The organism is Dechloromonas sp. H13 (assembly GCF_009469615.1).
Classification (GTDB): Bacteria; Pseudomonadota; Gammaproteobacteria; order Burkholderiales; family Rhodocyclaceae; genus Azonexus.
The window spans coordinates 57,672-166,471 of sequence record NZ_SSXX01000008.1 but is presented as its reverse complement, the minus strand read 5'-3'; the positions used below and the strand labels follow the sequence as shown (position 1 = coordinate 166,471).

At 63.5% G+C, this 108,800-nt stretch carries 92 protein-coding genes and 5 tRNA genes (1 of these 97 only partly in view); 44 read left to right on the top strand and 53 right to left on the bottom strand.

Annotated elements, in window-relative coordinates:
* Positions 1-198: 198 nt before the first annotated feature.
* From GH660_RS15950 to lexA, 4 genes are read right to left on the bottom strand one after another with little or no spacing between them, the layout of a single operon-like run.
* Positions 199-3,318 (bottom strand): error-prone DNA polymerase, encoded by a 3,120-nt coding sequence (locus GH660_RS15950; protein WP_153147717.1) that lies wholly within the window; start codon positions 3,316-3,318, stop codon positions 199-201.
* A 15-nt stretch (positions 3,319-3,333) separates the two neighbouring features.
* Positions 3,334-4,773 (bottom strand): DNA polymerase Y family protein, encoded by a 1,440-nt coding sequence (locus GH660_RS15945; RefSeq protein ID WP_153147715.1) that lies wholly within the window; start codon positions 4,771-4,773, stop codon positions 3,334-3,336.
* Positions 4,706-5,419: a translesion DNA synthesis-associated protein ImuA gene (imuA, locus tag GH660_RS15940; protein WP_153147713.1), complete on the bottom strand. Its 714-nt coding sequence runs from the start codon at positions 5,417-5,419 to the stop codon at positions 4,706-4,708. Before imuA ends, GH660_RS15945 begins: the two co-directional genes overlap by 68 nt.
* Entirely contained in the window at positions 5,416-6,024 is a 609-nt protein-coding gene (lexA, locus tag GH660_RS15935) for a transcriptional repressor LexA (protein WP_153147712.1), read from the bottom strand. Before lexA ends, imuA begins: the two co-directional genes overlap by 4 nt.
* A gap of 125 nt (positions 6,025-6,149) precedes the next feature.
* On the opposite strand from lexA, the gene GH660_RS15930 reads away from it, so the two are divergent.
* Positions 6,150-6,830 carry a 2'-5' RNA ligase family protein gene (locus tag GH660_RS15930; protein WP_153147710.1) on the top strand — a complete coding sequence of 227 codons (681 nt, stop codon included), beginning with the start codon at positions 6,150-6,152 and terminating at the stop codon, positions 6,828-6,830.
* A 7-nt stretch (positions 6,831-6,837) separates the two neighbouring features.
* Here the strand turns inward: GH660_RS15930 and ada are convergent, their stop codons facing one another.
* The 3 genes from ada to GH660_RS15915 all read right to left on the bottom strand — a co-directional run bounded on the left by ada (position 6,838) and on the right by GH660_RS15915 (position 9,808).
* A complete protein-coding gene (gene ada / locus GH660_RS15925) occupies positions 6,838-7,911 on the bottom strand; it encodes a bifunctional DNA-binding transcriptional regulator/O6-methylguanine-DNA methyltransferase Ada (RefSeq protein WP_153147708.1) in 1,074 nt (357 codons plus the stop codon).
* Positions 7,912-8,018: 107 nt separating this feature from the next.
* Complete coding sequence (dgt, locus tag GH660_RS15920; RefSeq protein ID WP_153147707.1) at positions 8,019-9,362, bottom strand: dGTP triphosphohydrolase; 1,344 nt, start codon at positions 9,360-9,362, stop codon at positions 8,019-8,021.
* Between the two features lie 35 nt (positions 9,363-9,397).
* Complete coding sequence (locus tag GH660_RS15915; RefSeq protein WP_153147705.1) at positions 9,398-9,808, bottom strand: thioesterase family protein; 411 nt, start codon at positions 9,806-9,808, stop codon at positions 9,398-9,400.
* Between the two features lie 89 nt (positions 9,809-9,897).
* On the opposite strand from GH660_RS15915, the gene GH660_RS15910 reads away from it, so the two are divergent.
* Positions 9,898-11,544, top strand: coding sequence for an electron transfer flavoprotein-ubiquinone oxidoreductase (locus GH660_RS15910; RefSeq protein ID WP_153147703.1), 1,647 nt, complete (start codon positions 9,898-9,900; stop codon positions 11,542-11,544).
* A 43-nt stretch (positions 11,545-11,587) separates the two neighbouring features.
* Positions 11,588-12,385, top strand: coding sequence for an enoyl-ACP reductase FabI (gene fabI / locus GH660_RS15905; RefSeq protein WP_153147701.1), 798 nt, complete (start codon positions 11,588-11,590; stop codon positions 12,383-12,385).
* Between the two features lie 109 nt (positions 12,386-12,494).
* Here fabI and GH660_RS15900 read toward each other — a convergent pair whose 3' ends face one another.
* Both GH660_RS15900 and GH660_RS15895 read right to left on the bottom strand, forming a co-directional pair.
* The gene (locus tag GH660_RS15900) at positions 12,495-14,381 is read right to left on the bottom strand and encodes a SurA N-terminal domain-containing protein (RefSeq protein WP_153147700.1); all 1,887 of its coding nucleotides are present in this window, start codon (positions 14,379-14,381) and stop codon (positions 12,495-12,497) included.
* Between the two features lie 84 nt (positions 14,382-14,465).
* Positions 14,466-15,914 (bottom strand): PLP-dependent aminotransferase family protein, encoded by a 1,449-nt coding sequence (locus tag GH660_RS15895; RefSeq protein WP_153147698.1) that lies wholly within the window; start codon positions 15,912-15,914, stop codon positions 14,466-14,468.
* 146 nt (positions 15,915-16,060) lie between these two features.
* On the opposite strand from GH660_RS15895, the gene GH660_RS15890 reads away from it, so the two are divergent.
* Positions 16,061-16,462, top strand: coding sequence for a DUF2917 domain-containing protein (locus tag GH660_RS15890; RefSeq protein WP_153147696.1), 402 nt, complete (start codon positions 16,061-16,063; stop codon positions 16,460-16,462).
* On the opposite strand, the gene GH660_RS15885 is transcribed toward GH660_RS15890, so the two are convergent.
* A complete protein-coding gene (locus tag GH660_RS15885) occupies positions 16,368-16,784 on the bottom strand; it encodes a hemerythrin domain-containing protein (RefSeq protein ID WP_153147695.1) in 417 nt (138 codons plus the stop codon). The two genes, GH660_RS15890 and GH660_RS15885, sit on opposite strands and share 95 nt — an antisense overlap.
* Before the next feature lie 77 nt (positions 16,785-16,861).
* Entirely contained in the window at positions 16,862-17,098 is a 237-nt protein-coding gene (locus GH660_RS15880) for a hypothetical protein (RefSeq protein ID WP_153147693.1), read from the bottom strand.
* 153 nt (positions 17,099-17,251) lie between these two features.
* Here GH660_RS15880 and GH660_RS17930 point away from each other — a divergent pair, with 153 nt between their 5' ends.
* From GH660_RS17930 to GH660_RS15860, 5 genes are all read left to right on the top strand, one after another.
* Complete coding sequence (locus tag GH660_RS17930; RefSeq protein WP_194266338.1) at positions 17,252-17,416, top strand: hypothetical protein; 165 nt, start codon at positions 17,252-17,254, stop codon at positions 17,414-17,416.
* A 167-nt stretch (positions 17,417-17,583) separates the two neighbouring features.
* A complete protein-coding gene (locus GH660_RS15875; protein WP_153147691.1) occupies positions 17,584-18,141 on the top strand; it encodes an O-acetyl-ADP-ribose deacetylase in 558 nt (185 codons plus the stop codon).
* Positions 18,142-18,230: 89 nt separating this feature from the next.
* Complete coding sequence (locus GH660_RS15870; RefSeq protein ID WP_153147688.1) at positions 18,231-18,578, top strand: CZB domain-containing protein; 348 nt, start codon at positions 18,231-18,233, stop codon at positions 18,576-18,578.
* Between the two features lie 84 nt (positions 18,579-18,662).
* Complete coding sequence (locus GH660_RS17925) at positions 18,663-19,403, top strand: hypothetical protein (RefSeq protein ID WP_194266337.1); 741 nt, start codon at positions 18,663-18,665, stop codon at positions 19,401-19,403.
* 3 nt (positions 19,404-19,406) lie between these two features.
* Positions 19,407-20,027: a phosphatase PAP2-related protein gene (locus tag GH660_RS15860; RefSeq protein WP_153147687.1), complete on the top strand. Its 621-nt coding sequence runs from the start codon at positions 19,407-19,409 to the stop codon at positions 20,025-20,027.
* A 61-nt stretch (positions 20,028-20,088) separates the two neighbouring features.
* On the opposite strand, the gene GH660_RS15855 is transcribed toward GH660_RS15860, so the two are convergent.
* The 5 genes from GH660_RS15855 to GH660_RS15835 form a co-directional block, all read right to left on the bottom strand.
* The gene (locus GH660_RS15855) at positions 20,089-21,888 is read right to left on the bottom strand and encodes a toll/interleukin-1 receptor domain-containing protein (protein ID WP_153147685.1); all 1,800 of its coding nucleotides are present in this window, start codon (positions 21,886-21,888) and stop codon (positions 20,089-20,091) included.
* Between the two features lie 196 nt (positions 21,889-22,084).
* Positions 22,085-26,017, bottom strand: a complete 3,933-nt coding sequence (purL, locus tag GH660_RS15850; RefSeq protein WP_153147684.1) for a phosphoribosylformylglycinamidine synthase — start codon at positions 26,015-26,017, stop codon at positions 22,085-22,087.
* A gap of 84 nt (positions 26,018-26,101) precedes the next feature.
* Positions 26,102-26,959, bottom strand: coding sequence for a putative RNA methyltransferase (locus GH660_RS15845; RefSeq protein ID WP_153147682.1), 858 nt, complete (start codon positions 26,957-26,959; stop codon positions 26,102-26,104).
* An 81-nt stretch (positions 26,960-27,040) separates the two neighbouring features.
* Positions 27,041-27,340 carry a CcdB family protein gene (locus GH660_RS15840; RefSeq protein ID WP_153147680.1) on the bottom strand — a complete coding sequence of 100 codons (300 nt, stop codon included), beginning with the start codon at positions 27,338-27,340 and terminating at the stop codon, positions 27,041-27,043.
* Positions 27,340-27,576, bottom strand: coding sequence for a type II toxin-antitoxin system CcdA family antitoxin (locus GH660_RS15835; RefSeq protein ID WP_153147678.1), 237 nt, complete (start codon positions 27,574-27,576; stop codon positions 27,340-27,342). The genes GH660_RS15840 and GH660_RS15835 overlap by 1 nt, the downstream gene beginning before the upstream one ends.
* A 230-nt stretch (positions 27,577-27,806) precedes the next feature.
* Here GH660_RS15835 and glpK point away from each other — a divergent pair, with 230 nt between their 5' ends.
* From glpK to GH660_RS15820, 3 genes are all read left to right on the top strand, one after another.
* On the top strand, positions 27,807-29,315 hold the full coding sequence (gene glpK / locus GH660_RS15830) for a glycerol kinase GlpK (protein ID WP_153147676.1): 1,509 nt from the start codon (positions 27,807-27,809) through the stop codon (positions 29,313-29,315).
* Positions 29,315-30,877, top strand: coding sequence for a glycerol-3-phosphate dehydrogenase/oxidase (locus tag GH660_RS15825; RefSeq protein ID WP_194266335.1), 1,563 nt, complete (start codon positions 29,315-29,317; stop codon positions 30,875-30,877). Before glpK ends, GH660_RS15825 begins: the two co-directional genes overlap by 1 nt.
* Before the next feature lie 185 nt (positions 30,878-31,062).
* A complete protein-coding gene (locus tag GH660_RS15820) occupies positions 31,063-32,283 on the top strand; it encodes an HD-GYP domain-containing protein (protein ID WP_153147674.1) in 1,221 nt (406 codons plus the stop codon).
* 51 nt (positions 32,284-32,334) lie between these two features.
* Here the strand turns inward: GH660_RS15820 and GH660_RS15815 are convergent, their stop codons facing one another.
* The 3 genes from GH660_RS15815 to GH660_RS15805 are packed head-to-tail and all read right to left on the bottom strand — an operon-like array spanning position 32,335 to position 33,661.
* Positions 32,335-32,967, bottom strand: a complete 633-nt coding sequence (locus GH660_RS15815; protein WP_153147672.1) for a glutathione S-transferase family protein — start codon at positions 32,965-32,967, stop codon at positions 32,335-32,337.
* The gene (locus GH660_RS15810; RefSeq protein WP_153147670.1) at positions 32,964-33,335 is read right to left on the bottom strand and encodes a hypothetical protein; all 372 of its coding nucleotides are present in this window, start codon (positions 33,333-33,335) and stop codon (positions 32,964-32,966) included. The genes GH660_RS15815 and GH660_RS15810 overlap by 4 nt, the downstream gene beginning before the upstream one ends.
* The gene (locus tag GH660_RS15805; protein WP_153147668.1) at positions 33,332-33,661 is read right to left on the bottom strand and encodes a thiosulfate sulfurtransferase GlpE; all 330 of its coding nucleotides are present in this window, start codon (positions 33,659-33,661) and stop codon (positions 33,332-33,334) included. The genes GH660_RS15810 and GH660_RS15805 overlap by 4 nt, the downstream gene beginning before the upstream one ends.
* A 197-nt stretch (positions 33,662-33,858) precedes the next feature.
* Here GH660_RS15805 and GH660_RS15800 point away from each other — a divergent pair, with 197 nt between their 5' ends.
* The 3 genes from GH660_RS15800 to GH660_RS15790 are packed head-to-tail and all read left to right on the top strand — an operon-like array spanning position 33,859 to position 36,090.
* A complete protein-coding gene (locus GH660_RS15800) occupies positions 33,859-35,259 on the top strand; it encodes a 3'-5' exonuclease family protein (RefSeq protein ID WP_153147666.1) in 1,401 nt (466 codons plus the stop codon).
* Position 35,260: 1 nt separating this feature from the next.
* Entirely contained in the window at positions 35,261-35,728 is a 468-nt protein-coding gene (locus tag GH660_RS15795) for a CreA family protein (protein ID WP_153147664.1), read from the top strand.
* A complete protein-coding gene (locus GH660_RS15790) occupies positions 35,725-36,090 on the top strand; it encodes a cupin domain-containing protein (protein WP_153147662.1) in 366 nt (121 codons plus the stop codon). The genes GH660_RS15795 and GH660_RS15790 overlap by 4 nt, the downstream gene beginning before the upstream one ends.
* Position 36,091: 1 nt before the next feature.
* On the opposite strand, the gene GH660_RS15785 is transcribed toward GH660_RS15790, so the two are convergent.
* Positions 36,092-36,574: a nucleoside 2-deoxyribosyltransferase gene (locus GH660_RS15785; protein ID WP_153147647.1), complete on the bottom strand. Its 483-nt coding sequence runs from the start codon at positions 36,572-36,574 to the stop codon at positions 36,092-36,094.
* Between the two features lie 107 nt (positions 36,575-36,681).
* Between GH660_RS15785 and GH660_RS15780 the strand changes: the two genes are divergently transcribed.
* Positions 36,682-36,954, top strand: coding sequence for a hypothetical protein (locus tag GH660_RS15780; RefSeq protein WP_153147646.1), 273 nt, complete (start codon positions 36,682-36,684; stop codon positions 36,952-36,954).
* Positions 36,955-36,986: 32 nt separating this feature from the next.
* Here GH660_RS15780 and GH660_RS15775 read toward each other — a convergent pair whose 3' ends face one another.
* Positions 36,987-37,682, bottom strand: coding sequence for a YecA family protein (locus tag GH660_RS15775; protein ID WP_153147644.1), 696 nt, complete (start codon positions 37,680-37,682; stop codon positions 36,987-36,989).
* A gap of 78 nt (positions 37,683-37,760) precedes the next feature.
* Between GH660_RS15775 and msrB the strand changes: the two genes are divergently transcribed.
* Complete coding sequence (gene msrB, locus GH660_RS15770; RefSeq protein ID WP_153147643.1) at positions 37,761-38,159, top strand: peptide-methionine (R)-S-oxide reductase MsrB; 399 nt, start codon at positions 37,761-37,763, stop codon at positions 38,157-38,159.
* 180 nt (positions 38,160-38,339) lie between these two features.
* On the opposite strand, the gene GH660_RS15765 is transcribed toward msrB, so the two are convergent.
* Genes GH660_RS15765 through GH660_RS15755 form a run of 3 tightly spaced genes read right to left on the bottom strand, consistent with a single transcriptional unit; the run spans position 38,340 to position 40,143 of the window.
* On the bottom strand, positions 38,340-39,134 hold the full coding sequence (locus GH660_RS15765; RefSeq protein WP_153147642.1) for an ImmA/IrrE family metallo-endopeptidase: 795 nt from the start codon (positions 39,132-39,134) through the stop codon (positions 38,340-38,342).
* Positions 39,131-39,565, bottom strand: a complete 435-nt coding sequence (locus tag GH660_RS15760; protein ID WP_153147641.1) for a hypothetical protein — start codon at positions 39,563-39,565, stop codon at positions 39,131-39,133. Before GH660_RS15760 ends, GH660_RS15765 begins: the two co-directional genes overlap by 4 nt.
* Complete coding sequence (locus GH660_RS15755) at positions 39,562-40,143, bottom strand: hypothetical protein (protein WP_153147640.1); 582 nt, start codon at positions 40,141-40,143, stop codon at positions 39,562-39,564. The genes GH660_RS15760 and GH660_RS15755 overlap by 4 nt, the downstream gene beginning before the upstream one ends.
* 165 nt (positions 40,144-40,308) lie before the next feature.
* Here GH660_RS15755 and GH660_RS15750 point away from each other — a divergent pair, with 165 nt between their 5' ends.
* Positions 40,309-40,584 (top strand): hypothetical protein, encoded by a 276-nt coding sequence (locus GH660_RS15750; protein WP_153147639.1) that lies wholly within the window; start codon positions 40,309-40,311, stop codon positions 40,582-40,584.
* 259 nt (positions 40,585-40,843) lie between these two features.
* Here the strand turns inward: GH660_RS15750 and tmpT are convergent, their stop codons facing one another.
* Positions 40,844-41,482, bottom strand: a complete 639-nt coding sequence (gene tmpT / locus GH660_RS15745; protein WP_153147638.1) for a thiopurine S-methyltransferase — start codon at positions 41,480-41,482, stop codon at positions 40,844-40,846.
* Between the two features lie 14 nt (positions 41,483-41,496).
* Positions 41,497-42,297 (bottom strand): helix-turn-helix domain-containing protein, encoded by an 801-nt coding sequence (locus GH660_RS15740; RefSeq protein WP_228276530.1) that lies wholly within the window; start codon positions 42,295-42,297, stop codon positions 41,497-41,499.
* Positions 42,298-42,393: 96 nt separating this feature from the next.
* Here GH660_RS15740 and GH660_RS15735 point away from each other — a divergent pair, with 96 nt between their 5' ends.
* On the top strand, positions 42,394-43,599 hold the full coding sequence (locus GH660_RS15735) for an MFS transporter (protein ID WP_153147636.1): 1,206 nt from the start codon (positions 42,394-42,396) through the stop codon (positions 43,597-43,599).
* 53 nt (positions 43,600-43,652) lie between these two features.
* Here the strand turns inward: GH660_RS15735 and GH660_RS15730 are convergent, their stop codons facing one another.
* The 3 genes from GH660_RS15730 to GH660_RS15720 form a co-directional block, all read right to left on the bottom strand.
* Entirely contained in the window at positions 43,653-44,543 is an 891-nt protein-coding gene (locus GH660_RS15730) for a radical SAM protein (RefSeq protein ID WP_153147635.1), read from the bottom strand.
* Complete coding sequence (locus GH660_RS15725) at positions 44,540-44,962, bottom strand: thioesterase family protein (RefSeq protein ID WP_153147634.1); 423 nt, start codon at positions 44,960-44,962, stop codon at positions 44,540-44,542. Before GH660_RS15725 ends, GH660_RS15730 begins: the two co-directional genes overlap by 4 nt.
* Before the next feature lie 73 nt (positions 44,963-45,035).
* Positions 45,036-45,923 (bottom strand): LysR family transcriptional regulator, encoded by an 888-nt coding sequence (locus GH660_RS15720; RefSeq protein WP_153147633.1) that lies wholly within the window; start codon positions 45,921-45,923, stop codon positions 45,036-45,038.
* Positions 45,924-46,018: 95 nt separating this feature from the next.
* On the opposite strand from GH660_RS15720, the gene GH660_RS15715 reads away from it, so the two are divergent.
* From GH660_RS15715 to GH660_RS15700, 4 genes are read left to right on the top strand one after another with little or no spacing between them, the layout of a single operon-like run.
* The gene (locus GH660_RS15715) at positions 46,019-46,813 is read left to right on the top strand and encodes a class III extradiol ring-cleavage dioxygenase (RefSeq protein WP_153147632.1); all 795 of its coding nucleotides are present in this window, start codon (positions 46,019-46,021) and stop codon (positions 46,811-46,813) included.
* A gap of 11 nt (positions 46,814-46,824) precedes the next feature.
* Complete coding sequence (locus GH660_RS15710; RefSeq protein WP_153147631.1) at positions 46,825-47,355, top strand: cytochrome b; 531 nt, start codon at positions 46,825-46,827, stop codon at positions 47,353-47,355.
* Positions 47,356-47,372: 17 nt separating this feature from the next.
* Entirely contained in the window at positions 47,373-47,933 is a 561-nt protein-coding gene (locus tag GH660_RS15705) for a YceI family protein (protein ID WP_153147630.1), read from the top strand.
* Positions 47,934-47,958: 25 nt separating this feature from the next.
* Entirely contained in the window at positions 47,959-48,537 is a 579-nt protein-coding gene (locus GH660_RS15700) for a YceI family protein (RefSeq protein WP_153147629.1), read from the top strand.
* A 66-nt stretch (positions 48,538-48,603) separates the two neighbouring features.
* Here GH660_RS15700 and ald read toward each other — a convergent pair whose 3' ends face one another.
* On the bottom strand, positions 48,604-49,728 hold the full coding sequence (ald, locus tag GH660_RS15695; protein ID WP_153147628.1) for an alanine dehydrogenase: 1,125 nt from the start codon (positions 49,726-49,728) through the stop codon (positions 48,604-48,606).
* Positions 49,729-49,841: 113 nt separating this feature from the next.
* Here ald and GH660_RS15690 point away from each other — a divergent pair, with 113 nt between their 5' ends.
* Positions 49,842-52,298 carry a Lon protease family protein gene (locus tag GH660_RS15690; protein WP_153147627.1) on the top strand — a complete coding sequence of 819 codons (2,457 nt, stop codon included), beginning with the start codon at positions 49,842-49,844 and terminating at the stop codon, positions 52,296-52,298.
* A 67-nt stretch (positions 52,299-52,365) separates the two neighbouring features.
* Positions 52,366-53,106 (top strand): Mut7-C RNAse domain-containing protein, encoded by a 741-nt coding sequence (locus GH660_RS15685; protein WP_153147626.1) that lies wholly within the window; start codon positions 52,366-52,368, stop codon positions 53,104-53,106.
* On the opposite strand, the gene GH660_RS15680 is transcribed toward GH660_RS15685, so the two are convergent.
* Together GH660_RS15680 and GH660_RS15675 are read right to left on the bottom strand one after the other, a co-directional pair.
* Positions 53,081-53,617 carry a flavin reductase family protein gene (locus GH660_RS15680; RefSeq protein ID WP_153147625.1) on the bottom strand — a complete coding sequence of 179 codons (537 nt, stop codon included), beginning with the start codon at positions 53,615-53,617 and terminating at the stop codon, positions 53,081-53,083. The two genes, GH660_RS15685 and GH660_RS15680, sit on opposite strands and share 26 nt — an antisense overlap.
* 192 nt (positions 53,618-53,809) lie before the next feature.
* Positions 53,810-54,013: a hypothetical protein gene (locus GH660_RS15675; RefSeq protein ID WP_153147624.1), complete on the bottom strand. Its 204-nt coding sequence runs from the start codon at positions 54,011-54,013 to the stop codon at positions 53,810-53,812.
* A 269-nt stretch (positions 54,014-54,282) separates the two neighbouring features.
* Here GH660_RS15675 and GH660_RS15670 point away from each other — a divergent pair, with 269 nt between their 5' ends.
* Both GH660_RS15670 and GH660_RS15665 read left to right on the top strand, forming a co-directional pair.
* Complete coding sequence (locus GH660_RS15670; RefSeq protein ID WP_153147623.1) at positions 54,283-54,897, top strand: hypothetical protein; 615 nt, start codon at positions 54,283-54,285, stop codon at positions 54,895-54,897.
* 422 nt (positions 54,898-55,319) lie between these two features.
* Entirely contained in the window at positions 55,320-55,994 is a 675-nt protein-coding gene (locus tag GH660_RS15665) for a Bax inhibitor-1 family protein (RefSeq protein ID WP_153147622.1), read from the top strand.
* A gap of 305 nt (positions 55,995-56,299) precedes the next feature.
* Here the strand turns inward: GH660_RS15665 and GH660_RS18055 are convergent, their stop codons facing one another.
* The gene (locus GH660_RS18055) at positions 56,300-57,496 is read right to left on the bottom strand and encodes a hypothetical protein (RefSeq protein ID WP_228276529.1); all 1,197 of its coding nucleotides are present in this window, start codon (positions 57,494-57,496) and stop codon (positions 56,300-56,302) included.
* A 73-nt stretch (positions 57,497-57,569) separates the two neighbouring features.
* Here GH660_RS18055 and GH660_RS15655 point away from each other — a divergent pair, with 73 nt between their 5' ends.
* Positions 57,570-58,214, top strand: coding sequence for a hypothetical protein (locus tag GH660_RS15655; RefSeq protein ID WP_153147621.1), 645 nt, complete (start codon positions 57,570-57,572; stop codon positions 58,212-58,214).
* 1 nt (position 58,215) lies between these two features.
* Here GH660_RS15655 and GH660_RS15650 read toward each other — a convergent pair whose 3' ends face one another.
* Entirely contained in the window at positions 58,216-59,103 is an 888-nt protein-coding gene (locus GH660_RS15650) for a WYL domain-containing protein (protein ID WP_153147620.1), read from the bottom strand.
* Positions 59,104-59,227: 124 nt separating this feature from the next.
* Between GH660_RS15650 and GH660_RS15645 the strand changes: the two genes are divergently transcribed.
* The 6 genes from GH660_RS15645 (at position 59,228) to trfA (ending at position 67,982) form a co-directional block, all read left to right on the top strand.
* Positions 59,228-60,694 (top strand): DUF3375 domain-containing protein, encoded by a 1,467-nt coding sequence (locus tag GH660_RS15645; RefSeq protein WP_153147619.1) that lies wholly within the window; start codon positions 59,228-59,230, stop codon positions 60,692-60,694.
* Positions 60,675-61,418, top strand: coding sequence for a DUF4194 domain-containing protein (locus tag GH660_RS15640; protein ID WP_228276528.1), 744 nt, complete (start codon positions 60,675-60,677; stop codon positions 61,416-61,418). Before GH660_RS15645 ends, GH660_RS15640 begins: the two co-directional genes overlap by 20 nt.
* The gene (locus tag GH660_RS15635; RefSeq protein ID WP_228276527.1) at positions 61,387-64,785 is read left to right on the top strand and encodes an ATP-binding protein; all 3,399 of its coding nucleotides are present in this window, start codon (positions 61,387-61,389) and stop codon (positions 64,783-64,785) included. Before GH660_RS15640 ends, GH660_RS15635 begins: the two co-directional genes overlap by 32 nt.
* Entirely contained in the window at positions 64,760-65,959 is a 1,200-nt protein-coding gene (locus GH660_RS15630; protein WP_153147617.1) for a Wadjet anti-phage system protein JetD domain-containing protein, read from the top strand. Before GH660_RS15635 ends, GH660_RS15630 begins: the two co-directional genes overlap by 26 nt.
* A gap of 780 nt (positions 65,960-66,739) precedes the next feature.
* Positions 66,740-66,946 carry a hypothetical protein gene (locus GH660_RS15625; protein WP_153147616.1) on the top strand — a complete coding sequence of 69 codons (207 nt, stop codon included), beginning with the start codon at positions 66,740-66,742 and terminating at the stop codon, positions 66,944-66,946.
* Positions 66,924-67,982, top strand: a complete 1,059-nt coding sequence (gene trfA, locus GH660_RS15620; RefSeq protein ID WP_153147615.1) for a plasmid replication initiator TrfA — start codon at positions 66,924-66,926, stop codon at positions 67,980-67,982. The genes GH660_RS15625 and trfA overlap by 23 nt, the downstream gene beginning before the upstream one ends.
* A gap of 87 nt (positions 67,983-68,069) precedes the next feature.
* Here the strand turns inward: trfA and GH660_RS15615 are convergent, their stop codons facing one another.
* The 8 genes from GH660_RS15615 to GH660_RS15580 all read right to left on the bottom strand — a co-directional run bounded on the left by GH660_RS15615 (position 68,070) and on the right by GH660_RS15580 (position 85,861).
* Positions 68,070-69,251: an HNH endonuclease gene (locus tag GH660_RS15615; protein WP_153147614.1), complete on the bottom strand. Its 1,182-nt coding sequence runs from the start codon at positions 69,249-69,251 to the stop codon at positions 68,070-68,072.
* Complete coding sequence (locus tag GH660_RS15610; protein WP_153147613.1) at positions 69,248-71,029, bottom strand: DUF262 domain-containing protein; 1,782 nt, start codon at positions 71,027-71,029, stop codon at positions 69,248-69,250. The genes GH660_RS15615 and GH660_RS15610 overlap by 4 nt, the downstream gene beginning before the upstream one ends.
* A 6-nt stretch (positions 71,030-71,035) precedes the next feature.
* Positions 71,036-72,232 carry a HEPN-associated N-terminal domain-containing protein gene (locus GH660_RS15605; RefSeq protein WP_153147612.1) on the bottom strand — a complete coding sequence of 399 codons (1,197 nt, stop codon included), beginning with the start codon at positions 72,230-72,232 and terminating at the stop codon, positions 71,036-71,038.
* Positions 72,232-76,095 (bottom strand): SAM-dependent DNA methyltransferase, encoded by a 3,864-nt coding sequence (locus tag GH660_RS15600; RefSeq protein WP_153147611.1) that lies wholly within the window; start codon positions 76,093-76,095, stop codon positions 72,232-72,234. Before GH660_RS15600 ends, GH660_RS15605 begins: the two co-directional genes overlap by 1 nt.
* A 19-nt stretch (positions 76,096-76,114) precedes the next feature.
* Positions 76,115-78,955: a helicase-related protein gene (locus GH660_RS15595; RefSeq protein ID WP_228276526.1), complete on the bottom strand. Its 2,841-nt coding sequence runs from the start codon at positions 78,953-78,955 to the stop codon at positions 76,115-76,117.
* An 8-nt stretch (positions 78,956-78,963) separates the two neighbouring features.
* Positions 78,964-79,857: an ImmA/IrrE family metallo-endopeptidase gene (locus tag GH660_RS15590; RefSeq protein ID WP_194266333.1), complete on the bottom strand. Its 894-nt coding sequence runs from the start codon at positions 79,855-79,857 to the stop codon at positions 78,964-78,966.
* Positions 79,854-85,154 (bottom strand): DEAD/DEAH box helicase, encoded by a 5,301-nt coding sequence (locus GH660_RS15585; RefSeq protein WP_153147609.1) that lies wholly within the window; start codon positions 85,152-85,154, stop codon positions 79,854-79,856. The genes GH660_RS15590 and GH660_RS15585 overlap by 4 nt, the downstream gene beginning before the upstream one ends.
* Positions 85,155-85,519: 365 nt before the next feature.
* Positions 85,520-85,861 carry a DUF6471 domain-containing protein gene (locus GH660_RS15580; RefSeq protein WP_153147608.1) on the bottom strand — a complete coding sequence of 114 codons (342 nt, stop codon included), beginning with the start codon at positions 85,859-85,861 and terminating at the stop codon, positions 85,520-85,522.
* 100 nt (positions 85,862-85,961) lie between these two features.
* On the opposite strand from GH660_RS15580, the gene GH660_RS15575 reads away from it, so the two are divergent.
* The 3 genes from GH660_RS15575 to GH660_RS15565 are packed head-to-tail and all read left to right on the top strand — an operon-like array spanning position 85,962 to position 90,951.
* On the top strand, positions 85,962-88,640 hold the full coding sequence (locus GH660_RS15575; protein WP_153147607.1) for a Mu transposase C-terminal domain-containing protein: 2,679 nt from the start codon (positions 85,962-85,964) through the stop codon (positions 88,638-88,640).
* A 14-nt stretch (positions 88,641-88,654) separates the two neighbouring features.
* The gene (locus GH660_RS15570; protein ID WP_228276525.1) at positions 88,655-89,677 is read left to right on the top strand and encodes an ATP-binding protein; all 1,023 of its coding nucleotides are present in this window, start codon (positions 88,655-88,657) and stop codon (positions 89,675-89,677) included.
* Positions 89,677-90,951 (top strand): TniQ family protein, encoded by a 1,275-nt coding sequence (locus GH660_RS15565; protein WP_153147606.1) that lies wholly within the window; start codon positions 89,677-89,679, stop codon positions 90,949-90,951. The genes GH660_RS15570 and GH660_RS15565 overlap by 1 nt, the downstream gene beginning before the upstream one ends.
* A 210-nt stretch (positions 90,952-91,161) precedes the next feature.
* Here the strand turns inward: GH660_RS15565 and GH660_RS15560 are convergent.
* Positions 91,162-91,236: transfer RNA gene (locus GH660_RS15560), tRNA-Val, on the bottom strand.
* 96 nt (positions 91,237-91,332) lie between these two features.
* On the opposite strand from GH660_RS15560, the gene gltX reads away from it, so the two are divergent.
* The 5 genes from gltX to GH660_RS15535 all read left to right on the top strand — a co-directional run bounded on the left by gltX (position 91,333) and on the right by GH660_RS15535 (position 94,732).
* Positions 91,333-92,730 (top strand): glutamate--tRNA ligase, encoded by a 1,398-nt coding sequence (gene gltX / locus GH660_RS15555; protein ID WP_153147605.1) that lies wholly within the window; start codon positions 91,333-91,335, stop codon positions 92,728-92,730.
* A 66-nt stretch (positions 92,731-92,796) separates the two neighbouring features.
* Positions 92,797-92,872, top strand: a tRNA-Ala gene (locus GH660_RS15550).
* Positions 92,873-92,904: 32 nt separating this feature from the next.
* A tRNA-Glu gene (locus tag GH660_RS15545) sits at positions 92,905-92,980 on the top strand.
* A gap of 13 nt (positions 92,981-92,993) precedes the next feature.
* A tRNA-Asp gene (locus GH660_RS15540) sits at positions 92,994-93,070 on the top strand.
* Positions 93,071-93,199: 129 nt separating this feature from the next.
* Positions 93,200-94,732: a transglycosylase SLT domain-containing protein gene (locus GH660_RS15535; protein WP_153147604.1), complete on the top strand. Its 1,533-nt coding sequence runs from the start codon at positions 93,200-93,202 to the stop codon at positions 94,730-94,732.
* A 1-nt stretch (position 94,733) separates the two neighbouring features.
* On the opposite strand, the gene GH660_RS15530 is transcribed toward GH660_RS15535, so the two are convergent.
* The 7 genes from GH660_RS15530 to GH660_RS15500 all read right to left on the bottom strand — a co-directional run bounded on the left by GH660_RS15530 (position 94,734) and on the right by GH660_RS15500 (position 103,478).
* A complete protein-coding gene (locus GH660_RS15530; protein ID WP_153147603.1) occupies positions 94,734-96,713 on the bottom strand; it encodes an ABC transporter ATP-binding protein in 1,980 nt (659 codons plus the stop codon).
* Positions 96,713-98,116, bottom strand: coding sequence for an ABC transporter permease (locus GH660_RS15525; protein ID WP_194266339.1), 1,404 nt, complete (start codon positions 98,114-98,116; stop codon positions 96,713-96,715). Before GH660_RS15525 ends, GH660_RS15530 begins: the two co-directional genes overlap by 1 nt.
* Complete coding sequence (locus GH660_RS15520; protein WP_153147601.1) at positions 98,116-99,093, bottom strand: ABC transporter permease; 978 nt, start codon at positions 99,091-99,093, stop codon at positions 98,116-98,118. The genes GH660_RS15525 and GH660_RS15520 overlap by 1 nt, the downstream gene beginning before the upstream one ends.
* A gap of 7 nt (positions 99,094-99,100) precedes the next feature.
* Positions 99,101-100,627, bottom strand: coding sequence for a hypothetical protein (locus GH660_RS15515; protein ID WP_153147600.1), 1,527 nt, complete (start codon positions 100,625-100,627; stop codon positions 99,101-99,103).
* Between the two features lie 23 nt (positions 100,628-100,650).
* Positions 100,651-101,673, bottom strand: a complete 1,023-nt coding sequence (gene galE / locus GH660_RS15510; RefSeq protein ID WP_228276532.1) for a UDP-glucose 4-epimerase GalE — start codon at positions 101,671-101,673, stop codon at positions 100,651-100,653.
* On the bottom strand, positions 101,670-103,109 hold the full coding sequence (locus GH660_RS15505; RefSeq protein ID WP_153147598.1) for a mannose-1-phosphate guanylyltransferase/mannose-6-phosphate isomerase: 1,440 nt from the start codon (positions 103,107-103,109) through the stop codon (positions 101,670-101,672). Before GH660_RS15505 ends, galE begins: the two co-directional genes overlap by 4 nt.
* A gap of 281 nt (positions 103,110-103,390) precedes the next feature.
* A tRNA-Ser gene (locus GH660_RS15500) sits at positions 103,391-103,478 on the bottom strand.
* 33 nt (positions 103,479-103,511) lie between these two features.
* Between GH660_RS15500 and mltF the strand changes: the two genes are divergently transcribed.
* Positions 103,512-104,945: a membrane-bound lytic murein transglycosylase MltF gene (gene mltF, locus GH660_RS15495; protein ID WP_153147597.1), complete on the top strand. Its 1,434-nt coding sequence runs from the start codon at positions 103,512-103,514 to the stop codon at positions 104,943-104,945.
* A 73-nt stretch (positions 104,946-105,018) separates the two neighbouring features.
* Here mltF and serS read toward each other — a convergent pair whose 3' ends face one another.
* Genes serS through GH660_RS15480 form a run of 3 tightly spaced genes read right to left on the bottom strand, consistent with a single transcriptional unit; the run spans position 105,019 to position 108,256 of the window.
* Positions 105,019-106,305, bottom strand: coding sequence for a serine--tRNA ligase (gene serS / locus GH660_RS15490; protein WP_153147596.1), 1,287 nt, complete (start codon positions 106,303-106,305; stop codon positions 105,019-105,021).
* A gap of 59 nt (positions 106,306-106,364) precedes the next feature.
* Positions 106,365-106,940: a DUF4126 domain-containing protein gene (locus GH660_RS15485; RefSeq protein ID WP_228276524.1), complete on the bottom strand. Its 576-nt coding sequence runs from the start codon at positions 106,938-106,940 to the stop codon at positions 106,365-106,367.
* On the bottom strand, positions 106,940-108,256 hold the full coding sequence (locus GH660_RS15480; protein ID WP_153147595.1) for a replication-associated recombination protein A: 1,317 nt from the start codon (positions 108,254-108,256) through the stop codon (positions 106,940-106,942). Before GH660_RS15480 ends, GH660_RS15485 begins: the two co-directional genes overlap by 1 nt.
* Before the next feature lie 232 nt (positions 108,257-108,488).
* Here GH660_RS15480 and GH660_RS15475 point away from each other — a divergent pair, with 232 nt between their 5' ends.
* Positions 108,489-108,800, top strand: partial view of a hypothetical protein gene (locus tag GH660_RS15475; RefSeq protein ID WP_153147594.1) — the 5' portion only. It continues 33 nt past the right edge of the window; only the first 312 of its 345 coding nucleotides appear in the window; its start codon is at positions 108,489-108,491; the stop codon falls past the right edge of the window.

The window sequence follows — 108,800 nt, the reverse complement described above, 5'->3', positions numbered from 1 at the left end:
ACACATGACGACCACTTTAAAGGTCGAGTTTGCAGCAAGCAGTCAGTAGTTACCGTGATTTCCACGATCGGCGAATGTCAGCTATCAGGCGCTGAATTCGAAGACGGATACGTCTGCTGTGGGTCGATCTGAGTCATTGAAAGCACATGCCCCAACCGCACTGACAACTGGCACAACAACGGCCGTGGTGCCTGAAGTTCAGTGGAAATCCCGGCTGCTCGTCTCCAGCCGCCCCAACCAGGCAGAAAGGTCAACCAGCCGCTTGGCGACCAGATGCACCACCTCCCCTTCCACCTGCAATTGCCCATAGACGCCGAGCAGCGTCGAGGCGAGCAGTGCGCGGCGCTGTTTTTCGACCAGCCAGGGCTGGACGACGACGTTGGTCAGGCCGCTTTCGTCCTCCAGCGTGACGAAGACGATGCCGGTGGCGGTGCCGGGGCGCTGGCGGCCGACGACGATGCCAGCGGCGCGGATCAGGGCGCGGTCGCCGGCGACGGCGAGGTCGGCGGCGCACACGAAGCGGCGGGCAGCGAGGTGACTGCGCAGGAGGGTCAGGGGGTGGCGGCGCAGGGTGAGGCCGAGGCTGCGGTAGTCGGCGACGAGGTTTTCGCCTTCGCCTGGCGCCGGCAACTCGGGCGCCGCTTCACGCGGCGGCTGGCCGGCGAAGAGGTCGCCCTGCACCGGGGCGGCGATCTTTTCGGCGCTGGCCGCCCAGGCCGCCCGGCGGCGGTGTCCGGCCAGACTGTGCAGCGCGTCGGCCGCGGCGAGCAGGTCGAGGTCGCGCCGGCTCAGCGCGGCGCGCGCGGCGAGATCGGCGACGCTGGAAAACGGCCTTTTTTGGCGGTCGACCGCAGCGATGCGTTCGGCGGCCTCCGCCGATAGCCCGCGGATTTCGCGCAGGCCGAGGCGGACGGCGCCATCCGGGTCGACACGGCTGTCCCGATCGCTGGCCGCGACATCCGGCGGCAATACGGTGACGCCGTGGCGGCGGGCGTCCTGGACGAGCATCGACGGCGAATAGAAGCCCATCGGCTGGCTGTTGAGCAGGCCGCAGAGGAAGGCGGCGGGATGGTGGCGCTTGAGCCAGGCCGAGGCATAGACGAGCAGCGCGAAGCTGGCGGCGTGCGATTCCGGGAAGCCGTATTCGCCGAAGCCCTGGATCTGCAGCACGATGCGCTCGGCGAATTCGGCGGGTATCCCGTTGGCCTGCATGCCGGTGCGCAGCTTGTCCTGGTAGCGCTGCAGGGTGCCCTTCTTGCGCCAGGCAGCCATCGCCCGGCGCAGCTGGTCGGCCTCGCCGGGGGTAAAGCCGGCGGCGACGATGGCCAGCTGCATGACCTGCTCCTGGAAGATGGGCACGCCGCAGGTGCGGGCGAGCACCTGGTCCACGGCCGGCGAAATCTTTTCGATTTTTTCCTTCCCCTGCCGCCGCTTGAGATAGGGATGCACCATGTCGCCCTGGATCGGGCCGGGGCGCACCAGCGAGACCTCGATCACCAGGTCGTAGTAATTGCGCGGCTTGAGGCGCGGCAGCATCGCCATCTGCGCGCGCGACTCGACCTGGAAGACGCCCATGCTGTCGGCGTGGCACAGCATTTCGTAGGTGGCGGCGTCGCCGGCGGGAATTTCGTGCATTTCCGGACGTCGACCGCAACGTTCGCCGACGATGTCGAGCATGCGGCGGATCGCCGACAGCATGCCGAGGGCCAGGATGTCGACCTTCATCAGGCCGACCGCGTCGAGGTCGTCCTTGTCCCACTGGATGACCGTGCGCTCGGGCATCGCCGTGTTCTCGACCGGCACCAGCCGGGCCAGCGGGCCGCGCGACATGACGAAGCCGCCGACGTGCTGCGTCAGGTGGCGTGGAAATCCGCGCAGCTGGTCGGCGACCCACAGCCATTTCTCGACGCGCGGCGAGGCCGGGTCGAGGCCGAGCTCGGCGAAGCGTTCCGGTAATTGCTCCCTTTTATCCCACCAGGCGAGCGAGGCGGTCAGCGCGTCGATCCGGGCGCGGTCGAAGCCGAGCGCGCGGCCGGCGTCGCGCAGCGCGCCCTTGGTCCGGTAAGTGATCAGCGCCGCCGCCAGCGCCGCCCGCTCGCGGCCGTATTTGCCGTAGATGTAGGCGATGACCTCGTCACGCCGCTCGTGCTCGAAATCGACGTCGATATCCGGCGGCTCGCCGCGTTCCTTCGAGACGAAGCGCTCGAAGAGCATCTCGGAATGCGCCGGATCGACCTCGGTGATGCCGAGCGCGAAGCAGACCACCGAATTGGCCGCCGAGCCGCGTCCCTGGCAGAGAATTTTCTGGCTGCGGGCGAAGCGGACGATGTCGTACACGGTGAGGAAATAAGCCTCGTAGCGCAGTTCGGCGATCAGCGCCAGTTCGTGCTCGACGCGGCCGCGCACCGCGGCCGGCTCGCCCTGCGGGTAGCGGCGGCACAGGCCGATCTCGGTTTCGTGGCGCAGCCAGGAGGCCGGGGTATGGCCGGGCGGCACGATTTCCTCGGGGTATTCGTAGCGCAGTTCGGCGAGCGAGAAGCGGCAGCGTCCGGCGATCGCCAGCGTTTCGGCGAGCAGTTCGGGCGGGTAGAGGCGCGCCAGGCGCAGGCGGCTGCGCAGGTGGCGCTCGCCGTTCGGGAACAGGGCATGGCCGGCCTCGAACACGCTGGTCTTCAGGCGCAGCGCGGTCAGCACGTCCTGCAGCGGGCGGCGCGCCCGGACGTGCATGTGCACGTCGCCGGCCGCCACCAGCGGCAAGCCGCAGGCCGCGCCGAGCGCCTGCAGTTCGGCGAGCCGGGCCGCATCGTCGGGGCCGGCGTGCAGTTCGACGGCGATCCAGCAGCGGTCGGGAAACTGCCCGGCCAGCCAACGACCGTCGTCGGCGTCGGGCCGGCTCCCCGGCACCCAGAGCACCAGGCAGTCGGGCACGGCGCCCGAGGGCGAAACGGCGTTCAGGTCGTGGCGCTGCAAGGTGTAAGCGCCCTTCTCCGCCCGCCGCCGGGCAAGCGTGACGAGCGCCGAGAGGTTGCCGTAGCCGTCGCGGTTCTGCGCCAGGAAGACCAGCTTCAGGCCGTCGGCCGTCGTCATTTCGCTGCCGACGATCAGCCGCGGCGGCGTTTCTGCCCCTTTTTCGCCGTCGACCGCAAGCGCCGCCCGGTGCGCGCGGACAACGCCGGCCAGCGAGCATTCGTCGGTCAGCGCCAGCGCCGCGTAGCCCTGCGCCGCCGCCTGTTCGACCAGCTCCTCGGGATGCGAGGCGCCGCGCAGGAAGCTGAAGTTGGAGAGGCAATGCAGCTCGGCATAGTCCGGCAGCGACATGGCGGCGCTCCGGGGTCAGGCGAAGAGGCCGTGCAGGAACCAGCCCTGCGCGTCGCGGAAGATCCACGCCCACTGCCCCTGCGGATTGCGGGCGACGAAATAGTCGCGCCGCACGTCGCCGGCAGCACCTGCCTCGCCGCCATCCCACCAGCCGCTTTCCAGACGTTCGCCGCGGGTGAGCAGTTGCAGCGGGCCGTGCCAGTGCGGCCCGCCGGCCCGCTCGGCGAGCGGCTGGGGCGTATCGAGCAGCCAGAACGGGCGACTGCCGGCGTCGCTTGCGGTCGACGGCGGAAAAGCGGCCGAATCCGCAGCCGGCTCGGCCATGCGCGTGGCACATTCCGGCCGGTGGTCGGGCTGCCAGGCCAGGGTGCGAACGGCATCTTCGCCGAGGCGCGCGCGCAACCGTTCGAGGCAGGCCGCCGCCCCCTCCCCGGCTGACGGCTGCGCGAAGAGGGCAATGCTGGCGCCGGGGCGCGCGCAGGTGTCGTCGGCGACCAGGCGCAGGGCGGCCACCGGCGCCGCCAGCTGCAGGCGGCCGAGATGCTCGCGCAGCAGGCGCAGGAGCCGCGCCTCGTCGGCGCTGGCCTCGGCCAGGCGCAGCGGCAGCACGCTGGCGCTGCCGTCGTCGTGCGTCAGGTGCAGGCTGCAGGCGCGCACCAGCTGCTGGCGGACCTGCAGCCAGCCGGCCAGCGCCGCGAACAGGCGCTGGCCGGCGAAGGCCAGGGCTTCGGCATGCTCGACGCGGGCCGGCAGTTCGAGATCGCAGGCGAAGCGTTCGGGGAAAACGAAAGGCAATTGCGGGTCGGCCAGCTCGCCCCGGGCGCGCAGCAGGTCGTCGACCGGACCGTTGCCGATGCGCCGCCGCAGCCCGGCAGCCGGCACCTGCGCCAGATCGCCCAGACGCTGCAGGCCGCAGGCGGCCAGCCGGGCGACGGCTTCCGGCGGCCAGTCGGGCACGCTGCACGCCAGGCCGGCGAGCGCCGTTTGCATGGCCGCCGGCGTCGGATGCAGCGCCCGTGTCCCGGCCTGCGCCAGCCAGCGCGCGCCGAGCGGCGTCGGCGCCGCCGCCCAGGCGACCGAATAGGCCTGCTCGGCGCAACCGGCATTGACGGCATCGACGATGGCCGCTGCACCGCCGAACAGGCGCAGGCAGCCGCCGATTTCGAGCAGCAGGCCGGCCGGCGGCGCCAGACTGACCGTCGGCGTGAAACGCCCGGCCCAGCAGGCGAGGCTTTCCAGCGCCTTGCATTCGAGCACCGGATCGCGCTCGCCGACGGCCAGGCCGGGCTGCAGGCCGAGCGCCGTCGACAATTTCTGCCCGGCGACCACGCCGGCCGCGGCGGCGGCCCGGTCGCAGACCCAGATGCGGCCGCGCGCAACGACGGCGCTAGGCGAGCGCCGCCAGGGCAGCGCTTCGAGCGGCAGCAGGGGAAAATGCAGGGCCAGCCACAACAAGGTTCGTTCTCCCTGGGCGGGGAATGGACAGGAACAGCGGCCGCGCCGCCGGCCGGCCGCGCCGCTTCAGGATCCCTACCGAAAGGCCGCCTCCGCCGGCGGCCAATGCGATACGCAGCGGCGCCGGGGACGGACTATGGGCGGCTGCGGTCGACCGCCACAAACAGGCAAAAACCGGCCGGCTCTCGGCGGCGACCTGCAGGCGGCGCAGGGCGCGCGCGTCGAGGTCGACCGCCGGCCAGGCCAGGACGCCGGCGAAACCACCGCTGGCCAGCAACTGTTCGACGCACCAGGCGGCCTGGCGCCCGGCATCGACGACGACCAGGCGTTCGAGCGCCACGCCCGCCGCCGCCCAGGCCGGCGCATGCGGCTGCCAGGGCGGCGCCACCAGTGCCAGCCAGCCGCCGGCCTGCGACAACCGGGCCAGCGCCGGCAGCAGCAGGCTCATTTCGCCGAGTCCGCCGCGGTCGACCAGCAATTCGACCAGATTTCCGCGCGGCCAGCCGCCGCCCGGCAATTCGGCGTCGAGTTCGGCATGGCCGCTCGGGATGGCGGCCGCCGGCAGGCTGGCCAGCGTGTCGCCGCGCCAGACGTCGCCCCTGGCCAGCACCTCCGCCAGCGCGACCGGCGACGGCGCGACGTTCATGACAAGGCGTTGATCGCCCCGCGAATCAGGCCGACGGCGATGCCTTCGATGGCGAAATCGACCTCGCCCGGATTGACGACGATGGGCTCGAAATCCGGATTCTCGGCAATCAGCTCGATGTGGCCATCGCGCCGCTGCAGGCGCTTGACGGTGACCTCCTCGTCGAGCCGGGCGACGACGATCTGGCCGTCGCGCGCCTGGTTGGTCTTGTGCACCGCCAGCAGGTCGCCGTCGAAGATGCCGGCGTCGATCATCGACAGACCGCGCACCTTGAGCAGGTAATCGGCGCGCGGGTTGAACAGGTGGGCGTCGAGCGCGTAGCGGCCCTGCACGTTCTCGACGGCGAGGATGGGCGAGCCGGCGGCGACGCTGCCGATCAGCGGCAGGCCGAGCTGCTCGACCAGCCGGATGCCGCGCGCCGAGCCGGGTTCGAGGTTGATCGCGCCCTTCTTTGCGAGCGCCTTGAGGTGGTCCTCGGCGGCATTGGGCGAGGCGAAGCCGAAGGCGCTGGCGATCTCCGCCCGCGTCGGCGGCGCACCGAGGACTTCGACGGTATTCCTGATGAAATCGAGGATTTCCTGCTGGCGCGGCGTAAGTTTGGACATGGCATTCTCCGGCGGAACTGATGACTGTATTTATATCCAGTTAAACGGACAAATGCAAGCCTTCGCGCAATCCTGCGCCGGCGCCGCGCATTACAATCGTCGCCCACGCCCTGCCCATCCGACGCATGCCTGACACCGCCCCCGAATTCACCATCGCCAGCGAACACCGCGATTTCGTCGAATGGCGGCGGGAGCGCACGCACTACGCGGTCTGGGCGATCGCCGCCGACACGCCGGCGTTGCAGGCCGCCAGCGCGGCCGTGCGCCAGAGTCTGGACGGCCGCCTGCTCGCCAGCTACCGGCGGCAGCCCCATATCACCCTGCATTTGTGCGGCTTTCCCGCCGCTGTCGGGCGCCGTGCCGACGATTTCCCCGCCGCCGCGCTGCATGCCCAGATCGCCGCCCTGCAGGACGCCGCACCGCCACCCTTCGAGCTGGAAATCGGCGGCCCGGCCAGCTTCGCCTCGGCGGTCTATCTCGCCGTCGGCGACCCGGCGGGCGCCCTGCAAGCCAGCCGCCGGGCACTGGCCCGCCCCGGCGACACCGGCGACGGCCATCCCTACACGCCGCATGTCACCTGCGGCCTGTATCGCGACGCCTATCACCTGCCGACGCTGCTGCGCGCCCTGGCCGACTGCCATCCGGAAACGCCCGTGCGCCTGCCGGTCGCACGCCTGACCCTGATGGCTTACGAGGCCGCCGTGATCGGCGGGCCGCTGCTCAGCCTCTGCGAATTCGATCTCGTAACGCGCCGGGCCACGGTGCCCGACCCGGCGCTGATGGCGCGGCTGTTCGGCGTTGCCTAGAGCCCTCTCAACCCTTCGCCTCGCGTTCGAGCAGGACCCGCTTGCGCTCGATGCCCCAGCGGTAGCCGGCCAGCCCGCCGTCGCTGCGCACCACGCGATGACAGGGAATCGCCACCGCCAGCGCATTGGCGGCGCAGGCCCCGGCCACGGCGCGGACTGCCTGCGGGGCACCGATGCGGCGGGCGATTTCGGCATAGCTGGCCGTGGCGCCGGCCGGAATCTCGCGCAAGGCCTGCCAGACGCGCTGCTGGAACGCGGTGCCGCGCACGTCCAGCGGCAGCGCCAGCCCGCGCCCCGGCGCTTCGACGAAACCGACCACGGTGGCGACCAGCTGCTCGAAGCCGGCGTCGCCGCCGAGCAGGTCGGCGCGCGGAAAGCGGTCCTCGAGGTCGCGCACCAGCATCCCGGGATCGTCGCCGAGCAGAATGGCGCAGACGCCCCGTTCGCTGGCGGCGACCAGGATGGCGCCGAGCGAACACTGGCCGACGGCGAAGCGGATGGCCATGCCGCTACCGCCGGCGCGATAGCGGGTCGGCGTCATGCCGAGGATGCGGTCCGACTCGGCGTAGAAGCGGCTGCCCGCGTTGTAGCCGGCGTCGTAGATCGCCGCGGTGACCGGCGCGGGGCCGGCCAGCCCGGCGTGAACCCGGCGGGCGCGCCAGGCGGCGGCATAGGCCCGTGGCGTCAGGCCGGTCACTACCTTGAAGACGCGGTGCAGGTGGCAGGCGCTCAACCCGGCATGGGCGGCCAGTTCGCCCAAGCTGGGGATCTGCGCGGACTGCTCGATCAGCCGGCAGAGACCGGCGACCAGGGCAGCCTGCCGCTCGGCGAGCGGCGGCAGGTCGGGCCGGCAGCGCCGGCAGGGACGGAAGCCGGCCTGTTCCGCGTCGGCGGCCGTGGCGTGGAAGGCGACATTCTCCGGACGCGGGGTGCGCGCCGCACAGGACGGCCGGCAATAGACGCCGGTCGTGCCCACCGAGTAGAAAAAGCTGCCGTCCGCCGCCGGGTCGCACGCCACCACGGCCGCCCAGCGGGGATCGCCCGTCGTCGTCGCCGCCTGTCGGGCGGCCCTTGCCGTCATTTTCCGCGTCATTCCTGCACCCTTTTTCCGAAGCCATGCGCGCAATCTAGCCCGGGATCGACGCCGGCACACCCCGCATCTTGCTTTCGAATTCGCCGCCCGGCGAACTAGCGCGGCATGTCGATGCCCTTGAGCTTGCGGTACATGTCGACGGCGTAGGAATCGGTCATCCCGGCGACGAAGTCGGCCACCTGCAGCAGGCGCACGTAGGGGTCGGCGTCGGGCCGTCCGCCGTGGCCGAGGAATTGCGCCGGCAGCAGCTTGAGCAGCATGCTTTCGCGCGTCGTCAGCCGTGCCTGCCCTGCGCCGGCCTCGACGGCATTGGCGAACAGCGCCAGCAGGCCGCCGAGGACCTCGAAGCCGGCGGTCTCGATCTCCAGCGCCGGCCGCGCGGTGTAGATGGTTTCCTTGGCCAGTTTGAGGATGGCCTGCAGGGGAACGGCGACCGGCGAGCAGTCGAGCAGTTCGTCGTCGAATTCGCCGGCGAGGATCGCCGCCTCGTTGGCCAGGAAGACCGCCGCCGCGCTTTCGAGCAGACGGCCGATGGCCTTGGCGCGCAGGTATTCGAGGCGCTCCTTCGGGTCGTGCAGGCGCTCCAGCCGGCCGCCGCTGACGGCGTTGCCGGCGAGGTCGGCAAGCAGGCATTCGGCATCCCGGTACGGCACGAAGCCGAGGCGTGCCGCATCCTCCAGATCGACGATCAGGTAGCAGGTATCGTCGGCGACCTCGACCAGGAAGGCGAGCGGATGGCGGCGCCAGGCGGCACCCGGAATTCGCTCGACGAGGCCAGTCGACCGCGCCACCTCCCGGAATGCTTCCGCATCCTGCTGGAAGAAGCCGAACTTCCTGCCACTCTTGCCGTCGAGCGGCGTGTCGAGATGCGACGGGCGCGGATACTTGGTGAAGGTGGCGAGCACCGCGCTGGTCAACTGCAGACCCGGGTTGGCCGGGCTCTGCAGGCGGGTGACGATGCGGAAACCCTGGGCGTTGCCTTCGTAGCGTTCGAAGTCGGCGCGCTGCGCGGGCGTGAACGGATGACGGTCGAGCAGGCCGGAAGTGCGGAACCACTCGCGGATGGCATCCTCGCCGGCGTGGCCGAAGGGCGGGTTGCCGATGTCGTGGGCCAGGCAGGCGGCGGCGACGATCGCCCCGAAATCGCCCGACTCGACGTCGCGCAGGCCGTGGCGGGCGATGATCTCGCGGCCGACCACGGCGCCCAGCGAGCGGCCGACGCAGCTGGCTTCCAGGCTGTGCGTCAGGCGGGTGCGCACGTAGTCGCTCTTGGAGAGCGGGAAGACCTGCGTCTTGTCCTTCATGCGCCGGAAGGCGGAGGTGAAGACGATGCGGTCGTAGTCCTGCTGGAAAGCCGTCCGCTCGGGTGTTCCCGGCGCCTTGCCGGCGCCCGGCCGTTCGGCGGAGAGCAGCTTTTCCCAGATTTTTCGTTGGCCCATGGTGTTCCGGATTGGCGACGCGATGGGCTGCGAGTTTACTCCGCTTCGATCAGCGCCCGCACATGCTCGGGCAAGGGCACCGATTTTCCGGTCTGGGTATCCATCCACACCACCTTGGCCGCGCCCTCGGCGTAGATGCGGTCGTCGCCGACGATGCGCATCTCGACATGGGTCGGCACGCTGGAGCGGCCGGCATGGCCGACGTAGGTGCGCACCTCGACGGTGCCCGGATAATTCATCGGCATCAGGAAGGTACAACTGGCGTTGACGATCACCGGACCGGCGCCGCCAGGGCGGACCGGCACCTCAAGCGCCTCGATCCATTCGACGCGCGCCTGCTCCATGAAGCGGAAATAGATGGTGTTGTTGACGTGCCCGTAGGCATCCATGTCGCCCCAGCGGATGGGGATCTGCGTAACATGAACAAGTTTTCTTCTGTGCTCCATGAGGCCACTCTTTTCGGGGGGTTGCTGAATAAGTCTCCATACTGTACCGTATTGTCAACAGCGTCACAAATAAATCAAGAGGAGACATCATGGAACGCGAAGCAATGGAATTCGACGTCGTCGTCGTCGGCGGCGGCCCCGCCGGCCTGGCGTCGGCGATTCGCCTGAAGCAGCGGGCGGCGGAAAACGGGTCGGACATCTCGGTCTGCCTGATCGAGAAAGGCGCCGAGATCGGCGCCCACATCCTGTCCGGCGCCGTCATGGACCCGCGTGCCCTGAACGAACTGCTCCCGAACTGGCAAGCCGACGGCGCCCCGCTCAACGCGCCGGTGTCCGAAGACCGCTTCTTCATCCTTTCCGAGAACGGCGCGACCAGGGTGCCGAACAGCATGCTGCCGAAGTGCTTCCACAACGAGGGCAACTACGTCATTTCGCTCGGCAACGTCTGCCGCTGGCTGGGCGAGCAGGCCGAGGCGCTGGGCGTCGAGATCTACCCGGGCTTCGCCGGCGCCGAGGTGCTGTTCGACGAGAACGGCGCCGTCCGGGGCGTCGCCACCGGCGACATGGGCCGCCTGCACGACGGTTCGGAAGGCCCCAACTTCCAGCTCGGCATGGAGTTGCTCGGCAAATACACCTTCTTCGCCGAAGGCTGCCGCGGCCATCTCGGCAAGCAACTGATGACGCAGTTCAACCTGAACGACGGCGCCGACCCGCAGACCTACGGCATCGGCCTCAAGGAACTGTGGGAAATCAGGCCGGAAAACCACCAGCTCGGCCTCGTCGTCCATAGCGGCGGCTGGCCGATGGCCTCCGACACCTACGGCGGCGGCTTCGTCTACCACCTCGAGAACAACCAGGTCGCCGTCGGCTTCGTCGTCGGCCTCGGCTACAGCAACCCGCACCTGGCGCCCTACGAGGAATTCCAGCGCTACAAGACGCACCCGGAAATCCGCAAGTTTTTGGAAGGCGGCAAGCGTATCGCCTACGGCGCCCGCGCGCTGACCGCCGGCGGCATCCAGTCGCTGCCCAAGCTCGTCTTCCCGGGCGGCGTTCTGGTCGGCGACGACGCCGGCTTCCTCAACGCGGCGCGCATCAAGGGCTCGCACTGCGCCATCAAGTCCGGCATGCTGGCGGCCGACGCCTGCTTCGACGCACTGGCCGGCGAACGCCAGCGCGACGAACTGACCGCCTATCCGGAATCCTTCAGGAACAGCTGGTTATACGAGGAACTTCACAAGTCACGTAACTTCAAGCCGTGGATGAACAAGGGCCTCAAGCTGGGCTCGATCATGTTCGGCATCGACCAGATCGTCTTCGGCGGCAAGGCGCCGTGGACCCTGCACAACCGGACGCCCGACCACGCCAAGCTCAAGCTCGCCGCCGAATGCGCACCGATCGCCTATCCGAAGCCGGACGGCGTGCTGACCTTCGACCGCCTGTCGTCGGTCTTCCTCTCCAGCACCAACCACGAGGAAGACCAGCCCTGCCACCTGCAATTGAAGGATGCGGCGGTGCCGATCGCGGTCAATCTGGCGCAATACGACGCGCCGGAACAGCGTTTCTGCCCGGCCGGCGTCTACGAGATCCTGCGCGACGAGCAGGGCAACAACCCGCGCCTGCAGATCAACGCGCAGAACTGCGTGCACTGCAAGACCTGCGACATCAAGGACCCGACGCAGAACATCAACTGGGTGACGCCGCAAGGGGGCGAAGGGCCGACCTATCCGAACATGTGATGCTTTATAATTCGGCGGCTAAACCCCTTAGGGAGAACATCAAATGGGCTTTCTCGCCGACAAGAAGATTCTGATCACCGGGCTGCTGTCCAAGCACTCCATCGCCTACGGCATCGCCAAGGCCTGCCACCGCGAAGGCGCGCAGCTCGCTTTCACCTACCAGAACGAGCGCTTCGAAGAACGGATCAAGAAGTTCGCTGCCGAATTCGGCAGCGACATCATCATCCCGCTCGACGTCAGCAGCGACGAGCAGATCGACAGCCTGTTCGGCGAACTCGGCAAGCGCTGGGACGGCCTCGACGGCCTCGTCCATTCGATCGCCTATGCGCCGACCGAGGCGATCGAGGGCGATTTCCTGAACGGCATCTCGCGCGAGGCCTTCCGCATCGCGCACGACATCTCGTCGTACAGCTACGCCGCTTTGGCCAAGGGCGCCCGCCCGATGATGCAGGGGCGCAAGGCCTCGCTGCTCGCCCTCTCCTACCTGGGCGCCGAGCGCACCATGCCCAACTACAACACCATGGGCCTGGCCAAGGCCAGCCTCGAGGCGGCCACCCGCTACCTGGCCTTTTCCCTCGGCCCCGAGGGCATCCGCGCCAACGCCATCTCGGCCGGCCCGATCAAGACCCTGGCCGCTTCCGGCATCGGCAGCTTCGGCAAGCTGCTGGCCTACAACGCCCACCACGCCCCGCTGCGTCGCAACGTGACCATCGAGGAAGTCGGCAACGCCGCCGCCTTCCTGCTCTCCGACCTGGCGAGCGGGATCACCGGCGAAATCATGTACGTCGATGGCGGCATGAACACCACGGCGCTCGGCAACCCGGAGCCGCTGCCTGCCTGACGGCTGCTGCGGTCGACCGGCAAAAAAAGCCGAAAATCAAAACGCCGACCGGAAAACCGGTCGGCGTTTTTTTTGCTGCTCGTCCGGCCGTCGCCAGCCCGCGCGCGGCTTACTTGTCCTTCGCTTCCAGCGCCGCCTTGTTGATTTCCACCTTGTAGCGGGCGCGCAGGGCGGCCAGGTAGCTCTGCACCTCTTCCTGCATCTCCAGCGTCGCCAGCTGGCGCAGCATGGCCTGCTTGCGCGCCTCGTCGAGCGCCTCGCCGGTTTCCAGCTTGTTCAGGCGGAACAGCGCGTAGCCGCTGCCCGGCAGTTCGACCCCGGCGAAAGCCGGCAGTTTGGCAGCCTCCATGCGGAACACAGCGGGCACGGCGACCGGCGGCAGGGCACCGTGATCAAGGCGGGAAACCCGCTTGACCGGCCCCCAGGCCAGTTTGTCCTCGCCCTTCTTCAGCGCGTCCAGGCGCGCCTCGCCGTCCTTGCGCGCCAGTGCCTGCGCTTCCTGGCGCTTGAGCAGGGTTTCGATGCTGTTCCGGACGCCCTCGAAGGGCTGCAGCGTCGCCGGCTTGTAGTCGACGATGCGCGCCGCGACCAGCGTGTTCGGCGCGATCTCGACGGCTTCGGTATTGCGCCGGTTCTTGACCGAGTCCTCGGAGAAGACCGCCGCCAGCAGCTTTTCGTTGGCCAGCGGTCCGCTCGCCGGGTTCGCCTGGCGCCCCAGCCATTCCGACTGCTTGACGCCGAGGCCGAACTTCTCGGCGGCCGGCTTGAGGCTGTCGGACTGCTCGTAGACCATGTTGGTGAAGGCTTCCGCCGCTTCGGCGAACTTGCGTGAAGCGGCCGCCTTCTTCAGCTCGGCCTCGATCTCGCCCCTGACGTCGGCCAGCGGCTTTTCCTTGGCGGCGTGGATGCCGGTCAGCTTGATGATGTGAAAGCCGAAATCGGATTCGACGACGCCGGAAATCTCGCCATCCTTGAGTGCGAAGGTCGCTTCCTCGAACGGCTTGACCATCATGCCGCGGCCGAAGAAACCGAGGTCGCCGCCCTTGGCGGCCGAACCCGGGTCGTCGGAATTCTTTTTCGCGAGGTCGGCGAAGGATGCCGGATTCTTGCGGACTTCCGCGAGCAGTTCCTCCGCGCGGGCCCGCGCCTTGTCCTTGCCGAACTTTTCCGAGGCGACCAGGATATGGCTGGCGCGCCGCTCTTCCGGCTGCTGGTAGCGGTCCTTGTGGCCGTCGTACCAGGCCTTGATCTCGGCATCACCGACCGTCAGCTGGGCACCGATGGCCTCCATCGAGAGGACGACGAATTCGGCCCTGGCCTGCTCCGGCACCTCGAACTGGCGGCTGTTCTCGTCGTAGAACTTCTTCGCCGCGCCGTCGGCCAGCTTGACCTTGTCGAGGAAGGCGTCGAGGCCGATGCGGTATTCCTGGACGTCGCGCTTTTCGGTCTGCATCGCCAGGATGCGGTCGCTGACCGTGCGCGCCATCAATCCGGATTGCCCAACGGCGGTGGCCAGCTGCTGCAGGGTCAGGTCCTGGCGCAGGCGGGCCTCGAAACCGGCCGGCGTCATCCCCTGCGCCTGCAGGACCGCGGCGTAGCGTTCCGGCGAGAATTTGCCGTCGACGTTGAAGGCGTCGATCGCGGCGATGGTGCGGCGAATCGCCTCGTCGCTGGCGAAGAGCTTGCGCTTGTTGGCTTCCTGCAGCAGCAGCTGCTGGTCGACGAGATCGTCGAGGATCGCCGTGCGCGCCTCCGGGCTGTCCAGCAGCTTGGGATCGAACTGCCCGCCCATCTGGTTGCGCAGGCGCTCCTGCTGTTCGCGCAGCGCCTGCTGGAACTGCTGCTGGGTAATCTTGACGTCGCCGATGCGGGCGACGTCGTCGCCGGCGCCGACGCTGCGCACGTAGGATTCGACGCCGAAGAAGGCGAACGGCAGCGTAATCAGCGCGAGAAAGATCTGGACGATCTTTTTGTTGTTGCGAACTGCATCAAACATGAGATGAACAACCCTTCAGATACGTTCAAAACGGCGAACGCGGGTTCGCCAAAAGCGTCAATGATACCGTAGTTTCGCCCCCCTTCATTGACGCGAAAGCGCGTTGCGGGATTCGCTCTGCCCGATCAATTGTCCCAGCCGGCGCACCGCATCCTCGATTTCGGGCGTATGCGGGTTGCCGCAGTTGAGGCGCAGGCAGTTGCGATACATGCCGCTGGCCGAGAACAGCTCCCCGGGCACAAAGGCCAGCCCCTGGGCGACCGCCCGCCCGTGCAGCGCCGTCGTATCGATGTCCTCCGGCAGCTCGACCCACAGCACGTAGCCGCCCTGCGGCTGGGTGATGCAGGTTTCCGCCGGGAAATGGCGCGTCGCCGCCTCCCGCATGCCCTCCACCTGGCGTTCGTAGGCGCGGCGCAGGCTGCGCAGATGGCGCTCGTAGGCGCCCGATTCCAGGTACTCGGCGAGCACGTGCTGGGTCACCGGGTTGGTGCCGCCGCTGGTGATCGTTTTCTGCAGGGCGAGCGCCGGCCGGTAGCGCCCGGCGGCGACGAAGCCGATGCGCAGCGACGGCGACAGGCTCTTGGAAAACGACGAACAGAGCAGCACGTTGCCGGCCGTGTCGAAGGCCTTGATCGGCCACGGCCGCTGGCTGCCGAAATGGAGGTCGCCGTAGATGTCGTCCTCGATCACGGCGACGCCCCTGGCTGCGGTCAACGCCGCCAGCAGGCGCTTTTTCTCGTCCGGCATGACGCTGCCCAGAGGATTGCTGGCATTCGGCACCAGCAGGCAGGCGGCGACCCGGCCGTCGCGCGTCGCTAGGTCGAGCGCCTCGACGGAGACGCCGGTGCGCGGGTCGGTGGGAATTTCCAGCGCCCTCAGGCCCAGCGTTTCGAGCAGCTGCAGCATCAGGTAATAGGCCGGCGACTCGACAGCCACCGTGTCGCCCGGTTGCGTGACGGCGCGCAGGCAGAGACCGAGCGCCTCCGTGCACGAATTGGTGATGACGATCTCGTCGCCGGCCAGCGGCCCGCCCCAGGCGAGCGAACGGCGCACCAGCTGGCGGACCAGCGCCGGCTCGTCCATGTTGATGTGGCTGCCGCCTTCGAGCAGCTTCGGATGGCGCCGGGCGACGCCGGCGTAGAGGCGGTGCAGCGCCGCCACCGGCAGCAGCGCGGGAGCCGGCAAGGCCGCCGCCAGCGGCGCCACACCCGGCTTCATGCCGGCCTGCAGCACACGCACCAGACGCTGCGTGACATCGACCTGGACCGCCGCATCCGGCGTCGACCGCTGGGCCGGCTCGGCCCGCGCGGCGGGCGCCCGCCGCACGAAGTAGCCGGACTGCGGCCGCGCCTCGACCAGCCCGCGGTCCTCCAGCTGGCGCAGCGCCTGCACCACGGTCGACACCGACAGGCGGCGCTCCTGCGCCAGACGCCGCACCGACGGCAGGCGATCGCCGTGGCGCAGCATGCCGCCGGCGATCATTCCTTCGAGGTCGCCGGCCAGTTTTTCGTAACGCAGCAATTCCGCAGCCATGAGTCACCAATACAGTTCGCAATGACCACGACCAGCACAGCGCAAATCATACGCAACTGTATTGGTCACAATTTAATTTCATTGCTACTGTATCACCAAGATGCCGGGGCATAAGCTTTCTCCCACAACAAACGCTGGAGAGAGCCATGAAGATCGATCTCGGTTCGGGAGAAATCCGCCTCGCCGACAACAGTCCGCTCAGTCTGCGCGGCGCGCGCGGGGTGCGTATCACGTGCACCGCCGGCACCATCTGGATCACCGTCGCCGACGAGCCCGGCGACACCTTCCTGGCGCCCGCTCAGACACATGTCGTGCAGGGCAACGGACTGGCCATCGTTGAAAGCATCGGCGCCGGCAGCATCCGGATCGCCAGGCCGGCCCCCGGATCGTTCCGGCAGACCTGGCTGGCCGGGCTACGCCAGCTTTCCGGCACGTGGCCGGCGACGGTACGGACTATGCTGCGTCCCGCGCCGCCCTGGCTGCCTGGAGCGCAAGCCCCAGCTGCAGATCGAAATGCGCGACATGGGATTCGAATTTCCGCTCCATGAACACCATCAGCGCGGGGATGTTGCACACGCCGCGCTCGATCTCGTCGATCTTGGCCTGCACGAACGCGGCCATCCGGGCGTGTTCGCGGGCATGGTCGGCAAACGGAACGCCGTACCGGCGGGCGGCAGCCTCCTCCCACGCATAGTGCCGAACCAGGTCGTCGGCCAGTCGCGAAAGCAGCGCCAAGCCGTGCGCGTCGTCGTCGGAAACCGCCAGCAAGGCATTCTTGACCTGCAGCATCTCCTGGAACAGACGGTCGTGCTGGCCGTCCATTTCGGCAATGCCGGTCAACAACTCGGTCGGAACGAGCATCTCGGTCATGGCACCCCACCCCTTCGGCAGAAAGCGTTCCCGTCAGCCTAGCGCCCGCGCGCGGGCTTGTCCAGCAATCGGCAGGATCAGCAGGCCCGGGCCGGTTCAAGCAGGTCGAATAGGCCGGGTGGCAAGGGCTTGAGATTTTCCTGCTTGATCGTGATGCGGACCGGCACGCCCTGCCTGCCGATCGCCTCGACCACCAGGCGCCCGGCCGACGCTTCGGCGATCACCCGAACGGTGCGCGTCAGTTTCCGGTTCCGGCCGAGGTAGGTGGCCACGGTACCGGCTGGCGGCAGCCAGGCGGATTTCACGCGCGTCATGGTGAGCCTTTCGCAGCTGGGCAATGGCCGCAGGCTACTCCGGAAGAAAGATTTTTCGAATACTGTACATTCATACAGCTTTAGGCTATTCTGCGCCTGAACACGAACACTGTTCATCCATACAGCTACCGACAACCCCAAGGAGTCGCCATCATGAAACGTCTTCAACAATGGTTCGATCTGATTGCCGGCATCTCCCACGACGAGCAGGCCCGCCTCGAACGCGCCCGCGCCATCTTCGGCGCCAGCGGCCCCGACGTCGCCGCCCTGCAGACCCCGGCCTGCTGGCGCCGCCGCACCCGCGTCGCGCGCCGCTGAACGCCGGTTCCGGCGCCGGAATCCGGCGCGGCCTTGTTTTTTTGGCCTTTTCCAGCGGTCGACCGCAACCGTCGGCAAAGGCGCGATTCCGGGCCAGGCGCCAGGGCGCGGCTCGAAAAAGGCAAAGGTGGCGGCTATCATGGGTTGATAGCCATTCACCGCCCCCCATGAGCACTGCCCTGCACCATTTTCTCGACGGCCGCGTCCGTCTTTATGTCGGCGACCTCACCGACCATGCCGTCGACGCCATCGTCAATGCTGCCAACAGCAGCCTGCTCGGCGGCGGCGGAGTCGATGGCGCCATCCATCGCCGCGGCGGCCCGGCCATCCTCGCGGCCTGCCGCGCCCTGCGCGCCAGTCTGTGGCGCGACGGCCTGCCGACCGGCCAGGCGGTCATCACCGTCGGCGGCGAACTGCCTGCGCGCCACGTCATCCATACCGTCGGCCCGGTCTACGGGCGCCACGGCGGCCAGGAAGCCGCCCTGCTTGCCGCCTGCTACCGCAATGCCATCGCACTGGCCGCCAGTCTCGAACTGAAGACCGTCGCCTTCCCGGCCATTTCCACCGGCATCTACGGCTACCCGCCCGCGGCGGCGGCAGTCGTCGTGTCGACGACGCTGAACGAGGCACTCGCCGAAACGGCTGCGATCGACGAGGTCAGGCTGGTGTTTTTCAACGCCGCGCAGCTGGAAACCTTCGTCGCCCACCAGCAGTTTGCCCGCTGACTGCCCGCATCGCTTGCCGCCCGGCGCCACTGCGGCATAATCGAGCCTGCGGCAACGACAAACACCAATAAACTCCGGAGAACCAGCCCATGAAGCGTATCGACATCGACGGCGCCATACGCTCGCATACCCAGTGGCGACGCCAGTTCCTCAACGCCTTCGCCGGCGGCGACTACGCCGACATGCCGCTCTCCGAACACCGTGCCTGCACCCTCGCCCAGGCACTGCGGGAGGCTGGTGGCAAGGGCACGGAATCAGCAGCCTTCCGGGAACTGACCGCCGCCCACGAGCGTTTCCACGCCCTGGCCAACGACATCGTCGACCTCAGCAACAACGGCCTCGGCGACGCCGCCGACCTGCTGCTGCCCGAACTGAACGAGGCTTCGCACCAGCTGGTGACGCAACTGGACAAGCTGCGCGAATACCGGGACGACTGAGCCCTCCGGAGACCTATCCCCGGCACCGGCCTGATCGCGAACGCCATGCCGGCTCGCCCCCTCCAACGATGCAGTGACTTTCCCATGCAAAGACTGCTGGCTCTCCTCGGTCCCCTGCCATTCATCGCCCTGGCGATTCTCGCCGCCGGGCTTTCCCTCGGCGTCGCCGTAGGGCTCTTTACCGATGTATTCGCGCCCGCCATCGCCGCGGTCGAATCCGGCTGGCGCCATCCGCTGACCGGTCTGGCGCTGGCCGCCAGCTACTTCGCCTACGGCCTGACGCTGCTGCTCGTCGCCCCGGCGCTCAACCTGCTCCTCGGCGGGCGCCTGCGGGCCTATCGCGGCTCCGCCGTGTCGCTCGCGGCATTGCGCTGGTACGTCCACTGCACGCTGACGCTGATCGTCCGCTATTCGTTTCTCGAATTCGTGACGCCTTCGCCCTTCGCCCAGCTCTACTACCGGTTGATGGGCATGAAGATCGGGCGCAACGTCACCATCAATTCGACGGCCATCGCCGACCCGTCGATGATCGAGATGGAGGACGGCGTGACGATCGGCGGCACGGCCAGCATCATGGCCCACTATGCCCAGGGCGGCTACCTGGTGATCGCCCCGGTCCGCCTCCGCGCCGGGGCGACGATCGGGCTGCGGGCAATCATCATGGGCGGCGTCGAAGTCGGCGAAAAGGCGAAGGTGCTCGCCGGCTCCTTCGTGCTGCCCAACACCTCCATCCCGGCCGGCGAAACCTGGGCCGGGATTCCCGCCCGCCGCATCGAACTGGAACGCAGCGAGGGGGCCGCGCGCGTCGTCACCGGCGACGCCTGAACGATGCCCGAGCTGCCGCCGCTCGCCACCATCGCCCTGCGCCTGCTCGGCATCGCCGCCGGCCTCGTCGCCTGGTTCGTCACCCAGCGCCTGATCGGCCAGCGCCCCCTGGCCGAGCAGACGATCAGCGACAGCCTGCACCAGCTGACCGCCGGCGCCAACGCCTGGCTGCACGGCCATCCGCGAGCGGCGAACGTCATGCTGATCGGCAGTTCGCTGGCGGTCGACGCGGTCACCCTGTTCGTCCTCGCCTACGCCGTGCTCGGCCCCAGCTTCGCCCCCTTCTGGGGGCTGCTCTGCCTGTTCGTCCTGCGCCAGCTCTGCCAGGCGGCGGTCGCGCTGCCGGCGCCGCCCGGCATCATCTGGCGCCACCCCGGCTTCCCGAGCCTGTTCGTCACTTATGCCGTCGGCAACGACTTCTTCTTTTCCGGCCACACGGCGCTGGCGGTGTTCGGCGCCATCCAGCTGGCCGGTCTCGGCATCCCCGCCCTGACCTGCCTCGGCGCGACCTTGGCCGCCCTCCAGATGGCGCTGGTGATCGTCCTGCGCGCCCACTGGACGCTGGACGTCCTCGCCGGGTTGTTCGCGGCAACGACAGTGGCCGCCCTCTTCTGGCCTGCCTGAGCATCGCCGGCAGGCGACTGCCGCTCGCATTCGGATCGCCGGCCACCAGGCAATACGCGCCTTACGGCAAACGGTGGTTCACCAGTTCGAACACATCCTTTTCGCTTTCGCTGCTGGCCACCGTCGAGATGACACGCTGCATCCGCACGTAGCGCTTGATCTCCGGGGCGTACCAGATCAGGTAATTGACCCGCACCGGCTCCATCTGGGCCTCGGTCTGCGAGCCGGTCCGATTGCGGCTGCTCCACACCTCGATCTTGAAGGCGTTGAAGGTGCCGGCGGGAACGCTCACGGATTCGCGGCCGACGACTTCCGCCTTGGAATACCAGTTCCGCCATTGCGGGTGCAGGTCCGGGGTCGGCAGGTTGCCGAGCGGACTCTGCCGCGCGAGGTCGACAAAGGCGCCGAAATAGGGGCTGAACTCCGGACCGATCGCGTTCCAAGCGATGAAATCGGGCTGGTTGCCGCGTCCCCGGCGCACCTCGCTGCCGCTCTCCGGTTCGAGCAGCCGCAGTTCGTCGGTGACGACATTGTCGGCGACCGACTGCGCGACGATTTCGAAACGCCGTTTCGGGCTGGTCGGCCACTTGCCCGAAGAGCGGTAGGTCCAGCGCTCCCCTCTGACCGGCAGCATCGCAGAAACGCCGGCCTCCGGGGCCGTCACCTTGGCCGGCGTTTCTGCCGGGGCGACGGTGCGCTCGGTTTTCGGCGCCAGCACCAGCGTCTTGCGCGCGGTCACGTCGCCGCCGCGGGCGGTCAGCGTGAAGGTCGTTGGCGCATCGACCGCGACATCGACGCAGTCGCTGGCGGTATTGCTCAGCTCGCCCGGACGTGGCGACAGCGTCAGGCTCTCGGCATTGCTCACCCGGTAGCACAGGCGCATGCGCGAGGCGGTCACGTCGGCACGGAACTCGCGAATGGTCGGCGGCGGTGCGACAGCCGGCGTAACCGGTGCTACCGGTACGGCCGGTGTGATAGCCGGTTCCGGCCGGGGCGCGGGTTCCGGTTCGGGCCGGCGCGGCGCGACCGGCGTGGCAGCCGGCGAGACGGGTGCGACTGGTGCCGCCGGAGCGGCGGTCGGCGGAACCACGGTAGCCGGCGCGGGCGGCGCCGGCCGAGTGGCGCCTGGCGGTCCGGATGGCGCCTTGGCCACGGGGGCCTCGGTGCTCGGCGCCGCTGGCGCCGGCTCGCCGCGGCCAGCCGTCCCCCGGTCGCCGAATGTCGCCCACAGGCCGGCGACGATCAAGGCAACCGCCGCAACGGCAGCCGGCACCACCCAGCGTCGGGATTTCTCCACGTTCGCCGCATCGCTGCCGCTGCCGGCCGCCGTCGGAATGGCAGCCGGCTCGGGGGTCGCCCGGGAGGCCGGAGGCGTTTTGCCCGCGGCATCGACCGGCGGCGCCTTGAGAATATTCTCCAGCGTATGGATCAACTCGCCGGTCGAAGCTTCCCACTGCTTGTGGGTGATCTCGATGGCCTGGCGCCGGGTCAGCGACTTCAGGTCCTCGGGCAGGTCGGCGGTCTGCGGCATGAGCGCACCGCCGACCAGCACCGGCACCACGCGAATCCCGCGCTTCAGGGCGGCCCCGGTTTCCAGGCGGATGAAGTCGTTGGGATCGTCGAGCCGCCGCCGGCCGGCGGCGTCGGCAGCGGTGGTCCATTCGTCGCCGATCACGGCGATCAGCACGCGGCACGAACTCACCGCATCTTCGATGGCTTCCACGAAATCAAGGCCGGGCTCGATCCCCTCGACATCCATGAAGACGCGCTCGGGACCGAAGACGGCGACCAGACGATCGTAGAGACGACCGGCATACCCTGCCGAATCGTCGCGTCGATAGCTGATGAAAATGCCGTCCATGCCAGACTGCCCCCTTTCATCCCGGGCCGCCGATATTCGCTACAGGCCGCAGCGGTGGCGCCTTTTGCCATCATGCGTCATCGCCCGGCGCGCCGCAACCCACGCCAGCGCCGGCGCCGGCGCCGGCGAACCTGTACAGAGGACGACAATGCGACCCGGAAGTTCCCGCCGGGTTATGCAAACGGTTTCAGGCCGATCAACCCACCCAGCGCCGCGCGTTACGGAACATGCGCATCCACGGCGAATCCTCGCCCCAGCTCTCCGGGTGCCAGGACATCTGCACGGTGCGGAAGACGCGCTCGGGGTGCGGCATCATGATCGTGAAGCGGCCGTCGGCGGTTGTCACCGCCGTCAAGCCGCCCGGCGAACCGTTCGGGTTATAGGGATAAACCTCGGTCGGCTCGCCCTTGTTGTCGACGTAGCGGACGGCCGACAGGCACTTTGCCTGGTCGTCGGCATTGGCGAACACAGCGCGGCCTTCGCCATGCGAGACGACGATGGGCACTTGCGAGCCCTCCATGCCGGCGAAGAAGATCGACGGCGAATCGAGGATTTCAGTCATCACGAAACGCGCCTCGAACTGCTCGACCTTATTGCGGCGGAAGGCCGGCCAGTGTTCGGCGCCGGGGATGATGGACTTCAGCGCGCTCATCATCTGGCAGCCGTTGCAGACGCCCAGCGCGAAGGTGTCCGGGCGGTTGAAGAAGGCAGCGAACTCGTCGCGGCAGCCGTCGTGCATCAGGATGGTCTTGGCCCAGCCCTGGCCGGCACCAAGGACGTCGCCGTAGGAGAAGCCGCCACAGGCGACGAGGCCCTTGAAATCCTTCAGTGTGACGCGGCCGGCGAGAATGTCGCTCATATGGACGTCGACCGCAGCAAAGCCTGCTCGGTCGAAGGCGGCAGCCATTTCGTAATGGCTGTTGACGCCCTGCTCGCGCAGGATGGCGACGCGTGGCCGGCCGCTGAGATCTTGGTAGACCTTGGTGAAATCGTCCTGTGGATCGAAGGTCACCTTCGGCGTCAGGCCGGGGTCGGTCGTGTCGAGGATGCGGTCGAATTCCTGCTGCGCGCAGCTCGGGTTGTCGCGCATCGCCTGCATCTGGTAGCTGGTCTCGGACCAGGCGCGCTGCAGGTCGACGCGCTTTTCACGCAGCACGCGCTTGGCGTTGCGGGTGACGCGGATTTCGTCCCACTCGTTCATGGTGCCGACGAAGTGATACGGCACGCCGCTGGCGCGCAGGATCGGCGTGACCTTCTCGCGGTCGGCGCGGCGGATCTGGATCAGGGCGCCCAGTTCCTCGTTGAACAGGGCGCGGACGATGTTTTCGAAATCGCGTCCGGCCATCAGGTCCGGACGCTTCTCGGCGCCATCGACATCGAGCGCGGCGGCATCGAAGCACAGGCCGTCGAGGTCGAGCGACACGCCGCGCCGGCTGGCGAAGGCCATTTCGCAGGCAGCGACGAACAGGCCGCCGTCGGAACGGTCATGATAGGCGAGCAGCAGGCCGTCGCGGTTCAGCTTCTGGACGGCGTCGAACAGGCCCTTCAGCTTGGCCGGATCATCGACGTCCGGCGCATCGCTGCCGGTCGCGTTATAGACCTGGGCCAGGGCCGAGCCGCCGAGACGATTGTGGCCGAGGTCGAGCAGCAGCAGTTCGGTTTCGCCCTGATCGACGGCCAGTTGCGGGGTCTTGGTCTTGCGCACGTCGTCGACGGCGGCAAAGGAAGTGACGATCAGCGACAGTGGCGACACCACCTGCTTCTTCTCGCCCTGCTCTTCCCAGGCGGTGCGCATCGACAGCGAATCCTTGCCGACCGGGATCGACACGCCAATCGCTTTGCACAGGTCGGACACCGCCTCGACGGTGTCGAAAAGGCGGGCATCCTCGCCCGGCACGCCGCAGGGCGCCATCCAGTTGGCCGACAGCTTGACCTTGCCGAGCTCGCCGATGTCGGCGGCGGCCAGGTTGGTCAGCGCCTCGCCGATCGCCATGCGGCCCGAAGCCGGCGCGTCAAGCACGGCAAGCGGCGTACGCTCGCCCATGGCGAAGGCTTCGCCGAGATAACCCTGGTAGCCCATCGTGGTGACGGCGACGTCGGCCACCGGCACCTGCCACGGGCCGACCATCTGGTCGCGGGCGGTCATGCCGCCGACCGAGCGATCGCCGATTGAGATCAGGAAGGTCTTGTCGGCGATGGTCGGCAGACGCATCAGGCGGTAGGCGGCGTCCTTGAGTTCGATGGAAACCGAATCAAACGGCACGAACGTGGACGACTGGCTGGTCACGTCGCGCGTCATGCGCGGCGGCTTGCCGAGCAGCGCTTCCATTTCCATGTCGACCGGATTGACGCCGAAATGGTCGTCGGTCACCGTCAGGTGGCCATCACCGGTCGCTTCGCCGACCACGGCAAAGGGGCAGCGCTCGCGCTCGCACATCTCCTGGAACTCGCCAATGCGGTTCGGCGGGATGGCCAGCACATAGCGCTCCTGCGATTCGTTCGACCAGATCTCGGCCGGCGACATGCCCGGCTCCAGGGTCGGCACCTTGCGCAGGTCGAACTTGGCGCCAACGCCGCCCGAGTGGGCCAGTTCCGGCAGGGCGTTGGAGACGCCGCCGGCACCGACGTCGTGCACGGAGAGGATCGGATTGTCCTTGCCCATCTGCCAGCAGCGGTCGATGACTTCCTGGGCACGCCGCTGGATTTCCGGGTTGCCGCGCTGGACGGAGGCGAAATCGAGGTCTTCGGCATTGACGCCGGCCGTCATCGACGAGGCGGCACCGCCGCCGAGGCCGATCAGCATCCCGGGGCCGCCCAGTTGCACGAACAGCGTGCCGACCGGGAAGGTTTCTTCCTTGAACGACTGCTCAGCCTGGATGGAACCGAGGCCGCCGGCGATCATGATCGGCTTGTGGTAGCCGCGCACCGTGCCGGCGACGTCCTGTTCGTAGGTGCGGAAATAGCCGGTCAGGTTCGGGCGGCCGAATTCGTTGTTGAAGGCGGCGGCACCGATCGGGCCTTCGAGCATGATGTCGAGGGCCGATGCGATGCGCGACGGGCGGCCGTAGGCCTTTTCCCAGGGCTGCGCCGCATCCGGCAGGTTGAGGTTGGAGACCGAGAAGCCGCACAGGCCGGCCTTCGGCTTGGAGCCCTTGCCGGTGGCGCCTTCGTCGCGGATTTCGCCGCCGCTGCCGGTCGACGCACCCGGGAAGGGCGAAATCGCCGTCGGGTGGTTGTGCGTCTCGACCTTGGTCAGGATGTGGGTCAGCTCTTCCTTGTAGCTGTAGCCGCGGTTGGCGTCCGGGTAGAAGCGCTGGATGGTCGCCCCCTCGATGATCGAGGCATTATCGGCGTAGGCCATCACCGTGCCTTGCGGGTTGGCCTGGTGCGTTTCCCGGATCATGCCGAACAGCGTCTTGTCCTTGGCTTCACCGTCGATGACCCACGAGGCGTTGAAAATCTTGTGCCGGCAGTGCTCGGAATTGGCCTGGGCGAACATCATCAGTTCGACGTCGGTCGGGTTGCGGCCGGCCTTGGTGAAGATGTCGAGCAGGTAGTCGATTTCGTCGTCGGACAGCGCCAGGCCGAGCGAAGCATTGGCCTCGACCAGCGCGGTTTTGCCCCCTTGCAGCACGTCGACCGTAGCCAGCGGCTTCGGCGCGAAATGGCGGAACAGTTCGCCGGCGGCATCGAAACCGGGCAGCACCGATTCGGTCATGCGGTCGTGCAGCAGGCCGGCGACGGTTTTGCGCTCTTCTGCGATCAACGCCCGGTTTTGCTTCAAGACCACATGGAAGGCGACGACACGCTCGATGCGCTCGATCGCCGGCTCCAGGTCGCAGTTGAAGGCAATGTCGGTGGCCTTCGACGACCACGGCGAAATGGTGCCGATGCGCGGCGCGACCAGGAACAGCTCGCCCTTGTCCGCGCCGGCCGGCACTTCTTCCAGCAGCTTCGCCAGCTTGGCACGCTCGTCGGCGGACAGCGCCCGCTTCTGCGCGACGACGTGCCAATAGTCGGCGGTCACCGCCTCGATGTCGGCCACGGCCGTGGTCAGGCGGGCAAGCAGGCGTTGCAGGCGAAAGGCGGAAAAGGCGGCGTCGCCCTTGAGGCAAAGAATGTCGGCCATGGGGAGGGAATTTCGGGTTAGGCGGAGAGGCCGGCATTATACCCGAGGCCGCGGGGGCGCCGGCGCCGGGCAGGCCGAATGCGCTCAGCGCGCGGGATCCCGCCCCAGCCGCACCAGGCGCACATCGACGGTAAGCGACAGCGCCGTCAGCGCCGCCGCCCGGGCGCGCCCTTCGGCACTGGCGCGATAGAGATGCGGCGTCATCGCCAGCAGGTCGGCGATCGGCTCCGGGCCGTCGAGATGCAGGGAATAGCGGACGCTTTCTTCGGCCAGGCGGGTGAAGCCCGGCGGCGCCGGCGCCTCGCCGGTGCGCTCGGGCTTCGGCCGCGGATAGATGATGGCGCGCAGTTCCCGCAGGTGGTCCGGCCCGGCATCGACCTGCAGCAACTGGCCGTCCGCCTTCAGCACGCGGGCGAACTCGCCATAGACCGGAAAGCCGAACAGGCACAGCACGCGGTCGAGCGTGCCCGGCAGCACCGGCAGGTTGGCGTTGCTGCCGACGACCCAGCCCGGCCGGCCATCCTGCTTCGCCGCCGCCTGGACCGCCCACTTGGAGATGTCGAGCCCGAGCAGCGCCAGCGTCCGGCCGTTCCCCGGCGTCGCGGCCAACTGGCGAAGGTAGTAGCCCTCGCCGCTGCCGGCATCGAGACAGCTGACGACGCCAGTGGCCGGCAGTTCGGCCAGCGCGGCGCGGGCGACCGCGGCGGCGATCGGCTGGTAATGGCCGGCGTTGAGGAAGCGCCGGCGCGCCGCGACCATCTCCCTGCTGTCGCCCGGATCGCGCGAACGCTTGTTCTGGACGGGCAGCAGATGGACATAGCCGGGACCGGCGACATCGAAACTGTGGCCGGCAGCGCAGCGCCAGGCCGCACCGTGACGGTGCAGCGGCGCGCCGTCCAGCGGGCAGGCCAGCGCCTGGAAGGGGAGGATGTTCAGCGGCATTGTTCCAGACGAGCCGCCAATCTCTTTCGTTCGAAATCGGCCAGCTTTTCGCTGTCGACCGCAACCCAAGCCGTCATTCGCTCAAAACCCCTGAAACAACAAGTCGATGGCCGCCGTAATGTCGTTGCGCCTACTCTCCAGGCTGAACATCGGGCTCTTGAGCATCTGTGCCGGCACAGCCGCCATGAATTGCGTCACCATGCAGACGCTGGCACCTTCGATCTCGAAGACCGGATTGAGCGTGCTGGCCGGCTTGGGCGCGACAGCGAGCGGCAACAGCGGAACGACGACGCGCGTATTCAGGTGGCTGAGCAGGTCGGCCTGAATATCCAGCAGGTAGCCGACACCTTCCGGATTCCGATAGACGGCGAAGCGCGGCATTAGAAGCTCCGGTAAGCGACCAGCGGAAGACCGTTCTGCTCGACATAGGCGTTGGAGCTTTCCAGCGCTTCGCGATTTTCGGCCAGCCAGAGTTCCGCCCGCCGCGCGGCGACGGCTTGCGCCAGGCCTGCCTCGGCAGCTTGGGAGACATTGATGCGCAGCAATTTCGCCTCGGCCAGCAAGGCTTCGTCCAATGAAACATTGGTCGCCTTGCGGGCGCTGTTCGATGCTGGCAATGGATTATTCGACATGGATAGGCACTGTTAAATCGACAGGAAAATATTGGCATTCATGCGCATGAATTGCAACATGTATTCACAAAACTCATGTTCCATTGCCAGTGACCGAAAATCTCCGGGCCGAATCCGCATTGCTGCGGTCGACCGCCGATTGGGCCCGATTTTCGCCCGCCGGCACCGCCGGCTAGCCGGCTATACTGGCGCGAAACCGCCTGCCGGAGAGCATCATGCCAGCCTGTCCCGACCAGTTCATCCTCGCGCTCGACCAGGGCACCACCAGCGCCCGCGCCATCCTGTTCGACCGGCACGGCAATATCCACGGCGTCGCGCAGCGCGAAATCACCCAGCATTACCCGCGGCCCGGCTGGGTCGAGCACGACGCCGGGGAAATCTGGCAGGCGCAGCTCGCCGTGGCGCAGGCCGTGCTGCGCGACAACGGCATCGCGGCGACGCAGGTAGCCGCCGCCGGCATCACCAACCAGCGCGAAACGACCGTCCTGTGGGACCGCACCAGCGGCGAACCGGTGCACCGCGCCATCGTCTGGCAGGACCGGCGCACCGCCGGCATCTGCGACGAACTGCGGGCGGCCGGCCATGCCGAACTGTTCCGCGCGCGCACCGGCCTCGTCGTCGACGCCTATTTCTCCGGCACCAAGCTGAAGTGGCTGCTCGACCACGTGCCCGGCGCCCGTGCCCGCGCCGAGCGCGGCGAACTCGCCTGCGGCACCATCGACAGCTGGCTGGCGTGGAAACTCTCGGGCGGCCGCCGGCACGTCACCGACCCGTCGAACGCCTCGCGCACCCTGCTTTTCGACATCCACCGCCGCTGCTGGGACGACGAACTGCTCGGCCTCCTCGACATTCCGCCGGCGCTGCTGCCGACGGTCGTCGACAGTAGCGAACACAGCGCGACCCTCGACCCCGCCTGGCTGGGCGCGCCGATTCCGCTGTGCAGCCTGATCGGCGACCAGCAGGCGGCGACCTTCGGGCAGGCCTGCCTGGCGCGCGGCATGGCCAAGAACACCTACGGCACCGGCTGCTTCCTGTTGATGAACACCGGCGACGAACCGATGGCCTCGCGCCACCAGTTGCTCGCCACGGTCGGCTGGCAGCTCGGCGGCCGCGCCAGCTACCTGCTCGAAGGCAGCGTCTTCATGGGTGGCGCCACCGTGCAATGGCTGCGCGACGGCCTCGGGCTGATCGCCAGCGCCGGCGAGGTCGAGGCGCTCGCCGCCAGCGTGCCCGACAACGGCGGCGTCTATCTGGTACCGGCGCACACCGGCCTCGGCGCGCCCTACTGGGACCCGTTCGCCCGCGGCGCCCTGTTCGGCATGACGCGTGGCACGACCCGCGCCCACGTCGCGCGCGCCGCGCTCGAGGCCATCGCCTTCCAGAGCGCCGAGGTGCTCCTGGCGATGGAGAAGGACGCCGGGCGGCGCCTGAGCGAAGTGCGCGTCGACGGCGGCGCCGCCAGGAACGACCTGCTGATGCAGTTCCAGGCCGACCTGCTCGGCGTCCCGGTGGTGCGGCCGCAGGTCACCGAGACCACCGCCCTCGGCGCCGCCTATCTGGCCGGCCTGGCGGTCGGCTACTGGCAGGACGAGGCAGAACTGGCCGCCCTGTGGCGCGCCGAACGCCGCTTCGAACCGGCGATGTCCGGCGACCGCCGGGCGGCGCTCTTCGCCGACTGGCAGCGCGCCGTCGAACGCACCCTCAACTGGGCCCAAGGCGGCTGATGGACGGTCCCGCCCGCCGGGAAGACGGTCTCGCCGCCCTGCGCGAGGCGCGCCCGTGGGACGTGCTGGTCATCGGCGGCGGCGCCACCGGCCTCGGGACTGCCGTCGACGCCGCCGCCCGCGGCTATCGCACACTGCTCGTCGAAGCGCGCGACTTCGCCGCCGGCACCTCGTCGCGCAGCACCAAGCTGATCCACGGCGGCGTGCGCTACCTGCGCCAGGGCGAACTCGGCCTGGTGCGCCACGCCCTGCACGAACGCGCGCACCTGCTGGTGAACGCGGCCCACCTAGTGCATCCGCTGGCCTTCGTCATCCCCGCCTGGCGCCGCGTCGACCGCATCTACTACGGCGCCGGCCTCAAACTCTACGACCTGCTGGCCGGCGCGCACAACCTGGCCGCCTCGCGCAGCCTGGACCGCCGGGACGTCATCGCCGCCCTGCCCGGCCTGCGCAGCGACGGCCTGTGCGGCGGCATCCGCTACTGGGACGGCCAGTTCGACGACGCCCGCCTGGCGATCGCGCTGATGCGCACGGCGAGCGACCGCGGCGCGACCTGCCTCAACTACCTGCCGGCGACCCGGCTGCTCAAGGCGAACGACGGGCGCGTCACCGGCGCCGCGCTGCGCGATGCGGAAAGCGGCGAGGAATTCGCGGTCGCCGCCCGCGTCGTCATCAACGCCACCGGCGTCCATGCCGACGACGTGCGCCGCTTCGACGACCCGGAGTCGCCGCCGCTGCTGACCCACAGCCAGGGCATCCACCTCGTCGTCGATGCCGGCTTCCTGCCCGGCTGGCAGGCGCTGCTGCTTCCGCAAACCGCCGACGGCCGCGTCCTGTTCGTCATTCCCTGGCAGGGCAAGGTGCTGATCGGCACGACCGACACCCCGCGCCCTGACCTGCACGACCTCGACGACCCGCAGCCGCTCGCCGCCGAGATCGACTTCCTGCTGCGCACCGTCGCCGGCGTGCTGACCCGGCCGCCGACCCGCGCCGACATCCGCAGCGCCTTCGCCGGCCTGCGCCCGCTGCTCCACCCGGACCACGCCGACGCCCGCGACACCGCCGCCCTGCCGCGCGAGCACGCGGTGCTGGTCAGCGACAGCGGCCTGCTCACCGTCACCGGCGGCAAATGGACGACCTACCGGCTGATGGCCGAACAGGTCGTCGACCGCGCCGCCCGCCTCGCCGGCCTGCCCGCCGTTCCCTGCCCGACCACGACGCTGAAGCTGCACGGCTGCCCCGACCGGCCGACCGGCGACGTCTATGGCACCGACGCCCCGCAACTGGCCGCCCTGCCCGGCCACGACATCCCCCTGCACCCGGCGCTGCCCCACAGCGAGGCGATGGTCCGCTTCGCCATCCGCCACGAAGCGGCGCGGACGATCGAGGACGTGCTGGCGCGCCGCACGCGCGCCCTGGTCCTCGATGCGAGGGCGGCCGAGGCGGCTATCGGGCGTGTCGCCGAAATCTTCGCCGAGGAACTCGCCCCGCCCCCGGCGCGGCTTGCCGCGCTGATCGCGGCGGCGCACGAAAGCGCACGGCGCTGCCTTCCCGCGCCATAGAACACTCGCGGTTTCCGCCAGCGGGCACTGACTCCGCAGCACGCCCCCTTCAAGAGGGAGGCCGGGCGGGGGATGGGTCCTTGCGCCTTGCGGCAAGCTCGCATGGTACGGCCGCCACCCTGCGCAAACCCGTGCCCGCGCGCTGGTGGTATGCTTTTCCCGTTCCCTCCCCGAGCGAGTGACCGATGCCCCTCAGGATCAACCTGAAAAGTGCCGTGCTTGCCGTTTCCGACGCCCTCGACCTGGTCGGCGTGAACGATTTCCAGCACGGCAAGCGGGTCGCCATGATCGCCCGCGAGACGGCGGCCGTCATGGGCCTGCCGGCGCCCCGGCTGGACGACCTGGTCTTCGCCTGCCTGCTGCACGACCTCGGGGTGTCGTCCACCGCCGAACACCGGCGCCTGGTTTCCGGCGCCGACTATCCCGATACCGGCGTGCATTGCGAACGCGCCTACCAGCTGCTGCAGCCCTTCGCCCACCTGTCGCTACTCGCCGATGCCATCCGCCACCACCACACGCCGTGGGCCGAGCTGCCGGCCGACCTCGGCGAGGCCGATGCCCTCGCCAGCAACCTGATCCTGCTGGCCGACCGCGTCGATGCGCTGCTTCTTCGCCACGGCCTCGACAATCCGCTGTTCCACAGCGCCGCCATCCGCCGCGAAATCGCCGGCCTCGCCGGCCGCACGCTGCAGCCAGAGGCGGTCGCCGCCTTCCTCGCCGCATCCGCGCGCGAGGCGTTCTGGATCGCCCTCGTGCCGCGTCACGTCCAGTCCTACCTGGCCGACCTGGCGCTGCCGCAATGGGGCATCGACATCGAATTTCCCCAGTTCCGCCATGTTGCCCGGCTGGTGTCCAGCATCGTCGATGCCAAGAGCCATTTCACCGCCGCCCATTCGCTGGGCGTCGCGCAGCTTTCGCGGCACCTCGGCGAATGCATGGGCTTCGCGCCGGACGATCTTTCCCGGATGGAAATCGCCGGGCTGATGCACGACATCGGCAAGCTCTGCGTGCCCGACGAGATCGTCGACAAGCCGGCGCGCCTGACGAGCGCCGAATTCTCGGTCATGGAGCGGCACGCCTTCGAGACCTACGAGATCCTGCGCCACGTCCCCGGGCTGGAGACGATCGCCGAATGGGCGGCCTTCCACCACGAGGCGCTCAACGGCCAGGGCTACCCCTTCCGCCGCTCGGCCGGCAACCTGGCCGTCGAAGCGCGCATCGTCGCCGTCGCCGACGTCTTTCAGGCGCTGGCCCAGGCCCGCCCCTACCGCGGCCCGCAGGCGCTCGAGGAAATTTCGCGCACGCTCGATGAATTCGCCGGCAAGGGCGTGCTCGATCCCGACATCGTCGCCGTCGCCCGCGACGATCTCGACGGCAGCTGGCGCGCCGCGACGCAGGTCCATTAGGCCTGCTGCGGTCGACCGCCGGTTGCTGGCGAATTTCGCGGCGGCCGGCGCTCAGCGCAGCGCCGAGGCGTAGCCCTCTTCGGCCAGGACCTGGCGCACCGCCGGCCGCGTCAGCATCCGGCGATAGTGGGCGGCGCAGTTTTCCGGCAGCGCGACGCCCGTCCGCTCGGCCCAGAACTCGACGTAGAACAGCGCGGCGTCGGCGATGGTGAACTGGTCGGCGAGGTAGTCGCGGCCGTCCAGTTCGCGGTTGACCAGGGCGAAGCCCTTGTCGATGATCAGCCGCCCCTGCGCCTTGACCGATTCCTGCTCGGCGGCGCTCGCCGAAAAGCGCTCGGTGGTGAAGATGCGCGCGAATCCGGCACCGTGAATCGTGTTGCAGGCATAGTTCATCAGCTCCAGGACGCGCACCTCGCCGGCCACCGTCTCCGGCAGCAGCCTGCGTTTCGGGTAGCTGCGCGCCAGCCACCAGGCGATCGACGAAAACTCGGTGAGCGCGCTGCCGTCGTCGAGCACCAGCGCCGGGATGGTGCCCTTGGGGTTGATCGCCAGGTAGTCCTTCCGGTGCTGGTCGCCGGCCAGCAGGTTGACCAGGTGCGCCTCGAAGACCAGCCCGCACTCTTCGAGCAGGATGTGGATGCCCGTCGAACACGAGCCCGGCGTCATGTAGAGGCGCTTGCTCATGCCGCCTCGTCCTCCACCTCGTGCTCCCCGGCGAACAGGCCTTGCTGGCGGATCAGCGCCTTGAAGCCCTTCATCACCGGGCGCGAGATCGTCGTTTCGGCCAGCACGCGCTTTTCGTAGATGAAATTGCGCAGCGCCTCGTCGCGCTCGCCGCGCGCCGCGCCGATCAGGTCGTGGGTGTCGGCGCCGAGCAGCTGGCCGGGGCATGCCTTGACCGCGTCGTAGAGCCGTTCCATCACGCGCTTCTCGGTCGGGGTCATCTTGCACTTGCCGTCGAGGATCTTGAGCATGACCGCCGTCGCGCAATCGACGTGGATCGGCGACAGCGGATGCCGGCGCACCCAGCCAGCGACTTCGGTCGCCGTCATGCCGCCGCCAGGGCCGCGGCCAGCGGCTCGTAGCCGCCGTCGACGCTGAAGACGCGGGTGAAGCGGAAATCGGCGAACATCTGCGCGAAGGTCTTGCTGGCGTTGCCGTGGTAGCAGTAGATCACCACCGGTGCCGCCTTCTCGATGCGACGAAGCCAGAGCGGAAAGCGCTGCTCGTCAAGGTGGGCGGCGCCACTCACGTGACCGCGCTGATAGCTGGCGAGGTCGCGCACGTCGAAAACGGTGATGCCGGCCTCGCTGCGCAGCAGCGTCGCCGCGTCGGCGGCGGAAAGGCAACGGAAGGGACTGCTGGCGGAGGTCGTCATGGTCGGGTCGCAACAGGGAAGGTTATTTTCCGGCAGGCGATGCAAGAGCGATGCCACGCCGCCAGCGCACGCCACGGCGCGGCGCGCCGGCCGGTAGCGGGCGCGCCCGGCGCCCGCTTGTCGGTTTTGCGACAGGCGGGGCGCGGCGGCCAGCGAAAAGGGCTATCATCGCTGCGCCACGATCCGCCCCCAGCCCCATGCGTCCCCTCGCCTTCGTCGACCTCGAAACCACCGGCGCCACCGCTACAGCCGACCGCATCACCGAAATCGGCATCGTCGAGGTCGATGCCGACGGCACGGTGCGCGAGTGGCAGCAGCTGGTCAATCCGGGCACGCGCATCCCGCCCTTCATCGAGCAGCTGACCGGCATCAGCAACGAAATGGTGGCCGCCGCGCCATCGTTCGCCGCCGTCGCCGGGGAAACCCTGCGCCGCCTGGAAGGCCGCCTGTTCATCGCCCACAACGCGCGTTTCGACTACGGCTTCCTGAAGAACGAATTCAAACGCCTGGGCGTCGATTTCCGCGCCCCGGTGCTGTGCACCGTCAAGCTGTCGCGGACGCTCTACCCGCAATTCCACCGCCACAACCTGGACAGCCTGATCGAGCGCCACGCCCTGCGTGCCGACGCCCGCCACCGGGCGCTGGCCGACGCGCAGCTGATCCACCAATTCTGGCAAAAAATACACGTCGACCGCAGCAGCGATGAAATCGACGCCGCGCTCGCCAAGCTCGCCGCCCGTCCCAGCCTGCCGCCGCATCTCGACCCCGGCATCATCGACGACCTGCCCGAAGGCCCCGGCGTCTACCTGTTCTACGGCGAACCGACCGAAAGCGGCGACCTGCCGCTCTACGTCGGCAAGGCCAAGGACATCCGCAAGCGCGTCCTCTCCCATTTCGCGGCCGACCACAGCTCGGCGAAGGAAATGGCGCTGGCACAGCAGCTGCGGCGCATCGACTGGATCGAGACGGCCGGCGAAATCGGCGCCCTGCTCAAGGAGGCAACGCTGGTCAAGCAGCTGCTGCCGACGCACAACCGCCTGCTGCGCAAGAACGACGAGCTGTGTACCTGGACCCTGGTCGACGAAGGCGAAGGCTGGCTGCGTCCCGAACTGGCTTCGGCGCACGACCTCGACTTCGGCGCCCGCACGTCCTGCTACGGCCTGTTCAAGAGCGCCCGCGAAGCCGCCGAAGTCCTGCGCGCCCTGGCCGCCGAGCACAACCTGTGCGACGCCCTGCTCGGCCTCGAAAGGACCGCCCCCGGCAAGCCCTGCTTCGGCCACCAGATCCGGCGCTGCAAGGGCGCCTGCGTCGGCCGGGAGCCTTATGCCCGGCACACCATGCGCCTGGTTGGCGCCCTCGCCCGGCTCAAGCTCGCCGCGTGGCCGGTGAACGGCCCGGCGCTGATCCGCGAAGGCGACGAAGCCCACCTGGTCGATAGCTGGCGCTATCTCGGCACCGCGAAAAACGACGACGAACTCGACGCCCTGCTCGCCGCCGGGCGCCCGCGCTTCGACCGCGACACCTACAAGATCCTCGCCAAATACGTCGGCCGCATGATTCCCTTATCATCGCAGCGTGCCGTCCCGCCCGGAGAATGACATGAGATCCCCGTTCAAGACGCTGCTCGCCGTCCTGCCGCTGGCCGCCAGCCTGACGGTCGCCGCCGAGGAGATCGGCTGCGCCACCACCACCTGGAAGCTGATCGGCGCCAACCACCGCGTCTGCATCTACGCCTACGACGACCCGAAGATTCCCGGCGTCACCTGTCACGTCAGCCAGGCGCGCACCGGCGGCGTCAAGGGCAGCTTCGGTCTTGCCGAAGACCCCTCGCAATTCTCGCTGGCCTGCCGTCAGGTCGGCCCGATCACGCTGCCGGCGAAACTCCCGGACGGCGAAACGGTGTTCAGCGAAGACACCTCGCTGATCTTCAAGGAAACCAAGATCCACCGCTTCCTCGACCAGAAGCGCAACGTGCTGGTCTATCTGGCGATCAGCCGCAAGATCATCGAAGGCGCGCCGGCCAACGCCATCTCGACCGTGCCGATCCAGTCGTGGGGCGGCAAGTGAGGCGGCGGACGGCGCTGGGCGACATCGCCCCCTACATCACGAAGGACGGCTCGGAAATCCGCGAACTGCTGCACCCCGAGCAGCACGCGGTGCGCCACCAGAGCCTGGCCGAAGCCGTCGTCCCGCCCGGCGTCGCCACCCTGCTGCACCGCCACGCGACCAGCGAGGAGATCTACCACGTCACCCGCGGCCGCGGCGTCATGACCCTCGGCGACGAGGAATTCGCCATCGCCGCCGGCGACAGCATCGCAATCGCGCCGGGCACGCCGCATCGCGTGCGCAACACCGGCGCCGGGCCGCTACACATCCTGTGCTGCTGCGCGCCCGCCTACGCGCACGACGACACCGAACTGCTGGGCTGAGTCAGCGCCCCGCGAGCGCAGCCAGCGCTTCCGCCAGCCCGCCATGCACGATGCGCGCGGGAACCGCCAGCATCAGGTTGAGCGGCAGGCCGAAATCCTCGACCAGCAGTCCGTTGCGGTCGACCGTCCTTTTGACATCATTTTCGGACACCCCGCCGGCGAGGCGCGCGACGCGCTCGACCGTGGTTTCCGCAGTCTGTACATAGCCTATCACCGGCTTGCCCAGCGCCAGCGCGAAGCCGACCTCGACGCAGGTGCCGGAATCCGGCTCGCAGCCGCGAAAGGGATCGAGCCGGGCGAACACCGCGTCGGCGGCGCGGATCAGCGCGATATTGGCGTGATAGATGCCCGCCGCCGTCGTTTCGACGCCATCGAGCGGGATCAGCGCGACGTGCCCCTGCGCCGCACACAGGGCGCGCGCCCGTTCCGCCCAGTCGGCAGCATCCGGCCGAAAAACGTCAGGACCGGCGAGATAAAGTTTCATCGACGACGCCTCTGAAACAAAACGAAACATTCCGTTGCACAAAGGCGACTGGCAGGACGCCGGAAAAGCGCGACCATGGCGGCTGAACCAAAGCGCAGGAGGCCATCATGCCATTTCACCGCCAATCCCGGGACAGAAGCGTCATCGCCTTTCTCGAAACGTCGCGCATCCATTTCGACCTCAACCCGCCGCGCCGGCCGGCCAGGCCGCACACCACGCTGCGCTCGCTGCTGGTCGCCGGCAGCCTGGGCGCCCTGTTCGGCGGCCCGGCGCTGGCCGATACCGCGCTCGACACCGTCCGCGATTTCGAGCTGCGTCCCGGCGCGTCGATCGCCGCACAGCTCGCCGAACCGGCAAGCCTGTCGCAACTTCAGAAATAGGGGAACGCTGCCGGCGCCGGTATTCCGCCCGGTCAGTTCAGCTTGTCCGGACGCCCGCAGCACTGCTTGAACTTGCGGCCGCTGCCGCACGGGCACGGGTCGTTGCGACCCGATTTCGGTTCCGCGTTGCGGACGGTGCCGCCGGCGCGCTTGTTGCGCCAGAAGTTGTAGAGCGTCTGGACGATGACCGGCAGGTTGTCCTGGATGTCGGCCACCAGGCGCGCCTCCTCGGCCGGCGAGAACCAGCGTTCGCCGCTCTTTTCGACATCCTCCTTGAGCATGCCGTTGAGCAGGAACATCGGCTCGAGCAGTTCGGACAGGTCGTCGGCGTGCTTGCCGGCGAGTTCGAACCAGTCGCCGGCGAGACCGGCACCGAAAACGTAGGTGTCGGCCCAGGCGGCGTAGTCGTATTCATCGCCGTCCTCGTCGAGCGGGTAGAGGATGGGGGCGATGGTCTCGTCGTCGAGCAGCGCGGCGGCAAGGTCGTTGTTGAGGCGCATCAGCAGTTCGATCGTTTCCGCCACCTGCGGGTCGTCGGCGCTGGCCAGCCCCTTGCCCAGCGCCTCCGGCAGCCAGACCGCCGGTTCGACCGGCAGCGGTCCGCTGACGATGGCGCAGAGCATGGCCTGGATTTCATCGAGACGCATGGCGTCGCCCTGGAACACATCGGTTTCCAGAAGCAGTTCGAGGCGGTCGAGATCGCTGTCGTCGAGGGGATTCGGATTCATTCGCGGTATCCTGTGAAACTTCCCTGAATCATAGCCGAATCTACCGGTCTTAGCCGACCGGACCCGACGAGAACAGCCATGCCGAAAATCGAAAAAACCGACGCCGAATGGCGCGCCCAGCTGACCCCCACCGAATACCGCGTGACCCGCGAGAAAGGCACCGAGCCCGCCTTCACCGGCAAGTATTGGGACACCCACAGCGACGGCACCTACCGCTGCATCTGCTGCGGCGCCCCGCTCTTCCGCTCCGAAACCAAGTTCGATTCGGGCTGCGGCTGGCCGAGCTTCCACACGCCCAACGACGAAAAACTGATCGACGAGCACGTCGACAAGAGCTTCGGCATGCTGCGCACCGAGGTCACCTGCCACGACTGCGGCGCCCACCTCGGCCACGTCTTCCCCGACGGCCCGGCACCGACCGGCCTGCGCTACTGCATCAACTCGGCGTCGCTGAAGCTGGAGGAAGACGAGGCGTAACGGGGGTGGCGATATCCGCCACATCACCGCAACTCGGCCAAACCTGCCGGAGGCGTCGCGTCAGTAAAATGGCAGATGTTTGCCAGTAACCTGACGCTGGGCTCCATACAGTTCTCCTTTGTCAATGATTCCATTCATTTTGGGTTCGGGCTATGTTCTGCTTATTTATAATCAGTGTGCCTATCGCCACGTCCGGCCACGGGTTTCTCGCTCTTCGAGCATCTCACCATCAGTCAGTAAAAGCATCGTTAGTACCTCGTCTCCACTAATCTTAATCGTCTGCTCAAGAAGCTCGTACCGACCAGCCTCTCCGCGATCAAACCATGTTTCAGCACCCATCTTGACCGGTCGGTGCTCGCTTCTCGACCCGAACAAGATGTCGAACGCGTACGAGTCAGCATCCAATTGGTTTTGAGGAAACCATCGTTCAGGTACATCCTTCGAGCGCTTAAACCATCTCCTACCTTCGTTTCCGTGGCAAACCAAGATCATAGGAAAGACGTTTGCATCAACAAGGCGGATCGATGTCGCCGTTAGACTAGTCTGAAAACGGTCGGCCAATTGTTTTGCGAGGTCAAACGACGCAGTCTTCGCCTGCCTAGCTAACGGGCGAAAGAGGAACCATGGCATCAAAAGATCGGCGGCGTAACGGTCTGCCTCTCGCTCCGCCACCGGAACATTCTGTCGCTCACTACCAATGTCTTCAGGACGGCAGATAAACGACTTGCCTCTATGGTGGTACCAGTGACCCAATTCGTGCCCAAGGGAGAAGCGCTTGCGACGCTCATGTAGTCCTTCATGCACAGTCACAATCGCACGATCGCCGCGGCCGATAATGCGGGCTTCGCAACCATCCAGACGACGGTAGTTGACCTTAACGCCCACGTGCCAAGCAATGGCTTCGAGGTCTAAATCCTCCGGTTCGGAAACACCAAGCTCGAGAAGTAGCCCTTCTGCTGCGTTCGTAGCCGTCACAACCAGTCATCCTCATCCGGAAGCGTCCCCAAATCACGAAGGTCTTCAACGATGCCCAGGATGTCCTCGTCGGACAGTTCATTCTCGTTTCGAGCGGCAAGAGTCAGTTTAGTCCTGAATTCCGGATCGTTAGCCACAAGTCTCTTGAGAATTTCCCTGGCCCGACTCGGGTCTAGAAGCGGCGTGACGGTTCCCCCCTTTGCTCGACTTGCAGCAACAGCCGTCTTAGCTTCTCGCAACTTTGACTTTGCTGCCAATGCGCTACCCTTGAGAACAAGAGCTCGCACTCGCTCAGTCGCTGCTTTGAGATCGCGCCCGCTGGCCCTCTCTTCTTCCAAGAATTCGGCATCGGAAGCGGCAAGCAAATCCTCGATCAAGGCATCCGTAAGGTTGTCTAGTTCCTGCCCAGGAATCCTCATCTTGCTTGTCATGATTTCCATCCTTCCGGGTATCTTTGGTTGATGCGCCGTCGGATTCGTCTTCGTATTGTTGCGTACGTCGTTTCGTCCAAGTTCAAATCTGCCCGTGTTTCCTCAGCTGTTAGACCGGCGAAGATATCAAGGAGCACGAGTTCCGCTACAGCGTCATCTTCAAACAATCGGTGAAATGCAGCCTTCATCTTGCTCGCGCTATCCTCTTCCACTAACAGCTGCTCCGGGCTTGACGCCCGATCTTCGACATCAGCGAGTGCATCTCTTTCGTCACCATCATCACTCAACGTCGAGACCGGTGCAGCAAGCTCAATGGGGTCAACCATCGAAGCCTTGTGACGAGCGGAAACAAGACTCTTCATCACATTCACCAAGAAAGCCAAAATCGGAACGTCTATCGGGCAATTGCGAACCCCCTCAAGGGCCCGACAAATCGCTTCTTGCAGGAGATCATCTGCTGAAAGAGAGCGCCCCGAACTCAACCAGTTCGCAACGCGTTCTAACTTTAGCAACTCTGCTTCCGAGAGCGCGGCAATCGCCCTTCGCATCTCGTCACGACTCAGCATATCGCTAGTCACCCAGTCCTCCTCCGCTCCAGCGTTCAGCCCTCACTTAGTAAGGCTCTAGGCAAGTATCCAGCCGGACAAGAAAAAAAGAATAAAAATGTCCGAGGGCGGGTTTGCGCAGAGCCTGCTTTAGTAGGGTGCCATTTCGCGTACCCACTAACCTTAAGGACCATTGAAATGATATATGCAATCAACTATGACTTGTGCAAACCCGGACGTGACTATGACGGCCTTTACGGCGCGATCAAAGGCTGCGGCGGCTGGTGGCACTACTTGGGATCTACTTGGCTTGTCGATACCAACCTCGACGCTACCGGCATCTACGCCCGCTTGAAACCTCACCTCGACAGCAATGACAATATGTTGATCATCGGAGTTACTCGGGACTACAACGGTTGGCTCCCGCAAGAGGCGTGGAACTGGATCAACGAGCGCGTGCGTAAGGCAGCTTGAGTTACGTCGATGGGCGGCCCACGGCAAAGAAGCTTCAGGCATTTCAGTGGCACGCGGACCTTGTGTCCGCCAAAGCAAAAAAGCCAACCTGTATGGGTTGGCTTTTTTGTATGAGGGATCTTGGTGGCCAAACCAACAACACGCGGATTTTTTAGCTACGTTCAGCTTAAAGCCGATTAGCCGCCTATCGCCTAATGCTTCACAGACGACAGCTTCGGCCGATAAACAGCCAAAAGCACCCCACAGCCCGTCATCCGCCTCAGTCCCGGCGCAGTAGCCAGACATGTTCGGTGGCCGGGCACTTGCCGCGCAGGCCGCCGGCAACCTCGGTACTGGCGAGCAGCGTCGGTTCGTAATGCGGGCTGTAAAGACGGCGGATTTCATCGGCGCCGACGGCGAACGGCGGGCCGTCCTGCAGGCTCTGGTCGTATTCGTAGGCGACCAGCAGTTGCCGGGCGCGACCGGTGACGGCGGCGAGATGGTCGGCGTAGCGCTGGCGCATGGTGGCGGGCAGCGCGACCAGCGCGGCCCGGTCGTAGACCGCGTCGATCCGGCCGAGCTCGCTGCCGGTCAGGTCAAAGATGTCGCCACAGTAGATGTCGAGGTCTTCGACGGCAAAATGGGGCAGCGGTCCGGTCCGGGAAATGGCCGGTTGCAGTTCCATGTCTGCAAATAGCTGATCGACGGCGACCCGGCTCAATTCAACACCGACCACCCGATACCCGGATTCCAGCAACCATAGGATATCGCGCGTCTTGCCGCATAGCGGTACGAAAACACGGCTCCCGGCTGGCAACGACAGTGCGCCGAAATGCTCGAGCAGCAATGGATTGAAATCATCCTGATGAAAACCGATTTCACTTTTCTCCCATTTCGCGTGCCAAAAGCTTGCGTCCATCGTTCACTCCCTGGTTAGTCGCTTAATGGCTCGCCGGCGGGCAGCGAACCGCGTTCCTGCATGAAGCGCCCCGGCGGCATGCCGAAGGCGCGCTTGAACATGGCCGAGAAGGCCGCCGGGCTGGCGTAGCCCAGTTCCGCCGCGACGGCGCCGCACGGGCGGCCGCGGCCGATCAGGTCGAGCGCCCGCGCCAGGCGCAACTGCTGGCGCCAGGCGCCGAAGCTCATTTTCAGTTCGCCAGCGAATAGCCGGGCCAGCGTCCGCTCGCTGGCGCCGACGCGAGCCGCCCATTCGGACAGCAACAGCGGGGAGGCGGGATCGTCGATCAGCGCGCCACACAGCGCCTGCAGGCGGCGGTCGGAGGGCAGCGGCAGGCCCAGCGAGAGCGCCGGGGCCCGACCGATCTCGGTGAGCAGCAGGCGGATCATCAGGTCGCGGCGCATCTCGTCGCCCTCCTCGACCCGGCTGATCGCCTCGACCAGCGTCCGCATCAGGTCCGACACCTCGATCACCGAACAGGCGTGGAGCGGCAGCGGCGCCGCTTCGGCGGCGACATAGACGGTGCGCAGTTCGACCTCGCCGAGTGCGACGACCTCATGCTCGATGTTCGGCGGAATCCACACCGCGCGAAAAGCCGGCGCCAGCCAAGCCATGCCGGCCGCCGCGATGCGCAGCGCGCCGCGCAGCGGAAAGGCGAGTTGCGCCCAGTCGTGGCTGTGCAGCGGCACGCGCACGTCGGGCGGCAGGCGACGCTGGTTGACGGTCAGCGGTTCATCCGGCGTCGGCGCCCGGCGCGGAAAGGGGTCAAAAGGCAAGTGTGTCAGCATTGCGATAATTTTTGTCTGATTATCGAATATACGTCAATAGCAGGCCGCTTAAACTGAGCTGCCGGATAAACCGCTTGCCGACCAATGACCGCCGAAGTTCTCCCCTCCCCTGTACCCCGCGATATCGAAACCATCTCGCTGATCGGCTTCGTGCACGGTGTCTCGCACTTTTTCCACCTGCTGCTGCCGCCGCTGTTTCCATGGCTGATGCCTGAATTCGGCCTGAGCTTCACCGGCATAGGCACGACGATGAGCGTCTTCTTCATCGTTTCCGGCATCGGCCAGGCGGCGGCCGGCTTTCTCGTCGACCGCTTCGGCGCCGTCCGTGTGCTGGCCGCCGGGATCACCTGTTTTGCGCTGGCCGGCGTCGTGCTGCATTTCGCGACCGGTTACGCCTCGCTGGTCGCCGTCGCCGCGCTCGCCGGGCTCGGCAACAGCGTTTTCCACCCGGCCGATTTCACGGTACTGAACCATCGCGTGTCGCCGCCACGGCTGGGCCATGCCTTTTCGGTGCACGGGCTGTCCGGCAACCTCGGCTGGGCGGCGGCGCCGATCTTCCTGACCGGCATCGCGGCGGCCGCCGGCTGGCGCAGTGCGGCGCTCGGTGCCAGCGTCGTCGCCCTGCTCGCCCTCGGGCTGCTGCTGTGGCGCCGACAGGCGCTGACCGATGCGGAACCGCATGCCGCCAGGGCGGCCGGCGATGCCGGGCCGACCTTCGCCTTCCTCGGCTCGAAGGCCGTCTGGCTGTGCTTCCTGTTCTTCCTGCTGATCACCAGCGCGTTCGGTGCCATCCAGAATTTCGCCAGTCCCATCCTGCAGGCGGTCTATGGCCTGTCGCTGACCACCGGCGCGCTGGCCCTCTCGACCTACCTGACGGCCGGCGCCGCCGGCATCGTGCTTGGCGGCTTCCTGGCCCAGAAGCAGGCGCAGGATCTGCTAATTGCATTGGCCCTAGGTGTCGCCGCACTGCTCGCGGTGCTGCTCGCCAGCGGCTGGCCGCCGGCCTGGAGCATTCTCCCGCTGATGGCCGGCATCGGCTTCTGCACCGGCACCGCCGGGCCGTCGCGTGACCTGCTGGTGCGCCGCGCCGCCACCGCACGCTTCGGCAAGGCGGCCTACGGGCGCGTCTACGGCTTCGTCTATTCCGGCCTCGACCTCGGCCTGGCCACGGCGCCGCTGATTTTCGGCGGCCTGATGGACGCGCACCGCTTCGGCGACGTGTTGATCGGCGTCGCGCTGCTGCAGGGTCTGGCCATCTTCAGCGCGCTGCGCGTCGGCAAGACGGCCTGAGTCCGCCTGCTGCGGTCGACCGGAAAAAAAGGGTAAAAATCGGAACCCGGGCGCTACAGGCCGCGCGCCCAGGCCGGCCTCAGGTGGGCCGCGGCGGGCGCGGCGATCGCCTGCCGTACTTGCGCCAGCAGGCGTTCCTTATCCGCTCCTAGCGTGCCCTTGAGGACCAGCCAGTTGGAGGCGTGGTCGCTGCGGAACACCGTACGTTTCAGTTCCAGGGCCGACAGGAAATGTTCCATCTCGACGAACAGTTCATGCTGGTCGAGCGGCTCCCATTCCGGAAAGCCGGCGCGCAGGCGCTGCTCACCGTGCGGGAAGCTGACGACCAGCGTCGCCAGGTATTCCGGCTGCGTGGCGTTGGCCAGCCGGGCCGAATTTTCGGCATGCTGGCGGGTGTACACCTTGCCGCCGAGGCCGTTGAGGATCATCACCGAACGGGTGATGCCGGCGGCGCCGAGCTTGTCCAGCGCCTCGCGCGTGGTTTCGAAGGTTTCGCCCTTGTTGACCGCAGCCAGCACCCGGTCGTCGCCCGATTCGGCGCCGACATAGACCATGCTCAGGCCGGCGGCAGCCAGTTCGTCGATTTCCGCCTGCGATTTCTTGCGCAGGTTGCGCGGCAGGCAGTAGCTGGAAATGCGCCGTACCGCCGGCATGTGGGCGCGGATCGCTTCAAGCACGGTCAACAGCCGCCGGGTCGGCAAAACCAGGGCATCGCCGTCGGCGAGGAAGACGCGGCGCACCCGGTCGCCGTAGCGCTCGCCGGTCAGGCGGATGCTTTCCATCACCTCCGCTTCGTCGCGCGCGCGGAATTTCTTTTGCGGTGCGGTGTACATCTCGCAGAAGGTGCACTTGTTCCACGAGCAGCCGTCGGTAACCGGCAGGATCAGCGATTCGGCCTCGCTCGGCGGACGGAAGACCGGCTCGACGTAGCGGATGGGAATCATGCGAAACGGCTGCTGAAGGCCGCGGGCGCCGCCGCGGGTTTGCGCGCGCCATAGTCGAAGAAGATGATGCCGGTCTTGCCGCGCGCCACCTCGCGCCCGCTATCCTGTTCGCTGGCGCGCCAGACGAGGTCGCAGCCGTACTTGTTGAAGTCGTGCGCCGTCATCTCGAAGCGCAGCACTTCGCCGTGGAAGGCTTCGGAGCGGTACTGGACGGCGGCATCGGCGACGATGATGCCGAGCCCCTCGACGTCGAGCTCGCTGTAGCCGAGCGATTTGAAGAAGCGGACGCGCGCCTCGGAAACGAGCGAGAGCAGCGCCGAGTTGTCGAGATGGTTGCCGTAGTTGATGTGGTTGATGTAGATGGTGAGCGCCGTCGAGAAGACGAAGCGCTCGGGCAGGTCGATCAGGATGCGGGCCAAGAAAGTCACCAGGTCGGAAGTTGGGGTCGGGCAACGACTGTAGCGCCTGCCCCCGGCCGGCGCAAGGCGGCGCTCAGGCCGGCGCCAGCCCGGCGGCGAGGAAATCCATCAAGGCCCGGACGCGGTAGGGGACGTGCCGGTTGCTGGCCAGCATGGCGTAGATGCCGAGTTCGGGCATCGGGAAATCGGCAAGGATTTCCTCGATGCGGCCGGCGGCGATGAAGGTGTCGGTAATGAAATCCGGCTGGCAGGTGATGCCGAGCCCCTGCGCCGCGGCCTCGGTCATGACGTCGCCGTTGTTGGCGTTGATCCGGCTGCGCACCTGCAGGCTTTCCAGCTGGCCGTCGATCATGAACTGCCAGGGCATGGTGGCGCCGGCGTTGGTGTAGCCAAGGCATTCGTGGTGCGCCAGTTCGGCCGGCTGTTGCGGTCGACCGTGGCGGGCGAGGTATTCCGGCGCCGCGACGACCTGCATGCGGGCGGTGCCTATCCGGCGCGCCACGTCGCCCGGCTCCAGACGCCGGGTGATGCGGATCGACAGGTCGACTCCCTCCTCGATCAGGTTCACCCGGCGGTCGGTGTAATCCATGTCCAGGCTGATCTCCGGGTAGCGCTGCGAGAAGTCGAGCAGTAGCGGTGCCAGGCGCTTGAGGCCGAAGCTGAGCGGCAGGCTGATGCGGATGTTGCCGCGAGGGGTCAGGCGCTCCTCGGCGACGCCGGTCTCGGCAGCCTCGACCAGGTTGAGGATGACCCGGCATTTTTCCAGGTAGGCGGTGCCGGCCGAGGTCAGCGACAGGCGGCGCGTGCTGCGCGCCATCAGCTTGACGCCGAGGTGCGCTTCGAGCGCGGCGATCTGCCGCGTCACCACCGACCGGGCGACGCCGAGCTGCTGCGCCGCGGCGGAAAAGCTGCCGAGTTCGGCAACGCGGATGAACAGGTGCATGGCATCGAGGCGGTCCATTGTTGCAATTCCGGCAATGAATATTTGCACATTGTCTGCTATTTCGCTGCAAAAAGGGGGACTAAAGTACGTCCATCGCAACCGGAGCAGATCACATGACCCCGACCCCAACCGCCCTTTTCGTCCCGCACGGCGCACCGACCTTCGCGCTGCGCCCGGGCGCCGCTGGCGCGGCCCTGGTCCGTCAGGCGCAGGCGCTGCCGACGCCGCGTGCCATCGTCATCGTCAGCGCCCACTGGGACACCGCCGTGCCGACCGTCGGCTTCGCCGACCGCCCGGAAACCATCCACGACTTCTGGGGCTTCCCGGACGAACTCTACGCCCTGCGCTACCCGGCCACCGGCTGCCGCGAGGCCGCCGAGGAAGTCGTCGCTGCCATCCGCGCCGCCGGCCTGCCGGTCGACAAGGATGCCGGCCGCGGCCTCGACCACGGCGCCTGGGTACCGCTGCGCCTGATGTTCCCCGACGCCGACGTGCCGGTCATCCCGCTCTCGATCCAGAGCCGCGGCGGCCCGCAGCAGGCCTGGGCACTGGGCCGGGCGCTGGGACCACTGGCGGCCAGGGGCTTCCTGGTCATCGCTTCCGGCAACGTCACGCACAACCTGCGCGACTACCAGACGGTAGCGCGCAGCGGCGGCCAGACACCGGCCTACGTCCGCCAGTTCTCGGACTGGATGGCCGAACACCTGGCCAGCCACGACATCGAAGCGCTCCTCGACTACCGCCGGCAGGCACCGGGCGCCGTCCAGGCCCATCCGAGCGACGAACATCTGCTGCCGCTCTACGTCGCCCTCGGCGCCGGTGGCGAAAGCGCGCAGGCCCGGCGCTTCCATGCCGGCATCGACGACTACGTCATCGCCATGGATGCCTATTCATTTTTGCCCCAATAAGGAGGTCGACCGTGACCAACACCTACACCCCCACCGCCAAGAGCCTGCACTGGCTGATGGCCATCCTGCTCTTCGGGCTGCTGGCGCTCGGTTTCTACATGCACGACCTGCCGCTGTCGCCGCAAAAACTGCAGTTCTATTCCTGGCACAAGTGGGCCGGCGTCACCGCCTTCCTGTTGGTGCTGGTGCGGCTCGGCTGGCGCGTGACGCACGTGCCGCCCGCGCTGCCGGGCAGCATGCCGAAGCTAATGCAGTACGCCGCCCATGCCGGCCACTTCATGCTTTATGCGCTGATGCTGGCGATTCCGCTGAGCGGCTGGCTGATGAGCTCGGCCAAGGGCTTCCAGACGGTGTGGTTCGGCGTCCTGCCGATCCCCGACCTGCTCGACAAGAACAAGGAACTCGGCGACCTGCTGGCCCAGGTTCACAAGATTCTCAACCTGCTGTTCGTCGCTGTCATCGTCAGCCACATCGGCGCCGCCCTGAAGCATCACCTCATCGACAAGGACGACATCCTGACCCGGATGTTGCCCAGGCACTGATCCCCAAGGAGAAAACCATGAAACGTTTCATTCTCGCCCTCGCGCTCGCCGCCGGCCTGCCCTTCGCCGCCAGTGCCGCCGAATTCAACCAGGTGCAGACCGACAAGAGCGCCATCTACTTCACTTACCAGCAGATGGGCGTCAAGATGGACGGCCGCTTCAAGAAGTTCGCCGCCAGGCTGAATTTCGACCCGGCCAGGCCGACCGAGGCCAAGGCGACCTTCGACGTCGACCTCGCCAGCGTCGACACCGGCGCCCCCGAGGCCGACGAGGAAGTCGCCGGCAAGCCGTGGTTCAACACCAAGGCCTTCCCGACCGCGCAGTTCGTTTCCGGCGCCGTCAAGGCGCTCGGCGGGAACCGCTACGAGGTGGCCGGCAAACTGACGATCAAGGGCAAGACCCAGGACGTCGTCGTCCCCGCCACCTTCACGGCACAAGGCGCCACCGGCGTCTTCGACGGCTCCTTCACCATCCGCCGCGGCGATTTCTCGATCGGCGAAGGCGCCTGGGCCAAGTTCGACATCGTCGCCAACGACATCCAGATCAAGTTCCGCATCACCGCAGCATCCGCCAAGTAACCCCCCAACCCCAAGGAGAACCACCATGCAGAAACTGACCAAGCTCGCCGCCGCCCTCGTCCTCGCCACGGCCGCCGCCGCTCCGGCATTCGCGTCGCCCGAGACCTACACGCTCGACGGCACCCACACCTTCCCGCGCTTCTCGTACAACCACTTCGGGTACTCGACCCAGCTCTCGCGCTTCGACAAGACGACCGGCAAGGTCGTCCTCGACAAGGCAGCCAAAACGGGTGCGGTCGACGTCGAAATCGACACCAAATCCGTCAATACCGGCTACTCGACCTTCAACGAGCACATCCAGGGCGAGGATTTCCTCGACACCGCCAAGTACCCGACCGCCACCTTCAAGTCGACCAAGGTGGTTTTCGAGGGCGACAAGCCGGTGGCCGTCGAGGGCAACCTGACCCTGAAGGGCGTCACCAAACCGGTCACCCTCAAGGTGACCTCGTTCAAGGCCATGCCCCACCCGATGCTGAAGAAGGACGCCATCGGCGCCAACGCGACGACGACCGTCAAGCGCACCGATTTCAACATGGGCAAGTACGCGCCGAACGTCGGCGACGAGGTGACCATCGACATCGCCATCGAAGCGATCAAGCAGTAAGCTGCCACGATCCGCATCGCGCACGGCGGGGCTTCGCAAGCGGCCCCGCCGTTTTTTTGCGCCTGCTCAGCCGCCGTCGCGCAGCGCGCTTGCCGGATCGGTCCACGGCAGGTCGAGCGCCTCGGCGACCGCCCGGCAGGTGACCCTGCCGCGGTCGACGTTCAAACCGGCCCGAAAATGCGGATCGCTCGCCAGCGCCTTCCGCGCCCCCTGCTCGGCCAGCGCCAGCACGAACGGCAGGGTGGCGTTGTTGAGGGCGAAGGTAGAGGTGCGCGGCACCGCCCCCGGCATGTTGGCGACGCAGTAATGGACGATGCCATCGACGACGAAGGTCGGATCGGCATGGGTCGTCGGGTGGCTGGTCTCGAAGCAGCCGCCCTGGTCGATCGAGACGTCGACCAGCACCGAGCCGGGTCGCATCCGCTGCAGCACTTCCCGCCGCACCAGTCGCGGCGTCGTCGCCCCGGCCACCAGCACCGCGCCGACCGTCAGGTCGGCGTCGACGACGCTGGCCTCGATCGTTTCCGCCGTCGACCGCAGCGTGCGCACCCGGCCGCGGAACTGCTGGTCGATGAAGCGCAGGCTTTCCGGTGAGCGCGCCAGCACCGTCACCTCGGCACCGAGGCCGGTCGCCATCCGGGCGGCGTTGTAGCCGACGACGCCGGCGCCGAGAATCACGACCTTCCCCGGCGCCACCCCGGGCACGCCGGCCAGCAGAACGCCCGAACCGCCGCGCGGCTTTTCGAGGCAGGCGGCGCCGGCCTGGATCGCCATGCGGCCGGCCACCTCGCTCATCGGCGCCAGCAGCGGCAGGCCGCCGGCGGCGGCGGTCACCGTCTCGTAGGCGATCGCCGTCACGCCGGAGGCGAGCAGCAGCGCGGCCTGCGCCGGATCGGGCGCCAGGTGCAGGTAGGTGAACAACACCTGCCCGGCCCGCAGTTGCCGGCATTCGTCGGGCTGCGGCTCCTTGACCTTGACGATCAGTTCGCCGCGTGCGAAGACCTCGCCGGCGCCGGCGACGATTTCGGCGCCCGCCGCCACGTAGTCTTCGTCGGCCAGCCCGATCGCCGCGCCGGCGCCTTGCTGGACGATGACGCGATGGCCGCGGACGACCAGTTCGCGAACGCTGGCCGGCACGAGGCCGACGCGATATTCGTGATTCTTGATTTCCCGGGGAACGCCGACGAGCATGGGAGCCTCCTTGCCGACCAGTTGCGCGCATCGATGATCCGCGCCGGCCGGACTGTCGGCGCGTCGCGGTAAGGGGTAATCTAGCAACAAATATCCGAAAAGCACACGACCGCATGCCAGTACCCGACGAACTGCCCGCCGCGTCGCTCTGCACCGCCTGCGACCCGGCATCGCTCGCCTTCGCGACCACCGCCGAACTGTCTGAACTCGACCCGGCGCTGATCCACCCGCGCGCCGTGGAAGCGCTGCATCTCGGCCTCGACATGCCGCACGGCGGCTACAACCTGTTCGTCCTCGGCGAAGCCGGCAGCGGGCGCCATGCCATTGTCGCGCAGCTGCTGGCAGCGGAAAGCCAGCACGGCGCGCCGCCGGCGGATTGGTGCTACGTCCTCGATTTCGCCGACCCGACGCGGGCGCGCCTGTTGCGGTTGCCCTGCGGCCGCGGCGCGCAGCTGTACCGCGACATGCAGGAATTCGTCGCCGAAATCACCACCGCCATCGCCGCCGCCTTCGAAAGCGACGAATACCGCGAACGCATCGAGTCGCTGCAGGAAGATGAGAAGCATCGCGAGGAAGCCGCCCTGCGCCAGCTCGGCGAGGAGGTGCAGCAATCCGGCGTCGCCCTGCTGCGCACGCCGCACGGCTTCGTCTTCGCGCCGATGAAGGACGGCAACGACACCCTGTCGCCCGAGGAGTTCGCCGCGCTGTCGGACGAGCGCAAGGACGAACTCCAGGCGACGATCCGCGACTGCCACGAACGGCTGCACAAGCTGGTCAACGAATTCCCGCACTGGCGGCGCGAGGTGCAGAAATCGATCAAGGAAATCGGTAGCGACGCCCTGCGCCTCGCGGTCGGCCACCTGATCGAGGAGATCAAGTGCCATTACGCCGACCTGCCCGACGTCACCGCCTACCTCGACGCGGTCATGCAGGACATCCTCGACAGCGGCCGCTCGATCCACGAGTCGACCAAGACCGAGGACGACACCGAAACGACGCTCTACTCGAGCACCATTTCGGTCCAGCGCTACTGCGTCAACCTGCTGGTCGAGAACCCCGCCAGCGGCGAGCGCCCGGTGATCTACGAGGACAACCCGACGCTGCAGAACCTGCTCGGGCGCATCGAGCACCACGTGCACATGGGCACGCTGGTCAGCAACTTCACGCTGATCAAGGCCGGCGCGCTGCACCGGGCGAACGGCGGCTTCCTCGTCCTCGACGCGCACAAGCTGCTGTCCCAACCCTACGCCTGGGACGGCCTCAAGCGCATGCTGCGGGCGCGGCAGGTGCGCATCGAATCGCTGGCCGAACTGGTCGGCGTCAGCAGCACGGTGCAGCTGGAACCGGAGCCCTTGCCGCTCGACCTCAAGGTGATCCTGATTGGCGAGCGGATGATCTACTACCTGCTCGCCGAACTCGATCCCGACTTCCTGTCGCTGTTCAAGATCAACGCCGACCTCGAAAGCGAAATCAGCCGCACGCCGGAAGCCACCGCCCAGTACGCCCGCCTGATCGCCACGCTGGCCCGCCGCGACAACCTCCGTCCGCTGTCGGCCGCGGCTGTCGCGCGCGTCATCGAGCACGCCGCCCGCCTGGCCGGCGACGCCGAGAAGCTGACCACCCAGACGCAGCCGCTGAGCGACCTGATGCGCGAAGCCGACCACGCTGCCGGCAGCGCCCGCGCGGCCCTGATCGAACGGGCGCACGTCGACGCCGCGCTGCAGGCGCACCGCCATCGCAACGAGCGCATCCAGGAGCGCTACCGCGAGGAAATCCTGCGCGGCCAGCTGCTGATCGCCACCGACGGCCTGCATGTCGGGCAGATCAACGGTCTCGCCGTCGCCATGCTCGGCGAGAGCACCTTCGCGCATCCGGTGCGCATCACGGCGACGGTCCGCATGGGCGAGGGCGAGATCATCGACATCGAGCGCGAGGTCGAACTCGGCGGCCCGATCCATTCCAAGGGCGTGCTGATCCTCTCCTCCTTCCTCGCCGCCCGCTTCGGCTGGGCCATGCCGCTGTCGCTGCGCGCCAGCCTCGTCTTCGAGCAATCGTACGGCGACGTCGAAGGCGACAGCGCCTCGCTGGCCGAACTGGCCGCCCTGCTCTCCGCCCTGTCGTCGATTCCGATCCGCCAGTCGCTGGCGGTCACCGGCTCGGTCAACCAGTTCGGCATCGTGCAGCCGGTCGGCGGCATCAACGAGAAGATCGAAGGCTTTTTCGAGATCTGCGCGGCGCGCGGCCTGACCGGAAAACAGGGCGTCATCGTGCCCGCGGCCAACGTCTGCCACCTGATGCTGGAGCAGCCGGTCGTCGCCGCGGTGCGCGAGGGGCGCTTCCACATCTGGGCCGTCCATGACACCGACGAGGCGATGGAACTGCTGACCGGCCTGCCCGCCGGCGAACCCGACGCCAAGGGCGAACTGCCGGAAGGCACGCTGAACTTCCACATCGCCATGCAACTGGCCGAACTGGCGCAGATGCACCAGGAATTGCTGCACCCGGCGCGCCCCGCCCGGGCCGGCAGGAAGAAGCCGAAGCCGGCCAAGGCCGCGCGCCCGGCGAAATAGCGGGAGCGCGCAGCGCCCCGGCTACCGACGCCCGTTCAACGGCTTAGCGCCCGACGAGGACCGTTCCGTGCCCGAGTTCATCTTCGCTTCCGAGGTGGCAGACCTGCTGCCGCCGGCGTTGCGCGGCCGCCCCGTGGTCGTCGCCGTCGCGCCGCACCAGAGCGCCAAGCACGCCATCGAGGCGCTCGGCGTCCCGCATACCGAAATCGGGGCGGTTGCGGTCAACGGTCAAAAAAGGCCGATTTCCACCCGGCTCGCCGCAGGCGACCGGGTCGAGGTGTTTCCCCGGGCGCCCGCCGCGGCTGTCCCCGGCGGCGAAACGCCGCGCTTCATCGCCGACGCCCATCTCGGGCGGCTCGCCCGCTACCTGCGCTTCGCCGGCATCGACACCCTGTGGAAGAACGCCTGGGACGACGCCGAACTGGTCGCCATCGCCGTCGGCGAGCGCCGCGTCGCGCTGACCTGCGACCGCGCCCTGCTGATGCACCGGACGCTGCGCGAGGGGTGTTACCTCCGCAGCCGGCAGCCCCTGGCGCAACTCGCCGCGGTCGCCCGCCGCTATGCGCTGGAGCTGGGCGCGCCGCAGGCCAGTCGCTGCCTCGAATGCAACGCCGTGCCGCGGCCCGTGGGCAAGGCCGAAATCGCCGCGGAACTGCTGCCGCGCACGCTCGCCGCCTTCGACGAATTCTGGCGCTGCCCCGGCTGCGCTCGCATCTACTGGCGCGGCTCGCACTGGCAGCGGATGCGGACTGCCCTTGCCACGGCCGTCCGCGCGCCGCCGGCTACTTCATCTTCGAACGCAGCCTGATCGTCTCGCCGGCCACCATGAAGGCGCCCCGCCCGCGGTGATGCAGGGTGCGCGGGGCAGCGACCGCCGGATCGATCCACGCCTTGACCACCTCGAGCACGAAGAAATTGTAGGTATCGACCAGTCGCGTGTCGGCGACTCGGCATTCGAGGCTGGCGTAGCATTCGCCGATCAGCGGCGCGCCGACCGTCGCCGCCGGCAGTGGCGTCAATCCGCTGGCAGCGAACTTGTCGACGTCGCGCCCGCTGCGGTTGCCGCAGGCCACGACCTGCCTGGCCAGATCCACGGTCGGGATGTTGAGGACGCATTCCCGCGTCGCCACCAGCGCCGCGAAACTGAAGTCGCGCCCGCTGACGACACACCCGACCAGTGGCGGCTCGAATTCCATCATCGTGTGCCACGACATGGTCATGACGTTGGCCCGCCCGTCCTGCGCCGTGGTGAGCAGCACCACCGGCCCCGGTTCGAGCAGGCGATAGACCCTGGACAACGGCAACGAGCGCTTGGTCATGCGGACCCCTCCTGTAGCCGTGCCAGTTTAAACCCGCGGCGAACCAGCGGTGTCGGGGCACCCAGGTTTCGCATCCGGCGCGAGCACAAAAATGGTGCCGGATACCCGGAATTGGTGCGTCGGACGCCGGCCGGGGCGCGCGCTTCTGCACCCTGCCCCGACGCGCCGCGATCGCATCCGGGCTGACGAAATCTAACCGCGCACTGTCGCGTTTGCTACACCGCCCGCCAGGCAGGCATATCGGGACGGCAGATTGCCCGGAAGTGCCGCCTGGCCGAACAGCAGCTCCTCGGCATCGGCCAGCGAAGCGCCCGTGGCCAGCACGTACTCGGACAGGCCGGCGAACGCCGCCAGGCGCATCCAGAACAGCGTTTCCTCGTTTATCCCGTTCGGCATCGCAGTTCTCCCGAGCGCCCCAGGGAATCCGCCAGTGCGCGATTTCCCGCGCCCGGCTGGCAAAACAACCGTCCCGCCTGTGAAAAATGCCGATTTGAAGCATTCATGATGCACCTCGCGTGTAGGCAAAAAACAGAAAATCACCAGCAAGCCGGAACATTCCTAGCAAGTTTCGGCCCAATGCCTTTTATCGCCGGGCATGCCAGGTTCCTGCAACGGCAACGCGACAAACTGCTAAAATGTTCATTGCTTTCAAAGGGAAATTCGACGTGCGTTGGTTGGCAATCGCGGCAGTCGCCGCACTCTCTTCATTCGGTGTCCATGCCTCGGAACCTGTTCCCGACGAGGCGACATCGCTTGTCGAGACCACCAGCGCAGATGCCGGCGTTACGGTAACGCCGATTCCGATGCCTGCCGCGGTAACCCAGCTGCTTCAACCGGTCAATCCCGATGCCAAGCTGAAGCAGGCGAAGAAGCTCAAGCAGGCGAAGAAAAAGCCGTTCCCGGCAACCATGCTCTCGCGCACCGAGCGGCAGCAGATGGCGCTGCTGTCTCCGAAGTCGACCGCGACGACCGAGCAGCCGCAACGCAAGCACCTGAACGACGAGCACAACGAGACCGGTTTCGACGACATCGCGCTGCACAGCTTCTACAAGCGCCCCCGCCTGATTTCGGATTCCGCGGACAACGACGAGGCGGACGCCATCGGCCTTTCGGACACGGTCAGGCTCAGGCTGTTCATGGCCCGCACGAAGGCCGTCGAAGCCCACGTGCTGGCGCAGGCAGCCGATGATTCGGCGGACGATCTGTCCGAAGCGGTCAAGCTGCGGCTGTTCATGGCCCGCATGAAGGCCGTCCAGGCCCACCAGAAGAAGTTTTCCTGAGCCGCGCGGCGCGCAAAACAAAAAGGCCATCCGACTGGATGGCCTGAATGTGCCTTTAAGCATTTCTTGCCCCGAAATAAAGCAATAACTGGCCAAGAAGGCCCCTGAAGCATACCTCTGGCTCCAGAAAAACGCTCCAAAACTCGCTGAAAACGATGGTCTCCAGCGCACTGAAAAGCATATCTTGGCCAATCGTGACAAAGTAAAGCAATTCGTGGCCAAAATAAATCTCAGCAAATTCAATGACTTTTCGACCATAAAGCCCCCAGGCAGAGCCATTGACCACCTAATACGCAGCAAAACCTCACCAACAGCCATCATCTACTCGATTTTTTCGAACCATTGGTCAGCAGTGGGTTGATTTCCTGGTGACCGGTCCCGACATACAGTGGCGTCACCTACTACTGGAGGAATAAACCACCATGCGCACTGAAGCACGTGTTATCGACCTTAGCAAAACCGAATATGGCACGTATGCGGCGCCCGACACCAACCGTGTCATTCGCAATACCTACCAACTACTCGCCCTGTCGACCGCTGTCGCCGGCGTAGGCGCAGGTATTAGCATGCTGGCCGGCTTTGGCCCGCTGGCCGGCATTGTGTTCACGCTGCTCGGCCTGGTGCCGTTGCTCTACCTGAACAAGAATCGAAATACGGCGGCGGCCGTGCCGACCATGCTGACCTTTACGGCCCTCAGCGGTCTGGGCCTCGGTCCGACACTATCCCACTACATCAACTTGCCGGGTGGCAGCAGCACGGTATTGACCGCAGCCGTCATTACGACGGCAGTCACCTTGGCGCTGACGACTTATGTTCATAAGACAGGTAAGGATTTCTCCCGTATGGGTGGCTTCCTGTTTGCCGGCCTGATTGTTGTCATCCTGGCCAGCATCGCTGCAATGTTCGTCCCAGCCATGCAGGCCGGCGTATCGGCGGTTGCGGCGCTCCTGTTCTCTGGCTTCATCCTCTTCGACACCAGTCGTCTGGTGCGCGGCGAAGAAACCAACTATGTAATGGCCGCGGTCAGCATGTACCTGAATGTGCTGAACCTGTTCCTGTCGGTGCTGCAACTACTTGGATTCTCCAGCAACGACTAACGTAGTCCGCCAACGGTAGGTGTCAGAACGGCTCGCCAAGTGGCGGGCCGTTTTCTTTCCTGGCAGTAGACTTTTTAATCCGGAGGAGTAATCTGGAATCGAAGCCTGACGGGCAGTTGGTCAGGTCCTTCAGGAACAACGCGATTGGAGGCAGCATGACTGAAAATCCGCCGCAGTTCGACAAGATGACCGAGTAATACCTAACGGCGATAAACCGGTCGCCTTGGCCTTGAGTGCCAAGGTTCAAGATTTACCAAGCCCATGTTCAGCGACATGGGCTTCATGCTTTATAGGCTAGCCAGTCCCTACCAATAACCGGGACGTTTGGGTTCTGGTGCGTCTAGTATCGGGTCGCTGACCTGAATGAGTGGGTCCAGCCAATCGGCTTTAGCGCGAGTCCAGGCGAGCCACTCCACGTATTCTGAGGATAGTTCGCCTGCTAACTTGGCCTGAGCCTCAACCGCATCGGCAAACGCACGTAAGCGCATGGCTCGCTCCCAATCTGTCGCCCTGGCCTCGACCTCCTTGAAGCGTTCAACTTCATCTGCACGTCGCTTGGTTAGAAACTCATAGCGCTCCACAGCTCGCCGGTGCGCCTCTTTGCGTCGCGCCTCTTCAACCTCTTTGGCGTGCGTTTCCTGGGCAAGGGCTACGATGCCACCAACAACCTCTCCGAGGCGTTTTTCGAGTTGGGTTTTTGGGGTGTCCTTCCAGTTTCGTGATGGCCATCGGCCTATCTGAATGGTGAGAGTTCCTGTTGGGGTGTAGTCATACATCGGCACATGCGGAAAACTCACCGAGTTATCCCAACGCGAGCGCTCCCAGTAGCGTTTTCGGGCACGCTCTTCTGCCGGAGTAATTTCGTGACGCGTTCGTCGTATGTATTCGGTCAGCGCGAACTCCAACCTGGTTCCGGTTTCGATGTATTTCAGGGTGGTTGCCCCCCGCTCGCCATCGACCTCCACATCAAAGCCGCGCTGGATAAGCGCTTTTATCAGGGCATCCGTAATTCCGAGTGCTCGGTCGAGTGCATCTCGCGTCACTGCAAGATGCAGCACTTCTTTAGGGGCTGAGCGAAGCAACGTGTCTGGTGGCCAACCATCCCGTTGTTTCAGACGCTTGGCAGCGGCACGAACCAACGGGTGGGTAGCGAATGGTTGTGATTCTTCCGGAGGCGGCAAAGGCGGCGTTTCTTTGCGAATCTTGGCGGCCGATTGTCTGGCTGCCTGGCGTACAGCGGCCTTTTCCGGAGGCAGCTTGACCAAGCCAGTTGGCACCGGCCCTGGGGGTTTGAGTTTAGGGAGCGGTGCGCGCGCCATCACGCGCCCCGCCTTCACCTTTGCCCAGTAGCCGCGGCTCGGTAGGGGGATGGCCAAGGCTCGGCAAATTTTCGCGAGCCCTACGTCCGAGAGGCCATAGCGTGGCGCTACTACCGTTACGGGGTCCGTCCAAACCTCGTTGTAGAGGGTTTCACGGTCAACCGGCTTGTCCGTCTTCTCCATCACTCGATTCCTTCCAGATACATCAAGCCAATCCGCATAAAATAATCGCATAGGCCTTTTTAGAATCATTGTCGTGACAGAAGAAAAACTCCTCCTGCTCATTGAGCGAACCGCTGCGTTTCATGAGCGGGTTCAACAACACGTACAGACCCTCACTCCTTACCCTGAGATACGGTTCATCACGGCTTTTCAATCCGGGCTGCTGTCGCTGGAACATGCGGTCAGTGCGCTGCTTCTGTTCGAACAAGGGTTGTTTTCTTCGGCGATTGCATTGACCCGCCCGCAGTTTGAAAGCCTAGTGCGCGGAATCTGGTTGCTCCACGCAGCAAGCGAGAACTGGGTTACAAAGCTATCCGAACCCCTAACCATGGAGTCGGCGAAACGCGCAAATGAGGGAGAGAGCTTGGCAGAGATGCTTAAGCAGTTGGAAGCCAACCCTAATGCGCCGGCAGGTATCGTCGCTCAGTTACGGGAATTCAAAGAGGTCGCCTGGAAGGCCATGAGCAGCTACACCCATGGTGGTTTGCATCCCTTATCCCGAACGATGAGCGGATACCCGGCTCAGTTGATTTACGATGTCATCCGGAATGGCAATGCTGTGGTTGCAATCAGCGCTCAGTTATTAGCGATTCTCTCGGGCAATCCACAGAACATGGTCTCGGTCCGTCAGATGCACACGGACTTTATGGACATCCTGCCCATCGTCAATCACCAGTGACTTAGTTCTGCGCGGGCAAAAGTGGGGCAATCTCGGCAAGGTTGCGCAGGACAATTTGTTGAACTCTAGGGGCTTTCCCCTCTGCACTGTCCAAGCCCAAGTTCCTAACAACGTAAAGCAGCAGCGCTCGTTTGCATTCAAAGCGTAGCTCGCCATTGACCATTCCATAGTCCAGTTCAATAACCCGCTGATGTGCATCGGGCAATCCAGGATTTGGCGCTAATACGAGGGTAACCAAGGTCTCCCACTCCTGGTCGATGGGCGGCACCTTTGGTGACTGCTGCTCATTTCCGAGCGAGAGAATCCGGGCAATAACAAAGTCCCGAAATCCGTTCTCTTGGTGACAATAAACCCGAACATGCCAGCGGTGCCCATCGAACCCCAGTGCTCTAGGGGAAACGAGGCGTTTTTTTGGAATCGGACTCGTCATCGACTGATAAGTCATCTCCAGGGCCTGGCATCGCCGTATAGCCCCTAATAACGTAATCAAGGTATCAGCCTGCAAGGTTCGGGCTGGAGTCGGTGCAACGGCAACCGATGGTAGCCACCCGGAAAAGCTGACGCCTTGGTCCAATATGCCATATGCTTGCATCAGCAAGTCATTGAGGTATTTCTGTGGCTGACTGGAGGGGAAAATCGGTTGGAAATCTCGGGTTGCGACGTAGCTTCGCTCGCTACGGTCGTAGACCGCATTCAGGGGCGCCATCTCTAGGTAGCGAGCAATGTCGAGGGAGGCTTGTGGTGTCGATATTCCGAAGAAATCGGAGATGTCGCCCCGGTTCAATCGACCGTCCCATCGTAAGCGAAAGTCGATGAACTCAAGCCGTTTCTCAGGCCCCCAGCGGGTAGGCAACTCCGGTTCTGCGCGTTGATTGGCCATCTGTTTCATGCCGACCACTGTAGCACACGTATAAAAACTTTACGCACGGCGATTTTGAACGTATAGTTTTTATACGTTCATCTATTTTGGATAGGACAATGCTCAATACGAACCACGATGTCAGGTGCCACCGATGAAAGCACAGCGTGCTTCAGCGGCTCTGCTTGCCCTACGTAGCCGACCTTTATGGCGATTACTGGCTGCTGACAAGGCCCCCCTGGTTATGGGATTGATGCAATGCCTGCTGCTAGAACAGGAGAAAACTCTTTCCAGCTCGATTTTCCACGAACGTCTATCGCGAGAAATCGATACGCTCCGCGCCTACGGTCATGACCTACCGCAGACACCGCAAGCCTACGTTGCAGACTGGATTGGTGAAGGCTGGCTCAGCCGGCGATTTCCAGCGGGGGCAAGCGAAGAAGAGTTCGAACTGACCTCGGAAGCGACAAGCGCCTTACGCTTTTTAAATGGCTTGTTGAAGCCCCGGACCGCAGCCACTGAAAGCCGTTTAGCGACGGTCATACAGCAGCTAACTCGTCTGGCCGACGAGACAGATGCCAATCCAGAAACGAGACGAGCCACGCTCATCGCCGAGCGAGAACGTATCGATGCCGAACTTCGGGCATTGGAACGAGAAGGCGTCAAGACACTCCCCGAAGAGCGTGCGCTCGAACGTGTCCGCGAAATCATTGCCCTCGCCGAAGAATTGGCCGCAGATTTCCGCAACGTACGTGACGAGTTCGACAAGCTGAATCGAGGGCTCCGCCAAAGTTTAATGGAGAGCGACGGTAGCCGAGGAGAGGTTCTGGAAGCGCTGTTCGCCGGCGTGGACCTGATTGCCCAGAGTGAGCATGGAAAAACTTTTAACGCCTTCTGGCGCCTGCTGACGGATGGTGAGCAAGCTGCGACGCTGATGGAGTCCCTAGAATCTGTCACCTCCCGCACGTTTGCGCGCGGCCTGGAATTGAAGGAACGACGCTTCCTGCAAAACCTGACGGGAACCTTGATGGCCGAAGGCGGCAATGTGCATGAAGTCGTCCAGCAATTTGCCCGTAGCCTCAAAACCTTCGTGCAGAGCCGTGAGTTCCAAGAACAGCGACGTCTGCACAGTCTATTGCGCGAAGCGCAACAGGCAGCTCTTCTGGCACGTGACGCCATTCGCCCGAACTCGCTGCTCGATTATTCACTGTCGCTAACCAGCAGTCGCCTCCGCTCGGTGAGCCAGTGGGAGCTTCACGACCCGAGCCTGAATGTTGCCGATACCGCCATGCCAGAAGCAGAACCCTCGGAACTAGGACTTGAGGTCGTTGAGGAGCTGGTACGCCAGTCTGAAATCGATTTCCGTACCCTGCGCCAACATCTCAGAGAAGCGCTTTCCGAACAATCACAAATCACTGTTGGCCAGTTGCTGGAGAAGTTTCCCGCTGAACAAGGTTTTGGCAGTGTCGTTGGCTACGTTGCGTTAGGTGCCAAGCACGGAGACGTCACTAGCGAGACCGAGCTTGTCTCGTGGCTCGGCAGCGATGAAAAACAACGGAAGGCCAAGGTACCGGCCATCTATTTTGTCAGGGAGAGCATGCTTGAACTATTCAACGAATGACAGTTGTTCCAGTGAAGCGCTTCGGCCGGACGAAACAATTGACCAAGCGCAGAGCAACGTAGAGGCGGACGCTGCCGTGTTCCCCGGCGATAGGGGAATGCTTCCCCTCGAAACACGTCGGGTAATTGTTCAGCTTCTGCTCGGCCCTGCAGTTGACGGGCGACGCCAGGCCAACCTTTGGGCAACCCTCCTCCGCGATGAAGTAGCCATCCGCGAGCGCCTGCATGAGCTTTTTCTCGAGTTGGTGATTGACCCAGACCAGAAGGTGGCATTTACGCGCCAGGTGGTGGCCGACGACATCGAAATTCCCATCTTGCTGCGGCGGGCGAATCTCACCTTTATGGAATCGGTACTCATCCTTTTTCTCCGCCAGCGGCTCATACAAGCGAATACCGATGGCGACCGTGCTGTGGTCTCTTGGTTGGAGATGATTGAGCACCTCAGTGTCTATGAGCGTACTGGCAATGTCGACCATGCGCGTTTCGATAAGCAATGCCAAAGCGCCATTGAAAAGGCCAAGAAGCTCAACTTTCTTCAGAAACTCCGCGGTGCAGATGACCGGTTCGAGGTATCACCGACGCTGAAACTACTTTTCCCCGCCGAGGAAATTCAAGCGCTCACGCGCACCTATCAGGACATCCAGCAGCGCGGACTTTCTCACCACGCAAATAGCCCGCTGGAAGGCGATGACGATGAGCAAAGTTTGGGAGATGAGCATGAATAGAGAGCCTCAGAGCACCTTCGACTTCTTTGCTGAGGGCCCTGCTGACATCAACCAGTTTCGCCTAGACCAAATTCAGTTATTCAACTGGGGCACTTTTAACGGCATCGTCGATTTCTCGATTCCCCGCAGCGGTTATGCATTTCTCGGGCCGTCTGGCTCCGGAAAGTCGACGGCTTTGGACGCCCATTCGGCCATTTTGACCCCACCAAAATGGGTGGACTTCAACGTAGCAGCTCGTCAGGATGAGCGCCACGGCAAGGACCGAAACCTCATCACCTATGTCCGGGGGGCGTGGTCCCAGCAAACAGGAGATGCGGGTGAATACGTCTCACAATACCTGCGGCCGGAAACCACTTGGTCAGCCATTGCCGAGACCTATCGCGACGGAACAGGTCGTGTCGTTGTTCTCGCCCAAGTCTTTTGGATTCGCGGTAGGAGTAGCTCGCTCGGTGATGTGCACAAGCGTTATTTGATACTCCAGCGCCCATTCGACGTTCGGGAGCTACAGTTTTTCGCGGACCACAATTTCGAGGTACGCCGTTTCAAATTCGACCTACCTGATGCCACGGTTAAGGAGGAATTCAGCAGCTATCAGGAACGCTTTCGGCAACTCCTCGATATTGATAACGAGCGTGCGCTCCGCCTGCTGCACAAGACGCAATCCGCCAAGAATCTTGGAGACCTCAACACCTTCCTCCGCGATTTCATGCTCGATGCCCCCGAGACGTTCGAGTTGGCCGAAAACCTGGTGTCACAGTTCCAGGAACTCAATGAAGCGCACAAAGCCGTTGTCGAAGCACGTCGGCAGATTGAAACCCTCAAGCCTGCCCAAGCGGAATCCTTCCTGCTCGAAGCGACCCAGCGCTCCAGAACTGAGCTAGAAGCCCTCTCATTGGCCATCGACGCCTATGCGGAGCGAGAAAAAAAGCGCCTTTTGACGACTGCTATCCATGAGCAGGAAGTGGCTATCGAAGGGCTGCAAGCCCAGGCAGAAGAGCAAGAGAGTGCAACACGCAATGCATTTGAGACCCTACAGGGATTGCAACAGAAGCGCCTTGATTCAGGAGGCGGCCGCATCGAGCAATTGAATCGCGACATCAAGGAAGCAGAGTCGCAACGCGATGCACGCATTGGTAAACGCAGCCAAGCAGAAACAGCTTGCCAGGGTATCGGTTGGCCCTATCCCAATACCGCCACTGAATTCACGGAACGAACCGATGAGGCTCGCCAAGAACTTTTGGGCGCAAAAGACAGGCGAGCAGAGCAGGTCGAGAAAACCGTTGAACTGCGAGACCAACTCAAAACTTGCGAACGTAACTTTACTGAGACGCGCCAGGAAATTGCGGCGATGGAGAAGCATCCATCCAATATCCCATCCCGCCTTCTGGGCATCCGGGAGCACATGGCAAAAACCTTGGAGATTCCTGAGGAAAAACTGCCCTATGCCGGTGAACTCATTGAAGTGAAGGAAGAGGAGCATGAATGGCAAGGCGCTATTGAACGTGTGCTCGGCGGATTTGCCCGCTCCCTCTTGGTTCCGGACAAGCACTACGCCGCTGTCGCGGCTTATCTCAATGAGCACAACATTGGGGAACGACTGACTTACTTGCGGGTGATTGAACGCGGCACGGAGATGCGCTCGGTTGGAGCGAACTCAATCGTCAGCAAACTGAAATTTGCCCGAGGACCACTCACGGAGTGGCTGCGTGAAGAGCTGAAAGCGCACTTCAATTACGAGTGTGTCGAGAACCTACAGGCGTTTCGTAATGCAACACGCGCCGTCACCAAAGAGGGACAGGTCAAGCACAACACAATTCGCCACGAGAAAGACGACCGGCGCCGCATTGATGACCAAACCCAGTGGGTGCTGGGTTTCGATAACAAGGCAAAACGAACGCTATACGAGCGTCGTGCCCTGGAGTTGGCCACTGAGCACGAAAAGCTTCGCAAAGAACTGGAAGCGCATCAAACGCGCAGTGAAACCACAGAGCAGCGGCTATTGCACTGCCAAACCCTGGCCAATCTTCAATGGAGCGAGGTAGACGTTACCTCGATGCTGACCCGCATCACCAGTCTGCAAGGGCAACTCAAGACGGAACTTGAGGCGCATCCCGACTTGGCTGCGTTAGACGAGAAAATCAAAAAGCAAGCGGAGCTACACGAAGCAGCCCAAAGCAAACAAACCGAGTATGCAGCAAGCATCCTTGCGAAAGATTTAGAGCTAAAAAAACTGAATGCCAGCATGAGCGCATTGCGATTTGAGCTTCTGGCATTCTCAATCGCCCCGCCACAAATGGAAGCGCTCAATCAGCGCTTTGGTGAAGCCAGCAGAGCATTGACCCTGACAAACCTAGCCAATGCCGCATTGCAAGTCGTGAGAGGTATCAATAACGAGCTCCAAGGCCTTGGCCAGCAAATTAACAATCATGTCCGAGCTATTGAGGAGCGCTTCCAGCGGTTTGTTTCTACCTGGCCAGCCGAGGCTGGCGGCCTCGACCCCACCATCGCCAGTGCCGATGACTTCTTCGCCAAACTGCGGCGCCTTGAACAAGATGGGCTTCCAGAATTCGAGGAACGCTTCCTGCGCCTATTGCGAGAGCAGAGCGACCAAAACCTGACTCGCCTGTCCACCCAACTCGACCAGGAGCGAAAGGCCATCCGCGACCGTATGGATGTAGTCAATGACAGCTTGGAAAGCGCACCATTCGGGCCCGGCACCCATTTGGTGATTGATACACACGACCGGATGTTGAAGGATGTGCTCGACTTCAAACAAAGCCTGAAGGATGCGCTAAGCCACTCCTTTAGCCAGGACAAGGAAGCGGCAGAGTCTCGCTTCTCTGTACTCAATGAATTGGTCAAGAAGCTGTCGAGCCAAGAAACGGCCGACCGTAACTGGCGCGCTCTGGTCCTCGATGTGCGGCAGCATGTGGAATTTGTTGCCCGCGAACTTGATGCCTCCGGCCTCGAGATTGAGGTCTACCGCAGCGGAGCAGGCAAGTCAGGAGGCCAGCGCCAGAAATTGGCTGCAACGTGCCTGGCAGCTGCACTGCGCTATCAGCTGGGCAGTCATGGCCGTGAATTGCCGACCTTCTCAACCGTTGTGCTGGATGAGGCCTTTGACAAAGCCGATGCCGAATTCACCGCCATGGCGATGAACATTTTCAAGACCTTCGGCTTCCAGATGATTGTCGCCACCCCTCTGAAATCGGTGATGACCCTCGAGCCCTTTATTGGTGGTGCCTGCTTCATCCATATCAAGGACCGGAAATACTCAGCTGCAATCCCGATTGAATACGATGAAGAAAGCCAACGCCTGAAGTTGAAACCGGAGGATGGCAATGGCCAAGAAGCTGCTGCTGCCTAAAGATGTCATCGAATGGCTTACCCGCCGATACACCAACCAGCACAAAGCTTGGTTGTTAGGAGAAGGCCAATGGCCGATAACCGTCAATCTCGGCATCCCAACAGAAACCGATGCCACTCAGGATATTGGCGGAGTAAGGCATTGGGTTGAAGCCTGGAGCGACTGGCACGGTCCTACCAAGCTGTCTTGGGTATCCCGACAATGGTCCCGCTTAGGTAACCAAAATTTGCCGGCCAGTTTGGAAATCGCCGCACCCACTGACGTTGCATCCCTCATTGGTCAAGGTAAGCGCTGGAGAACGGCCGCTGAGCGTTACCAGCGCTTTGTAGACCGCTGGCCACAGCTCGCAGCCCACGCTGTCCTGGGGCGACATTTCGGTGTATTGGCCGATTATGTCGAAACTGATTTCGTGCGCTTATTTTCAATGCTCGACTGGTTGGAGAAAAATCCCTCCTCGGGATTGGCACCCCGACAACTGCCTGTTGCCGGCCTCGATACCAAATGGCTTGAAAAGAGGGCCGGCGTTGTAACCGACGTGCTGAGAAGTATTCGCGCCATCGATGATGTGGCCGATTTCTACTCAATATGTGGTTTGAAACGGCCCGTGCCCAGAATACGCGCCCGAATTCTTTGCCCGGAGTTGCGTAGCATGCTCGGTGGGCTGAAAGATATTGAAGCCCCTGTAACGGAGTTAAGCGAGCTAGCCATCGCCCCCAAGCGCGCCATCATTGTTGAAAATCTGGAAACCGGGTTGGCCCTACCGGATATTCCAGACACGGTAGCGTTCATGCGCCTTGGCAACGCGGTAAGCCTGTTGTCGGGCCTAACCTGGTTACAGAAGTGTTCAACGCTCTACTGGGGCGACATCGATACGCACGGTTTTGTCATCCTCAATCGTGCACGCAGCTATTTCCCTAATCTTCTGTCGGTCATGATGGATTCGGCTACATTGCTGGCCTACCAAGACTTATGGGTTGAAGAGAGCGCCCCGTCTGCTGAAACAGAACTTTCCTTACTGACGCCAACTGAGCGCGATGCTTTTGAAGGGTTACGTACAGGTAGATGGGATAGCAATATCCGGCTTGAGCAAGAACGGATTTGCTGGCCAGATGCGATGAAAAACATCGCGGAGAGCGAGGTGTTTTCTGGGGTTGAGTTTTCACAGCCTGTCTGAGCCTAAGCAATATAACAGCCGAAAACCCGGCTGTTGGAACCAGCAGACATTCTCTCCCGGTATGGCTTAACCATAGCGGAGAGGTGTCGCGACCGCGAATCCAGGGGTTAAGCCTGCTACGCTCAAGTGAAACGACACACAGCGGTATTCATGTAGGCATCGCTCCTGAAGCGTTGCGCTGGGTTTGTGCTTTGCATGCCCCCTTGGCGGTATGAAACTTATCGTCATCGGCGTTGGCTACGTTCTACTTGGCTGATGGTCTCAGTCAAGGGAATTGGCATCGCATTCCACAGGCTGCATGAGGGCTGCCAGGGCTGTTGTCTGACGGCATACCAATGCGCCTTGCCAGTTAGAGTAAGCGCTGCCCACTGACGAGCGACCTGACCAGCCACCTGGTTGCCAGAAGCGGGTTGCTCACCGGAAAGACGTTGAACCCATGTTCAGGGTCCTGACGTTCACGCTGCTTTGCGACGTTGTGAGGCGCACACCCAGAGAGATGCTGGCGGGGGTGGGTGATTAAAGGATTAAGGATTACGGGGGTGGATACCCCTGAAAACGCCTTGCCGGCTGGGGAGATTTTGTTGGCAGGGGCGCCATGGCGTGTTTTGAGGCCAAGCGAAATGTGGGGCCACGACAAGCAGCGTGTGTTTCGACGCCAAGTAAAACGTGTTTTTAGGCAGCGTTGAACCCATTCTGGGTACGGTCTGTCGTTCGTCATGCCTCTCCAGCGCGCTATACCGATTCATGTGGGGCCCCATTGGGTCCCAGTGGAGAAGACACATGAAAACCAAAATCGAAAAACCTGGCGACCGGCATCGTGCCGGCTCGGTCCAGATGAAAGTCTGGGTTCCGGATGACCTGAAGAACGAATTTGCCTCGCTTTGCGCGGTGCAAGGCCTCTGTGCATCGGTCGTTCTTCGCGGTCTCCTGGCCGCCTACGTTGAACGCGCATCAGGAGCCCGACATGGTCAAGCGGCGCAGCGCTGAGCAGATTGCCGCACTTCAGGCCCAAGCTGCGGCTACGCGATGCGCCGCGGAATCGGCAGCGGACGTCCTGACCCAAGACCTTATCTGCGCGGCCGCCGCTACGCTCGAATCTGTTGCACGCAGTCAGCTGCGGCAGATGGCTGCCGCGGAGGAACCCGTCCTGGTGCTCCCCGACAACGCTTCAGTCACTGAGGTGCGGCAGGCCAGGCAGCGTCGGGCAGTTCGGCGCGGCGACGATGTTTACCTGCCTACTTGGCGGGAAGCGACGGTGGGTATCCCGAATACCTTGCTGCGCTCCTCCTTGTTCGGTGCTTCCGAGGTGACCGACAAGCCGTTGATGAACGTCGAGATAAGCGTACAGGGCGATACGTCCCTGACACTGACGGGGCACCCCTTGGGTGATTACGACCGACGTGTTTTTGCTGCCTGTCTGAACTACTACCGTGACGAGCGGCCCCTCTGCCCAGGAGGAGAATTGCGCTGGGTGAGCGTGACTTTTTGGCAACTGGCCCGTGACCTGAATGTGTCCTACTGCGCCAATACCCACCGGGCCATCCGAGACAGCCTCATTCGGCTCAATGCTGCCCACCTGCGTATCCGGGTAAAGCGGGTGGACATCCCGATGCCGCGCTTATTGGATGTCTTATTCGATGACGGCTACCAAGGCCGAGATACGCCAGAGCGATTGTTGAAGGGCAGCGACCTTATTTCGTTTCGCGTGCTGGACTCGATGGCTAGGCTTTTTGGGCCAGAAAACTGGAGTGCGGTCAGCCACACTGCGCTGCACGAATACTCAGGCCTGCCGGCCTGGTTGGCGAGCTACTACAGCACGCATGCGAAGCCGTACCCGGTGAAAGTTGAAGACCTTTTCAAGTGGAGCGGTGTGGTCTGCGAACTCCGCGAGTTTCGCCGACGGCTGAAGCGAGCCCTGGCGCGGCTACAGCGGGATGACGTGTCAGACAGCGAGAGGGTGGCGGCATTTGAGCTCACGTATACACACCTCACGGTCGAGCTTTTGAGATGGCAGATGACCTAACGGGAGTCGTCGGTGGTAACACCAGTAGGTGAGCAGGCTAGTTTCAAAGCGCAAACTAGCCTGGCTTAGCAAATACAAAAACGCAGACTACTTTTTCCGGTCGAAGCAATGCTCCCGATGCCATGCCAAATACGCTTGGTGGCGTTCAGTCAGGCCAATGATGGCTTCGGCCCCTGTGAGCACCAGCCGGGTGCGACTAGCGGCATCCAGGGCATCGGAAATTCTTATTTGTCCAGAATCCATGAAGGTCACCCATCCGCCATCGAACAACGCATCAAGGTGAGGCGCCAACAGCAAGCCGTTGAATACATCAAGCCGCTCGGCGTCGGAGGCGCAGTCTGCCCAGGGTTTGATATGGGAGGCGCGGAGAAGCCCAGGTACAGCAAGCCCACTGACCGCGCATCGCTGCCCCCAGTAAGCAAGCAACGAAGCGCGGAAAATATCCTGCCCCACCCGCTGTACAACGAGTCGAGTCGCTTCCGTCGTATCCGGTGGGTGGCGGCGGCTTTCCTCGAAGGCTCTTAACCCTTCGCCTGCCAGCACACGGCTCACCGCAGCAATACGACCGAACAAACGATGCAGCGTCGGATAATCCTGAATGTTATTAAGGTACACCGCCCACGGTGGACTGGCATCGGCTGCTACCGCTGTGAACTCGGTTGCAACCCGGCGAGCCAGGCCAGCATCACTGACTGCGACACGGTACCCCGCAATCTCAGAGGCAACCCCTACTGTGCCCGGGAAAGCCGTCGACCGAAAAACAAGCCAATCTCGCTCCACGGCTGGAGAAAGGTCAAAACCCGCGTCCTGCGCAGCTTTTTCCAGTCGAGTTCGCTCAAGGGAGCCCAGCGGAGCCGCATCGTAATCGTCCGATGCCCCCCAATATTGGGCATACCAGCGGAGCAAAGCCCGAAGTGCCGATTCATCGGCAACAAGACAGGAAGACTGATTCGGCGGAGCAATGCGTGAATCAGCTTGCTTGATGCGAGAGCCACTGTAATCGTCATCACAAGGTGAAACCCCGGCTATATCGGGTACCTTGCACTTCTCCAGCAGGATTCTTGTCTGTTGGGACGGGTTCGGCTCCTTGGCAGCGTACATGTCACCAACTATCAATGCAAACTGGCGTCCGCCTGGCCCGCCAATTTCAAACAGGTGGGCCTTGCTACGTTCAGCCTGGTCGCAAGAATGAATCGACAATTCCTCTGACAGCTCAGTCGTGATGATTTCGAGGGCTCTCTCGCTCGGAAGCTTTGCGGCAATACTCATGCACCGCTGCTCCCAGTCAGTTTTTCGTAGCCCTGCCTAATAACTTGAGCAATCAGCGGACGCCTTGCCACCAGGAAACCCTGATAACTCATGTCTTGCCAGCCTTCTGGCAGCGCATGCCAGTGCATCATTTCCTGCAGTTCTACATCCGAGAACCGGTTTGCGTACTTCGGCCAGTATTCCTTCGGTGGAATGTCAGAAATTGCGATGTTATCGTCCCACTCAACCAGCGCGTAGTTGGCAATCTGGTTGGTGTCGCGCAACTCGGTGGTGCCAATCTTGTGGAGGTAGCGCTTCGGAAAAAGGTGATGACGCTCCAGTGGCTTCTTGTTGCCGATGGCGGGCGGGTCGAGCAAATCGGCCACCTTGCCTTTGGAAAACAAGGCCTTTGCCTCACACAATACCAAGGCAGCGTAGTAAGCAAACAAGCTGGGGCCACGGCTAGCCGAGGTTGAAAGCTCCATCGGTAGCGTTTTAGCCCAGTAGTCATCAGTCAACGTGGCCTGCTCTACATCCTGGAGTGCCTTTACAAAAGCCGCCGGGTCGTTCCCATCAGGTAACAGCTTCAAGTCGGTTTCGTAGCGCGACTCCGGTGAACTGGTGTATCGCCCTGTCAGCAGGGACATGTAGAGCCATCTGGCAATTGTCTGTTTCAGCGTATAGGGCTCGACCTTGAATTCAGTCCGGCCTATCAAGAACAGCTGGTAGGCAAAAATCAGGGCTCCTTCAGAACTGACATAGCGGAGATGCCGATACCCCGCTGCCCGCACTACATTCAGGAAGTCGGCCCAGTGGGTCAAGTTCAAAACTTTGGCTTGAGCCTCTTTCAGCTCCCCGAACTGGGCGTCCCGTCGAGCAGGACTGAAATCACCAGTGCGCAAGTCCTTGCCACGAAGAATGGAGTAAACGTGCTCCAACCTGCCCCGACGGAAAGCTACTCCGACATTCACGCGAAGCAATTGGTCCGGTTCTGGTTGGAAAATGGGATTGAACGGGCTTGCGCCCCCACCTTGCAACGGTTTGCGAGTGCCGATACTGAAGTGTTCCAGGTCCGTTCGCCCTTGGTCCCAGAAAACCGACATCAGCGTCAGAATAAAATCCGACTGGTTGAGCTTCTTCCCTTCACTATTGATGCGAACGAAGACATCAGCGACCTGCTCCTCACTGGCAGTTTGGGTTAGCTCCAGTGCGACAAAGGGGTAATTGGTCAGCCCGGCTAGGCGACCAATCGCTTCGGCAATTTTTTCCTCTTCATCGTCGGTCAATGCACCGCCGTCGGCTGCACGAGCCTCCCCAACGCGTTTGATGTACTCGTTTATGGTCTTGTGGGTCGGTCGATTGAAAACTTCCGAGATGTCAGCGATGAACTCTGGCTTTTTCTCCGTGGTCGCGTCTGGGACGGCGAACTCGCCCTTGAGCGGATTGAAGGCAATCCGGATGAATTCATGCTCAAAGTTGTCACGCAGAACCGCTTCCTTCCGAACGACCGCGTACAGCGAGGTCAAGCGCTGCTGTCCGTCAACAATGAGCAACGACGGTGCTTTTTGCTTTGCATCCTGGCCGATGACCTTGGTCGTTACATCTTCCGCCCCCGTCTGCCAAAACAGGAAGTACCCAACCGGGTAGCCCTTGTACATGGAGTCAAATAGGTCGCGGACCTTGGCATTTGGCCAGACAAAAGGGCGCTGGATGTCAGGCAGACCGATACGCCCCAGGCCGATGTCGTGAATTAGACCACCGAGCGTGTAATGGACTTCTTTGAAGAGAGTATCTGTCATAGCTATTCAGGAAATTGCATTTGAAAACTCGGCCCAAGTATCCAGTGACAACTCAGTGCCGTTCACAAACTGCACGGCGTGGCCGAAAGGGTCTCGGCTATCCCGAGGAAACAGCGCTAAATTCACATTGCCAGGAGAAATCGCGCTGGGGTACATGATGCCGTCCAGTTGCTCGGCATCCGGTGTTTTGAAGACCTGGGCAAAGTATTCCGAGACGACCTGCGAAGGAACATAGTGGATGTGTTCCCGACCATCCTTCTGCACCGGTTGGCAAATATCCGCCACGAAACGATTGAGGAAGAGAATGACTTCCCTAACCCGTCGTTGCGTGTGGTCGAAAACCGAAGGTTCCGGCGGAAGCAGGGTCAAATCGAGCACAGCCAGGGGTCGAACCGTTTGGAAACGAGCAGCCACAGCTCGGCACGGCGGTCCGCGGAGCACTTCGGCCAGTGCCCCTTTTTTCGACTTCGAAAAATAGAGGTAGGAGATACCCGCCGGGTTCATCCGCCCCGCATTTGCCAAGTGATTGGGCGGGGCTCCCAACTGTTCATCCGAAATTTCCCAGTTTGCGTCACCGACTCGTTCACGCACTCTGAATAGATTAGTTTTTTCAGGCAAGGAGGTCACGAGGCCGAGTTGAACAGCCATATCACCAACGAGCTCTAAGACATCGAGAGGTCGGTGCTGACGCCAGTCATCAGAACGGTCGACACTGGCCATGAAGAAGTAACGGCTATGATGCTTGACCTTTTCGGCGAATGCCTCCCACGCCCAAGACCACTCTTCATGACGGTGCGAGGACATCCAATGCCCTTCAGCTGCCGACACCCACGCCGTATTCGAGAACGAATTCACGACATCCTCAAATAGCTTATCGTCGGCATAGAACGGTACGCCCATCAAGGCATCAACCGTGTAAACGGGTTTAACCACCCAGCCACCATCGTACGGAACGCCAGCCTCCGTTGGCTCGGCATAGTAGTAACCCAGTGCTGATGCTATTGCCGGCATGATGACCGCAACCGGGGCTGCGCTGGCGCCCCGTGTGCGCGTGCCACAGTAATCGCACTGGCGAGCACTCGCGTTTTTCCGAATGAGGTCTTTGAGAAAATCATCCTCGACACAGTCCGGACAAACGAGCTTATCGGGTGCCGACCAACCTCTTTCGTTCTCTTCCTCCCACTGACGTTTGGCTTGACCCATTACGCCACCAGCCTATCCCAAGCCTCCAGCACCAGCCGCCGGGTGCTGTATTCGCCAAACTCGCGCATCTCGTTGTTCTTTAGAACCCTGAACGTTTCGATTTCACAATCCTGCCCTTCAATCTCCTTGGGGTCGAGTATGAAGCGCATTTCATCCTTGGTTAAACCGTACACCTTCGCGGCAACCAGAGTATCGAGTTCAGCCTTTATTTTTGGGCGTGTCTCAAAGCAATTTGCAGCGGTCAAATCAAAGCCATGGCCTGGGTCTTCCTTAGTGTATTGCTCAAAGAAGCCCTTCATTTCGGGACCTGCACAGGTAAGAAGTAGAGCGCGACGACAAAGGCTGTGGCGTAGTTCTTCTGGAAGGTCTCTTGGGAATGGAAGCGAATCCATAATAGTCAATGACATTGTCAGCGCCACCTTCTTACGAACTATGAAGTCCATAACCAGCGAATTGGCAATAGCCAACCACAGTAAATAATCAGAACAACGACCGTTATCAAAAGTAATCGTAGGCACCTTGTGGCCGCAGACCGTTGAAGGAGGCACCAGTGCCGCGGTTAGGCTCCGCTCATTAGTCGGGCTAGCAACATCACAAAAGCCAATTCGATACGAAGACAGCCGTCCAATCAATTTGGCTGGAATATTCGATGACCCAATATGCCACTGGGGTTTGATGCGCTTAGATTCTGACCCAAAGTCATATGGTTCCCAAACCGCTGCTCGGCCGCGCCCAGAAACGTAGCCTTTTGCCCGGTAGTCGAAAGCATCAATCATTCGGCCTTCAAACAGTGGAAACCCGGATGGGTCCGACGCGAACTCATCTCGGTCATTCCCCATATCCATTTCACGCATGTAGTGCCGATAGGGCTGGCCCTCAAGCTCTTCGCCGAACTTTGGGAAGCGCTCATACATCTTTCTGCAAATTGCGGCATCTTTTTCGCCTGCAAATTCCATCACAGCAATTGCATCCGGCGAAAACTCTTCAACGAGGCTAACTGGCACCACCATCTGAGCCAATTTTGCGTTTCGCAGCTTTTCTTCTGAGGTGATATTAAATAAGGCGTTGAATTGAGTTGTGGTACCTTTCTTTTGTGCCACGTAAAGGCAGAACTTGGCCCTGGTATGAACATCATCGAACCATACGTGCTGACGATTCTCGAAACCGTAAAGGCTAAGAAGTGAGGCATTCTTAAAAAATCTCTTTCTGATTTCAGCCGCATTTGCTCCATTGTAAAAATTCTCGGGCACAAGCTGGCTTACATAGCCACCTGAGCGTGTAATTTCAAAGGCAGTCTCGACGAGCATACGGTAGATATTGAAATCACCTTTCCCGAGATTCCCTGGAGCAAACATCGAGTACCTCCCACTCTTCTTTATGAATGTCGCCTGGCTGTACAAATCTCGGCAATATGCCTGCCATGATTGATTGGTTGGAGAATCCTCCAAAAGACGCTCCATTAAGGCAGCTTGCTCATCTTTTGGTAAGAAGCGAACCTCTGGAGCTATAGGAGCAAAGAATCGCTTCAGGTCTGGAGACATGGAAGCCCATGGTGGGTTTCCAAGTACCAAGTCAAACCCTCCACGAGAAAACACTTCTGGAAAACCCAATTTCCAGTGAAAAGGATTAACTCGAGCAACAATCTGTTCGGTAAAGGCAAGCACCCCTGGACGAGCTGGTTGCCCGTGCAGTACACGCCAAATGTCCGCGGTGGTCGGGACCAATTCAGCGGTGTCTAAGGATTTCTTTGCAAAGTAGGAGGCCACCACCATATCACTCGCAAGCTTAATGGGGCTGGTTCGCAGCTCGGCCTTACACGCTTCAAATGCTCTTGCTTTGTCCTGAACTTGCTCTATGGTTTCTTCGGGTAAAGCATCGAAATTGCGACCACAACTTTGATTAGAGAAATCGAAGGAATAAACTTTTGAGTCGCGCTCGATGTTTTGGATGACGCTTGTACGAGCTTCCCTGTTGGTTTTTTTCAGCTTCTCGACAACAACATCATCGTCTCCGTATTGGGCAACGAATGCTGAATCGTCCACTGCAAGTTCAAGACCCCCAGTTTCAAGTATGCCAATCACTGCATCCCCCGTGCGGATGCGGTGGTCCAAGAAGGAAAGGGGCCTATCTGGGCAATAAGCCTCAAGCCATAAAGCAGTTTTGGCCAGCTCAACAGCAAGAGAGTTCTTATCTACGCCATACACGCAATGCGAAATGACATCCCTAAGAGCCTTGCGATAGTTTCCTGGCAGGAGATTTCCATCAACAGCCGTCAATTTTGCTATCCGGTCTGCGATATGCCGAGCGGCCCCAAGCAAGAAATGTCCAGAGCCACAGGCCGGGTCGCAAACCATCAGTGTCAACAAAGCGTCGACAGGCTCGCTTGGGTTATCCGCGATAGCTTTCTCGATTAGCGGCTCAAGCGTGGAGTCAAGAAGCTCCTGAACTAAAACATCTTTTGTGTAGAAGGACCCTGAGAATTTCCGGGCACTTCCTTGCTCATTTGTTTGGTCGCCAGCAAAACGAAAACTCCATTTTGCTGATGCTGCAACAATCTCGGGAATGAGCTCCAGCAGGCTTTCATAGACGCTGCCTAATTCCTCAGAATCCATGTCGCGGTAATTGACGCGGGAAAGCGCCGCCCCATCGCGGAAGAAGCAGAGGCTAAACAGGGAAGAAAGCAGCGAGCTGTTGTCGAGCTGGGCAGCATCAAGGTCTGGGCATTGGCTGGCAGCGAAAAGGCCGCCGAGGGCCGGCAGTCCCAAGGCGGGCTGTCCTTTGCCAAGGCCACCAAATGTGATGGTCAAGGCTTGCCAGAGGTCGGCGTGGCGGTCATAGCTGCGGCGGCGGGCGGACAACTGGCGCAGACGGGTGAGGCTGTAGCCGGCCAGGTAGCGGGCCTTGGCGTCAGCAGTAGCCTCCGGTACAAAGACCAATTCGCGGTCCTCGATGGTGGCGAGGAAGATGAAGCGGTAGATGAGGCGCAGCAGTTGCTCGAAATAGGCTTGCGTGGTGAGCTCGCCGGCCTCGAGGCGGCGGCGCAGTTCCGTGTTCGCTGGATGCGCGAGGAAGCCGGTGCCAAGGGCGCGCAGGGCTTCAGTGACGCCGATGCGCAGGCGGTCGCGGGCGCGGATACCGTCTTCCTGGGCGGTGTTGCGCCAGCGTTCCAGCGGGCAATTCGCCGGTTCGGTGCCGACCTTGCCAAACCGGGAAGCATGAGCCAACAACCAGAGGGCAGTGAAGTCTGGGTATAGGCCTTCGCTGAATATAGCTTCGAGGTCAGCCTCGATGTAGGCGGGACGAGTAAGGCTGGGGTTGTCGCGCAGAATACGTAGCTTGAGGCCGTTACCGACGACAGCCCAGAGGGCGTCATCGCTGGCATTCAGGTATTCCTGGGCGAGCAAAAAAGGCGAGCGGCGGCGCACGCCGTCACCGAAGCTGGTATCTGGCTTGTCGAGAAGCTGGTCGTGTGCAGCCAGAACGACGGGAATCTTCCCCTCGCCGGCGGCGAAACCAATGGGGAAAACACGCTCCCCGAGCGTGACCTGGCCAACCGCCTTAAGGTCGCCAAAGCAGAATACGTGACGCAGCAGCGGTTCGAGCAGTTCCTTAACGGTCAGCGCATGGCTGTTGAGGTCGGTCCGGGCGCGCTTGGCGGCGAAGTCCTGCCAGAGGTTTTGGGCAATCTTCCAGTAGCGGCCAATTTCGTCGCGCAGCTTGAGGCCACGGGGGATGTCGTAATCCGCTTCCGTCTGCTCGCTGGCTTCGAGATGGGCAACCTTGTTGAGGAAGTCAGGAGCGAGCAGGCCACCTTCGATGCTAAGGGCGGGAAAGGCGAGTTCCTGATTGTTTCTGCGTGCCATATTTTTTTGAACCCCTGTTTTAGGCCGGGATGAGGACGAAGACACCCATGACGTCGACTGGCAGACTGGGCGTCACGCGATATTCACCGCGCCCTTGCGCTGCCTCACGAACACGGCGATGGTCATCTAGCAGCAGCTGAGCACGCTTGCGCGCCAAGGTTTCCAGGGTAGGTTGTTGACTATCCAGCTGGTCGAGGGAACGTTGGATATGCTGGTCACGCAGTGGTGGTGGCATGTTCCGGGCTGGTTCGGCAGCCATCAGAGCACGGGCAGCAGCGTCCTCCAGCAAAGGCATTGTTTCATCTGCCGGAACGCCAACTGTCAGGGTTTCTTCACACAAAAGTAAGCGCGATTCACCACGATGGGTCACGGTCAACTGGTGACGCAACCGCACCAGCAGCACGGTGGTTTTCACCTGAACTGCCTCAGTAAATATTGCACCGGCCCGTGCCACAGCATCCAAGGTTTCGTCATTCGCAGCCGAACTCTCCAGCGCTGACTCGAGCAGGTAGTCGGCAAGCACGGAAACCAAGGGATGGGTCCGATGGATGAACTGTGCGCCCGTCGCGGCCGGCTGATGGAAATCGACGCGCAGCGTGCCTACCAAGCCTTCGCCTTCGAGGCGCTCCCGAACGGCGCCAGGCAAACTGCCAGCATGGAGTTTCCAGTGGTTGGCGCCCGCCTTGCTGGCGGCTTCCAGCGGCGCACCTAGTTGCAGAGCGGCACGCTTGACGAAGCGTTCCACATCTTCTTCGCCGCCCAGAACTGCCAGAGTTTTCTGCCACTCAGGCAGGACGTCCTCGGGTTTCAGACGACGTTGGGCGAACAGTGTTCGGTTCTTAGACGCTTTGTCTCGAGCCGATTGCCAGGCAGTGTCGATGGCTGCCGCGGGCTCACCGAAGTCCAAGCCCATTTGGGGCATCTTGCTGGCCGTGCTCCCTTTGCGCAGCAGTACGGCACCGACCAGCGCCTGTGTTAGCTTGCCCTCGTCATCGGGCATAGGCACCAGCACACCGAGCTCCTTGCGGATACTCTCGGCCTTGCGCAGGATAACTTGCAGTACGGCGCCATCAACCGGGTTGTCCTGGCCGTAGAGCATCGTGGTGCGCACTTCCCGGGCCTTCTGACCAAAACGGTCGACGCGACCTTCCCGCTGTTCGTGGCGAGTCGGGTTCCAGGATAGGTCGTAATGAACGACAGCGGTGAAGAGATTCTGGAGGTTAATACCTTCCGACAGGCAGTCGGTAGCGACCAGGATACGCTGCTCGGCCTCACCCATCGCTTCCACCGTTGCTTCGCGCTCGGAAGGGGAAAATTCACCGGTGACAGGGGTGACCAGATGGTCGCGGAAAACCGTGCGCAATTGTTCGGCCACGTAATGCGCAGTTGCAATGTAGCGGCAAAAGACAACGGGTTGGAAGCCGGCGGCGGTGAGTTCCTTGAGGTGTTCGATAAGGCGCTTGAGTTTGGGGTCCTTGGCAGCGCCGGTCAGTCCCTCGGCACGGTCAATCAGGTCGCTTAGCCACTCGGTATCCTCGGTGCGGGCACCCGGCTCAATGTCCTGAGTAGAAAGGTTGTCCTCCTGGCCATCGAGAACTCGCTCGCGACCCTGCTCCTCGGCTTCTTCCAGGGTCAGTGCCTCAATCTCAGCTGCGCCCTCAGCGAGCGTCGTACCTGAGAGGCGAGTCCTCAGGGCGTTGATGGCGGCGGCCGGTGACGAGGAGATACAGCGCAGCAAGGCTAACGCCGCCCACCAGCTCATGCGCTGCTGAAGCAGACCCTGGCCTTCGGCACGGACAACTAGGGTGCGGGCATATTCGAGTACGTCATCGAACAGCCGCCCCCACTCACCAGTGAGTTTGTAAGTCACTTCGGTGGAGAAGCGCTCTGGGAAGACGCTACTGTCCTGCCATTCCTCGATGTCGGGGCGGCGGCGCTGGACGAAATGATTTGCCAACTGTTCGCGCAATGGGCGACGGCTATCTGAAGGAATGTCTTTCAGTTCTTTGAACTCGGGGTTGAGCAAACCCAACAGGTTGTAGAAAGCTTCTTCATCGCCGGAGTGTGGAGTGGCGGTAAGCATTATGAGGTGGCGCTCGGGGTTTTCGACCAGTCCCTTGAGCAGGGTGTAGCGTTGCTGCTTGCCCTGTCCGCTGTAGGTGCAGGTATGTGCCTCGTCGACGATTACACACTCCGGGCAGGCACGCTGGAATTCATCCCGACGGCGGTCGGACTTGATGTAGTCGAGACTAACGACGGTAAATGGGTAGGCTTCGAATACCGATTGGTTGGCGGGTAGGCCGCGTTCCAAGCGATTGGCGGTCGTGTTGCGTACAACAACGGCATTGATGTGGAAGCGTTGTTTCAGCTCGCGCTGCCACTGCTCGCATAGGTGCGGAGGGCACAACACCGCCAAGCGGCTAATTTCGCCGCGGTCGAGTAATTCCCGGACGATTAGCGCGGCCTCGATGGTTTTCCCGATACCGACATCGTCCGCAATCAGCAGGCGCACGACTTCCTGCTTCAAGGCCATCAGTAGTGGTACTAGCTGGTAAGCGCGCGGTTCGACGGCGATGTTGCCAAAGCTGCGGAAGGGGCCTGCGCCAGTGCGCAGTTTAAGTTGCAGGGCATCTCGCAGGAGTTGGCCGGCCGCAAAATTGGCAGCCTGCTGAACAGACGGCTTCGGGAAGGTTGCCGGGCCGACAGGCCCGGGTTCAATCGGAAGATAAATGAGGGTTGCATCGTCCTCTGCCGCACCTAGCGGTCGTAGATGCAAGGTTTCGTCACAAGACTGAGGCAGGACAATCCACTCACGGCCGCGGGCCGAGACCAGGCTACCAGGTTGAAAGACAGCGTTCACTTGAATCCTTACTTAGTTTTGCCTTCAATGCGGTTAGCCGCTTCGAAAATGGCATACAAACTGACCTGACGAAGGTCGATATCCTTAATGAGTCCGCGTAGATATTCGCTGGATGCGACATCTAACTCCCTGCGAGCACAGACCAGATACGAAACGGCCTCAGCTTCTGCCTCTCGAACTGGATAAGGCAACTTTGAGCGGTCGGGCCAGCGACCTGAAGGGTCGGCGCCGCAGTGGCCACAAAAAATGTGTCCGAGCTCATGAGCCAAAGTCGCGTAGCGAGTTGGCACGGAATGGTTCTTGTTGATTTGAATTAGCCATTCAGGTGCCTCGGCTTGTGCTGACTTAGGATAACGAGACGGAACTGCCTGAAGATTTCTGGCATTACCGGCCAGCATCGTTCCAAAGTTCATCTCTTCAATACGAACCTTGCTCTCTTTTTGGTGGTGTTTAACGGCTTTCGCCCACTCAATCTCATCCATTTCACCGTAAGTGACGAATGGATTGTTATGTTCGCCAGGAAGTGGAGGCCCATCGGTATCTGATACCTCGTACAGAAAAGATACCGGGCCAAATGGACGCAGCACCACGATGGGAATCGCGCCAGGTTTCACTTCGCGACGTTTGTCATTCCACTTCTTTTCCGTGGCAACGGCAGCAGCACCTGGCCGTTGCAACCTGACCAACATTGCGTTGTAAACGGAAAGATTACTTAACCTTCGGGCGAACTCGATGAACTCGTCGAACGCTGATGGTCCAGTTGCCTGAAGCGCATCTTGAAACAAACGGTCTATGGCTGTCGCGCATTCCGCAAACGATTTCAATCTCCGGTCAGCACGCCCAACCTTGCGTTCGTTTTCAAGCTCCTGAGCGAATAAATCAAATTGGTCAGTTGGTTTCACTTGCCCGCCCCAAACAAGTCTTTGTGCTCTTGGAACACACCATTCCAGCTGACAATATCCTTCGAAAACCGAATGACGTAGTAGCCAGCTGCTTCCAAGCATGCATTTATTGTTTTGTCCTTGTCGGATTGGCTTGGACCTTCATGGTGGGGGCCATCAATAAAAATAACGGCCTTCCAGTCGGCATAGTAAAAATCGGCGGTGGTATGGCAGCGCTCAATCGTATGCTGTCCTGAATCGGGTGTACGATAGCCGTTGGCCTGCACATAATCCAGCCAGGCTTGCTCAAGCGAACTGCCAGCAATACGTTGGAGTTCGCCTTGCTGTTGTTCCGGAGTACGGCCAAAGCTGCCTACCTCGCCGCGGGAGCGCGTCAGCTGACAAAGAATATCTAGCGCTTTGCCTTCGTTGTCCGCATCCTGGCGGTCGATGTGAAGGTGGTCTGGCTGGTTGTAGTACGAGAGCAGACATTTGTAGCAGCCGGCCTCGCAGATGGGCTGGCCATTCGGACCCAGGTCATCAGTTAGGTTGGCTTGCTCCCAATGCCCATTGGCTGGCCGCTGGTAATGCATGATAGCCAGCGCTTCCGCGGCGACCTGGGCGAGCGCGTCCGGTTCCGTTGCAATGCGGGTAAGCACCCCAGCGCCGCCCTCAGCCGACTCGTAGAACAGGATGGCACGACGCAGGTCAGCCTTGGGGAGCGGCTCGGCCATCAATTCGCTCTCTTCGAGCTGATAGACAGCCTCGATGCCCCGCTTCAGTGCGTACTGCAAGGTAGCCATAGTCTTGATATCCAGCTCTTCGAGCGGACGCACAATGAGCACGTTGCGCCGGTCCTCCACGTAGGGAACGATGCGCTGCGGCGGTGTCTTGTCGGGCGGCGTTTCCGGGTCCGGCTCGCCGGCTTCTTCAGCCCCGCCCATCCAGTGGCCGGTCACTGGGTTAATCATGAAGCCGAGCAGGCTCTTTTCCTTACGGCGCCGCCAACCGAGATTCATGCGCCAAACTGTAGCGGCTGAGCCATATTGCAGTTCCAGCACCGGGGTGTCGCCATCCTTCAGAAGTGCATGCATCACCTGGAGCTTGCCATCTTGCTCGCCGAATTGGATGGTGGTCTGCATCTCATAGCCCTGACGCACCCGTTCTTCCTCATTGGCGGTTATGCGTTCCGCCCGCTTGGTGGAGACGTTCTCGATACGGTAGAGGTTCTGCACGGCCACGGCATCGGCCAGTGGCGCATTACAGGAGACACAGCGGTCGGCATCCCGCTGATTGCGGAAATGGCCATAGCCACAAACCGGGCAGATGCGCGCCACATCGGTCGTAAGCTTGGCGCCAATGGATACCTGGTCATCAGAGCCGACTGAGAGCATGGCGCGGGTGACCCGATACTGGCTACCCTCGTGATAGATGAGGCTGTAGGGGCCGAACTCCGACAGCGCCAGGAACCGCGGACGGGAAAGGAAATTCTCGCGGCCAATCTTGCCCTTGCGTGCCGGGATGTAAGCCATGAGAGGCAGGCGCGGGAAATTGTAGCCAGGAAGGAAACCTTGGCTGGCCAGATAGCGGTAGGTGTAGAAGTCCGAATTAGCCGAGCCAGATTCCTGGAGGAGTAGCGACTGTTGCCTAAAGGCCTCATCGTGGCGCTGCTTGGCATCGCGCCGGTCACGTTCGCTGGCCGCAGGGTTGTTCATCACCTTCTGGTTGATTTCCATCTGTCGCTTGGTCGCGGCGAAGAGGTCGCGCCAGCGGTCGAGTGCCTTGTCGAAGGAAGTAAATGCCTGGCGGAAGACCTGCTCGGCAAAGTGCTCTGTGTACCAAGGCGCTTTCTGTGGAGTCAGTTCCCCGGACAGCATTGACAAGATACGCAGCCCTCGGACATGTGCCCGCTTCTGGGGGGCATCGGCATCCATCTGCTGTTTGTACTCGTCGGTCAACGGTGCTGCCGGGTCGTTCATATCGAGCAGGCCACGCACGCTGTTATCAAGTTTCTTCCCCGTCTCCGCCAGCCAGACCGCATGCAGGTGGCTCTGGATAAGTTCGCGGTTCGCCAGGTCTAGGGTGGGCGGATTCACTTGGCCATGAACCATTCGTACTGGGTCACGGAAGAAATACTGGTCATGCGGCGACTGGGCAGCACAATAGGTAATGACCAGCGCTGGCTGCCCGGCACGACCGGCACGACCACTGCGCTGGGCATAGTTGGCCGGCGTCGGAGGGACGTTGCGCAGATAGACCGTATTGAGCGACGAGATGTCGACCCCGAGTTCCATCGTCGGCGAGCAGAACAGCACCGGCAGCCACTCCAAGGGCTTGCCTTTCGCAGTCAGCCAGTCGGCCTTGTCTTTTGGCGTGAAGCGGAAACGGGCCTCGCGCTCCAGGCGGTCGTCTTGCTCGACTTGCGCGGTATGTTCCCGAGCCTCGAAGTCGTAGAGACGATGAACCGGATTGGCTAGCAAGCCGGCGATATTGCCGTAGAGACTGCGGAAGAAGGCGTTGTCGTCAGCGCCTCGTTTGCTTTGCCCGTCCCCAACCGTCCAAAGCAGGCTGGTGCCGTTCAACTGATACCCTGTCATGCCGAATTCGGTTTCCTCGGCCACGACCAGGCCATAAGATTTGGCGGCCTTGAGCAGTGCTCGGACGATTTCTTCGTAGTGCTCGTCCTTGATTTTGGTGGCGTGGGGGTTATCGCTACCATCTGCTTCTCGCCAGACACTGCTCTTCTTTATGTCCTTGCCGAGCTTGGAACGAGCACTGCCAGATACCAAATAATCGACGTTGCGACGGTCCTCATCACGGGGCTTGCCGGTGGTAATGAACCAGTTCGAGGAAATGGGGTTTTCATCCTCGGTAAATCCCCAGGGTTCGCGCAGGTTCGCATAGCTGGATGTCTTCAGGCGGTCCAGTTCAGTACGGTCGAGGTAGCGCGATGCTAGGCAAAGCCCTTGGCGCATGGCATCAAAAAGCTTGATGAGCAGGCGCTTGCGAACGTCAGGCGATGCGGCCAGCAGAATCAGCGGCGCATCGGCCCAGGACTCCTTGTCGGACACCAGGTCGTCGAGGTCCTGATATTCGATATGAACGAGGCCGAGTTGCTCAAGGTTCGGGTTGTTGAAACGCCACCCGCGGCGCAGGTCGAAATACACCCGGTAGCCCAAAATGGCGCGCATGATGTCCTGCACCTGGCGACGGGCATTTCCCTTGATGTCGGGGTCCTGCATGTACTCGGCGCGTACACCGGGGTCGTCGCGGTCGAATCCAAGGGATTTGAATACCGCATCGGACACTTCTGCCTCGGTCAGGCTACCGCCGGCCTTTTGCACTGCCGCCAGCAGGGCTGCGCGTTGCAGGAGAACCTGAAGAAAATCATTGAAATGGCCGACTTGAAGGGCCGCATCCTGCCGGTTATCCGTAAACCCGAGAACCTTTTTGGCTTCCGCCTTGAGCTGTTCATCCTCTTCGTAGAGATATCGTAGCGCCGAGAGAGTCAGCATGGTCGTAGCGGAACTACGCCCCTCACCGGAAAGTCCGGTCAGTCGCAGCGACTCCTTGCCTGCTGTCTGATGCACCACGCCACAACGCAAGCAGAAGCCGAAGCTACCCGGGATGTACCACCCTGGAGTGCCATCGGCGGTATGCACCCCTTCGGCATTGAGCCTGACGTGATACGGCTGGCGCTTTTTATAGTTGGACTTCAGCTTGAGGTCGCCGTTCTGGCGTTGCTCGAGCCATGTCTCCGGATAACGGTCGAGGGTGTCCTCCCAGATACCGCTGGTATCTGGCATGTAGTAGCCACTCTTGATGTCTTCGTCGTCGTGGTTACGCTCTTCGATACTGCGCGGGCTGAAGGTACGGCCACTCGCCGAGTTTTCATCCCAGACGGGAACATATTCTTGCCCACACTCACGACAGAAATGCAGTGCATAGAGGCGGCGGGACCGGTCGCCCGGAACAAACTGGCTCCCTTCCAGCGTCAGGTAGCGTTTTCCTTCCGGTTCAAGCGAGCCGTAGACCTTGCTACCGCCCGAGATAAATTGGTGCAGCTTGAAGGCGAAGAGGCTCCGCCCCCCCTCTTCAGCAGGCTTATCGGTCGTGCGGTAGGCGAGTAACAGGAAATCGGCCAGCACCTGCTTGGCCACTTCAACCTTGACACCGCTGTCTGCTGCCAGCTGGTCGGCAGCTGCCTCCAGCGTAATAGGCTGAGCTCGGCGCCACTTGCCTTCATTACGTGTCAATCCCAGCGTGAGCTCTACCCAGATGGCCAGAGGATGGCGAGCCAACTCCAAGAACGTTGCACCCGAAGGGAGTCCCGCACGAATCGCTTGACCCAGTTGTGACCGAATATGGTCCACCAACAGGTCTTCCGGTGTGACGCGCTGAAGGGTTTCGGTAATGACGTTGGCGGCTGTCAGAGGTACGCCGAACAGGCGGCTGGCCACTTCAGCGACCTTGGTATTTTTCTCCTGCTCACTGCCCTCGGTTGCCATGGTGGCCGAGGTGCCTATGCACTGGAGCTTGTCGGCCAAAGCTTCACGAACGCGCCGGACCAGCAAGGCCACATCCGCCCCTTGTCGCCCCCGATAGGTATGCAGCTCGTCTAAGACCAAGAAACGCAATCCCTTGGCATTACGGATGACAGCTTTGTCCTTATCGTCCTGACGAGTCATCAGGAGTTCAAGCATCATGAAGTTGGTCAGCAAGATGTCTGGCGGATTGGATGCGAGGCGCTGGCGCTCTTCTTCATCTTCCTGGCCGGTGTAACGGCCATAGGTCACTGGCTTATGGTCACCGTAGTCCGCCAGGAATTTGCCAAGCTCTTCGAGCTGGCTATTGGCCAGGGCGTTCATTGGATAGATGACAATGGCTCGAGTCCGTGGTGTGGGGTCAGCAGCTTTCGCCTTGAGAATGGCATCAACTACCGGTATGAAATAAGCCAGTGACTTACCTGAACCCGTCCCGGTGGTCAGAACGTAGCTTTCGCCGCCTTGGGCGAAACTGATGGCTTCTTCCTGGTGTTTGAATAGGCTTAGCGAGACGCCTGCGCTGGAAGTGGATTTGCCAGCTCGGAAGATGCGGCTGCACTCAGCATGCAAGCCACCCTGCTGGACTAGCGTTTCGACCGTGGCGCCTGTCTTGAAATTGGGATTGACCTGAACAAGGGGAGCAGGCCAATAACGTCCGGAGTTGTAGGCCTCGTCGACAAAAGCCTGGATGTCTGGCGCTTGGATGCGAGTGAAGCTGCGGGTAAAGGCCGCATATTCGGATACCAGCTTGGTACGAAATTCAAATACATCCATCACAGAACCCTGAACTTTTGCATATGTAGACCGTAGGCATTATCCCAAAAGGAACGCGAAATGCCGAAGGAAAAGCGGAGCGGAAGCCTTAAGTATCGAATTGTCACCAAGAAAAACAGTGGGTTATCACTTTCCAATTCCGCGATTGTTGTTATATCGTGGACCCACGGCATAGGCCGACTGAGAATACGTTTTAAGCCTGTTGATGGAGAGCATGGTCTCCAGGGCGCCATTTTGTGAACAGACCACAAAATGGAGGCCAGGGGATGGATAGCTGTAAAAAATCAGCGCCGAAGCACATAAAAACGCTTCGAAGCCATTGCAGCACAAGCTTCTCCGGGTATTTTACTGGGCATTCTGGCCAGCTAAACTGTGGACTTACTGCCAGAAGCTGGAACCAGCTTGGTGGCCTCAACAACGTCCGCTCCGTTTCCCAAAACCGACAGGCAGGCCAGCAAAAATCCTGCATTGAAATTGCCGCGATTGATGCGCCGGTTGATGGTTGGCCCATTCCCTCTGACGCCCACCGCATTCAGGGCTTCGGCCAACTCCCGGTAGCCCCATGTACGCTGCTGCATTCCCCGCTTAATCAGCAGCTCAGCCTTGAAACTCCATTCGTCCATTACTTGGGACTGGGGTTTTACGTCGCCGGCCTTGGCATCAAGCAACAGCGGGCGTCCTTTACCTATACTCATTTTCAACGGCATGACTTGCTGGGTTACGTGGGTGACCAATTAAAGTCAATTTTGTCACACATCACCTCAGGCTACCTATACCTCAGACCCAACTACTTTGAGGTAACAGTAAATGCTTGAGAATTCCCAGCGGGAGCAACTGCTCGACCGCCTTGGGCTTCCTATTGCCGGACGGCGTTTGGTCCTTGATGCGGCCAAATATGCACCTGTACGCCAGGTGAGTTCGAAAGGCGGCGGTAATGTCATCACGCCATACCAGAGCCAAAAAATGCAGCGGACGGTCGAAACCGAAAGCCGGCATTTCGAGTTCCCGGCAGCTGTCAGCTTTGAATACGAGCAGGACGTACTGGAATACTACCCACAGCCTTGCCAGCTGAAGTTCGAGGTTATCGATGCAGACGGGGAAATCCACCAAATCGACCACATACCGGACTTCCTTATCATTGGCGAGCGTTCGGTCGTGCTCGAGGAACGCAAACCATGGAGCAAGATGGAGCGCCTTGCGGCTCGCTATCCTTGGCGTTATCAACTCGACCCGGATGGCCAGTGGGTAGCACCGCTGATTGAGCTGTGGCTGGCGGAGCGTGGCATCGGTTATCGCATCCGAACCGAGCGCGATATTCCGCAACGCCGCATCGAGAACATCCTGCTCCTGGAGGATTACCTCGACCCGGCAGCGCCGCCATGTCCGGTTGATATCGCACAAAGCATCCATGCCGCACTGGCCGAGGATGCAGTCCTCTATCTGGCCGAACTGTACGAGAAGCTCAATTGCCGTTCGGACGATGTCTTCAAGCTGATTGCCGACGGACTCCTGGTCTCCGACATCGATGTCGCTCCGCTTGAAGACCCACACCATTGCCGGGTTTTCCGTGACGCGGCTGTGAGGGAGTTCGAGCACGCGCGTTTGCGCCCAGTTCCCCAAGCCATTCCCGGCGTCGTCGACATCCGTGTCGGCGCACGAGTGGTTTATGACCAACAGGCCTTCACCATCGTGATGGTGGGTGGTAGTAAAGCCGTTTTGCAATCCGATGATGGCAACAGTGTCGAAATTGCGATGGACACTCTGGAGCGCCTGGCCTTGAACCTGGACCTAGTAGCCAGCAGCGCTGAGCAGTCGGAACCCATCCGCCTCTCTGATTTCACGGAGGAGGAACTCAAAATTGCGTTGAGCCGGATGAATGGTTTGGCAAACGTCACCAATCCGAACCGCTCACAGCGTCGTCACTTGAAGGCCCTGGCCATAGCCAAACTGACAGGGACCGACGAACTGGTTGCACTGGTTCCACGGTTGCGCCATCGGGGCAACCGCATTCCACGCCTCGACGAGGCCCAAGAAGTGGCAATGCAAGACGTCATCCGGCAACACTATCTCACTAGCGCCGCCCGCAATGCTAAGCACACGCATCTTCAGCTCAAGGTTTTGTGTGCAGAACGAGGAATTGAGTCACCGTCGTATCCGACGCTGATTGCCCGCATTAAGGGGCTGTCACAGCAAACCGCAGACAAGGCTCGCCATGGCAATCGCGTCGCCTATCAAAACGGGGAGTTTGTCCATATTCTGTATGCCGACACGCCGGCGCACGGTTCCAGATTCTTGCAGTACGTGCATATGGACCATACAGAACTGGACATTGAGCTGATTTCGCTCAAAACCGGCAAATGCCTGGGCCGTCCTTGGCTGTCGCTGGCGATTGATGCCTACACCCGCCGCATCGTCGGCATGTACCTGAGCTTTGACCCGCCATCGTATCGTTCGAACATGATGCTTTTGCGCGACATTGTTCGACGCAATCGCCGGTTGCCACAGTTTATCGTGGTCGACAACGGCGCCGATTTCCGCAGCCAGGATTTTGCCCGCTTTGCCGAGTTGATGCGTATCCATGTGCGCTATCGGCCTGCCGGCCGTCCCCGCCATGGTGCGGTGATGGAGCGAATCTTCGGGCATGCGCACACTGAGTATGTGCACAACCTGGCCGGGAACACCAAGGCTACCAAGAAGGTTCGCCAGACCACAGGCAAATTTCTGCCGTCCCGACTCGCCGAATGGTGTCTCGAGTATCTGTATTACGGCCTGGAATACTGGGCGTTCGAGTATTACGACACGGAAATCCATTCAGCCTTGGGCATGACACCACGTGAGGCCTGTGAGCGCAGTTTGCTCAATGCCGGTCAGCGCTCCCACCGGATTGTTACGCTGACCCGTGACTTCCTCATCCTGACTTGCCCTACGGTAGGTCGCCGCGGAGAGCGGAAAGTCGACCGGCAGCGGGGCATCAAGGTTCACAACCATTTCCACTATTGGTGCCCGGAACTGCGCGACCCGAAGCTGCACGGCAAATACCTCCCTGTGCGCTATGACCCCTGGGATGCGTCGACCGTTTATGTCCAGATTAACAAGCGCTGGTTTGCCGCCCAGTGCAAGGCCCTGGTCGGTCACGGCCAGATGACAGAAAAGGAGCGTGAGCTCATTGCGGACGAACTGTGCGGCCGTTTGCCCCTGGCGGATGACGAAGAACCGTCACCCCAGAGGCTCAAGGAATTTCTGCGCATCTTCACGCCGGCGGGAGCCGCCAAGTTGGCCTTCGAGCGCCAACAGGAGAACCGCGAACTCTACGAGCACATCGGCCTGGGCGCCATCACGCCCCCGACGTATCAACCGCAGCTCCGCCATCAGACCTCTGCGACCGTTACCGACATCAACATCGAACCACGGGGGAGCTATGCACCGCTCCCGTCATCTGTTTGCAGCCCTGAGCAACCGGACGACCTGGAATTCGAGACCTTCTAATTTTGCATCACATCATGAACACGACTACTCAAAACACCCATCCGACCTCGACCGCCAACACCCCGACGCTGGGCGCCCGCATCCGCCATCCTCGGATTGCCTGCACCATCGAGGAATGCCAACTGATGCTGACCGCTGGTTCCAGTGCCGACCTGATTCTTGTCTGCGGTCCAACCGGCGTCGGTAAAAGCACCCTCGGTCACTTCCTGGTCGAGGAAGAGCTAAAACGACAAGCGGGTGAGATGGAAAACAATCCGGGATTCATGCCGGCCATCCGTGTCGAAGCACCGGCGTCTGGAGAAAAGGAGTTCTCCTGGCGTTTGTTCTACCAGCGCATCCTGCATGAACTGGAGGGCGAACTGGATGCACCACGCACTGCGTATGGCGTCGACCCCGAAACCGGTAAGGTTGTGCGCCCACGCGGCAACAATACCAACCGCCTGTCCGGCCTGCGCACGGCCGTGGAGCGCTCGCTGCGCAATCGTGGAACCCGATTTATCGTCGTCGACGAGGCGGCCCACATCATCAATCAATGCCCGCCTGCGCGGCTGGCCCAGCAACTGGATACGCTGAAGTCCCTCTCCAACGAATACGGCGTGCAATGGGTTCTGCTTGGTTCCTACGACTTGTTTGACCTGATGAGCCTGAGCGGTCAATTGGCACGTCGGGCTCACGTGGTTCATTTCAGCCGTTATCGACACGACCAGGATGCCGACGTCCGCTGCTTCAACGGTTGCCTCAAGCAATTGGCCAAGGGCATGTCGGCACTGCAAAACCTCGACTTGGTGCGCTACGCCGAGGCATTTCATCAAACCACGCTGGGCTGTATCGGCACCCTGCGTGCGGTTTTGATGCGCCTAGACCGTCTCGTAGCCAGCAAAGGTTGGTCCGAGGACGCTTTGTGCACAGCATTGCTGACCGATGCACAAGTTACCCAGATTACACGTGAAGTCCTTGAGGGTGAGGAGCGGATTGCTCCCGGCCTACACCGTAATTCTCTGTCCATGGATACCGTCCGTTCCCCGAAAGCTGCCTGATGAGCACCATGAACAATCCCCGCTCGACTCTCCATGCCCTTATGCCGATGGGGCAAGGCACGACTGAAGTCGAAAGCCTGACCAGCTACTTCTGCCGCCTGGCTCACTCACACGGAATGACTGCGCGCAACCTGGCGGCCTGGACGCTTGAGCATTACGAACAGCCGATTCCTGACGATTTCAAGTGGTTCCGCCGCTCGTTCGGCGGGATGTCCACTGAAACAGAACAGTGGGCAGTATGGCTGGCGGAGCTGACCGGCATTGCCAACCTGGACCATCTCACCTTGGTGCCATGGCGCCATCTGATTTCCAATCCGGGTTTGACCCCGGCCTCTGACCGCTGGTGTCCCTGCTGCCTGACTGAAGACCGGGCACATCAGCAATCGCCATATCTGCGCCTCTGCTGGGATTTTGCGCCGGTAACTGCCTGCCTTCGCCACAAGGTCGGGCTGCGTTCTGAGTGCCCGCATTGTGGCAAATCGAATGTGCGCAATCGCGCCACCACTGTGGTTGTGGGCTATTGCACTTCGTGCGGCGGATTTTTGGGGGATGCCGAAACAGAAGCTGCCACGCCACAAGCGCTCTGGAGTGCCCGGCAAGTAGGGCAGATGCTGGCCAAACCACCGCGAATTGCTAGCGACGGCGTTACCAAACTGCTTGAAACCATCATTGAAAAAATGGCCGACGGCAATGCGGCGGCCTTTGCTCAGGAGCTCAACCTCTCCAAAAGCGGTGTTTGGCATTGGCTCCGGAAAGGCGGACTGCCGACGCTACCGGCCTGGCTCAGCATTGCGCTTCATGGTGGGATTAGCCTAGAAAAGCTCTACGCCGGCGAGCTCGCAAACTGGAAATTGCCAACCGAACCGGTGCAGTTTGCGATGCAACTTTCCACTTCGCCGCGCAAGGGAATTCAGTCTCGTGAATTAGATTGGGAGGCTATTCGCCAACAATTGCACGGGATACTGGCAGAGGAGGTGCCGATTACCTTGGCAGAAGCGTGCCAGCGTACCGGTGTTGAACACAAGCTGCTTTATCTGCGAGCCAATACCGAAGCTCGAGCCATTGCAGACCGTTATCGTCGCCACCAAGCAGCCCTGAAGGAAGCTAAGGAAGCCCGTCTACAGGCCGAAGTAGGTGAGCTGATTCGAGAGCGACTGGATGCCGAATACGAAGGCATTAGTGCTCGGGAGGTCTGGCAGCAGCTGGATGGCGACTTGAAGACCATTCGCCATACCTACCGGCAAGTAGCCAAAGCCATCGCGGCGAACGACTAAACAAATTCGGCAGCTCAAAAGCAAAACGGAACCAAATTGGTTCCGTTTTTTTGCATCTTGATTTTGAAGAAATCGAAGCAAAACTTTCGACTCTACATCGGGAAACCCGATAAACCAAAATGTGTCCTATCGTGAAATAAAGCATTTACTGGCCTGGTGGCCACTTTATGCTTTACGGCACACTGAATGTTCGATTGCTTGTCCTGGCTTTGGTGGGCGGTACTGGGATCGAACCAGTGACCCCTGCCGTGTGAAGGCAGTGCTCTACCGCTGAGCTAACCGCCCGCTCAGGAGGCGCGCATTTAACCACAAGTCCCGAAGCGGGTCAAACGCGGGTCGGATAGAATATGCGCCTTCGTTTTCATCCGGATTCCGCCTTTCATGAAGCCCGTTCGCACCCGTTTCGCCCCCAGTCCCACCGGTTACCTGCACATCGGCGGCGCCCGCACCGCGCTGTTCTCATGGGCATTCGCGCGCCGCCACGGCGGCACTTTCATCCTGCGCATCGAGGATACCGACGTGGCGCGGTCGACGCCGGAGGCCGTCCAGGCGATTCTCGACGGCATGCAGTGGCTGGGTCTCGAACACGACGAGGGGCCGTTCTACCAGATGCAGCGCATGGACCGCTACAAGGAGGTGATCCGGCAGATGCTGGCCGCCGGCACCGCCTATCATTGCTACACGACACGCGAGGAACTCGATGCCTTGCGCGCCGAGCAGGAAGCGCGCAAGGAGAAGCCGCGCTACGACGGCCGCTGGCGTCCGGAACCGGGCAAGACGCTGCCCGTGCCGCCGGCCGACGTGCCGCCGGTCGTCCGTTTCCGCAACCCGAAGGACGGCGTCGTCGCCTGGGACGACCAGGTCAAGGGACGCATCGAATTCGCCAACGGCGAACTCGACGACCTGATCATCGCCCGCGCCGACGGCACGCCGACCTACAATTTCTGCGTCTGCGTCGACGACTGGGACATGGGCATCACCCACGTCATCCGCGGCGACGACCACGTCAACAACACGCCACGCCAGATCAACATCCTCCAGGCGCTGGGCGCCGACATTCCGCAGTATGCCCATCTGTCGATGATCCTCGGCGACGACGGGGCCAAGCTGTCGAAGCGGCACGGAGCGGTTTCCGTGATGCAGTACGACGACGACGGCTATCTGCCGGCCGCGGTGATCAACTACCTGGCCCGCCTCGGCTGGTCGCATGGCGACGACGAGGTCTTCTCGCGCCAGCAGTTCGTCGAATGGTTCGATCTTGACCATATCACCGCCTCGGCCGCCCAGTTCAATACCGAGAAACTGCTGTGGCTGAACCAGCACTACATGAAACAGATGCCGGCGGCCGAACTGGCGGCCAGGGTGCAGTCGCGCCTTGCCGCGCGCGGCGTCGCCACCGCCGACGGCCCCGATCTCGAAAAGGCCGTCGCCCTCTACGTCGACCGCAGCAATACGCTGAACGTGCTGGCCGATGCCGTCGAGGGCTTCTATGTCGACATCCACCCGGCGCCCGAACTGCTGGCCCAGCATCTCGCGGATGAAGCGCGTCCGGCGCTGGCGGACTTTGCCGCCGGCATCGCCGAAGTCGCCTGGGAAGTGCCGGCCATCGCCGCCCTGATCAAGGAGACGGTGGCCAGGCACGGTCTCAAGATGCCCCGCCTGGCGATGCCGCTGCGCGTGATCCTGACCGGCCAGGCGCAGACGCCATCGGTCGACGCGGTGATCGCGCTGATCGGCCGCGCCAGGGTGCTGGAAAAGCTCGCCGCACAAAAAATATAAAAAATCGGGAATGAGTGTTTACAAGCGCATTTCCAATCCCTATAATGCGCGCTCTTTCACGGCACCGGGGGTATAGCTCAGCTGGGAGAGCGCTTGCATGGCATGCAAGAGGTCAGCGGTTCGATCCCGCTTACCTCCACCAAGCAACGTGAAAGAACTGTAGTTTTTGTCCGGGTCCCCATCGTCTAGAGGCCTAGGACACCGCCCTTTCACGGCGGTAACCGGGGTTCGAATCCCCGTGGGGACGCCAAGCTTTCAAGCGCGGAGTGGTAGTTCAGTTGGTTAGAATACCGGCCTGTCACGCCGGGGGTCGCGGGTTCGAGTCCCGTCCACTCCGCCAACAATCATAAAAAAACCGGCCTCGGCCGGTTTTTTTGTTTCCCCCGCGCTGAACAGGGGCATCGGTTACGAAGGAAGTTATAATGGTTCCTTTCGACCACCCCCCATTCCGCGGCAGGAGTTTTTTTCCATGCACGATCGCAACGTAATGTCGTTGGTCAGGAATATTGCCGGCGCGCTCGCTTCCCTGGCGGCGCTGGCCAGCGCACCGGTTCACGCCGATGGCAGTGCGCAACCATTTCTGGTCTCGATGCTGACGCCGCCGGCGCGCGTCGAAGACAGCCTGACCGTCCTCGAAGTCCGCACGGCGCCTGCCGTCGCCAAAACGGTCGACCTCACCGCCCAGCCCGACGACCTGTGGATCCGTCTGCGCAACGGCTTCGCGATGACCAACCTCAACGACGACCTGGTGCTGCATTATCAGCAGTGGTACCAGAACCGTCCGGACGCCCTGCGCCGCATGGTCGAGCGCAGCCGTCCCTACCTGCACCACATCGTCGAGGAACTCGAAGCGCGCGGCATGCCGACCGAGATCGCCCTGCTGCCGATGGTCGAGAGTTCGTTCAACCCGATGGCCTACTCGCGCTCCCACGCTTCCGGCCTCTGGCAATTCATTCCGGCGACCGGCAAGCGCTTCAACCTAGAACAGAACTGGTGGCAGGATCAGCGCCGCGACGTCGTCGCCTCGACCAGCGCCGCCCTGGAATACCTGCAGACCATCTACGACATGCACGGCGACTGGCACCTGGCGCTGGCCTCGTACAACTGGGGTGAAGGCGCGGTCAAGCGGGCGATCGAGAAGAACCAGGCCAAGGGCCTGCCGACCGACTACGCCAGCCTGACGATGCCCAACGAAACCCGGCATTACGTACCGAAACTGCAGGCGCTCAAGAACATTTTCAGCAACGCGGCGCTGATGAGCGAACTGGGTCTGCCGGAAATCATGAACCGCCCCTACTTCGCAACCGTCGGTACGTCGCGGCCGATGGACGTGAAGACGGCCGCCCGCCTGGCCAACATGCCGGTCGACGAGTTCGTGGCGCTGAATCCCTCGCATAACCGCCCGGTGATGAAGGCCGATACGCCGGTCGTCCTGCCGGCCGAGAAACTCGCAACCTTCCAGCGCAATCTGGAAAAGACCGACGAGCCGCTGACCGAATGGCAGGCCTACACGCTGAAATCCGGCGAAAAGCTGGACCAGGTCGCGCCGCGCTTCGGCATCACGCTCGCCGACCTGCAACGCGCCAACGGCCTCAGCGGCAAGATCAGGCTGGCCGGCGGCGCCACGCTGCTGGTGCCGGCCGGCAAGGGTGCCGACAACCTCGACAGCATGGGCGCGGAACCCCGACTGCCGCAGATCGTTGAGGATGAGCCGCCTGCGAGGGCGCAGGTGGCAGCAATGCCGGCCGCACAGCCGGGCAAGCCGGAGAAGACCGCCAAGGGCAAGGCCACCGACACCAGGGTTGCCACCAGGGAAGCGAAGAAAGTCAGTGCCAAGCTGGCCGCCGCCGACACCGCCAAGGCACCGGGCAAGGGAGCCAAAGCAGGCGCCAGCGACAAGCCGAAGGTCGCCGCCGCGAAACCGGCAGCTCCAGCACAGGCCAAGGCGGCATCACCCTCGCCCGCCAAGGTCGCCAAGTCGGCCAACGGCCGGCGCAGCTGATTCAGCGGGCGAGATGGCAGTTGACCGTATGCGTCGCTGAAATCTCGCTGGTTTCGGGGTAACGCTGGCGGCAGACATCGATCGCCAGCGGGCAGCGCGGATGGAAATGGCAGCCGGCCGGCGGATTGGCCGGCGACGGGGTTTCGCCGGGCAGGCGGATCGCCGCCGAATGTGCATCCAGCCGCGGTACCGGCACCGCCGACAGCAGTGCCTGCGTGTACGGATGCTTTGGCGAGCGCAGCACCTCTTCCGCACCACCCCGCTCGACGATGCGCCCGAGGTACATCACCGCGACATCGTTGGCCAGGTATTCGACCACCGCGAAATTGTGCGTGATGAACAGGTAGGCGACGCCGAGTTCTTCCTGCAGCTTCTTCAACAGATTGAGAATCTGCGCCTGCACCGAGACGTCGAGCGCTGAGGTCGGTTCATCGCAGATCAGCAGTTCCGGCTGCACGGCGAGGGCGCGGGCGATGGCGATGCGCTGGCGCTGGCCGCCGGAAAATTCGTGCGGGTAGCGCCCGGCGGCCTCGTCCGGCAGGCCGACCTGCTTGAGCAAGGCGGCAACCGCCCTGCCCTGCGCCGCCGCATCGCTTTCCAGCCCCAGCGCCGACATGCCCTCGGCGATGATCTCGCCGACCCGCAGGCGCGGGTTGAGCGAGGCGAACGGATCCTGGAACACCATCTGCATGTGGCGCCGGGCGGCGCGCAGACGTTTGCCCTGCATGCCGACCAGTTCGCTGCCGCCGAGGCGGACGCTGCCGGCGGTTGGCTTGACCAGTTGCAGCAGCGCCTTGCCGACCGTCGTCTTGCCGCAGCCGGATTCGCCGACCAGCGCCAGCGTGCGCCCGGCGGAAATGGCCAGCGAAACGCCGTCGACCGCAAGCACCTGCCCGACTGTCCGCTGCAGGACGCCGCGACGGATCGGGAAATGGACTTTCAGATCGACCACATCGAGGAACGGGGCCATCTCGGGCATGAGATGGCCCAGGCCCATGCGCGGGGTGTGGTTGGCAACCACGGCCGTGCTGCCGGACCAGTGACAGCGCAAGGTATGGCTGGCGGCCACCCCGCGCCAGTCCGGCGAGATTTCGCGGCAGACCGGCATCACGTGCGTACAGCGGTCGGCGAAGCGGCAGCTGGCAGGCATCGCTGCCAGCGACGGCACCTGGCCGGGAATCGTGGTCAGCGCCATGCCGCGCCGCGAGACTTCCGGCAGGGCTGCAAAGAGCGCCTGCGTGTAGGGATGTTGCGGCCGGCTGAAGAATTCCTCGCGGCTGGCCACTTCGACCAGTTCGCCGGCGTACATGACGCCGATGCGGTGCGCCATCTTGGCGACGACGCCGAGATCGTGGGTGATCAGCAGCATCCCCATGCCGCGCTCGCGCTGCAGTTGCGCCAGCAGGTCGAGAATCTGCGCCTGCACGGTGACGTCGAGTGCCGTCGTCGGCTCGTCGGCGATCAGCAGATCGGGCTCGCCGGCCAGGGCGATGGCGATCATCACGCGCTGCTTCATGCCGCCGGAAAACTGGAACGGATATTCGTCGAGCCGCCGCTCGGGGTCGGCGATGCCGACCTGGCGCAGCAACTCCAGCATCCGCTGGCGGGCCGGTTCGCCGCGCAGGCCGCAATGAAGGTCAAGCACTTCGCCGATCTGCATGCCGACCGTCAGCACCGGATTAAGGCTGGTCGCCGGCTCCTGGAAGATCATCGCGATGCGCGCGCCGCGCACCTGGCGCATGTCGGCTTCCGCCAGGGTCAGCAGTTCCGTGCCTTCCAGCCTGACGCTGCCGTCGGTGATGCGCCCGGCGGCCGGTAGCAGGCGCATGATGCCCTGCGCCGTCGCCGATTTCCCGCAGCCCGATTCGCCAAGCAGCGCGAAGGTTTCGCCTTTGGAAATGACAAAGGAAATGCCGTCGACCGCAACCAGCATCTTTTTTCCGGAGGCGAAGCCGAGGCGCAGGTTGGTGACTTGCAGCATCAGGCAGCCCTCGGGTCGAAAGCGTCGCGTACCGCGTCGGCGAACAGGTTGGCGGCCAGGACGAGGATGAACATGGCGGTGAAAGCCGCCGCCAGCGACCACCAGACGACCGGCTCACGGCCCAGTTCCATGCGTGCGCTGTTGATCATCGTGCCGAAGCTGATCATCGTCGGGTCGACGCCAATGCCGACGTAGGACAGCACCGCCTCGGCCAGCACCAGCCCCGAAAAGTCCATGACCAGCGCGATGATGACGATGTGCATCAGGTTGGGCAGGATGTGGCGAACGATGATGCGCCAGCTCGAGACGCCGAAGGCCTGCGCCGCCTGGATGTATTCGAGTTCGCGCAGTTTCAGCGTTTCGCCGCGCAGCAGCCGGCACAGGCCGGTCCACGAAGTGATGCCGAGGATGAAGCAGAGCGCCAGCAGGCGCAGGTCGGCGCGCTCGGCGGCGGTCGAGAACCATTGCGGATGGGTGTCGATGACCACCTGCATCATCAGCACGGCGGCGGCGATCAGCAGCACGCCGGGAATCGAGTTGAGCACGGTGTAGATGTACTGGATGACGTCGTCCATCCAGCCGCGGAAATAGCCGGCGACGATGCCGAGCAGCACCGCCATCGGCAGCATGACCAGCGTCGTCACGAGGCCGATGATGAGGCCGGTGCGCACGCTCTTGAGCACCTGGTAGAGCACGTCCTGCCCCACCTTGTCGGTGCCGAAGACGTGGTACTGGCCGGCCAGCCAGAACAAAGGCACGACGACCAGCAGCATGAGGCCGACGGTCAACAGGACCGCGTCCCAGGCGAAGGCGGTTTCGCGGCGCCAGATTTTCTGCCATCCCGAGGCGTCGACCGCAGCCGGGCCGCGCTGGACGAGCGCCGCGGCGCCGGCCGCCAGTGCCGCCCAGGCGAGCAGCGCCAGCACGCCGGCGCGGAAGGCGGTGAGCCCGGCGTCGGCCGCCACCGCGTCCTCACGCTCGCCGAGGTGGCTGCCGCCATGTTTCAGGCGCGGGTAGTCGCGCAGCGTCTCACCGCCCGGCAGGTCGATCGTTTCCTTGGCGTAGAGACGGGTGGCGAAGGGGGCCGAATAGGTCTTCTCGTTGCGCAGGCGAAGCGGCGCCGCCAGCGCATCGAGCACGGACAGCACCTCGACGGCGTAGCTCGCCTTCTGGCCCGGCTTGCCGTCGAGCTGCACGCGGTAATGCAGCGAATCGAGCAGGCCGATGGCGATGAAGGCGAGCAGCACCGTCGCCGCCGCCATGCCGACGCGGTCGGCGCCGACGCGCCGCCAGGCGGCGAGCAGCGGCGGCGTCTTCGCCACCAGCACGCCGACGCCGATGCCGGCTACCACCAGCAGCCAGATCAGCATGTCGGACCAGAGGAGGACGACCTGGAAGCCCATCATTCGAAGCGGATCCGCGGGTCGACCACGGTGTAGGAAATGTCGGTCAGGATCAGGCCGACGATGTAAAGCACCGAGCCGATGAAGACCATCGAGCGCACCACGGCGAAATCCTGCGCGTTGATTGCGTCGATGGTGTAGCTGCCAAGGCCGGGCACGCCGAAGAAGGATTCGGTCAGCAGCGAGCCCATGAAGAGCAGCGGGATGACGACGACGACGCCGGTGAGGATGGGGATCAGCGCATTCCTCAATACATGGCGGAAGAAGACGATGGTTTCCGGCAGCCCCTTGGCGCGCGCGGTGCGCACGTAATCCTTGCCGACCTCCTCGAGGAAGATGGTCCGGTACCAGCGCGTCGACGCGCCGATACCGGAAATGACGCCGATCAGCACCGGCAGCAGCAGGAAGCGCCAGGCGTCGACGCCGTCGGCGAAGCCGGAAATCGGCACCAGCCGCCACACCTTGCTGATCAGGAACTGGCCCCCGATGATGTAGAAGAGGCCGGATATCGACATCATCGCGACGCACAGCACGACCCCCCAGAAATCGAAGGCGGTGGCGCGGAAGAAGGCCAGCGTCAGCGCGAAGCTCACGGTCACGAAGAGGCCGAGAATGAAGGTCGGCAGCGCGATGGCCAGCGACGGCCCCATGCGGCTGGCGATTTCGCGGGCGATGTCGCGGCCGTCCTCGGCGCGGCCGAAATCGCCGACGAACATGCGCGCCGATTTCTGGAAGAAGACCGTGTCGGTTACGGTCGACAGCCCTTTGGCCCCCGAATTGATCAGCAGCGGCTTGTCGTAGCCACGCTCGGCCTTCCATTTCTCGATCGCCTCCGGCGTCACCCGCTTGACCCCGAGCTGCATGCGCGCCATGTCGTCGGGCGTGTTGACGACGAAGAACAGCGCGAATGTCAGCAGGTTCACCCCGATCAGGATCGGGATGGCATACAGCAGGCGGCGGACGATGTAGGCGAGCACAGGCGGATTATGCCAAGAGCCGGTGCAGGATGAACACAAACAGCGCAACAATCGCCAGCCCCCAGGCCAGCACCGCGTAATCGGAGCGCAGCGGCGGCTCGCCCGGCATACGTGGGTCGCGCAGTTCGGCCGGGAATGGCCGCGGCGGCACCGGGATAATCTGCTGCTGCGCCGGGTCGCGCGGCACGCGCGCCGTGTATTCGCGGCTCGAATCGACCGGCCAGTCGCCCCAGGCCCGGCTCGACGGGAACTGCGGCACGCGGACCAGCAGGATTTCGTCGACGTCGTCGGCCAGCAGGCGCTCGAAATCGCTCAACGCGCGAGCACCCTGCCCGCTGGCCAGGCGCAGCAGGTCGGCAGCGATTTCCTCGAAGGCGGCGGCCGGGTAGAGCCGGGTCCGGTCTTCCGTCAGGTAGTCGAACGCCGCCTTGCCCTTCTTCAAGCTGCGCTCCCTGAGCGCCGTCAGCGGCAGGGCGGGAATCGCCTTCAGCCAGCTTTCGGCGCCGCGTACCGGCACCTGCCAGCCCAGCGTGCGCAGCGTGGTCACGCTGATGCCGGCGCAGTTGGCGCGCGCATGCTGATAGGCGAACTGATGCCGGTAGAACTGGTTGTAGACGCGCCCGAAGGCCGACTGCAGCCAGGCCGCCGCCCGTTCGTCGCGCAGCGTCGCCAGCAGCATGTACGACGGCCGGTACCAGGCCTGGCCGCTGTTGAGGTCGCCGAGGTAGTTGTCGAGCGGCACCGGCGCGGCAAGGATGCCCTTCTCGCTCTCGGCGTCCAGCGTGTAGAAATTATTGACCAGCAGGTCGTCGAGCGCGCCCTGGGCGCCGACCCGCCCGGTCATCACCGCGAAATGGCCGCCGTGCGCCTCGTCGTCGTCGCCCTGCGCGCCGTTGAGCATCAGGCCGAGCAGCGGCTGCCCGGTGCGCGGCGCCGTCTCCCCGGTTCGCCGCCAGACCGACTCGACGGCGAACTGGCTGCGCGCCCCGCCCTGCGGCAGCGCCCGCAGCCAGTCGCGCAGCGCTGCCGGCGTTGCCGCCAGCGGCACTGCAGCCGGCGCCTCGGGCAGCCGGAAATCCTGCGGCCAGAAGGTACGGGCGACGAAGGCGTCGTCATCGCGGTTTCCGCGCAATTTGACGGGTCGACCGCTGAAGAAGGCGGCGCTGCTCGCGTCGAACCACGAGCGGTTGAGCGGCAGGCGGGGCGCCAGGCGCAGGGCCAGTTCACCGTGCGCGGTGCGCAGCCGCGTGCCGCCGGGGTCGAGTTTGGCATCGCGTTCGACGCGCGGCGAACCGATCCAGACCAGCGGCGGATAATCCGGCGCGCCGCCAGGCGGCGTCGCCCGCGCCCAGGCCGCGAGGTCCGCGACGAACGGCAGCCCGGGGGTGAAGCCGGCGACCGGCAGGCCGGCCCCGGGCACGGCGATCGTCTCGTCGCGGAAGTACCACAGGGCCTGCGGCAGGGCCGCGCTATCCGTGCAGCGGCCGGTGGTGATGCGGAAATCGTCAGCGGGCAGCAGGCCGTAGCGATCCATGGGCGTTTCCTGCCCGCGCCGCGTCAGGTGCCGGTTTCGTAACCGTGCGGATTGCCCGACTGCCAGCGCCAGGCGTCGCGGCACATGGCATCGAGGTCAAAGCGCGCGGCCCAGCCGAGCGCCTCACTGGCCAGCGCGGGATCGGCATAGCAGGCGGCGACATCGCCGGGCCGCCGCGGCTTGATGCGATAGGCCACGCGGCGGCCGCTGGCCCGCTCGAAGGCGGTAACGACTTCGAGCACGCTGTAGCCGCGCCCGGTGCCGAGATTGACGGTCAGCACGCCGGCCGCACGGTCGAGCGCATCGAGTGCCGCCAGATGGCCGCGCGCCAGGTCGACGACGTGGATGTAGTCGCGCACGCCGGTGCCGTCCGGCGTCGGATAGTCGTTGCCGAACACCCCGAGTTCGTCGCGCCGGCCGATCGCGACCTGGCTGACGAAGGGCATCAGGTTGTTGGGCGTGCCCTGCGGGTCTTCGCCGATCAGGCCGCTGGGATGGGCGCCGACCGGATTGAAGTAGCGCAGCAGCGCGATGCGCCAGTCGGGATCGCCGCGGGAAAAGTCGCGCAGCATCTCCTCGATGTGCAGTTTCGTACGCCCGTAGGGATTGGTCGCCTGCAGCGGGAAATCCTCGCGGATCGGCACCGTGTGCGGGTCGCCATAGACGGTGGCCGACGAACTGAAGACCAGGCGCCGGACGCCGGCGGCGGCCATCGCCTCGCACAGTCGCAGGGAACCGACGACATTGTTGTCGTAATAGCGCAGCGGCTCGGCGACCGATTCGCCGACCGCCTTGAGGCCGGCGAAATGGATGACCGAGGTGATCGGAAATTCCCGGAAGGTTGCGGTCAACGCCCCCGGATCGCGAATATCGCCCTCGACGAAGCGCGGACGAACCCCGGCGATCGCCTCAATGCGTTCAAGGACGCGGACGGAACTGTTCGACAGGTTGTCGAAAATCACCAGGTCGCGGCCCGCCTGCAGCAGTTCGACGACCGTGTGCGAGCCGATGTAGCCGGCGCCCCCGGTAACCAGGATCATCGTCAGCTCCGCCCGTAGGTGTCATCGAAACGGACGATGTCGTCCTCTCCGAGGTAGCTGCCGGACTGCACCTCGATCATTTCGAGCGGCACGATGCCCGGGTTCTTCAGCCGGTGGGTCACCCCGAGCGGAATGTAGGTCGACTGGTTTTCCGAAACCAGGAAGATTTCCTCGCCCTTCGTCACCTGAGCCGTGCCGCTGACGACCACCCAGTGCTCGGCGCGGTGGTGGTGCATCTGCAGCGACAGCGAGGCTCCCGGCTTGACGCAGATGCGCTTGACCTGGAAACGCGCACCGGCATCGACGCCGTCGTACCAGCCCCACGGCCGGAACACCTTGCGATGCCACTGCGCGACGCTGCGCTGCTCGGCCTTCAGGCGGTCGACGATCTTCTTCACGTCCTGCGTCGCATCGTGGTGGGCAACCAGCACCGCGTCGTCGGTCTCGACGACGACCAGATTGCTGACCCCGACGCAGGCCACCAGCCGCCCTTCGGAAATGGCCAGCGTGTCGCTGCAGGATTCGAGCAGGACATCGCCGCGGGAGGCATTGCCGCGGTCGCATTTGGGCAGCACCTTCCACAGCGCATCCCAGGCGCCGACATCCGACCAGCCCGCCGTCAGCGGAATCACGGCGCTTGCCGGCAAGCCGGCCTGGCCGCTCGTCAGGCGTTCCATCACCGCGTAATCGATCGAATCGGCCGGGCAGGCCGCGAACGTGTCGCGCGCGACACGCACGAAATCGCCGTCCACGCTGCCTTCCTCGAGCGCCCGCCGACAGGCCGCGAGGATATCCGGGCGGCAGGCGTCGAGCGCCGCCAGCCAGACCGAGGCGCGCATCACGAACAAGCCGCTGTTCCACAGGTACTCGCCGGAATCGAGATAGCCCTGCGCCACCGCCCGCCCCGGTTTTTCGACGAAGCGGGCGAGTTGGAACACCCCCGCCTCGCCGGCCAGCGGCGCACCCTTCTGGATGTAGCCGTAACCGGTTTCCGGACAATCCGGCGTGATGCCGAAAGTCACCGCCAGCCCGGCGTCAGCCAGGCTCGCCGCCTTGACCACTGCTGCCTGGAAGGCTGCCGTGTCGAGAATGACGTGATCGGCGGGCATCACCACCAGCACCGGATCGCTGCCGCCCCGGCTGGCGTACAGCGCCGCCAGCGTCAGTGCCGGCGCGGTATTGCGCCCGACCGGCTCGAGGATGACCTTGCCCCGCTTGCCGAGCAGGCGCAGCTGTTCGGCCACGACGAAGCGATGCTCCTCGTTGCACACCAGCAGGGGATCGCCGACCCCCGGGATGCCGTCCATGCGCGCCACCGTGGCCTGCAACATCGACTGGTCATCGACCAGCGGCAACAGCTGCTTGGGATATTTCTCGCGCGACAGCGGCCACAGGCGGGTACCGGAACCACCGGAAAGCACGACGGGAACAATCGGATTCATCTTGAGCGACCGGCAATAGCAATGCTGTGGATTTTAATCGCATATCTGCGGGCAGTGCGCCCCATCTCCGCTAGCCATGGGTAATACCGCGCCAACTGATAGCCGGCCATGAGCATCGGCCTTGATGCCAAAGAATCGTCAATCCGGTAACATCCGGGCGCCGGCCGAAGCGCAACGAGGGTAACCACACCGTCCATGCCCGGAGATGCCGGCTCGAAACGCAAAACAAAAAGGCCAGCACCTGATGGCTGGCCTTGAAGATAAACATCGAAATTTCGATCTGGCGGAGAGGGTGGGATTCGAACCCACGGTACCTTGCAGTACGCCTGATTTCGAATCAGGTACATTCGACCACTCTGCCACCTCTCCGCGAGGGCGGCATAATAGCACAAAATTTTTTGCATGCACGGTTTCAAGACTTTTCTGATCGGGCTGTTTTCCCTGCTGCTCGCCGCTTGCGGCGAACAGCTGCCGCAGCTGCCACATCGGCCGCTGCCCTTCCCGACGCCGGCGCAGCATGATCTTGTCGTCCTCGTCGGCAAGGGGCCGCTTACCTACTACAGCGACGACCAGGGCGCGATTCAGGGGCTCGAGCACGACCTGATCGAAGCGTTTGCCCAGGAACTGGGCGTCGGCGTCAGGTATCTGGTGGTCGCGCCGGACGAGATCGAGCCGGCACTGGCCGCAGGCAAGGCCCACCTCGCCGCGGCCTGGTTGCCGGCGCCCGGCGACGGCCAGCAGAAGGCGACGCCGCCCATCCTGCAGAGCGGCGACGTGCTGATCCAGCACGAGGCTTCGCTGCCGCTCAACGACCGCGACGAATTGCGCGGGCGGACGGTCCATGCCCTGCCCGGCTCGCGGCAACTGGCGACCCTGCGCGAACTCCAGAAGGGAATCCCCGATCTGCAGGTCGTCGAATACACGGACGGGGATTTCTTCAACCTCCTCGAATCACTGGGCAAACGGCAGGTCGAACTGGTCGCCATCGACTCGATGCTGGTCCAGATCGCCGCGCAATTCGCGCCCTCGGTGCTGGCCACGCTGGAACTCGGCGACACGCACCCGGTGGTCTGGTGGCTCGGGCCCAAGCCGAACGTGGAACTGCTGGCGCGCGCCAGCGCCTTTGTCGAGCGGGCGCAACGCGACGGTACCCTGCTCAAGCTGGAAGACCGCTATTTCGGTCACGTCCGCCGCCTGAAGCAGGCCGATATCGTGGCTTTCCTCGGCCGCATCGAAACCGTGCTGCCCAGGCTGCGCAAGCATTTCCAGGCGGCGCAAGCAATCACCGGCCTCGACTGGCGGCTGATCGCCGCCATCGCCTACCACGAGTCGCAGTGGGACCCCGAGGCCACCAGCCCGACCGGCGTCCGCGGCATCATGATGCTGACCGAGGAAACCGCCGACCGGCTGGGCGTCGGCAACCGTCTCGACGTGCGCGAGAGCATTCTGGCCGGCGCCCGCTACGTCAATCTCCTGAAGGACCTGCAGCCCGACGACGTCGGCGAGCCCGACCGCACCTGGCTGGCCCTCGCCAGCTACAACATCGGTCCCGGCCATTTCAACGCGGCGCGCACCCTGGCCCGGCAGCTCGGTGCCGATCCGACGGCGTGGTATGAAATGAAGCAGGTTCTCCCGCTGCTCGCCCAGCCGAAGTACTACCGGCAGGTCAAGTCCGGCCGCGCGCGCGGCGGCGAGGCGGTGCTGCTGGTCGAGAACATCCGCAGCTACTACGACATCCTGCAGCGCCACGAACTGCCCTATCAGCCGCTCTCGGCGCCACGGGAAGCGACGATCGGTGCCCAGGGCAATGCCCCGGGCCTCCGGCTCAAACGCTGAACTACCTCATCCCGCCCGTGGGCGGATACAACGCCACCGGACGCTTGAGGCGCAGCTAGCTGCGCCGCAACGATCAGCGCGACGGCTCCAGCAGTTCCAGACCGCCCATGTAGGGGCGCAACGCGACCGGCACGTCCACGCAGCCATCGGCGCGCTGATAGTTTTCAAGGATCGCCACCAGCGTGCGGCCGACCGCCAGCCCGGAGCCGTTGAGCGTGTGGCACAGCTCGGTCTTGTTCTTGTCGTTGCGGAAGCGCGCCTGCATGCGTCGGGCCTGAAAGGCGCCGAAGTTGGAGCAGGAGGAAATCTCGCGGTAGGTATTCTGCGCCGGCAGCCAGACTTCGAGATCGTAGGTCTTGGCGGCCGAGAAGCCCATGTCGCCGGAACACAGCACGACGCGGCGGTAAGGCAGCTCGAGCTTTTCGAGGATGATTTCGGCCTGGCGGGTCAGCTCCTCGTGCGCTGCGGTCGACTGCTCGGGATGGACGATTTGCACCAGCTCGACCTTGTCGAACTGGTGCTGGCGGATCATGCCGCGCACGTCGCGCCCGCCCGAACCGGCTTCGGAGCGGAAGCACGGCGTGTGGCAGACGAACTTCAGCGGCAGCGCCTCGGCGGCGAGGATTTCGTCGCGCACGATGTTGGTCACCGGCACTTCGGCGGTCGGGATCAGGTAGAGCGGGTCCTGGTCACCGCGCGGCACCCGGAACAGGTCTTCCTCGAACTTGGGCAGCTGGCCGGTTCCGTGCAGGCTGGCAGCATTGACCAGGTACGGCGCATAGACCTCGGTGTAGCCGTGCTCGGCGGTATGCGTGTCGAGCATGAACTGGGCGAGCGCGCGGTGCAGGCGGGCGATGCCGCCCTTGAGCAGCGAAAAGCGCGAACCGGAAATCTTGGCGGCGGTGGCGAAATCGAGCTGGCCGAGCGCCTCGCCGATGTCGGTGTGATCCTTGACAGGAAAATCGAAGACGCGCGGCGCTCCCCAGCGCTTGATCTCGACGTTGCCGGTCTCGTCGGCGCCGACCGGCACCGAGTCGTCCGGCAAATTGGGCAGCGTCGCCAGGATGGCGTTGAACTTTTCCAGCAACTCGCCGAGGCGGGCTTCGGAAGCCTTCAGCTCGTCGCCCAGCGCACCGACCTGGGCCATGACCTCGGACGCATCCTTGCCCTGCCCCTTCAGCATGCCGATCTGCTTGGACAGGCTGTTGCGCTGCGCTTGCAGGTCCTGGGTGCGCGTCTGCAGCGTCTTGCGCTCGGCTTCCAGCGCCGAGAATTCGCTGAAGTCGATCGGCTTGCCGCGCTTGGCGAGCCCGGAGGCGACGGCGTCGAGGTTGGAGCGGAGTTGTTGGATGTCGAGCATGGTTTTTCCTGTTTTTGAAGGGTCGACCGCAACGGGCGGCGCGCCCCGAAAGCAGGGAATTATACGCGACGCAACAGGCGGCCCAGCAGCCCCCAGAGCTTGTAGAGCAGCACGCCGGCGATCAGCAGGAACACCGCCAGCAGGCCGAGAAACAGCAGCGGCGCGGCGAGCATCGCCCACAGGCCGCCGAGCACCATGCCCTCCTCGCCGAACGAGGCGAGCCAGTTCGAGAAGGGTTCCGGCGACGTATTGATCGCCAGCCGGCTGCCGGCCTTGGCGAAATGCGTGCCGGCGGTGATCGTCCCGCCGATCAGCCCGGCCGCCACCATCCAGGCGGGATCGACCTCGCCCAGAGCGAAGGCGGCGAGCAAGGCGCCGGCCGGAATGCGGATGAAGGTCTGGACGCTGTCCCACAGCGAATCGAAGGCTGGCACCTTGTCGGCGAGCAGCTCGGCGAACGCCATGATGCCGGCGACGCCGATGACCAGCGGGTGTTGCAGCACCGCCAGCGTGGACGGCAGGTGCAGGTAGCCGAGATGCGCCAGCGCCCCGGCGAGGAACACCACCAGATAGAGACGCAGGCCGCTGGCCCAGGCGAGGCCGGCCGAGAGGGCGATGGTCTGCGCCAGGTCCATCACTTCTTCGCCTGGCGGTCGAGATCGCGCAGGTGCGCCAGCTTCTCGCCGATCTTGCCCTCCAGCCCGCGCGGCGTCGGCCGGTACCAGCCGGGTTCGGCCATGTCGTCCGGCAGGTAGGTTTCGCCGGCGGCGTAGGCTTCCGGCTCGTCGTGCGCGTAGCGGTATTCCTTGCCGTAGCCGAGTTCCTTCATCAACTTGGTCGGCGCGTTGCGCAGGTGCACCGGCACCGGCCGCGAACCGTCCTGTTTCACGAAGGCGCGCGCGGCGTTCCAGGCGTTGTAGCCGGCGTTCGACTTGGCGGCGACCGCCATGTAGATCACCGCCTGGCCGAGGGCCAGTTCGCCTTCGGGCGAGCCGAGGCGTTCGTAGGTGGCGGCCGCGTCGTTGGCGATCTGCATGGCGCGCGGATCGGCGAGGCCGATGTCCTCCCACGCCATACGGATGATGCGCCGCGCCAGGTAGCGCGGATCGGCACCGCCGTCGAGCATGCGCGTCAGCCAGTAGAGGGCGGCGTCGGGATGCGAGCCGCGCACCGACTTGTGCAGCGCCGAAATCTGGTCGTAGAAGGCATCGCCGCCCTTGTCGAAACGGCGCAGGCTCTGCGCCACGGTTTCTTCGACGAATTGACCGTCGACCGCAGCGACCCCCGCCGTATGGGCGGCCGTGCGCACCTGTTCGAGCAGGTTGAGCAGCCGGCGCGCATCGCCGTCGGCCAGCCCGACCAGACGCTCGCGGGCAGCAGCATCGAAGCTCAGGTCGGCCAGCGCCCGCTCGCCGGCACGGTCGAACAACGTGCCCATCTCGGCCTCGTCGAGCGGCTTCAGGACGTAGACGGAAGCCCGCGACAGCAGCGCCGAATTGACCTCGAACGAGGGATTCTCGGTCGTCGCGCCGATGAAGGTCAGCAGCCCCGACTCGACGAAGGGCAGGAAGCCATCCTGCTGCGCCTTGTTGAAACGGTGGATTTCATCGACGAAGAGGATGGTCCGCCGCCCCTGGTCGCGCCACATCTCGGCCTGCGCCACCGCCTCGCGCACCTCCTTGATGCCGGAAAACACCGCCGACAGCGCGATGAACTCGCAGTTGAACTCGGTCGCCATCATGCGCGCCAGCGTCGTCTTGCCGACGCCGGGCGGCCCCCAGAAGATCATCGAATGCGGCTGGCCAGACTCGAATGCCAGGCGCAGCGGCTTGCCCGGCCCGAGCAGATGCTGCTGGCCGATCACCTCGTCCGGCGTGCGCGGACGCAATTGTTCGGCCAGCGGCGCATGCCGGTTGTGGTCGGCGACATGGGAAAACAGGTCTTGGGACATGGCGTTATTGTACCCAGAGGAGAATTTGCGGCGTGCCGCAACGCGTCGAGGACGAACGCGATATCGGCAGCGCCGGGATTCGTTGCGGAAATTGACGTTCCCAAGGCGGACCAATATGCTGCATTGCGATTCGTGCCCGAACTCGGGCCGACTGGTGCACACCGCAACAGGCATTGCCCGACTTGCTCGGGATACGCATTGACCACGACGATTCCATCCCCGGGAGCCCGTGATGTATGAATCCAGAAAACAGGCGCCGCTGGCCGGCACCAGGTTCGCATGGCGCCTGCTGGGCCATTTGCTGGTGGCCGGCGGCCTGCTCGCCGCGTCGCTGGCGATCGGCATGCTCGGCTACCGGGCTTACGAAGGGCTTGCGTGGGTCGACGCCTTCCTCAATTCGGCAATGCTGCTGGGCGGCATGGGGCCCGTCAATCCTCCCCAGACCGACGCCGGCAAGGTGTTCGCCGGACTCTATGCGCTCTACGCCGGGTTGGTGTTCATCGTCACCGCGGCGCTGCTGTTCACGCCGGTCCTGCATCGCGTG

Coding starts and splice junctions, on each gene's coding strand:
- GH660_RS15650 (WP_153147620.1), bottom strand. CDS start 59,103: ATGAAACAGATGGCCAATCAACGCGCAGAACCGGAGTTGCCTACCCGC.
- msrB (WP_153147643.1), top strand. CDS start 37,761: ATGCCGAAAATCGAAAAAACCGACGCCGAATGGCGCGCCCAGCTGACC.
- GH660_RS15735 (WP_153147636.1), top strand. CDS start 42,394: ATGACCGCCGAAGTTCTCCCCTCCCCTGTACCCCGCGATATCGAAACC.
- GH660_RS15535 (WP_153147604.1), top strand. CDS start 93,200: ATGCACGATCGCAACGTAATGTCGTTGGTCAGGAATATTGCCGGCGCG.
- GH660_RS15575 (WP_153147607.1), top strand. CDS start 85,962: ATGCTTGAGAATTCCCAGCGGGAGCAACTGCTCGACCGCCTTGGGCTT.
- GH660_RS15870 (WP_153147688.1), top strand. CDS start 18,231: ATGAAGCGTATCGACATCGACGGCGCCATACGCTCGCATACCCAGTGG.
- GH660_RS15610 (WP_153147613.1), bottom strand. CDS start 71,029: ATGACAGATACTCTCTTCAAAGAAGTCCATTACACGCTCGGTGGTCTA.
- GH660_RS15730 (WP_153147635.1), bottom strand. CDS start 44,543: ATGATTCCCATCCGCTACGTCGAGCCGGTCTTCCGTCCGCCGAGCGAG.
- ada (WP_153147708.1), bottom strand. CDS start 7,911: ATGACGGCAAGGGCCGCCCGACAGGCGGCGACGACGACGGGCGATCCC.
- serS (WP_153147596.1), bottom strand. CDS start 106,305: ATGCTCGACATCCAACAACTCCGCTCCAACCTCGACGCCGTCGCCTCC.
- GH660_RS15875 (WP_153147691.1), top strand. CDS start 17,584: ATGAGCACTGCCCTGCACCATTTTCTCGACGGCCGCGTCCGTCTTTAT.
- GH660_RS15625 (WP_153147616.1), top strand. CDS start 66,740: ATGAAAACCAAAATCGAAAAACCTGGCGACCGGCATCGTGCCGGCTCG.
- GH660_RS15485 (WP_228276524.1), bottom strand. CDS start 106,940: ATGGACCTGGCGCAGACCATCGCCCTCTCGGCCGGCCTCGCCTGGGCC.
- dgt (WP_153147707.1), bottom strand. CDS start 9,362: ATGGGCCAACGAAAAATCTGGGAAAAGCTGCTCTCCGCCGAACGGCCG.
- imuA (WP_153147713.1), bottom strand. CDS start 5,419: ATGAACGTCGCGCCGTCGCCGGTCGCGCTGGCGGAGGTGCTGGCCAGG.
- GH660_RS18055 (WP_228276529.1), bottom strand. CDS start 57,496: ATGGAGAAGACGGACAAGCCGGTTGACCGTGAAACCCTCTACAACGAG.
- GH660_RS15855 (WP_153147685.1), bottom strand. CDS start 21,888: ATGGACGGCATTTTCATCAGCTATCGACGCGACGATTCGGCAGGGTAT.
- GH660_RS15705 (WP_153147630.1), top strand. CDS start 47,373: ATGAAACGTTTCATTCTCGCCCTCGCGCTCGCCGCCGGCCTGCCCTTC.
- fabI (WP_153147701.1), top strand. CDS start 11,588: ATGGGCTTTCTCGCCGACAAGAAGATTCTGATCACCGGGCTGCTGTCC.
- GH660_RS15720 (WP_153147633.1), bottom strand. CDS start 45,923: ATGGACCGCCTCGATGCCATGCACCTGTTCATCCGCGTTGCCGAACTC.
- GH660_RS15630 (WP_153147617.1), top strand. CDS start 64,760: ATGGCCAAGAAGCTGCTGCTGCCTAAAGATGTCATCGAATGGCTTACC.
- GH660_RS15675 (WP_153147624.1), bottom strand. CDS start 54,013: ATGCCGAACGGGATAAACGAGGAAACGCTGTTCTGGATGCGCCTGGCG.
- GH660_RS15780 (WP_153147646.1), top strand. CDS start 36,682: ATGCCATTTCACCGCCAATCCCGGGACAGAAGCGTCATCGCCTTTCTC.
- GH660_RS15635 (WP_228276527.1), top strand. CDS start 61,387: ATGAGCAAAGTTTGGGAGATGAGCATGAATAGAGAGCCTCAGAGCACC.
- GH660_RS15680 (WP_153147625.1), bottom strand. CDS start 53,617: ATGACCAAGCGCTCGTTGCCGTTGTCCAGGGTCTATCGCCTGCTCGAA.
- GH660_RS15910 (WP_153147703.1), top strand. CDS start 9,898: ATGGAACGCGAAGCAATGGAATTCGACGTCGTCGTCGTCGGCGGCGGC.
- tmpT (WP_153147638.1), bottom strand. CDS start 41,482: ATGGACGCAAGCTTTTGGCACGCGAAATGGGAGAAAAGTGAAATCGGT.
- GH660_RS15890 (WP_153147696.1), top strand. CDS start 16,061: ATGAAGATCGATCTCGGTTCGGGAGAAATCCGCCTCGCCGACAACAGT.
- GH660_RS15715 (WP_153147632.1), top strand. CDS start 46,019: ATGACCCCGACCCCAACCGCCCTTTTCGTCCCGCACGGCGCACCGACC.
- lexA (WP_153147712.1), bottom strand. CDS start 6,024: ATGTCCAAACTTACGCCGCGCCAGCAGGAAATCCTCGATTTCATCAGG.
- GH660_RS15760 (WP_153147641.1), bottom strand. CDS start 39,565: ATGACAAGCAAGATGAGGATTCCTGGGCAGGAACTAGACAACCTTACG.
- GH660_RS15885 (WP_153147695.1), bottom strand. CDS start 16,784: ATGACCGAGATGCTCGTTCCGACCGAGTTGTTGACCGGCATTGCCGAA.
- GH660_RS15750 (WP_153147639.1), top strand. CDS start 40,309: ATGATATATGCAATCAACTATGACTTGTGCAAACCCGGACGTGACTAT.
- GH660_RS15880 (WP_153147693.1), bottom strand. CDS start 17,098: ATGACGCGCGTGAAATCCGCCTGGCTGCCGCCAGCCGGTACCGTGGCC.
- GH660_RS15645 (WP_153147619.1), top strand. CDS start 59,228: ATGAAAGCACAGCGTGCTTCAGCGGCTCTGCTTGCCCTACGTAGCCGA.
- GH660_RS15585 (WP_153147609.1), bottom strand. CDS start 85,154: ATGGATGTATTTGAATTTCGTACCAAGCTGGTATCCGAATATGCGGCC.
- GH660_RS15565 (WP_153147606.1), top strand. CDS start 89,677: ATGAGCACCATGAACAATCCCCGCTCGACTCTCCATGCCCTTATGCCG.
- GH660_RS15895 (WP_153147698.1), bottom strand. CDS start 15,914: ATGGCTGCGGAATTGCTGCGTTACGAAAAACTGGCCGGCGACCTCGAA.
- GH660_RS17930 (WP_194266338.1), top strand. CDS start 17,252: ATGAAACGTCTTCAACAATGGTTCGATCTGATTGCCGGCATCTCCCAC.
- GH660_RS15825 (WP_194266335.1), top strand. CDS start 29,315: ATGGACGGTCCCGCCCGCCGGGAAGACGGTCTCGCCGCCCTGCGCGAG.
- GH660_RS17925 (WP_194266337.1), top strand. CDS start 18,663: ATGCAAAGACTGCTGGCTCTCCTCGGTCCCCTGCCATTCATCGCCCTG.
- GH660_RS15815 (WP_153147672.1), bottom strand. CDS start 32,967: ATGAGCAAGCGCCTCTACATGACGCCGGGCTCGTGTTCGACGGGCATC.
- mltF (WP_153147597.1), top strand. CDS start 103,512: ATGCACGGTTTCAAGACTTTTCTGATCGGGCTGTTTTCCCTGCTGCTC.
- GH660_RS15950 (WP_153147717.1), bottom strand. CDS start 3,318: ATGTCGCTGCCGGACTATGCCGAGCTGCATTGCCTCTCCAACTTCAGC.
- GH660_RS15480 (WP_153147595.1), bottom strand. CDS start 108,256: ATGTCCCAAGACCTGTTTTCCCATGTCGCCGACCACAACCGGCATGCG.
- ald (WP_153147628.1), bottom strand. CDS start 49,728: ATGCTCGTCGGCGTTCCCCGGGAAATCAAGAATCACGAATATCGCGTC.
- GH660_RS15665 (WP_153147622.1), top strand. CDS start 55,320: ATGCGCACTGAAGCACGTGTTATCGACCTTAGCAAAACCGAATATGGC.
- GH660_RS15605 (WP_153147612.1), bottom strand. CDS start 72,232: ATGGGTCAAGCCAAACGTCAGTGGGAGGAAGAGAACGAAAGAGGTTGG.
- GH660_RS15700 (WP_153147629.1), top strand. CDS start 47,959: ATGCAGAAACTGACCAAGCTCGCCGCCGCCCTCGTCCTCGCCACGGCC.
- GH660_RS15525 (WP_194266339.1), bottom strand. CDS start 98,116: ATGGGCTTCCAGGTCGTCCTCCTCTGGTCCGACATGCTGATCTGGCTG.
- GH660_RS15840 (WP_153147680.1), bottom strand. CDS start 27,340: ATGCCGCGCTTCGCCGTCTATCGGAATCCGGAAGGTGTCGGCTACCTG.
- GH660_RS15795 (WP_153147664.1), top strand. CDS start 35,261: ATGAGATCCCCGTTCAAGACGCTGCTCGCCGTCCTGCCGCTGGCCGCC.
- GH660_RS15800 (WP_153147666.1), top strand. CDS start 33,859: ATGCGTCCCCTCGCCTTCGTCGACCTCGAAACCACCGGCGCCACCGCT.
- GH660_RS15900 (WP_153147700.1), bottom strand. CDS start 14,381: ATGTTTGATGCAGTTCGCAACAACAAAAAGATCGTCCAGATCTTTCTC.
- GH660_RS15505 (WP_153147598.1), bottom strand. CDS start 103,109: ATGAATCCGATTGTTCCCGTCGTGCTTTCCGGTGGTTCCGGTACCCGC.
- GH660_RS15785 (WP_153147647.1), bottom strand. CDS start 36,574: ATGAAACTTTATCTCGCCGGTCCTGACGTTTTTCGGCCGGATGCTGCC.
- GH660_RS15805 (WP_153147668.1), bottom strand. CDS start 33,661: ATGACGACCTCCGCCAGCAGTCCCTTCCGTTGCCTTTCCGCCGCCGAC.
- GH660_RS15580 (WP_153147608.1), bottom strand. CDS start 85,861: ATGCCGTTGAAAATGAGTATAGGTAAAGGACGCCCGCTGTTGCTTGAT.
- GH660_RS15515 (WP_153147600.1), bottom strand. CDS start 100,627: ATGGATCGCTACGGCCTGCTGCCCGCTGACGATTTCCGCATCACCACC.
- GH660_RS15810 (WP_153147670.1), bottom strand. CDS start 33,335: ATGACGGCGACCGAAGTCGCTGGCTGGGTGCGCCGGCATCCGCTGTCG.
- GH660_RS15690 (WP_153147627.1), top strand. CDS start 49,842: ATGCCAGTACCCGACGAACTGCCCGCCGCGTCGCTCTGCACCGCCTGC.
- GH660_RS15860 (WP_153147687.1), top strand. CDS start 19,407: ATGCCCGAGCTGCCGCCGCTCGCCACCATCGCCCTGCGCCTGCTCGGC.
- GH660_RS15915 (WP_153147705.1), bottom strand. CDS start 9,808: ATGGAGCACAGAAGAAAACTTGTTCATGTTACGCAGATCCCCATCCGC.
- trfA (WP_153147615.1), top strand. CDS start 66,924: ATGGTCAAGCGGCGCAGCGCTGAGCAGATTGCCGCACTTCAGGCCCAA.
- gltX (WP_153147605.1), top strand. CDS start 91,333: ATGAAGCCCGTTCGCACCCGTTTCGCCCCCAGTCCCACCGGTTACCTG.
- GH660_RS15530 (WP_153147603.1), bottom strand. CDS start 96,713: ATGCTGCAAGTCACCAACCTGCGCCTCGGCTTCGCCTCCGGAAAAAAG.
- GH660_RS15570 (WP_228276525.1), top strand. CDS start 88,655: ATGAACACGACTACTCAAAACACCCATCCGACCTCGACCGCCAACACC.
- GH660_RS15615 (WP_153147614.1), bottom strand. CDS start 69,251: ATGAGTATTGCCGCAAAGCTTCCGAGCGAGAGAGCCCTCGAAATCATC.
- GH660_RS15930 (WP_153147710.1), top strand. CDS start 6,150: ATGCCTGACACCGCCCCCGAATTCACCATCGCCAGCGAACACCGCGAT.
- GH660_RS15600 (WP_153147611.1), bottom strand. CDS start 76,095: ATGGCACGCAGAAACAATCAGGAACTCGCCTTTCCCGCCCTTAGCATC.
- GH660_RS15775 (WP_153147644.1), bottom strand. CDS start 37,682: ATGAATCCGAATCCCCTCGACGACAGCGATCTCGACCGCCTCGAACTG.
- GH660_RS15820 (WP_153147674.1), top strand. CDS start 31,063: ATGCCCCTCAGGATCAACCTGAAAAGTGCCGTGCTTGCCGTTTCCGAC.
- purL (WP_153147684.1), bottom strand. CDS start 26,017: ATGGCCGACATTCTTTGCCTCAAGGGCGACGCCGCCTTTTCCGCCTTT.
- glpK (WP_153147676.1), top strand. CDS start 27,807: ATGCCAGCCTGTCCCGACCAGTTCATCCTCGCGCTCGACCAGGGCACC.
- GH660_RS15845 (WP_153147682.1), bottom strand. CDS start 26,959: ATGCCGCTGAACATCCTCCCCTTCCAGGCGCTGGCCTGCCCGCTGGAC.